Source organism: Ruegeria sp. C5, assembly GCF_056537605.1.
Map to the genome: position 1 here is coordinate 342,768 of NZ_JBQFRX010000002.1, position 115,343 is coordinate 458,110.

The window sequence follows — 115,343 nt, forward strand, 5'->3', positions numbered from 1 at the left end:
CTAAAGCAGGCGATGTCAGACATTGATCGGATTGCGGCCATTGCTGAGGCGAGTGTTGAGGATCTGACAGACAAATACGGCGCACAAGCGCAAGTCGTTAAGGAACTCTTTATCGAACTGGTGGCTGTCAATCAGCAGACTGCGCTCAACGCCACGCAAGCGGCCATCATTGCGGCCGGTGATGAGCTCGCAGCAATCGAGGATAAGCTGGAACGTTTCTCTGAAGCGCGCCGCAAATATCTGGAATTGAGCGATCGGCAAGCCGAAGGCTCTTTCTCGGTGCTGCCATCTGAAATTAAGGCCGCAGAGGATGCGGTGGCAGAAAGCTTGCAGGCTTTGCAAGATGAATTCGACCTGACCTCGGCGCAGGCTTATCGGCTTGTTGAGGCCATTGGCGATACGCGACTTGCCGAGACGCCCGAACAGGCTGCACAGGCTGCGCGTGATCTTGCGGCAGCGATTGCGTCAGCGGTGCAGGAAGGTGCGGATCTGGACCAGAAACTGGTCGACGTGGCGAGTTCGGCTGCAACCGCATACGCAGCGTTTGCCCAGACAATGACGACAGGCAATAGCGTCCTGCGCAATATGAACAGCGCACCGGGCTTGGAGCCTGATCAATTCGGCGGCCTAAGCTTGTTGCCGCCACCTGCGCGGACAGATAGTAGACCGCGCCGATCTCGCGGTCGATCCGGTGGAGCGCGCGCTACAGACGGGCTCAGGGAAGCTCAGGCACTCTTCCAGTCGACTAGGACTGAAGCAGAACGTTATGCCGAAGAAGTCGAGCGGATCAACGAACTGCATCGCAAGTTTCCGGACCTGATCACATCAGAGGTTCGCGACCGGGCGCTGGCGGCGCTTGAGGACAGTACGGGCCGTATGAAGGGGTTAACACAGTCGCTCGAAAGCAGCTTCGAGAATGCCTTCACCAGCTTTGTGACTAGCGCAGGGAGCGCCCAGGAGGCAGCGCAAGCGCTGTTGCAGGATCTGGCGGCTCTGTTGGCTCAGTCTGCATTTAAATCGCTGTTGGGCGGCTTGTCCGGTGGCGGTGGGTTCCTTGCGGGCCTGATCCCCGGCTTTGCCTCAGGTACGAACAACGCCCCTGGTGGGTTGGCGGTTGTAGGTGAAGAAGGACCGGAATTGGTCAATCTGCCGCGCGGGTCGCAGGTCTTCCCAACGGCTCAAACCAAAGACATCATGTCGAACATGCGAAACTCGACCTCAAAAAGCGTTGTTATAAACATGCCGACTTCGATCGACGCGCGTGGAGCGGTCGAGGGCACGGCAGAGACAATCAGACGTATGCTTGTTGAGCATGAGCCTCAGACCATCAGGAAATCTGTGGCGGCGGTCTCTCAGGCGCGTATGCGAGGATCGCCGGTTTGAGCGGGTAGGCGAGGTTGGATGGCCCCTGTGAAGTGTGGTTTATTCAACGGTAACTAACAATAAGGAGTGGTGGCCGATGATTGAGTGCGTCTTACTAGCTGGTGTGTTTTGGTTGAAGTCGATCGATCTACATGGAAGCGATGTTCTTGTTCGTGTTGATAAAATTGAGGCGATAAAAGGCGTCCCTGGAACAACTAGTATCTATTTGACCGATCAATATGCGCGGACAGTTTTGCTGATTGGAACTGATACTGTGATCGAGGCGATCAAAGACTGTGACGCAGAGGACCGCGAGGGAGCGGAAAACTAGACACTGCACCATACCTCAAGGCACCCCCAACCTATAGAACTGCCTGATCCCCACAGGACGCCTGCCACAGTGTGAACACCGCATACGGTTCAGTATGTCGTGGAACGTCGAATCCTGCCCTAGCTTTTCCAGCAGCTCACTCGGCCAGAAGTCCCGGCCACGGTGACACACCCTATCCTCACAGCACACATGCAGCCCGAACCCCTCGGGGATCTCAGCTATGGGTAGGGGTAGGATTCGGGACACAGCCTGATTAAAGCAGAACAACGCAAATGGATGAATGTGACTAGCTGTCCCCGGAATGCGCGGCAGACTTGGCAAGTTTGCAATCCCGAACAAAGGGACCGCGAGGGTCACTAACTGAACGCTAAATTCCCCAAATCCAATGAAACCAGTTTGGAGGAGGCGTTTGTGGTGGGGTGATGCCGCGACTAATGCTGATTGCTCCAACTAGGAAAAGCACGATTGAGCCCAACGAGAGTAGCGCGCCTATTGAGCCGCTAACTCGTTCCAATCGTCCGTAACTGTTCGCGTAGGCACTTGCTGCTGCATAAGCACATACCCAACTAACGCATCCAGCCGCGACCCCGATCGCCCAACATTGGAATGCAAACTTTAGGGATTTCAGTTCGACCAATTCAATTATTGAAGAAAGCTGAGTCAGCGTCGCTATCATTGCGCCTGAGTTGATAGCAATCACGGCGGTGATAGTTGCTTTCGCAAAAAGCCGGATACCGTCATTCGCGTTATTATAGTCCATGGGGCCTATTTCCTGAGCCTTACACCGGCACCACCGCCGTTTTCTGCAATGAATTCTACCCCGGCTGTTTCTAGGGCAGCACGAAGCGCTGACGCAGTTCTATCCGCTACGGTGTGATTGCCAAGCTCAAAACTTGCAATTGTTCTCTTAGAGACTTGGGAACGCTCCGATAATTCGTCTTGAGAAATCGAGATCAGCGCCCTTGCTGCTCTACACTGTGCCCCATTCATTTGTTTTCCCTTGCATCAAAAGTGCAACTACATTAAAAATGCAATTATGCACTAAAAGTGTATATCATCTTTGGAGGACATAGCAATGACCAATGAACGCGTTTGCGCGAACGATAGAGCTTTGGAAAAAAGGACGGTTGAAACGCCAACTGGCCCGCACTCATTCTACCCAGAGTCGGGCGCTGATTTCACAACTTCAGAAGGACGGATTGCTTGGTTCTGCGCAAAGTTCGAAGTGGACCCGCCAGAGATTACCTACGATGAGGATGAGCCTGATGAAATCCTGATCACAGATGAGCTAATGGAGTGGGTAAGAGTGACTGGTGCATCAATGGATTGGCTGTTCAGTGGCGCGGTTGGCCCCGCATTAACCGCGTATCGAAATCGCCACAAGCGGCCTGCCAAAGGCTCAATGCTAGATCTCGTTGGCATGTTGGACGAAACCGAGCAGGACATCCTCCTGACGGGGCTAAAGATGTCAAAGGAGTCCAATCTGGACCAAGACCAAATCATCAAACTGACATTCCAACAGATACGGGAGTATCGGAATAAAGCACACCGCAACTGAGAAAAATGTCTTGGCAGAGAATAGTCTGATAGAAGATTAGCGAACTTCAGTTTATGTATTCGGTTGACATCTTAGCTACCTCAGTGCAGTATGTGGTCAACCGAATACATGAGGCAACTATGAAACTGCATATCCAAGAATTCCAGACCGGGCAGGTTTGCGAGGCAACTGGCGTCACGCGCGCCGCTCTGAACAACTATATTCGGCGCAACCTTATCATTGGGCATAAGGAAACGCAGACCGATATAAAAGGCGGCGGTGGATCCGGTGCGGGAAACTACCGCCGCTATTCGTTTCACAACGTTATGGAAATCGCGATCGCCAGCGAGCTAATGAGCGCGGGCATGGCGGGTGACGCAAAAGCAGCCTTTTGGGCGGCAAAAGACTTTGCCCACGTCAGCGGAGGCGGAAAGACCTTCGGGCTTCCGGAACGCGAGCCAGGTTTTCCGTATCACTTCAACCATGGATACACGATTTTCGCGGTTTCAGGCGGCCGGACTTGTGAAGACATTTGGAAGCCAGGCGAAAACTACGACACCTATGGCAAGATCCGGCACCATCTCAAAGGCAAGAGTTTCATTGCAATCGATGCGACAGAGGTTTTTGACCAAGTTTGTGGTCGCCTTGGCATTCACCCTAACAAGGCAATGGACGCGGCCTATCCGCAGGAAGCCAGCTAACCCATGCCTGTCTCATCCGCAAACAAATTGGCCGTCAAAGAGCAGGAAGCCGCAAAGCTTCTATCTCTGACGGCTGATGAGTTTGCGAACTTGGTGGGGCAGGGGGCATTGCCACAGCCAGTGATGATCGGTGGCAGACATCCACGTTGGCGCGTCTCGGAGATCGACGCCGTATTGTCTGGTGAGAACGTTGGAGATGAGGACTTTGAAACATGAAACGCCCTGATCTTCCGTATCTGGAATTCAAAACTGTCAAAGGCCACAAGTACATCTATTTCCGCAAAGGCACGTTCCGTCGGCGGTTGCCGAGCGATCCAGACACCGAAGAATTCAGCCGAGAGTATTGGGCGACACGCAATGGCAAGCGCAACACGCCAGCCAAGACGACCTGGCACAAGCTGATCACTCACTACCTTGGAACGGCTGACTATAAGGCACTAGCAAAAGGCACGAGGGCGAACTATCGGCGGCACTGCGAAGCCATCCGCGAAAAGAACGGTGATAAGGACATGCGCCGCTTTCGCCGCAAGCACGCCATTGCTGCGAGAGACGCTCTACAGGACACATGGTCCAAGGCGAATGAGCGTGTCGCCGTTCTGTCGATCCTATGTAAGCTGGCAGTTGATCTGGAATGGATCGATCGCAATCCGGTTGTCGATATTCCAAAGCTCAAGGGCGGCGAATACGAAGCCTGGCCTGACAAGGTTTTAGATGCTTATGAGGCTTATTGCGCAGATCATAGGGCATTCATCGCACGCACGGCTTACGAGCTGGGCGTAGGGACAGGCCAGCGCATCGGAGACTGCGCCAAGATGCTCTGGGATGACTTCGACGGCGAGTTCATGCGGGTTGTCCAGGACAAGACCGGCGAGAAGATCTGGATCTACTGCCCGGAACGCTTGCAAGTGTACTTGTCGGCACTTCCACGCAGCGGAAAGCACATCCTCGCAAAGAACCTAACTCAGCCGATCGGAAAGCGTGGCGTCCAGAAAGCCATCGAAGAAGTGCGCAGAGGCATTGGTGTTATGCACGGAGAGAATCGCCTTGTTCCGCATGGCTGGCGCTACACGGCGGCACGATTACTGGCCGAAGCAGGCTGCACAGACGCCGAAATTCAAGCAGTTACAGGCCACAAGACGCTTGCAATGGTCCAAAAATACCGGGCTCAGGCGAGTCAGAAGGCGAATTCAAGGCGCGCGCAGCAAAGGAGGGATCGCTGAAACGAAACAGAAACAGAACGTGAAAGTGCGAAACTGAGTGCGAAACTCACCAAATCAATAGCAGAGGTTAGCAGAGCAAGATGCAAGAAATGTCAATGAAAACAAGTTGGTGCGGGTGGAGGGACTTGAACCCCCACGCCTTGCGGCGCCAGAACCTAAATCTGGTGCGTCTACCAATTTCGCCACACCCGCAACCCGATGCCGAAGCACCGCGACGACGCGCTGAATAGCAAAGCTTTTGAATGAGTGCGAGAGGTAAAATCAAGCGAGAGGGCAGTTTATTATCGTCTCGCTGGAAACAATCTTTTGCCCAAGTAAGTTTAACCAGAACTCGCATGTGCCAAATGTTAAAGAACGTGCCTTGGACAGTGAGAATGCAGTTTGGCCAGTCTTTCCAGCACGAACAGTGCTCAGGTGCTGGTTTTGGTCGTAATTTCACCTGTGTGAAGGCCCGTTTTCTGGTCCTTCTTTTTGTTTCCATTTAGCGAACATTTATCGCAATTTTTCTCTTTATCTTAAACTCGCATACGTTGAGTCGCTCAAAGACTTCTTTGTGTGGAGCACATTCCAAAAAGTGTAACTTGAGGTGAGTGGTTTCGTATCGAATTTCAATCAGAGGTTCCTTCGATCACAGAAATAGAAATTATTTCTATATATTTCAAAAAAGTAAGAAGCAGCATGTAAATCCTTGACGCCACGGAACCTCGGACTTTTTAACAAGCAATCAAAGCCATAAAAACTTGGGCAACTCGTCAACGTCGTGGTTTACACTCTCATAGGTTGAGGTTTTTCTATGAGACGCCATCATAATTGTGCCACATTTCAAACGCCAAAATATCCTATTCGCGTCAAAATAACACCGCGGTAATCGTAATTGATTGGGCGCAGGAGTTAATGAGTCTTTTTGCCTTCTGGCACCGTGCGAGTTTCTGCTCAACTCCAGAACAAGGGTCTCTGTCGTGACCAACCAGATCAAATCCGTTGCTTCCGAGCAAGACGCTGTCAGCCTTGCGCGTGAAAGCTTTATTGGCGAACTGAAAACCCTGAACCGTCAGCACCCTGGCACAGGATTCGGCGTCGCTCTTCGTACGCATTCGGGCAATCGCTACTTGCTGGCTAATGCCCGCATGCCGCTGCCTGCCAACAAAACAGATGATTTTCCGACCGGACGCCGTGTGGCTTGTTTGGAAAATGGTGAAGGCTTCAGTTCAATCGAAGTTCTGGCTGATTCTTTCGCATATGAATCGATTTCACCGCGAACCGAGGCCGCAATCCTCGGCAACGCGCTGGACCTGATCGCACGAATCGACACGCTTGCAAGCCTGCCTGACGGGGCAGGGGACCACATCGCTGCAACTGGTACCGGAGGCTGACCATGGCGCGTAACGACCACCTTCTGTCTGTCGGAAACGAGTCCCTGTCTGAGATGACAGAGGCAATGACTTCGTTGACGACACAGATCGACCAATTGACAGAGGTGGCGGATGCGCGGTCTTCCGCACGGCTGGCTGCGCTCAAGACCAAAATGGAGAATTTTACCGCCAGTGTCACGATGGTGGGGCAGGTGAAGGCCGGCAAATCCTCGATCGTGAACATATTGGCCGGGCGGCCAAATCTTTTGCCTTCGGATGTGAACCCGTGGACCTCGGTGGTTACAACGCTGAACATCAACACCCGCACAGAAGGCGACACCCGTTCCAAATTCACATTCTTCGAGCAGGAAGAATGGGATAATCTGATGGTTGGCGGCGGTCGTCTGGGCGAGTTGGCCAATCGAGCCGGTGCCGATGATGAGATGGACGATATTCGCCGTCAAATCGGCGAGATGAAGGCCAAATCAGAAGAGCGGCTTGGGAAGCACTTTGACCTGATTCTCGGTCAGAGCCACCAGTATGATTACTTCGATGATGAACTGATACAGCGATATGTCTGCCTCGGGGATGAGGATGACCCGGATATCGACCCCAAGACGGGTCGTTTCGCCGATGTGACTAAATCGGCCGAGCTGTTCATGGATATCCCGCAATATCCGATCTCGCTCAAGCTCTGCGATACCCCGGGTGTGAACGATACCTTTATGGTGCGCGAACAAATCACCCTACGCAGCCTGCGTGGATCAGAGGTGTGTGTTGTTGTTTTGGCTGCCAGCCAGGCGCTGACCACGATGGACATGGCGCTAATGCGGATCATCGCACAGTTCGAGAACCGCCAGATCATCCTGTTCGTGAACCGCATCGATGAATTGTCAGACCCGGTCAATCAAGTGCCTGAGATACGTGATCGTATTCAAGACACACTGAAACAGAACAACATAGACGCCAACACCAGCGTTGTTTTTGGCAGCGCTCTGTGGGCCGAGGCTGCGCTGACCGGAAACCCGGATATTCTAACTGAGGAATCGCGCGAGGCGTTGAACACCTTTTACCTGGCGGCTGGATTTGGCGATCAGGCTGCATCGCTGGATAAGATCTGGGCGCTATCAGGATTGCCTGATCTGCTGCTCGCCATGAATGAGCGTATCGCTGAGGGTGCAGGAACGCGTCTTTTGGATCGCGTTCGCCATCGGGCGCGCAACATCGCCAGCCAGATCCGGGCTACTGCAGTGGCCAAGACGCTGTCAAACTCCGACGGTATCGTTCGGGATCTGGACGGTGCGTCGCCCGAAGAAGCGATCGCAAAGGTTTCGGCTGAGTACGAAAAGAAAGCCTCGGAACTGACAACCAAGCTGCGCGACAAGGTATTAGAGCGACTTGCGTCTGCAGAAGCAAATTTTGTCAAACGTGCGACGGATTCTCTGATCTCACATCTGGAACAGAATGGTGAGCAGGGTACATGGCAATATGATCCGGCAGGTCTGCGCACCTTGCAGAAGGCGGCATATTTCAGCTTTGCCCGATCCATGCGTAAGGATGCCGGTGCTCTGTATTCGGCTGCTGCGGCGGACGTGGAGGCTCTGTATCAAAAGCTGCTGGGCAACCACTTGGGTGAATTCAACATTGAAGCTCCGATCGTGCCTCGTGTACCCCCGCCATTAGGGATTGGCCGCACAATCGCACTGGACCTGCAGAGCACATGGTGGCGACGTTGGTGGCAACGCCGCAAAGGGTTCGAAGCCTATGCCGCAGATTATACGCGACTGATCGCGTCCGAGGCGAACTCGATCACCAAAGACATCGAGGAAAACCAGATCGCCGCCGTCTTAGAGAACGTGCGGGCCACGTTGACCGACTTTATTGCCGAACAGAAGGACACGCTGCTCAGCATCTCGCAATCGCCTGAAAGGGCTGCGGCCCAGATGGCCGAGCAGAAGCCGCAGAAATCACGTGACGATATTCTGGGCGATATCCTGAAAGACCTTAGTAACGAAGCAGCATAAGAAGAGTTATGGTAAAAGAATCACAAACCCGCTTCGTCTCTCCCAAGGCTTGGAACCGCATCGAGCAGTGGTCCCGCCGCAAACCTGTGTTTGCGCTCATGGGGGAATTCAGTGCAGGCAAATCGACGTTGATGAATTTCCTGCTGCGCAAACAGGCACTGCCGACGCAGGTCACAGCGACGCAACTGCCGCCGATCTGGTTCAGCTGGGGCAATCGACCCGCCTATATCAAACGCCATGATGGTAGAACGCAGAATATTGAATTGGATCAGCTTGAACAGGTTGGTGTCAACGACGCCCAATTCATTCGCATCTTCCTTGAAGCCGACATTCTCGAGGCGGTCGACCTGATCGACACACCCGGCATTTCGGACCCGAAGATTTCGACGGATGTCTGGCAACGCGCAGTTGGCCAGGCCAATGGTGTGTTGTGGTGCACGCACTCGACCCAAGCTTGGCGCGAGACTGAACGTGCCACTTGGGTTTCGCTGCCAGAACGTCTGCAGCACAAGTCGCTGTTGTTGGTGACACGCGCAGATGCCTTGAATCAGAAAGACCGTCAAAAGGTCTTACGCCGTGTAAATCGGGAAGCGGGTCATTTGTTCAATCGCACGATCCTGTTCTCGGCCCGTGATGCCATCATGGCCCGTGACAAAACCGGCGACGCCGAGCTGTGGTCACGCAGCGGCGGCGGCAAGATGGTCGACAGTTTCCTTGAGATCACTGAGCAGATCATGGACAGCCGTGCGGATATGCTGTCGCGCTATCAAATTGACAAATCCCTGTCAGACGCACCCAAAGTTCAGCCATCGCGGCCCGAGAAAACCTCTGGCGATGCGCCGCTGAAACTTGTCACGCCGATGGAGGATGACACTGCCGATAGTGATGTGGTTACAAGTTTCCCGGTACGCCCTGCCCGCGTGGAACGCCGCACCGAGGAGTCCGGACAGGCGCGGATTGATGCAGAAGAAGCCGAGCGGATGCGCGCGGAAATGGCTACCGAAGCGGAGCCTGCTGATGAAGACTTACGTGCCTTGTTCTCTGACAAGACGGAAGATCCGCTGGATCTGAACCTCTTGGCAAACCCCATCACCGACGTGGATGAGTTTGATTTCATGGATGACGATGATGAGGAAGAGCAGGAAGATGCCGAACTGATCGTCTTGGGTGAAGAAGAGGACGAAGCGGAAGCAGTCGAAGCTGCGGACACCGAACAAGAGCCGTCGGAAGACGCCGAAGAATCATCAGATATCGAAGTATCGGTTTCGTCGATTACGGCCCTGTTGGCGGAACAGTCGGAAAACTCGGCAGACGAATATGAACCGGAGCCCGAATCGAATGCGTTGGCTCCAAACCGCGTCGTATCAATGGTGGGTGAAGCTGCTGCCGAAGAGATTGAAGATGCAGCCGATGACAAGGCAGATGATTTGGGCGATCGCCTCATAGAAACGCCACTCAGTGCTGCAGCAATGTGGGGTGAAATCGTGGCGCGTGAGAACCTGCCTGACGATGCAAATGGCCTGAAAAGCGCCTTTGCAGCATTCTTGTCCGAGTTTGACCAGATTGCGTTGGAACATGACGCTAAGCGGAATCAAGACATACCGGGCGCCGTTTCTGAGGCTCGCAAAAACGGCGGAGCGGAGTGGCATGCGATTTAGATTAAACCCGAAGGTGGGCATCTGAATGTCGATTGAATCTGCTCTGGCTTCGGCCATCGAAACCATACCCGACTGCATCGCAGCCGGGTATGTCGACATGGAGACCGGCATGTTATTGGGCGTCGACGCGTCGGACCAAGACAGCGCTGATGCGCTCGAAAATCTCGCACTTGCAGTAGCTAATCTGTTTCAGGGACGCGGTATGAAGGGATTCGAAGAGCTTCTGCGTGCGGCAAAAATCGACGATACTGAACACCCCGGATTTGGGGAAATCGCGGTGTTCTCAAACGACCGGCTGCACATCTTTCTCAGGACAACAGAATATCCTGATCACGTGGTATGCTATATCTGCCGCGACAGCGCGAATGTCGGGCTGGCGCTTACGAAATCACATCTCAGCCTCGGGCCGGTGGCGGCCGCGGTGTAGACGGGACCAGAGGGGGTCACGCATGATGGATAGTGAAATACTGGATATGCTCGAAGGGATCGGGCGGACTTCGGTCGCGCGCTTATCGCCAGCAATCTACCTATCGGGTAGCAGCGCACTGTTACGCCGGAATGAGGTGCTGGGGGCCATCCGGGGCACGATCTTGCCTCGGCGTTTGGAATTTACGGCGGCTGACGGGGCAACTTTGGCTATCGAAGTCAACAGCTCTCGGGTCACCGACGTATTCCGCTGTGCTTCGGGTCCTGTCCCGGATTTTGAAACCGAAGCACGCGAAAAACTGATCGAACGACTGGCGCAAGTGGTGTCGGAAATTGCAACGGCACCCGGCCCGCTTGAGTTGGTTTCTCTGCGGCCGGATACGGCGCTTGAGGCTGATGACGTAGGGGTTACCTTTTCGGAGGTCGAAGCGGCCTGCACGCGGATTGAACTAATCGAAGAGCCGCGCATGGCCATCGTTTCCGACCAAACCTTAGAACCAGAAGCCCAGCCAGAAACTGCGTCACAAGGCGCCACCAGTATTGCCGGAAAATTCTTTGAGGGCGCGGATCGGTTCGCATTAGGTCGAATACTGATTGGGTCGACTGAAGACGAGATGCAATTTGACGGGTTGTGTGCGCAGGGCCAAGACGCACATCCGGACACGGATATATTGGCCCGATTCACCCGGGATCTGGCGGGATGGCAGGCCGATGGTTCCGATGCTTTAACTGATCCACAGCTGATCGTCATTCGCCCGACAGGTGGACAAGGCGCGGGTCTCGCCATCTTGTGCGACGGTCAGGAAACCGCCGCCGCCGTTCATGACGCCCGCAAGCTGGGCGCTGTCATCAACCTATGGAAAACATTGAATAGCGCCGTTGAATAACCGCGTTCCTGCCAAATAGTGTCCACTTTGCAAAGTTAAACAAAATACGAGTTACCAGGGTAAATCTTATGAGTGAGTTAAACCGCCGCGAGCTTATTCGCATCGCAGAAGACATGAACGGGACGAGCAATGACGAAACGCGTCACTTCATCTCGCGCATCGTTGACGACTTGTCGAACCTCAAGCCTTCGATAGCATTCGTAGGTCAAATCAAGGCCGGAAAATCGCGCTTGATCAACGGTTTCACCGGGCATGCAGAATATCTACCCTCGGACGTGAACCCATGGACGACAGTGATCACCGACATGCATTTCGGTCATCCGTCCGGTCGGACGTCGGGCGCCGAGTTTCATTTCTTCGACAATCGCCAATGGCAGGCCCTGATCGCCGAAGGTGAAGAGTTGCGCAACATGTTCCCTGATGAAGAGGACAGCTACAAGCGCGAGATGATCGAAGAGCAGGTCGAGGCAATGAAAACCCGCGCCAAGCTACGCTTGGGCGAAAGCTATAAGCACCTGCTTGGCGAGCATCACGATCTGGATGAACTGACCTCGGATGACCTGGCGCGCTATGTCTGTGCCGGGGATGACCCGACAGATGAAGACCAGTATGACCCCGGTTCAGATCGGGGCCTTTACAGCGACATCACCCGTAAGGCCGAGGTCTATTTTGACATTGGCCATTTTCCGTATCCGGTGACAGTCACAGACACACCCGGTGTCAATGACCCGCTGCTGATCCGTGAAGAGATTTCGCGCCAGTATCTCAAGGAATCCGACTTTTTCGTCGTCGTGCTGTCTGCGCATCAGGCGTTGTCGCGGGCTGATCTGAAGCTATTCCGCCTGATGCAAGCGCTAGAGCTTGGTCAGATCGTGGTCTTCATCAACCGCGTGGACGAGTTGGGCGGTGGCGCCGAAGATGCCGGCAAGGTGCGCACTGACGTATTGGACGGGCTCGAACAGGCGCTTGGCAACTCGGAGATTGACGTTCTGATGGGCAGCGCCCAATGGGCCCATTATGCGCTGACCGGGGATGAAACCGGAATCGACCATGATCAAATATTGGCGTGGCTGAGGACGCATCCCGAACAGATGAAGCAATATCTTGACGGCGTCGAAGAGATCAAACAAGGTCCCGGCCCCATCAGCCGCGAAGGTGTATTGCGATTTGCCGCGATGATCGCGTCGGGCTTGCCCGATCTGCGCCGTCATGTGACCAAAGCCCTGACCGAAGGACCGCGCCAAGAACAGCTTAATATTGCGTGGCAGCACCTCAACAGTTTTGCCCAAGGTGAGCTTGAGCGCAGCACTGCGCGGCTTCGTGCGATTGAAGAAAAGGATGGTCCCGACACAGCGGATGTCGAAGAAAACAACAAAACGCTTTCTGAGTTGCGCGCGCTAGTTGAAGATAAATCCAAGGCCATCACCAATGATATGGACGATGTATTGGCCAATTTGCGGGGCGTTATGGATGACACCGTCGCCGAGGCTGTCTCGATCGTTGTGCGCGGCCCTGATGGGCAATCGCCTTTGCTGGCCAAAGACGGAGATACCGAGCTGAACTTTACGCCTCTGCGTGAGCGGATGCGCGAGCTTGTCCAGGGCGCGACCCAGGTGGTGCGGCAGCGTATGCTTAGTGAGCTTTACGCAATCGATATGCAGACCAATGCTGCTTTGCGCGCCCTGCCCGGATGGCAGGAGCCCGTGGACAATCGCATGAATACCAGCGCGGTGCGTTGGTTCCGTCCGAATACAAGCGCGCTGACGCGTGGCATTACGGTTGAGTTGCGTGTGACATGGCTGTCGCGACTGATATCGCGTCGCAGTGTGTTGAACCGCGCCGAACGGATGATCGTTCAAGAGTTTGAGATGATCGGAGACGATCTTGTAGATACCGCCAGAAGCGACCTGATCGAACGGATGAAAACCGTTCTTGACCATTATATGGCGCTGCTGGCCGGGCATCTGGAACATCGCGCAGGCCCCGATGGGTCGAACGCGCGCGCCGAAGCGCAACGTGCGGTTGACCAAGCGCGGCGCATCAGCGATGAACTAGGGGCGGTGCACGGAACTGCACCCGTGGACACTCGACAGGCAGAGGCCGCAGAATGATTGAATTCCCCGGAACCGAAAAGGAAGTGCGCCAGCTAGAGCGTTTCCTGACCGCCACCGAAAATGCGCACTCATCGGCAGAGCTGGATGATATGCGCGCCCGCGCGCTGGCCCATGCCGAGCGGCTTTCGAACGCGGTTTCCATTGGTTTTGCCGGGGAGTTTGGAGCCGGAAAGTCCAGCCTTGCCAACATGCTGGCGGGGGCAGACATTCTGCCCACCGGGCCGCAGCATCTGAAATTGCCCCTGGTGATCGTGGCCTATGCTGATACGCCTGAGACAACCGTTGGTTGGTGGGACAAGGAACCCAAAGTCTATTCGGGTATAGCGCTGGAAAAGGCAGCGGCGGACGAACCCGATTTCATCTCGGTCGGGTTGAACACCCCTGCCCTGCAGGAGATTTCGCTGTTTGATCTGCCCGGTGCCGGTGCACTGGATGATACCTACAAACAGACTCTAAATTTGCTCGACTATGTGGATTGTGCGATCTGGTGCACCAATGGCACCAACGCCTGGCGTGAAACCGAACGCCATTTGTGGTCGCAGGTCCCTCAAAAGCTGCGCGATAACAGCTTGTTGGCTGTAACACATGCCGATTTGCCTCCGGTGCGGGATGCTCTGGATCGGGTAGTCGCACGCCTGAACAAGGAGAAGGGCGATTTGTTTCGCGCGGTTGTGACCATCGGCACCCCGGTAGCGGTACGGGCCATGGAACAAGAGCCTGAACCCGACTTTGCTTTGTGGGAAACCTGTGGCGGGCAGAACTTGGCAGAACAGGTTTTGCACATAGCCTCTGATCACCGTCGACATGATCTTGAGGCCGCCCAAAAAGATCTGGCTGAAGATTTTATGCCTTATCTGGAGAACCTTACTGGTGCGGCTTCGACAGATGGCGCTGAGGCCGACGGCAATACTGTGCAGGCAAGCCTAGAGGCCGCCCTGCCCCCCCTGGACAATCCAATCCTTGAAGACTGGCTTGCGGCCATCGCCAGCATTTACAACGATCTGCGCGAAAGCTCAGATATTGAACCGGCGGCCTTCCTGCGAAGCTGTCAGGAAATCGTCGAGGATTTTGCCGAAAGGTTAGAATCTGGTACCGAAATCGATCCCAAAGCAGACTGGATTCCGGCCGAGTTTGAAAAGGCCACTGACCTGTTGCTGTTGCTGCAGTTTGAAACCGGGGACGCACCGCTGAAGGATGCAATAAGCATTCTCGCACAACTCAGCGACAATCTGGCTTGGGCAGGCAGCTCTGTTGCGTCGGCGCCCCCAAAAACCGGCACATAAGTTTTTCCCGCTTGAATTGAGCCGCATCGCAGCGATTCGAAGCGTTCGGAATCAGCGCGATATTGTTTCGAATTCGTGGACCAAGCGTCTATTTCGGCGGTATAGAATCCATTTCTTCCATCAGGCAAACACAGCATATTGTGGTATGAGGGTCTGGACTCACTATATAGGCGATTTCGATTTTTGTGATCCATAGTGAAGCCATCAGGCGGCCCCAATAAAGTCAAATTTGAAACGTCTAACCGTCTTAAGTGTCCTGCGGTTGTGTTTGGTTGTGAGTTCGCGGGCTGAAGCCCTGGTTATCTATGCCGCAATAAACGAGTAGAATGGGCGGGAAGAAATGAGCCACAACCAGGCGGTCGGCGCAACGCACGACGAACCTCAGATCGAAGGATTGCAGCCAGGCGCAAAGCTGCTGCGCGGACAGTATGAAATTCTCCGGTTCCTAAGCAACGGCGGGTTTGGGATCACCTATCTCGCGCGCGATAGTCTGGATCGCGATGTGGTCATCAAAGAATGCTATCCGGGGGCGCTCTGCCAGCGGAATGGTGATCTGGTCGAACCTGCCAACCCCGACCACAAAGAAGACCTGCGCGCCATTATCGACCTGTTCATTCAGGAAGCACGCAACCATGCGCGGCTGGTTCATCCCAACATCGTCGACGTGCATCAGGTGTTTGAGGACAACGACACCGCTTATATCGCGATGGACCTGATCCGCGGATGCGATCTTCTGGATTATGTCGAAAAACCCGAAAACAAGAGCGGACCGGACTTTATCGTTCAGGTCACCGAAAAAATGCTGTCTGCGGTGTCGTTCATTCACCAAAGTGGCATGCTACATCGCGATATTTCACCCGACAATATCCTGATCGATGAGAATGGCGAACCCATCCTGATCGACTTTGGCGCAGCACGCGAGCAGGCGGCACACAAGTCAGCGGCGCTATTGACGCTGCGCGTGATTAAGGACGGGTATTCGCCACACGAATTTTATGTGCGTGGCGCGGATCAGGGCCCCAGCAGTGACCTCTATGTACTGGCTGCAACGCTGTATCATGCGATCAGCGGCGAGCGACCGATTGATGGCCAGACACGTTTGAATGCGTTCAACAACGGCCAAGACGATCCTTATGAACCGCTGACAGGGCGATTCAAAGGGTATCCAGACGGGTTCCTTGAGGCGATCGACAAAGCAATGGAAGTGCACGCCACTGACCGTGTGCAAACCGCATTGGACTGGCTGCGTATGTTCCGTGGTCCCGGTGTGATGTTCGACAGTTTCGCGTATCGCCCGGTTTCGGTCATTGTTGGCATGGATCGCAAAGACGAAGAAGCCGAAAAAGAACGGATCAAAGCCGAAAGCGAGAATGCGGAGGCCGTCGTGACCGCGCTGCTGGCCGGGAACTCTGATCTGGCCCTCGGGAACGAGGAAAAAACGGAAGACACTCTTGCTAAATTTGCACCTCAGGACGAGGCCGTTGCTGCAGTCGACACCGTTGTAAAAAGCGGCTCGGGCGGCAGTGGCAAGATGATCGCGGGTATCGCGATTGTATTGGCGGCTCTGGCCGGAGGTGGATACTTCGTAATGACGGGCGATCAGCAATCGCCCGAGGCAACTCCGGTGACTGCAGAGGTTCCGACTACTCCGGTGCCCGCAGAAGCAGCTCCGGAACCCGTCGAGCAGACCGCCGAAGCCACAACAGAGCCGCAACAGGCCGAAGTCGCTTTGGCATCAGAACCAGAAGCGGCGCAGGAACAACCTGTCGAGCAGGCTAATGAGGTGCCGGAAGCCGCCATTGTGTCAGAGCAGCAACCCGAAGAAATCGCTTTGGTGGAACCTGAAGAAGTGGAACCTGAAGTGACGGAACCTACGGTTGAAGACATCACACCCATCGCACCTGCGACGCCGGTAAATCTAGCCGAAAACCAGGTCGCATTTGGGCACTGGGATATTGAGATTCCATTCACGATGTCCAAGCGTCGCAGCTCGACCGGGAGTGTCATTGCCATCAATGGATTGAACGCCGGTCAAGATAGGTCGGTGATCGGGGATTGGGTCGAACGGGGCGCTACGATTTTTACTCTGAATGGTGAACCTATTCGTCCGGACACAACGCTTGCATCGTATGTTCTAGATAGTTTCTCGGTCGACCCAGACGGGTATATCCGTGTAGCAGCGCGCTATCGCAGTCTGGGCGAAACGCGCGCGCAGAATGGATTGCTGGCCCTGCCCGCCTTCCGCAGTTTTGGCCTTCTGAACGGTTATTCGTTTGATGTGGCTCATGCGGGCGAGGCAGGTTGGCAAACCGTCGTCGCATCTGTTCCGGAAGAAGTTGCTGGCAGTTTGCAGCGGGGGGATGTGCTGCTGCGCGAAACACAGACTGGAGTCTCGATCAATGAGCCCGAGAGTCTGGACGGCATCCTTGCTCAACTTGTTTCCGACAACCAACCCGAGGCGCGCCTAAGCATTCTGCGCAACGGAGCTGAAAGTACTGCGGTCATGCAACTAACGCAGGAGTGATCGCCCAGTTGATGTGACTATCGCCAGGTCAGTGTGCTGGGGGTGCCGCCCATCGCGTCACCCCGTCGGGGACCAACCCGTCGCGACGTAAATGTTTCTCTGTTTCCTCTTCATCAGTGCCCTGCGCCTACGGCGAAGCGGTTTGTAGCAGTCCCGCGGGTAAAACCCCGCATCAGAAATCAAAGAAGGTGACGACACCATGTTCAAATACAAAAGCCCTCTGAGCCGGCTTCTAGAAGGTGCCGGAAAACCGAAAGAAGAAGATGCGGTGGAAACCGAAACCGTTGCGGAAGCGGTCGAAACAGAAAGCGCTGCTCCGATTGCGGATTTCAACGCCCTGCGCGCGGCCCTTGCGGGTGGAAACGTTAGCTCGGACAGCTACGAGGAAGCAGACGAACTGATCCCCGAAGAACCGATGCCCGAGTTTTCGGAAGACCAGATCGAAGATCAGGCGACCGAAGAAGAAGTGGCCGAGATTCAAGAGGTCGAAGAAGATGAACAGATTGTCACGCTTCATCTGACTGCGGAAGACGAGGTTCAGGACGATGAACCCGAAGTCACCGTAGAAGAACCAGAGGCCATCGAACCTGAAGTCGTATCTGAAGTTGCGGGCGAGGTGGAAATCGTCGGAGAACCCGCACCGGAACCGGAGCCTGTTGATGTAACCCCGGAACCCGCCATGGTCGCACCTGCACCTGCACCGGCTGAAGATCGGCGTTCTCGTGTGAAGACGACGTTTTTGGGTTTCGAGCGTGCAGACACGCATGTTCAGGAGCTGATGGAAACAGCTGAGCCCGTTGAAAAGACAGAAGCGGCCGAACAGACATTCCCGGTTGGCTGGCTGGTCGTGACCGCCGGACCGGGTCGGGGTGCCGCGATTACCTTGACCGAGGGATTGATGCAGATCGGTCGGAATGACGATCAGGCTATTCAGCTGGATTTCGGCGACACCGGGATCTCTCGCAGCAATCACGCCGTCATCGCATATGACCCAGAGGACCGGAAATGCTATCTGGGCCATGGCGGCAAGGCCAACTTGGTGCGCCTGAATGGCAAGCCTGTGCTCAGCACCATAGCCTTGTCCAGCGGCGATCTGATCCGGATCAGCGAAACCTCGATCCGCTTCACCGCTTTCTGTGATGACGGCTTTGACTGGCGGGATGCCGATTAATGCTGGCGACCCCTGCATATGATATTGCCCTGATCCTGGACCAGGGTCAGCGCGACTCGCAGGAAGACGCGATTGCTGCGCGGGTCTCTGACGCGGCAGACGCGGGTTATGTTGTGATTGCCGACGGTATGGGTGGTCATGAAGCGGGTGAAGTCGCTTCGCAGTTGGTCATTTCAGCCTGGCGCGATGCGATGGATGCCCAGTTGGATGGGCCCGACCTTGCTGAGAGCGCACTGCTCGACGCTCTGCCGTTGGCCGCAATGCAGGCCAACGCCGCTATGGCGAGCCATAGTGAGGAAAACGAGGTCAATCTGGGCTCCACCCTTCTGGGCATGTTGATGCTGGATCAACGCGTATTCTGGATCTCGATCGGTGACAGTCCACTTTACCTGTTCCGCGATGATGCCCTGTCACAGGTCAACGAAGATCACTCGATGGCCCCGGTGATCGACGAACAGCTCGCACAAGGATTACTGAGCGCGGAAGAGGCGCAGGGCCATCCGGATCGTAACCAACTGACTTCGGTGATCATGGGGGCTGCGATTCCAGAAGTGGATTGTCCGGAACAACCATTGGCGCTGATTGCGGCAGATGTACTGATCCTTGGCAGTGATGGCCTGCAATATCTCGGCAATTCCGAGATCGAAACGCTGGTGCGCACGCATATTCATTCCCCGGCTCGCGATATTGCTGATGCGCTGCTTCAAGCACTGCATGCAAAGGCAGACCCGGATCAGGACAACATTTCAATCGCCGTGGTCAAACCGGCACAGACTTAGACAGGCAGTGAAACAGGACAAAATGCGAAACCATCTTATCATATCCACCCTCGCTCTTGCTGCTGCAACAGGTGCAGCATCGGCGCAAGAGGCGTGTTCGACTTATGAAATCCAGCCCGGTGATAGCTTGCGGGAACTGGCAATTGCCGTCTACGCGACGGAAGATTACCGGATCATCTATGATGCGAACCGGGATACGATCGGGTCGAACCCCAATATCATTCGCGTCGGTGATGTCCTGACTTTCCCTTGTCTTGAAGATATCGGGCGCGCGGCGCAACTGCCGCATACCGAAGCTGGCCGCATGGCTGCCGAAATGGCCTCGGAACTGGTCAAAGCTGCCGAGGAACGGGCTGAAAAAGCCATTGCCGAGGCCGAAGCCCGTGTGGCCGCTGCAGAGGCCGAAGCTAAAAAGACCAGCGAAGAAGCCGTAATCGCGGCCAAGGCTGCGGCCAAGAAAGAGATCGAAGCAGCCCGTGCGGAAGGTGCCGCATTGATCCGCAACGCGGATGGTGGCGAAAGCCCTGAAATTCGTGACCGTCAGATTTTGTTGATCACGGGTGGTAACTACGCCCCGTTTACGGATGAAGCGCTGCCAAATCGTGGGCTTTATACCAACCTGGTTGAAACCGCGATGCTGAGGGCCGCGCCCGAGCAGTCCTACAAGATTCAGTTCGTTAATGACTGGTCGTCGCATCTGGACCTATTGATGCCGACTCTCGCCTTTGACGCCACATTCCCTTGGTCGCGGCCGAACTGTGAACAAGCCGCTACGTTGTCGGAAAATGATCGTTCACGGTGCGAAACCTATAATTTCTCAAACCCATTCTACGAGGTCGTTGATACGTTCTTCGCAAAAAGCGGTTCGGGTTACGAAGAGACTCTGACTTATGCAGATTTCGCGGGCACAACGATTTGTAGGCCGGAAGGTTGGTCATTGTCGCATATGGATGCAGTTGGTCTTTACGAGCCTGCAATCACTTTGATGCGCCCCGTTTCACCCGATGATTGTTTTCGCGCAGTTATGGATGGCACAGCCGATATCGTCGCGATCGAAGCGCATCTGGCGGTCGAAGCAATCGGGCGTCTGGGCTACGAACATCAGATCATCGAAAACCCCAACCTAGCGGCAATCAAGTCGCTTAACGTCATGACCCACAAAGATAATCCGGATGGGGAAGCGATCCTTGAGACGCTCAACCAGGGTCTGGCGATCATGCAGCAATCAGGCGAGTGGCGCGACATCGTATCTACCGCACTGCGCTATCAAATGGAAAATGGCTAAGGCCTTGATTGGCCCAACGAAACAAAGTCTGGAGGAAGTGGACATGTTTAACAAGAAATTGAAGAAAGCAGTACTGTCGGCATCAGCCTTCACCGCCCTGAGCGCAGGTGCAGCCGCCGCTCAAGAGGCCTGCTCCAACTATACGGTTCAGGATGGTGACACATTGGCGACCATCGCCATTGCCGCCTACGGCACCTCAAACTATCAGCCGATCTTTAACGCTAACCGCAATGCAATCACCAATCCCGGTTCGCTAACCCCCGGTCTGGTACTGGCGCTGCCCTGTGAGGATGGCAGCCTGCCCAACGGTCAGAGCGCGCAAGAACTGATCGCGGCAGAAGAACAACGTGCTGCAAGCGTCAAGCGCTCGAATGTCTACGCGCCTCCGATCAAGATGGTCGCTGGCAACGGTTGGGAACCGTTCACTACTGAAGATCTGAGCGGCGGTGGCATCATGACCCGTCTGGCGACGACAAGCCTTCAGCGTGCTGGTAACAGCCGCGATTTCTCGGTCAGCTTTGTAGATGACTGGAGTTCGCATCTGGACACACTGTTGCCACTGGGTGCGTTTGATATTTCGATCGCGTGGACTGTACCGGATTGTACCAACCGCTCCTATGAGTGGTCTGCAGAGACCGAAGCCCGGTGTACCCAATTTGTCGCTTCGGTTCCGGTATATGACATTGTCGGTGGATTCTTCACTTTGCCTGAAAGCGAATACGCAAAGGCGACAGATTTCTCCGACCTTGAGGGCTCGACCGTTTGCCGCATGGCAGGCTGGAGCATGGTGGTGCTTGAAGAACAAGGGCTCAACCGCGAGAACACAACTGTGGTCCAACCCAATTCGGCCCGCGAATGTCTCGATGCCGTATTGACCGGTACGGCAGATGTGGCTGCATTCGAAGTCGATCTGTTTGCCTCGACAATGAAAGACATGGGTTTGACCTCGGCGGATATTGTTGAGAACCCGTATGTCTCGACACTGTCTTCGATGAGCTTCCTTGCACACCGCACCAATCCATTCGCGCGCGAGTACATCGCGATGATGAACAAGGGTTTGATCGAGATGCGCGAATCCGGCGAATGGTACGCGATTATTTCCGACACGCTGCGCGAACAAAATGAAAAGCTGAACGCAGCATCAAACTAATCCCTCGGTCGTTATGACCTTTCTTAGGGGCCGGTCTTCGGACTGGCCCTTTTTTTGTCGGTGGGTCAGAATCTTCAATGATAACGGCAAAGCCAACTGACTAGGCCTCAGACGTGGCGCAGTCAGCATTTGGTCTTATTTGCACATACATAATGATTATTTTTATCCTTAATCGCTCATAAAAGGCGGCCGTCTACGGGAATCCCCGAATATTCAGCGTGAACGATAAGCGTAGGATGAACTCAACTGCACCGGTGAGGCGTAAGCCCCGCCACTCACTCAGAAAGAGGCTGGCTATGGGGGCTGGCCTTTTTCTTTTTCAGGGCATGAAAAAACCGGCCCTCTTCGGACCGGTTTCTTTTTAGGCGTTTATGCAACCCTTGGCTTATCCGATGATCGCATTCAGGGTCGCACTTGGACGCATCACCGCAGCCGCTTTGGCCGGATCAGTGTGGTAGTATCCACCCAGATCGGCGGGTGCGCCCTGCGCTGCCGCCAACTCGGACAAAATCTGTTCTTCTTTGTCCGCCAACTCTTTCGCGAGCGGTGCAAACTCGGCGGCAAGCCCAGCATCATCGGATTGCCCCGCCAAAGCTTCGGCCCAGTAACGAGCGAACCAGTAGTGGCTATCGCGGTTATCCGGCTGGCCGACTTTGCGGCTGGGTGACTTGTTGTTATCCAAAATTCCCTGCGTGGCAGCCTCGGCAGCGGCGCCCAGGACGCCCGCTTTGGCGTTGCCCTTGCTGTCAGCGAGGAAGTTCAGGGATTCTCCGAGCGCACAGAATTCACCCATGGAGTCCCAGCGCAAGTGGTTTTCTTCAACCAGTTGCTGAACATGTTTCGGCGCCGAACCGCCTGCACCGGTTTCGAACAGACCGCCGCCATTCATCAGTTTAACGATTGATAGCATCTTGGCCGACGTCCCCAGTTCGAGGATCGGGAACAAGTCGGTCAGATAATCCCGCAATACGTTACCGGTGATGGCGATGCTGTCCTTGCCCGCCGTGATAGTTTCCAGCGACTGGCGGGTTGCTTCACGCGGGGCCATAGTCAAGAACTTGTCGGCCACGCCTGCAGCTTCAAGCGCTGGTTTGACATACTTGATCAGCTCGGCGTCATGTGCGCGGTTGGCATCCAGCCAAAAGATCGCCTCGGACCCGGTCAGGCGCTGACGGTCCATCGCCAGCTGGATCCAGTTCTCGATCGGGGCCTTCTTGACGGTGCAGGCGCGCCAGATGTCGCCCTTTTCGACGTCATGGGAATGCAGCGTTTCGCCATTGGCCAGAACGATACGGATTGTACCATCTGCGGGCGCTTCAAACGTCGTCGGGTGCGAGCCGTACTCCTCGGCCTTCTGCGCCATCAATCCAACGTTGGCGACGGCTCCTGCGGTGGCTGGGTTCAGTGCACCATTGGCTTTGAAGAAGTTGATGGCCTCATCATACACCGGTGCATAGCAACGGTCAGGGATCACACAGTTAGTATCGCCCTTGGCGCCGGTTTCGTCCCAACCCTTGCCGCCAGCACGGATCACTGCGGGCATCGAGGCGTCGATGATAACATCAGACGGGACATGCAGGTTGGTGATGCCACGGTCCGAGTCCACCATATACATCGACGGACGATCCCCTTCGATCGCATTGATTGCGGCGACGATGTCTGCGTTGCCCTGAACCCGCTCAAGCAGGTCCCCCAGACCCGAGTTCGGGTTTACACCCAGTGCGTCCAGCTCTGCACCGAATTTTTCGAACACGGGGGCAAGCCAGGCCTTGACTGCATAGCCGAAGATAATCGGGTCACTGACCTTCATCATCGTCGCCTTCAAGTGCAACGAGAACATGGTGCCGTCTTTCTTGGTGTCCTCAATGGCTTCGGTCAGGAACGACGACAGCGCCTTGACCGACATGAATGTTGCGTCGGCCACAGTTCCTTCGGCCAGTGGCCAAGCGTCTTTCAGAACCGTAACGCTGCCATCTTTGCCCGCAAACTCAATTTTGGCATCGCCGGCTTGCGCCGCAGTGATCGTTGCCGATTTCTCATTGGCGTAAAAATCATTGCCCGGCATCGAAGACACTTTGGTCTTGCTGTCCGCGCTCCACTCTCCCATCGAATGAGGGTTCTTCTGGGCATAGTTCTTCACAGCGCGCGCTGCGCGGCGATCGCTGTTGCCTTCGCGCAGGACCGGGTTCACGGCCGAACCCTTGATGGCGTCATAACGCGCACGGATCGCCTTTTCGTCGTCCGTCGAAGGCTCTTCGGGGTAGTTCGGAATGTCATAACCCTGTGATTGCAGCTCTTCGATGGCTGCCACCAGCTGGGGCACCGACGCCGAGATGTTGGGCAGTTTAATGACATTTGCGTCCGGTGTTTTCACCAGTTCACCTAACGCGGCCAGATCATCCGTAATACGCTGTTCGTCTGTCAGATTCTCGGGGAAGGTCGCGATAATGCGCCCGGCCAGCGAAATGTCTTTGGTTCCGACGCTGACACCGGCTGCTGACGCAAACTTGCGGATAATGGGCAGGAACGAGGCGCTCGCCAGCTCAGGCGCTTCGTCTACAATGGTATACAATACGTCGAAGTTCGATTTTTCTGCCATATTCCCTTACCTTTTTTAAGCCTTTCAGGGGCGTGCGATCCAAGAGCATGTGCCGCCGTGACATAGGCACCAATCCCAAAGGGGACATGACGGCCCCACGGGTGACTCTGATTTGACAGGGCCTCCCTTAAATGAGGATTGGCTTGGGATCAATCGTATTGAGCGGCGCAAATTGACACGGGTCGAATTAGTTTGGGCTATTGAGTGATATCACACACCCGGAAACACCAACTCAAATCGCGCACCGGTCTTGGAAGGCACCAGCAAAATCCGCCCGCCATGTGCCCCCAACAGGTTTGTAACGATGGTCAGGCCCATCCCGGTCCCTCCCTGCTCGCGCGCGGTTGTAAAGAATGGGTTGAAGATGCGGTCCCGATTACCGTCGGATATGCCTGAACCATCGTCTTGGACAACCAATCGACCGAGTTCTGCGTGCAGGACCACCTGCCTTGCCCCGTGACGGCGTGCATTGTCCAGAAGATGTTGCAGGGCAATTTTCAGGCCAGAGGCTGCAAGGTTCAATGCCTGATCGCCGCCTTCTATGCTGATGTCCAATTCGGGAAACGAAGCGCGTAACTGATCGGCAAGATCGTTCAGGCTTGCCTCCCCATGATGTTCCGGCACTCGTGCCTGTGCAACCGTGTTAAGAGCGCTGAGCTGCGTTTGCATCTGATCGCTTGCGCCCAATATCTGTTGCAGCAATGCGTGATCCTGGTCCGAGAGCGTTTCGGCCTCGGCCAACAACTCTCCTGCCGCACGGATCGCGGTGACAGGGGTTTTCAACTCATGCGTGACATGATCTGCAAAGACGCGGATCGAAGCTTCGCGCCGTTGCAGTGTATCCGCCATGCTCAGAACCGAACCGGCGAGGCGCGACAGTTCTTGTGTGCCGTAGTGATCGGGCGGCTCGGCGCGTTGCCCTTGTTCAATGGCCCCTGTATAGGTCGCCAGCGACGTTATGGGGCGGAGCAGAAGCCGAACCATAAGGTATCCGACCACTCCGGTCGCACATCCGATCACGATCGCCAGCAAGCCCGCAGCGTTTCGAAACCCGATCTCAGGTCCAAGATACCGCAGCGCGATCAGACCCAGCAGAGACAGGGCGAGCGTACCCGCGAGACCTCCGCCAAGAACAAAACCCAGCGAAGGGCGCCATTTGCGTCTCAGCCCGGCCATGCACCCATCCGCAATCCGATCCCATGCACGGTTTCGATGGCACCGGCCCAGCCCTGATCCCCCAACTTGCGTCGTAAGTTCCGCAAATGACTATCCAGTGTCCTATCCGAGACCGGACTGCCTGCGCCATAAATCGCATCAACCAATTGTGGTCGCGAGACGATGGCGGCGGGCGTTTGCATCAGGCGACGCAAAATCGACAGCTCGGTTGCGGTTAAGGCAAGCGCATTGCCGTCGACCCGAACCAAATGCGCCGACACATCCATTTCAACCGGGCCATGCCGCAGGAGAAGCTCTGCAGCACCCGGTTTGCTGCGTTTCAGGATGGCTTTGATCCGTGCAACCAACTCACGGGGGCTGAAAGGTTTGGTAACGTAGTCATCCGCTCCCAACTCGAGGCCCAAAATGCGATCAATCTCGTCATCACGCGCGGTCAGGAACAAGATTGGTACGTCCGAGCGTGCCCGCAAGCGGCGACAAACCTCAAGCCCATCGATCTCAGGCAGGCCGACATCCAGCACGACAAGATCAGGCGCTTCCCGCATCGCGTGGGTTAGCGCCATTTGGCCATCGCGGGCGGTAACCGTCTGGTAGCCCGCGCGCTCAAGCGTGATCGAGACCAGCTCTCGCAGGCGTGGATCATCATCCACGACGAGGATTTTCATCTACCTTCTCCGGCATGGGTTCGACGGCCAGATTACGGATCACCCGATCTGCGCGAAAGCCCCAATTCCTCCAATTGTCGACTATCGGAGGGGTTGCGCAAGCGCGTACCCGTTTGTCATTCAGCAACTCTGCCGCCGCCATCTCATTGAGCTGACATGCGTAGTAGGCATCAAACCGTATCGGATTTTCCAGATTCCAACGGGCGACTAAGGCTGAAAAATTCACGAAGCAGCATGCATAGAGCACGCCAATCCCCAGGATCGCAGATCGCAGCAATAACCAGCGGTTCGATTTACCCTGCAAAATTTGCCAACCGGTCAGACACAAACCCACAGCAACCAGCGCCATCCATATTGCCGCATGAACACGCAAATAGGTCAGCCCGTAGAAATCAACGTAAAGCGACAGGCGCATCAGCGATGAGATCACCAGCAGTACATTCTGCGCCAGCCACAGCATCATCCATCTTGTCAGCCCCTGCCGCTCGTTCAGATAGGGTCGCGCGGCCAAGGCAAATGCGCCCGCCAGCAAAGCTGTGACCAAGAGTGGGTATGCCCCGCGATGAGCATATTCAGCATAGGTCATCCCCTCGGGCAACTTGGCATTGCCCCAGAGAAAGACCATGTCCATCCCAGTTTGCACCGCCAGCAGCAAGTTGAACACCACTAGCGCATTGGCAACGGATTGGGCATTCAGGCCAAAGGCAGGCAATGGGCGCTTGCGTCCGGGGCCAAATCGGGGGGCAAGCAAGTCAGGCTGTAAGGTGACCGCAAGAAAGGGCCAGATCGTGATTGCCGCCCCGATCCAGAATAGCAGTCGGTCGAACCGCAGATCAAATCGCCAAATCCGATCGATCCAATCAGACAAGACCGGATTGGCCGCAACCATCAGCGAAGCAAAGATCAGTGCGCCTCCGATCGGGAAACTCCAGTTGCGCAGTGTACGAAGGGCAACCCCGTCAACGCGGGAAACCGAATGACCTTTCTGAACCGCCACTATCCCGTGTCTGAGCGCCAATATTGGAAACAGAGACAGAAACCGGCGAACCGAAGCGACCTCATGATTGCCCAGCACGGCCCAACACAGCGCAATGGTCGATCCACCCAGCAAGAAAGCTACGGACAGGGCTTGAACATATTCCACCACCGGAAGAATGCTAAGCAGCAAAAGAAGGGCTGGCCCGACAAGTCCACCACGGCGGCGCAGTAAGGCAAACACGACAGCGGAAAACGCCAACATAAAGAGCGCGATTGAAAGGCCAGGAGAATGGTCGAAAAACAGAAAATCGGCGAGCGCAACCAGAAACACCAAACCCAAGAAAGCATGGCGATTGCCGGGTTCCGCTAAGCCATCGGCTCGGTTTGTGCCTCGATCAGGGGTGTCCAGCCACCAACTATCTTGTAAAACTGATGCCGGTACGCCGCGCACGATGAACTGTCCCATTTAACTGCTCCTTGTTTGTGTTGGTTCTGTCTGGCCTAGGCAGGTGCAGATCACCGCGTAAGGGTCGTGCATTTTTTGTGCAGAGGTGCTTTTAGCGGTGCAGCCTCTTCCCCTTGCGCGTGCCGGTGGCTAAGACGATCTTCCAACCGCAAGTCAGGAGGCCCCTTTGGACCGTATCACCCGCACCATCGCCACCGAGATTAACGCCCGCGCGGAACAGGTTGGGGCCGCGGTCAGGTTGTTGGATGAAGGTGCGACCGTGCCCTTTGTCGCCCGTTATCGGAAGGAAGTGACCGGCGGGCTGGATGATACCCAATTGCGCACCCTTTCCGACCGACTGAATTATCTGCGTGAGCTTGAGGCCCGGCGCGAGGCGATTCTGTCCTCGATCAAGGATCAGGGGAAACTGACGGACGATCTGGTGAAATCGATCGCCCAAGCCGAAACCAAGGCGCAGTTGGAAGACATTTATCTGCCGTACAAGCCCAAACGCCGGACCAAGGCGATGATTGCCCGCGAGAATGGTCTGGAGCCGCTGGCCGATGCGATTCTGTCGGACCGGTTGGCCGAACCAGAAGGGCTGGCTGAGGGATATCTGATTGAGGCTGTCCCCACGACCAAAGACGCGCTGAATGGTGCACGGGACATCATCACAGAGCGGCTTACCGAAAACGCTGCTTTGTTGGGAGAGCTACGTAACTTCATGCAGCGTGAGGCGTTGCTGAGCGCGAATGTTGTCGAGGGCAAAGAACAAGCAGGGGCCAAGTTCAGCGATTACTTTGATCATTTCGAGCTTTGGTCGAAAACCCCATCGCATCGAGCGCTGGCAATGCTGCGCGCCTCAAAGGAAGGGATCGTAACGCTCGACATTGCTCCCGAACCCGAAGCGGGCGCCGCGCGGGCCGAGGCCATGGTTGCGGCTCATCTTAACACGCGGGGCGATGCGCCGGGTGACAAATGGCTGCGCAAGGTTGCGGGCTGGACATGGCGGGTCAAGCTGTCGCTGTCGATGATGGTCGAACTGATGGCCGACCTGCGCAGCCGCGCACAAGACGAGGCAATTCAAGTGTTTTCGCGCAACCTAAAGGATCTGCTATTCGCTGCTCCGGCGGGGGCACGTCCGACTCTTGGGTTGGATCCCGGCATTCGCACCGGGGTCAAAGCCGCCGTGGTGGATGCAACCGGTAAGGTGGTTGCAACGGATACGCTATATCCGTTTCAGCCCAAGAATGATCTGCGTGGTGCACAAGCGGCAATCCTGAACCTTATCGCTACACATAAAATCGAGCTTATTGCCATCGGCAACGGCACAGCCAGCCGCGAGACTGAGCGTTTGGTGGCCGATACGCTGTCGCTTCTGCCCAAGACCGTCAAAGCACCGACCAAGGTCGTCGTTTCCGAGGCTGGAGCCTCGGTCTACTCGGCATCCGAGCTTGCCGCGCGCGAATTTCCCGACCTCGACGTCTCGCTACGTGGAGCGGTCTCGATTGCCCGCCGGCTACAAGATCCCTTGGCTGAACTGGTCAAGATCGAACCCAAAAGCATCGGCGTCGGTCAGTATCAGCACGATGTGGATCAGCACCGCTTGTCACAGTCACTGGAGTCGGTGATCGAAGATGTAGTGAACGCTGTGGGCGTGGATCTGAATACAGCTTCAGCCCCCTTGCTTTCGCACGTCTCGGGTCTGGGACCGGGATTGGCTGAGGCGATTGTCACGCACCGAGATATTCATGGTGCCTTTGCGTCTCGCAAGGATTTGCTGAAGGTGGCCCGTCTTGGTCCACGCGCCTTCGAGCAGTGTGCAGGTTTCCTGCGAATTCGCGACGGTTCAGAGCCTCTGGACGCCTCCTCGGTTCACCCCGAGGCTTACGATGTCGCCCGTAGGGTCGTGGCAGCATGTGGGCGCGACATTCGCCAAATCATGGGGCATGAAGGCGCGCTGAAAGACCTGCGCGCCGAGCAGTTTGTGAGTGACACCTTCGGCTTGCCTACGGTTCGCGACATTTTCACCGAATTGGAGAAGCCCGGCCGAGACCCGCGACCCAGTTTCAAAACGGCGTCGTTTACGGACGGGGTTGAGGAAATCACGGACCTGAAGCCCGGCATGGTGCTGGAGGGTACCGTCACCAATGTCGCCGCCTTCGGCGCGTTTGTCGACATTGGCGTGCATCAGGACGGGTTGGTTCATGTCAGCCAACTGGCCGATCGGTTCGTGAAGGACCCGCATGAGGTGGTCAAAACCGGGCAAGTTGTCAAAGTGACGGTGGTCGAAGTCGACGTTCCACGTAAGCGCATTGGGCTGTCCATGCGCAAGGACGGTGGTGCTTCGGCAAGCGAGGGCAATGCACTTCGTGGCAAGGGCAAACCGGCACGAACACCCAAGCCAGGGGAACAGCGGCGCAGCCATGGGGGTCAGAGCACCCAGAACGGGGCATTTGGTGACGCTCTCAGAGACGCCTTCAATAAACGTTAGGCAGCAACCCTGTCATAGGGCTAAATACGAGGCGTGTTTCTGCATGACCTACATTCACCTAAGCCCCGGCAGACAGAAAGAAAAGCAGGGCGCTAACATTCGGGTGTTGCAACTCGGACCATGATCTGGATGATGCTGGCCCATGATGGCCGAAAAATTCGGCCAACCGTATGAAAATGCGGCCACAACAAAAAATGGGGAGACGACTTATGTCATTCAAAACTCTGATGCTTGCCGCCAGTGCAACGGCGATGATCGCGGCGGGCGCTTCGGCGGAGACGCTGCGATGGGCCCGTGCAGGTGACGCGCTTACGCTGGACCCGCATGCGCAAAACGAAGGCCCGACCTCGGCCATGGCGCACCAGATCATGGAAACGCTGGTGATGCGTGATCACTCAGGTGCACTGGTTCCATCTCTGGCGACCGAATGGGCACCATCGGAAGAAAATCCGAATGTCTGGGTGTTCAAACTGCGCGAGGGCGTTACCTTCCACGACGGTGCCGAGTTCGACAGCGAGGATGTCGTGTTTTCGCTGAACCGCGCGATGACGCCGGATTCGGATTACAAGGAACTGTTGGCCTCTGTGAAAGAGGTGCGTGCGCCCGACAAGTTCACGATCGAGATCGAAACTGACGGCCCGAACCCGATCATGCCCAACAACCTGACCAACATGTTCATGATGGACAAAGGTTGGGCCGAGGCAAACAACGCCGTCAAGGTTCAGGACTATGAGGGCGGCGAAGACACGTTTGCGGCCAAGAACGCCAATGGCACAGGTCCCTACAAGCTGGTCAGCCGCGAGCCCGACGTGAAAACCGTCCTGGCCGCCTATGACGGCTATTGGGGCAAGGATGAGTTCCCGCTGCAGGTAACCGAGATCATCTATACCCCGATCCAGAACGCCGCGACCCGTGTTGCCGCGCTGCTTTCGGGTGAGGTTGATTTCATTCAGGACGTGCCCGTACAGGACCTCGAGCGCGTAGCCGGAACCGATGGTCTGGACGTACGCACCGCGCCGCAGAACCGGGTAATTTTCTTTGGCATGAACATGGGCGATGCTGATCTGACCTCGGACAATGTGGATGGTAAGAACCCGCTGGCTGATGTCCGCGTTCGACAGGCGATGTCAAAAGCGATCAATCGTGATGCGATCAAACAGGTCGTGATGCGTGGTCAGTCTGCTCCTGCTGGCATGATCTCACCTCCGTTTGTGAATGGTTGGGATGCAGATATGGATGCGTCCTCGTCAACCGATATCGAAGGGGCCAAGGCGTTGATGGCCGAAGCAGGCTATCCTGATGGATTCTCGCTGACCCTGAACTGCCCGAATGACCGCTACATCAATGATGAGGCGATCTGTCAGGCAGCGGTTGGAATGCTGGCCCAGATCGGCGTCACAGTTAACCTGGACGCCAAACCGAAAGCCCAGCACTTCCCGTTGATCAACAACCTAGAAACAGATTTCTACATGCTGGGCTGGGGTGTTCCGACTTATGACTCGGAGTACATCTTCAACTTCCTCGTCCATTCGAAGGGCGAAAAGTACGGCTCGTGGAATGGCACACGCTATTCCAACCCGGATCTGGATGCCAAAATCGTGGCCCTTGCCTCTGAAACTGATCTGCCCGCACGTGATCAGCAGATCGGTGATATCTGGCAGGTTGTTCAGGACGAACAGCTTTATATCCCGATCCACCATCAGGTGCTGAACTGGGGCATGAAATCGGGCGTGGGCACCATCGTCGAGCCGGAAGATTCACCGAAGATCAAGTACTTTGAGATGAACTAAACTATCCTTTGTGATGGTATGCAGGGCGCGGAAACGCGCCCTGTTCTTGTTTGCGCCGTCGGTAACGGACATGTGATCTCGGCGCAGGAACGGCTTTACGTGGCAGCGAAAAAGCTGGATTGTTTCAGCGCTAACAGGGAGATTTCGCCATGATCCTCAGAAACAGTGCAATCGGCCTGACCATGTTGCTTGCAAGCGCCGCACAGGCGGCCGAATTTAAGTGGGCCTCGACCACCGATCCGCAGACGATGGACCCTCACGCGGTCAACTCGGCCCCAGTTCTCGGGTTCCTGAACAACGTCTACGAAGGGCTGGTCCGCCGCGGAAAGGATATGAGCGTTGAGCCCGCGTTGGCTGTCAGTTGGGAGCCGATCGGCGACGGCGAAGGATGGCGGTTCAATCTGCGTCAGGGCGTGACCTTTCACGACGGAAGCAGCTTTGACGCGCAAGATGTGCTGTTCAGCTACCAACGCGCCTCGGGTGAGGCGGCGGACACGCGCAGTTGGTTCGCTCCTGTCAGTGACGTCATTGTAGTTGATGACTACACCGTTGATATCATGACCACAGCACCTAACCCGCTGTTTCCGTCATCGATTGCCAACTGGATGATCATGGATCAAGACTGGACTGAGGCCAACGACGCCGTGGTCCCCGACAAAGAAACCGGAAACTACGCCACCATCAACGCCAACGGCACCGGCGCGTTCAAGGTGACCGAGCGCGAGCCGGGTCTTAAGACCGTGTTGGAACCTTATGAAGGCTGGTGGGGGGATGTTGAACACAACATCACCCGTGCAGAATTTAATCCGATCCAAAATCCTGCCACGGCCGTAGCGGCGCTTCTATCGGGCGATGTGGACATGATCAACCCGGTCCCCATTCAGGACGTCGCACGGCTGCAGCAGAACGCAGAAGTCGATGTCATCCAGGGCATTGAAGCGCGTGTGATCATGCTGGGCTTCGACCACGAGGCTGACACGCTGAAATACACAGACGATGCGGGCAAACCCAACCCGTTCCGTGACGCGCGCGTGCGGCAGGCAGTTGCGCAAGCGGTGAATGTCGACGCCATTCTGGCCACGATCATGCGCGGAAATGCCGAGCCCGCATCGCAGCTCGTCAGCCCAGCCATGAGCGGGTTCTCCGAAGCCAACGCCGGACGCCCCGCGTTTGATGTGGAATCGGCAAAGGCGCTGCTGGCCGAGGCCGGATATGCAGATGGTTTCTCATTTGGCCTGAAATGCCCCAATGACCGCTACCTTAATGACGAGGCCGTCTGTCAGGCCGTCGTTGGTATGCTGGCTCAGATCGGGATCACCGCCGAGCTGGACGCGATGCCAGTGCGGAACTATTGGCCGGAACTGCGCGAAGATAATTACGACATGTACCTGCTGGGCTGGAGCCCCGGTACGTTCGACGCCGAGCATCCGGTCCGGTTCCTTGTCGCAACCCCGAACGAAGAGAAAAAGCTGGGTAGCTGGAACTTCGGCGGCTTCTCGAATGCACGTGTCGATGAGCTGTTGCCGATGATCCAGTCAGAACTGGATGAGGCCAAGCGTCAGGCGATGCTGGACGAGGTTACTCAAATCTATCAGGACGAACACGTTTATGTGCCGATGTATGTCCAGCCGCTGGTTTGGGGCACGCGCAGCAATGTAGAGGTCACGCAGCGTCCGGACAACTTCTTCCTGCTGCGTTGGGTGAATGTGAATTGATCGGCGGCAACGTCGCGTTGAGTTGACAGCACTCTCTTGACCATCTGGTCAAGGTCGGCCTAGAGAGACCGATCTACGAGGGAAACATATGTTCGCATATATCGTCAGACGGATGTTCCAGTCCGTCATAGTGCTGTTGGTCGTGGGGTTGGTCGCCTTTTCGATGTTCCGATTTGTTGGCGACCCGATCGACAACATGCTGGGTCAAGAGCGCACGCAGGCCGACATTGACCGCCTACGGACCGAGCTTGGGTTGGACCAACCTTTTGTGGTGCAATACGCCAAGTTCCTGCAAGGCGCCGTTCAGGGCAATTTCGGTGTGTCTTATCGCCAGGGGCGACCGGTCTCGACCATCCTGGTGGAACGCGCTCCGGCGACGTTGGAATTGGCCTTTGTGTCCGGCTTTCTTGCGATCACGATGGGCATTGCCCTCGGTGTCTTTACTGCAATCCGACGACAAGGGATCGCTGCCAATGTGATCATGACCGTTTCCTTGATCGGGGTTTCGCTGCCGACGTTCCTCATAGGTATCCTGCTGATCTATGTTTTCTCGGTTGAACTTGACCTACTGCCCAGTTTCGGGAGGGGCGAGACCGTTATGATTGGCAGTTGGTCCACCGGGTTTCTGACGACCTCGGGGCTCAAGGCGTTGATATTGCCTGCAATCACGCTGGGCCTCTATCAAATGACGCTGATCATGCGGCTTGTCCGGTCCGAGATGCTGGAGGTTCTGCGCGCTGACTATGTCCGCTTTGCCCGCGCCCGAGGGCTGTCGGACCGGGTGATCAATTTCCGCCACGCGCTGAAGAACACTCTTGTGCCGGTGATCACCATCACGGGCCTTCAGCTGGGGTCGATCATCGCTTTTGCCATCATCACCGAAACGGTGTTCCAATGGCCGGGCGTCGGCTTGCTGTTCATCAACGCGATCCAGTTCGTGGATATCCCCGTTATGGCTGCCTATCTGATGCTGATCTCAGTGATGTTCGTGACAATCAACCTGATTGTCGACCTTCTGTACTATGCCATTGACCCGCGCCTGCGTGTCGACGCGAGGGCCACATGACCGAAACGATGGAAACCCCGAAAGTCGCGCCTAAATCGCGTATGGCTAAATTCTGGGACAGCGATTTCGCCTGGTCTTTCCGGCACTCTCCGGTAGCCATGATCGCATCTTTGGTCGTGGTCATTCTGGTGCTGGCGGCGATCTTTGCCCCGCTGATCGCGCCATATAACCCGTTCGATCCAGCAACACTGAACCTGATGAACGGGTTCACACCGCCAGGTACGCCCAATGCGTTCACGCAAGAGACCTTTTTACTAGGCACGGATGACCAAGGGCGCGATGTGTTCTCGACCATCCTCTACGGGTTGCGCATTTCATTGTTCGTAGGTGCCTCTGCTGTGCTTCTTGCCTTGATCATCGGCGTGATCCTCGGTCTGATCGCTGCGTATTTCGGAGGTTGGATCGAGACGCTGATCATGCGTATCGCAGACGTGCAACTGACGTTCCCGGCCATTCTGGTCGCAATGCTGATCTTTGGGATTGCCAAAGGAATCACTCCGCCGGAATACCGCGATGAGATGGCAATCTATGTTCTGATCATCGCGATTGCGTTGTCGGACTGGGTGCAGTTCGCACGCGTCGTCCGTGGTGCTGCTCTGGTCGAGAAAAACAAAGAATATGTACAAGCCGCGCGCCTGATCGGGCGTGGATCGTTCCCGATCATGTTCCGTCACATCCTACCCAATGTCCTTAGCCCGGTTCTGGTCATCGCCACCATCTCGCTGGCGCTGGCGATCATTGCTGAGGCCACATTGAGTTTTCTGGGTGTGGGCGCCCCTCCGACCCAGCCGTCGCTGGGAACACTAATCCGGATCGGGCAAGGTTTCCTGTTCTCGGGCGAATGGTGGATTTTATTCTTCCCGGCCTGCACGCTTCTGGCCCTTGCCCTGTCGGTCAACCTGTTGGGCGACTGGTTGCGCGACGCGCTGAACCCAAAACTGCGGTGATTTCATGAGCCTTCTGACCATCCAAGACCTCACCGTCGAATTCCCGACCCGCCGCCAGCTATTTACCGCAGTGGACCACGCCAGCCTTTCTGTAGAACCCGGCGAAATCCACGGGCTTGTGGGCGAATCCGGGGCAGGTAAATCTACCATCGGCGCTGCCGTGATGGGCCTTCTGGAACGCCCAGGTCGCATTGCCAGCGGTCAGATTAAGCTGGGCGGCGATAAGATCAGCGGCATCGATGCCGATGCGATGCGCGGGCTGCGCGGCAAGAAGATCTCGATGATCTTTCAAGACCCGCTTACGTCGCTGAACCCGCTATTTACAGTGCGCGAGCAACTGGTCGAGACGATCCAGACCCATCTGGGTGGATCCGAGGCCGAGGCAAGCAAGCGCGCCCGTGATTTGATCGACCGCGTTGGCATCCCAGACCCGGATACTCGGCTGGATCAGTACCCGCACCAGTTCTCGGGCGGCATGCGGCAACGCGTGGTGATTGCTCTGGCACTTTGCACCGAACCGGATGTGATCATCGCCGATGAACCCACGACGGCTTTGGATGTTTCGGTTCAGGCCCAGATTCTGGACCTGATCAAGGAACTGGCACAAGAGCGTCAGGTGGGTGTCATCCTGATCACCCATGATATGGGCGTGATCGCCGATACAACTGACCGCGTGACCGTGATGTATGCGGGCAAGGTGGTTGAAAGCGGCACCACGGCACAGGTGATGGGCCAGCCGCAACACGAATACACCAAGTCCCTGATCGCCGCCGTACCACGCCCGACGCTGAAACTGCATCGCTTCCCTCAGATCAGCTATGGCGGGCGTGAAACGCGTTTCGCGATCGAGGATATGGCGCGCCACTGGCCCAAGGTGAATAACGACGCCAGCAAACCGATCTTTGAAATCCGCGGCCTGACCAAGAAATTCCTGCAAAAGCGTGGATTACTGCCTTGGGATCGTACCTACTTCACCGCTGTCGACAACGTCAGCTTTGACATTCGCGCGGGCGAAGTCTTTGGGGTTGTCGGTGAGTCCGGATCGGGCAAGTCCACCGTCGCGCGTATGATCGCAGGGCTTTATCCCGTGGACGGTGGCACCATCACCTTTGACGGGCAACTGGTTAGCGATCTAAGCAATCGTGCGGTGCAAGACGAATACCGCAAGAACATCCAAATGATCTTTCAGGACCCCTACTCGTCTCTCAATCCGCGTATGCGGGTGGATGAAATAGTGGCGGAGCCGATCCGCCATCACCGCCTGATGGAAGGTGCCGACGTCAAGCGCCGCGTGGACGAATTGCTGGATCAAGTGGGGTTGGGGTCAGAGGCCGGGCTGAAATATCCACATGAGTTCTCGGGCGGTCAGCGCCAGCGTATTTCGATTGCCCGCGCATTGGCGACACAACCCCGGTTCCTGATCTGCGATGAGCCCACAAGCGCGCTCGACGTTTCGATCCAGGCGCAGATTTTGAACATTCTTAAAGACCTGCAAGAGCATCTGGGCCTGACCATGCTGTTCATCAGCCACGACCTGCCAGTGGTGCGCCAGATGTGTGACCGAGTTGCGGTCATGAAACAGGGACAAATCGTCGAGGTTCAGGACACCAGCGATCTGTTTGCCCGTCCGAAAACCGAATACGCGCAAGAACTGTTGCGGTTGATGCCGAAACTCAATGACCTGTCGACTGACGGGCTTGGGGTCGAAGCAGAATAGGGCTGCGACACCCGTCGCAGGCGCTCCGTGACTAGAGGCCTTGTTCGAATGCCCGGAACTCGGCAGCGATAGCCGCAGCTGCTATCGCCAGCAGACGCTCGCCATCCTGAGGATTGGCCAAAGCTGAATGCGATCCAACGCGGCCATCCGGGAAGTCCGCGCGATGCTCGTCAGGTGGACCATGGCGATCCCCTGCGTGATCCCGGATGTATTCGGCGCTGAGTTTCTGGGGCGGCTCAGCGGCCCGATTGGCAGGCAATGGTCCAAGCAAAGACTGGGTTATGGCAACCTCCGAGGGGGTGGCGTGCATCCCTTCCCAATCTCCATAGAGCTGCTGTCGCAGAACATTCACTGCGTTCGGCTCCCACCAGCTACGGATCAGCAATTGACCACCGGCAATTTCGCTTTCGATCTGCCGAAGAGGCGCCAGATTGGCCCCGTGCCCATTCACTATGAACACTCCAACGAAACCTTGCTCCAAGAGCCCCCGGATCACCTCATCTGCGATGGTGCGAAAGGTTTCGGCTGAAATAGACACCGTTCCGGGAAATCCCGCGTTGAAAGGCGCTGGCGTGTAGGCCAGCGCCGGAGCGACGATACCCTCGCATTGCCTGGCGGCAGCGAGTGCGACAGCCTCGGCGCAAATCGTGTCGGTGCCAATGCGACCCATCGGGCCGTGCTGCTCGGTCGATCCAACCGGCAGCAACACGGCCGCACCGGCATTGATACGAGTGTCAACCTCGTACCATGTCATGTGCTCAAGTTTCATGACTTTGAAAACTCTCGCAGGCGCTCCAGTTACTAGGGCCTCTGATCAGAGGCCCCAGCGCTCCCGGTTTTCGTCAAAGAAGCCTTGGGCTTTTTTCACTTCAATCCAGTTGTTCACATAGTTGATCCAGACCTGATCACTTTGCGGCAACAGCATCGCGATGGGAGAAGGAGAACGTGGACCGGCATTCTTGACGCGGACGACCGGGAACTTTGCTTCAAGGGTCGATCCCTCGATATTCGAGGTTATGAACACATCTGCACGACCGGCCAGGACCTCCTGAAAACCACGTGCAGGAGCTTCGACCACTTTGATATCCGCATCGGGGAACCATTCGCGCACGCGCTTTTCAAAGGTGGTGCCCAGGGTAGTAGCAACCTTCACGTCCGGCTTGTTGATCGAGTCGTAGCCATCAAATTTGTCGGCCTTTTCCTTGGTTGTGTAGGGAAACAACTCAACCGCGATGTAACTGTCGGAAAACCCTGCAACTTTCATGCGCGGAGGTGAGATAGAAGCCGAACCGGTGATGTGGTACTTCCCCGCTACCACACCATTGACCAATGTTTTCCAGTCGGTGGGCACATATTCGACCTCAACACCCAGATCAGCGGCCAGCGCGTTCATGATGTCGATATCATAGCCTTTATAGCTGTTAGTCGCCGGGTCGCGCAGTGACATCGGATTCCAGTCACCGGTTGTCCCCACTTTCAGCACGCCGTCATCCAAAATTTCATTCAGAGCCGACTGTGCTTGCGCAGCGCCGCTGATCACAAGACCGAGCGCAGCCGCAGCCGCGACTTTAACAAAACGTTTCATGTGGTTCTCCCGTTGGTGGCGTTAGTCTTTTATCACGACATTGCTTCTTGATTTAAGCGTAAAGAAAAAGATAACCTCAAGCAACTAATTAACTCATAGTAATCACAAGTGGGCCAGCAGATGCCAAACGCAGCGATCGAGCTTGTCGACGTAGACAAGTGGTTTGGCACATTTCACGTGCTCAAGAACATCAACCTGACAGTCAACAGTGGTGAAAAGGTTGTGATCTGCGGCCCATCCGGATCGGGTAAATCAACGGTCGTAAGATGCATCAATCAGCTTGAGAAACATCAAAAGGGCACCATCCGCATCGATGGGGTCGAACTGAACGATGATGCCAAATCTGCAGCCACCATCCGGTCAGAAGTTGGCATGGTGTTCCAGCAATTCAATCTGTTCCCGCATCTAACAGTGCTGGAAAACCTGACCCTTGGCCCCATCAAGGCCCGCGGGTTGAGCCGAAAAGAAGCCGAAGACAAAGCGCGCCACTACCTTGAGCGTGTTCATATACCCGATCAGGCCGACAAGCGCCCGATACAGCTTTCGGGTGGACAGCAGCAGCGAGTGGCAATTGCCCGTTCGCTTTGCATGGAGCCCAGGGTCCTTTTGTTCGACGAACCCACCTCGGCGCTCGACCCTGAGATGATCTCCGAGGTGCTCGACGTGATGGTCGAACTTGCCGAGGAAGGCATGACCATGGTTGTGGTGACCCATGAGATGGGATTTGCCCGAAAAGTGGCCGACAACATGGTGTTCATGGATGCAGGCGAGATTGTCGAACAAGGTAAGCCCGAGCATTTCTTCACCAATCCAAAGTCTGAGCGGTGTCAGAAATTCCTGAGCCAAATTCTGCAGCATTGAGTTGGGTCCGATGAAAAAAACACTTCTCTTCCTTCCCCTTTTCATGCTGATCACGGGCTGTTCGTCCTCACAGACCTGGGGTTGGTACGTCATTGACCCAACCACGGCTTCAGGCTGGACCAATGTAAAATTCCTGATTTCGGGCATGGGTGCGACCATTCAGATTTCGCTGATTGCGGCGATCTTATCGATTGTCATCGGGCTGCTGGTTGCCCTGCCCGGTTTATCGGAAAAGCGCGGCTGGCGGCTGGTAAACCGGGTATATGTCGAGTTCGTTCGCTCGATCCCTCTGTTGCCTATGCTGTTTTGGGTGTTCTACGGGTTGCCGATTGTCTTTCAGTCGATGGGTATGAACATCCCAATCGATCCCTTCTGGGGCGCAATTATCACCCTTGCGATATCGGACAGCGCCTTTACCGCCGAGATCTACCGTGCCGGTATACAATCTATCGCAAAAGGGCAAAGCGAGGCGGCGCAAACGATTGGCCTGAACTATTTTCAGACCATGCGCTATGTGATCCTGCCGCAAGCGATCCGGCGCATTCTGCCGCCGCTGGCCAACCAATTTATCTACATTGTGAAGATGAGCGCTTTCGCCAGCGTCATCGGCATGCAAGAACTGACACGCCGTGCGAATGAGCTGGTAGTGACGGAATACCGCCCGCTTGAGATCTATACCTTGTTGATCTTCGAGTATCTGGTGCTGGTACTGATCATCAGCGCCGGTGTGCGTTGGCTCGAGCGCCGGATGGGTGCAGATGAGCGCGGATAAGGAGCAGAGAAATGGACTGGAAAGACTTCATGGCCGAGACCGAGGCCAATATTGGTGCATTCTCGAAAGAAGTGCCCGAAACCGTCCGTGGTTTTGGCATCATGGGTAAGGCCGCCAAAACAGATGGTGCGCTGAGTGAAAAGACAAAGGAATTCATGGCGTTGGGGATTGCCATCGCGACGCGCTGCGACAGCTGCATCGGCTTCCATATCCGCTCATTGGTGCGGCTGGGTGCTACCCGCGAAGAGCTGTGCGAAGCGCTGGCTATGGCCACCTATATGGGCGGCGGCCCGTCTTACGCCTACAGCGCCAAGGCGTTGAAGGCGTTTGATGTGTTTTCAGAGTAATAGACCGGTACGCGGTCCGATTTCATTGGATGGTTCTTGCCATGGCAGTCACCGAAATCCGTAATGAAGGGATGCGAATTGGTGGCAAGATCATCATTACCGCTGAGACCATCCCGGTTCACTACCCCTATACCAATGAGGTCGTGGGCCATGTGCCCGCAGGGCAGGCTGAACACGCGCGCCGCGCCCTCGAAATTGCGGCCCACTACAAGCCCGAACTGACCCGCTATGAACGCAGCCAAATCCTGCAACGGGCTGGAGAGCTGATTGGTGAACGTCGCGATTACCTCACCAAATGGCTGGTGCTTGAGCTTGGCATCTGCCATCAACACGCGATCTACGAGACCAAGCGCGCGCAGGATGTCTTTCAATTTGCAGCGGCCGAGGCACTGAAGGATGATGGCGAAATCTTTGCGTGCGATCTGACCCAAAACGGTAAAGCCCGCAAGATTTTCACGATGCGCGAGCCTGTGACCGCAATCAGCGCGATCACTCCATTCAACCATCCACTCAACATGGTCAGCCACAAGGTTGCTCCGTCGATCGCCACCAATAACTGCATGGTCTGCAAACCGACCGAGTTGACGCCTCTGACCTGCCTGACGCTGGCCGATATCCTTTATGAGGCAGGCCTGCCGCCTGAGATGTTTCAGGTGGTCACTGGCTGGCCACAGGACATTGGGAATGAGATGATCGCCAATGAAAACATCGACATGATAACCTTCACCGGTAGTGTTCGCGTGGGCAAGATGATCGCAGAGAAGGCGGTTTACAAACGTCAGGCGCTGGAGTTGGGAGGTAATGATCCACTGATTGTTCTGAATGACCTCAACGATGCCGATCTAAACAGGGCAGCAACGATCGCCGTAGCCGGGGCCACCGGCAATTCGGGACAACGCTGCACTGCGATCAAGCGAATACTGGTGCAAGAGAGTGTCGCGGACACCTTTGTGCCTTTGGTGCTGGAGAAGGCCAAAAAGATCAGATTCGGAGATCCGCAGGATCCTGAGACCGAGCTGGGTTGTGTGATCCACGAGGATGCGGCCAAGCTTTTCGAAGATCGTGTTCACTTGGCCCAGAAAGAGGGAGCAGAAGTCCTTTACCACCCCGGACGTCAGGGCGCGCTGCTGCCGCCGATCGTGGTCGACGACGTTCCCCACGACTCTGCGTTAGTGATGGAGGAAACTTTCGGCCCCATTATTCCCATCATTCGCGTGCCCGACGACGATGACGAGGTCATGCGCATCTCGAACTCTACTGTGTACGGCCTGTCGTCGGGGGTATGTACCAATGACCTGAACCGCGCAATTGCCTATATCAATGGGCTGAGCGTGGGCACCTGCAATATCTGGGAACAACCCGGATACCGTATCGAAATGTCCCCCTTTGGCGGCATCAAGGATTCGGGCAATGGTGTCAAAGAAGGGGTCATCGAGGCCATGAGGTTCTTTACGAATGTCAAAACCTACTCGCTTCCTTGGCCCGGTTGAAGACTTGTTGAAGATTGCAATGCACACCACGAGAGATTCATGCTCACTCAGCCATGAAATGACCGCTTGAGCCCTTCGGCTCTTGGCGTCATATGTGCCTTCGAACGCACGCGCGATGCCCCGAAACAAGGAAATACCTCATGCAAAAGGTTCTGATCACAGGTACTGCCGGATTTATCGGGTTCCATCTTGCCAAACTTTTGCTTGAGAACGGTTGCCGGGTTCATGGCTTTGACGGGATGACTGATTATTACGATGTCCGCCTCAAACAGAGTCGACATGCGCTGTTGCAGGAGAACCCAAATTTTTCGTGCGATGAAGGGATGCTGGAAGATACCGCCAAGTTCGACCAGATCGCTGATGCTTTTGAACCGGACGTGATCATCCACCTCGCGGCGCAAGCTGGCGTCCGATATAGCCTGGAAAACCCGCGCGCCTATGTCGAAAGCAATGTTGTCGGGACGTTCAACGTGATGGAAGCTGCGCGGCGGCACAAAGTGCGGCATCTGCTGATGGCTTCGACTTCGTCGATCTACGGGGCAAATCCTGACATGCCCTTCGACGAGTGCGAAAAAGCAGATCATCAACTCACTATGTACGCAGCCACCAAAAAGGCAAATGAAGCGATGGGGCATTCCTATGCCCATCTTTGGGATATTCCGACGACAATGTTCCGCTTCTTCACAGTCTACGGTCCTTGGGGGCGCCCGGACCTTGCGTTCTTCAAATTCACGGACGCTATCCTCAACGACCGCCCGATAGACATCTACAACCACGGCGACATGTATCGTGATTTCACCTATGTGGATGACCTGGTGCGCGCAATCTCTCTGCTGATCGACGTTGTGCCTGTTCGCCCCAAAGCCCCCGAAGACATCGCCGAAGGTGACAGCCTGAGCCCGGTCGCTCCCTATCGCATAGTGAACATTGGAAATTCAGACAAAGTGCGTTTGTTGGATTTCATCGACGCCATCGAAGAAAGCCTCGGCAAACCCGCGATCCGAAACTATATGGAGATGCAGTTGGGCGATGTGCCTGCAACTTGGGCCAATGCCGCACTGCTGCACCGCCTGACCGGTTATCGCCCAAAAACCGAAATCAGGGACGGCATACAGGCCTTCGTGGACTGGTATCGCGCATATTACGGTAAATAGAACCTGCGAACCTGCCTAAACCTGAATTCGCCGGCCCCAGCACCGATTAAACCGTCAGCGCGTTCAGATCGCTTTTTTCAGTGCCTCGATTATCTGCTCTTGCGAATTCTCCTGCAGATACGGGTGCATCGGCAGGCTAATCACTGTTGCGGCGGCCTGATCGCCAACAGGCAAGTCGGCATTTGGGTCAGAAACAGCTGGTTGCTTGTTCAACGGCAGTGGATAATGCACGGCGGTCGGAACCCCGGCGTCTTTGAGCTTAGCTTGCACATCCTCACGATTGTCCACGCGTATCGTGTACTGCGCCCAGGCGCTGGTCGCGCCCTCCATCAGCGTCGGAGCGGCGATATTGGTTTCCTTCAGTAGCACTTTGTAACGGTCCGCGACGGAGTCTCGCAGGACAAGTTCATCCTCGAAAATATCCAGCTTGCACAGCAGGATCGCAGCCTGCAATGTGTCCAGACGGCTGTTAACGCCAACCCTGATATGGTGATAACGCCGGTCCTGCCCGTGCCGGGCTATCTGGCGAAGAATGATGCTCAGATCATCGTCCGAGGTGAAGATAGCACCACCATCGCCGTAGCAGCCAAGGGGTTTCGATGGGAAAAAGCTGGTGCAGGAAATCGTTGATAGGTTTCCTGACCGTTTGCCACGCAACGATCCGCCAAAGCTCTGAGCAGCATCCTCGATGACAGGTAAGCCGTTTGCCACAGCTACCTCGTTAATTCGTTCGAAATCAGCAGGTTGGCCATACAGCGACACCGGTATAATTGCCTTTGTCCGGGGTGTGATCGCAGCGTCAAGCTTGTTGGGATCAAGGTTATAACTAGTCTGGTCAATATCGACATAAACCGGCTTTGCGCCCAGCAATCTGACGGCTTCAGCCGTGGCGATATATGAAAATCCGGGCGTGATGACCTCATCCCCCGGCCCGACCTCAAACGCCATCAAGGCAATTTGCAATGCATCCGTTCCATTGGCGCAGGTGATGCAATGTTTAGCTCCCGTGAAGGCAGTCAGCCGTGCCTCTAGTTCAGCCACTTCTGGGCCAAGAATGTACTTTCCATGCGCCAACACATTGGCAATGCCAGCATCAAGCTGATCCTTGATACGTTTCTGTTGTTCCGCCAGGTCAATAAATTGCATCGCTAAAACGCCCTATTGGTTCTTGAGGAATTTCTGCAAGCTGTACCTCTGCAGTTTCCCATACATAATCCGGCACCGCTCGACCATGTCTATTCGTCGGCAAAGACTTAATACACCGGGTCTGTTTGGCACGGATTACCGCAGTACTAATAACTGGGCGGACCGTTTCCCTGTATTGCCCAGTGCCAAAAACGTCATGGGTGGTGGGACAACATGCAGACGATCCGTTTGATCAGAGTACCGTGCTGCTCATCAGCTTCGGATGCTGCTCACCTTTGCTTGCTTCGATCGAGGCGTTGCGGATATGGCTGACCATCGCAATTGCAGGCCGGTTTTCATTCAATCCAAACCCGTTCCCGTTCAGAATCTCTTCGTAGCTTCGCGTGTGCAAGTCGGCAAATCCGCCCGAGAATTCGATCTCTTCCCCATCAATAGTGATGGAGCGATAGGTTCTGGCTCCGGTTTCTCGCGCCTCTGCCGGAACGTCATTTACGTCCAGCGACAAGAACCAACGGCACCGGGCGTGTTCAAACTCAAGATAGCCCGCTGCCTTGGTCGGGGCATTGAGATGCACATGGTTCGCCTGAAGATCTCCGAAGAGGAAGTGCAGCATGTCAAAGAAATGCACGCCGATGTTGGTGGCAATACCGCCAGATTTGCGGACATCCCCTTTCCAGCTCTCCAGATACCAACGTCCACGGGACGTGATGTAAGTCAGATCGACCTCGTACTTGGTATCCTTGGGGCTGTTTCGAATCTTGTCCCTAAGAGCAATGATCGAGGGATGTACGCGCAACTGCAGGATCGTGTTTACGGTCTGTCCAGTCGCTTGCTCAATCGCTTCCAGGCCATCAATATCCTCTGGGTTCAACACCAGCGGCTTCTCACAGATCGCATCGGCGCCAGAACGCAATGCAAACCGCATGTGGCTGTCATGGAGGTAATTCGGCGAGCAGATCGAGACATAATCAATTTTGCCCGCTTCGCTGCGACGTAACATGTCAACATAGCGATCAAAACGCTCAAACTCTGTGAAAAAATGTGCATCGGGGAAGTGGCTATCGATAATTCCAACGGAGTCGCTTGTGTCCAGAGCAGCCAACAACGTGTTTCCGGTATCCGTTATCGCCTTCATGTGGCGCGGCGCGATGTATCCTGCGGTTCCTATTAATGCAAAGTTGCTCATTCGGTGCGTCCCAAGTGCTCAAATTGTGCTACAGCGCTTCCAAGAAATTCTTTGGGAAGTCAATAGTGGAAGGCATTTCAAGCATCACCAATCAAGCTGGAAACCCCGATCAACCTCTGTTAGAGCGGTTCGGAATTGTCAGAGCTAGATTGATCTTCGACCGATGTCAGACACCCGCCCCAAATCTCAAAAAACCGTATTCTGTCTTACCTACCACGAGATAACGGCGGATGCGCGCGTTCTTAAAGAAGCGCGCGCACTTCATGCAGCGGGCCATAACGTACATATCTTCTGCGACTGGCCAGGGGGCTTGCCGCAAGAAGACAGCATCGATGGCATTCGGATCACTCGATTCAACTGGCAGTCTTGTGACAACATCACTGAAAAATTGCTTAAACGTTTCTCGTTTATGGAGCGCACGTCCGCTCAAGTCGAGCAACGTGTCGTACCGTATGTCGAATCCGCTATTCAGCTGAATTCTTTGAAAACCTGGTTGAAGACTTTCCTCACGGACGAAGACGTCCAAAAGCTTGACCCGATGTACTATAAAAACTTCGGCGGTGATGAAAGGCGGGCTAGAAAACTCGTACACAAGCGACTGCTTTGGAAAACACGGCTTGGACTTGGATTCGGAAAAGGCCCGAAAAACCTCAAGTCATTTATGTTGATGGCCCGAAAAGTCAGAGAAAATTTCTTTAAACTCTATCAGTTGGAATCATTGATTTACGCAGAAAACCTTTGCCACCTTAAATTTGATGAGGTCCCTGATGTCATCCACGCTCATGATATTTATTGTCTCCCTGCAGGCGTCGTAATTGCCAAGCAGTTCAACGCAAAACTTGTTTATGACGCCCATGAGTATGAGCCCGCGCGCGCTACAAAGAATCCGTCGAATGGATCGAACTTTGCAGAAAACCTAGAAGACGATTGCCTCCCCTTCGTCGATTATATGATCACCGTATCTTCGTCCATCGCAGATTTGTATGCCAAACGCTTCAAAGATAGTCCGACACTTATCCTCAATGCTCCAGAGATAGATGTCGACTACATGGATAGTCGTAAAGAAAAGGCGTTGGATCAGCTTTCTATCCGTGCTCAGGCAAACGTTGCTGACGGGGCGCCCTTGATTATTTTTACTGGTGGCATTCAAATGTCACATCGTGGGTTAGATAAAGTTCTTGAGGCTTTGGTTCATCTTCCCGAAGTCAAGTTAGCTTCGATGGGCCCACGGCACCTCCGAAACGACAAGTGGTTCATGAGTGTCGCTCATGACCTAGGTGTGGATGATCGCGTTACCTTGCTTCCACCTGTGGCAGCTCCAGATGTACCAGTCGCAATTAGTACAGCAGACCTCGCTATATGCCCGTTTCAGAACGTATCGCTCAATCACCGCTACGCAATGCCTAACAAGCTTTTTGAAGCCGCATTTGCTGGCGTACCAATATGTGTTTCAGATCTTCCAGAGATGCGTCGGTTTGCGGAGTCTCTCGGTTTCGGACGAGCAATGGACGAAACAGATCCTCAGAGCATTGCTGAAGCTATTCGGGATGTCTTGGACCATCCCGAACGCTTTACGTTAAGCGTCGACAACAGAAGGAAGCTTTGGGAGACCTACAGCTGGCCTGCGCAAGCCAAGAAGTTGGCGGCGCTCTATGAAGGTATTTAAACTCGCGCGGCAAGTATCTGTGCGATTTGTTGCGAAGCGGTTCCATCACCATAGATTTCTATCTGATTTCCGCTAGTCCCTATCGCACTTAGGATACCATCCTCGATATCCCCTTCTATGGGCGAAACGATACGATTCCAGCCGCTTTCAACAAGCTCAACCCATTCTGTTTCCGTTCTAAGAGTTACGCAAGGGACGCCGTAGAAATACGCTTCTTTCTGCACTCCGCCAGAGTCCGTAGCAACCAGCACCGCATTGCTTTCTAGAGCGACCATATCCAAGTAACCGACTGGGTCTATCGTTTGGACATGTTCGAATTTACGACCGATTCCTTTTATCCTCGCGGCAGTACGTGGATGCAATGGCAAGACAACCGGATGTTGTTTTGCAACCGCCTCCAGACCATCAACAATGTTTGTTAACGTTTCTGGCGAATCCGTATTTTCAGCTCTATGGATCGTCGCAAGTATGAATCCGTTTGCGTCTAACCCAATGTCAGCCAAAATTGTTGATTTCTGCTTGGCCTTTTCACCGAAGTGTAGTGCTGCGTCGAACATCACGTCACCGACTTCAAAAATTTTGCTCTCCGAAATGCTTTCTCTTCGCAGATTTTCCACAGCGTCGCTGGAAGTCGTGAACAGAAGGTCGGAAACGTGATCCGTTAGAACTCGGTTCGTTTCTTCGGGCATCTTTCGATTAAATGAGCGCAGCCCGGCCTCTACGTGCGCCACCGGGATATGAAGTTTTGAGGCGACCAATGCACCAGCCAATGTTGAATTCGTATCTCCAAAAACAAGGAGCGCATCTGGTTCATGTTCTTGAATGACGGGTTCAAGTTTCTGCATCATCAGTCCTGTCATGGCACCATGACTGCCTGAGTTCACCGATAGGTTGATGTCGGGTTTTGCAATTTCTAGTTCGTCGAAAAAAATCTTAGACATCGAATCGTCATAGTGCTGTCCTGTGTGAATCAGCACCTCTGTTACTCCCGGCATGGAACGAAGTGCTCTGCTCACCGGAGCCAATTTAATAAACTGAGGGCGCGCGCCAACTACAACTGCGATTTTCACGGTAGCTCCAAATAAATAATTGCCTAAAACCGCGCTAACACACGGCCAGTATAAATTCCACGTGATATCTCGTGACTGATTTACTGACGCGGGTTCAGATTAACTTAACAGTAGGGTCAACCTTCATAACCAACAGATGACGGCCGCCACGAGAGCAATGGTAAAGGGACAGACCTCTGGACAGCACTTGAAGCGCGTCGCCAAGCGCCTGCAGCCCTTTAGCCCGCCGAACACGATCTCGATGCGGTTTCACCGCTCGTATCTGCGTTTTGGCATATTTGACTGGGGTCTTGCGTTGCTTTCGACCCGAAATGCAGGCACGTGCCCCCTCGTCTCACAACGCTTCTCGGGTCCAGTCAGCATCGTAGCCGCGATCCCCGAACTGCCATTCGAATTAGGAAAGCTGCCAAGCAGCGAGTGTGCACCAACGTCGTCGCTGAATTGTCCGGCGGTGACAAGCAGATTGACCGGTAGCCACTAGCTATCGCAGATCGCACGCAGCTTGGTGTTCATACCGCCCTTGGTTTGACCAATCAGACGACCACATCCCATTTTGGCAGCCATACTCGTCGCGGTATGGTGCAATTTCGGATGGATTGCACGATCATAACAGTCTTTTGCTTGCAGTGTTCGGCAGCGAGCCCAGCCATCATCCGCGCGAAGATGCCTTTCTCGTTCCTAAGTTTCCATCGGCTACAGAGCGTCGAAAGGACCGCTCATATCAAAGCTCAGCTATCCGAGCTGCTAAATATACAGTGCTAACAAAATCGATGCATCGTGACACTAGAATTGATACGCGTGAGGCGATCCTGCTGTCAGCTATATAAACCTGATACTACCACTAACAGCCCTTTTGGCCATGCGACGACGAATCCCGTTTCCACGCATAGAGTACTTGTTTCTGGTACTCTGTGTCGGTGTAGCGCTTCCATATGCCATATTCTTCACTCGGGCCCGATTTCGGATCCAATTTTATTGGCTGATACATGCGTCAAATGCGACGTTTCTCGCGACACCGCGGGAGCTTAGCTTAGACGCACAAATGATACTTAGACAGCTTTGAGGAGTTATCTTGCTAGTATTTTATTATTGCCTAAGATACTTGTTAAATTAGTACACCTGAGCCTACGCGCTTGTAACTTTGCCAGCTAGAAGAAGCTACCGGATGCTTTGCAATAAACCGGTGCCAGAAGAAGCAACCCGAGTGGCACCTACGCATTGTAGCGTCAAATTGGCCAGAGATTAGCAATGCATCTAAATCACCCCCACCTCATTATCGCAAATAGCTGCACGGGCTTGAATCAAATATATTTTGCCGATTTCAAGGAGTTGATTTCAAACGTGAAACCTCATGCTGTCTGGAGCAAGACTGTATTATGTTAAACCGGCAAACCACATCTCCAGACACCTTGGTGGTTGATCTCGACGGCACCCTGCTCAGATCAGATATGCTGCACGAAAGTTTCTGGGCAGCTTTCTCGTCAAACTGGCGCACACCGTTTCGCGCAATAAAGGCGTTGGGCGCGGGCAGATCAGCTCTAAAACGCGAACTGGCCGCGCACGCAGATATCGACTCGTCAACCCTCCCCTATGATTTGAAGGTCATTGAATATATCGAGAGTTGGCGTAGAGCGGGAGGGCGAACCGCCCTGGTTACTGCTAGCGATCAAAAAATTGCCGATTGCATCGCGAAGTATCTTAATATCTTCGACGAAGTACATGGCTCAAATGGAAAGCAGAACCTCAAAGGGGCTAACAAGGCCACTTTCTTGGAGGAGCATTTCGGTTCGGGGCGTTATGCCTATATGGGTGATGCGACAGCGGATTTGCCCATCTGGGAACATTCCAGCCAAGCAGTTACGGTGAATGTCTCACCGTCTCTGCGCAAAGTCGTCGACTCGATTGATACGCGTGTTGAACACCTCCAAACTAGTCAAACTAGCTTTAGCTCTTACCTACGGGCGATCCGGCCACATCAATGGCTGAAGAATATTCTCGTTTTCTTACCAGCCTTTGCGGCACATGATTTTTCGGCTTCTGCGATATTACATAGCCTCGGGGCTTTCGTTGCGTTTTCACTAATCGCATCAAGCGTGTATGTGACGAACGACCTTCTGGATCTACGCGCAGATCGAGCCCATCCGCGTAAACGAGAAAGACCGTTTGCATCAGGTGCGTTACCCATTTCGCATGGCGCGCTGATGCTCGTGGTGCTTATGGGGGCGGGAACGGGAATAGCCACGCTCCTGGGTTGGCCCTTTGTATTTGTTATGGCAGTGTACTTCATCATTACAACGGCATATTCGCTATCGCTGAAGCGCCGTATGATCATCGATATTTGTACGCTGGCCGCCCTGTATACGATGAGGATCACCGCAGGGGCTGTGGCCACAGGCATTCCGCTATCGGTATGGCTCCTAGTATTTTCTTCATTCTTCTTTTTTTCATTGGCTGCCGTCAAGCGGCAGGCCGAACTAATCGACAATGCAGCACGTGGCAAGTTGAAGGCTGAAGGCAGGGGGTACCAGGTCGAAGATTTGCCTGTAGTCTCAATGATGTCAGTTGCCTCCGGCTACGTTTCGATATTGGTGATGGCGCTCTATATCAATTCTCCTTCCGTGATGGTTCTCTACTCCGAACCCCTAGTTTTGGGAGCGATTTGCGGCATCTTGTTTTATTGGATATCACGGATAGCGATGCTAACGCATCGAGGACAAATGCACGATGATCCAGTTGTGTTTGCAGCACGTGACCGCACAAGCCAGATTTGCGTTATCCTGATGGTTAGCTTTGTTATCGGAGGTGCAGTATTGTGAGTGTGGAGGTCCTAGTATTTCGGTATACGGTCTTCGCAGTCTTGGCGACCATAGCCAATTTGGGGATGCAACGCTTGGTACTGTCGATCAATTCGTCAACCTGGGGATTTGCATCTGCTGTCTTTTGCGGCACGCTTGTGGGGCTTCTAATTAAGTACTTCCTAGACAAGCGCTGGATCTTCGCCGATACATCACGCAGCATCCGCGCACACAGTCGGAAATTTACTCTCTATACCACCATGGGAATTGTCACGACATTGATTTTCTGGGCAACAGAAACCACGTTCTGGGTGATCTGGAAATCCAACTTGATGAGAGAAATCGGAGCGATCATCGGCCTGACAATTGGTTATGTGGTTAAATACCATTTAGATCGCCGATTTGTCTTCACAGACTCGCAGAGAGCGAAACCAGCATGACGCTTGAAGGATGGGGCAGATTTCCCGTCTATCAGGGCACTTCCGAGGCTCCGCGGAACGAGGCGGCATTGTCTGCATTGGTATCTGAGCATGCCGTCATTGCCCGTGGAAATGGCCGTGCCTATGGGGACAGCGCCATAGGATCGAATAAGACCGTTTCGATGCGTCATTTCAATCGGATGCTCTCATTTGATGCGTCGGCTGGCATTCTAGTCGCCGAGGCGGGTGTATTGCTGGCTGATGTGATATCAACATTCCTCCCACGAGGTTGGTTTCCTTCTGTGACACCGGGGACGAAATTTGTCACGCTCGGAGGCATGATCGCTGCAGACGTGCATGGAAAGAACCACCACAAAGAGGGCAGTATTGGCGCTTTTGTGGACTGGCTTGATGTCGTCACACCAGCAGGTAGGATAGAGCGCTGTTCGCCGCAGGAAAATGCAGATTTGTTCAACTGGACCACCGGTGGAATGGGGCTTACGGGTATCATCTTGCGCGCAGCTCTTCGTCTACGCCCAGTCGAAAGCGCCTGGATACGTCAAACCTTGCGACCGTTGCCAAATCTAGATGCAGCGCTTGAGGCATTTGAAGCAACTCAGGACGCAACTTATTCGGTAGCGTGGATCGACTGCCTAAGCCGGGATGACAAACTCGGTCGTTCTCTTTTGATGCTGGGGGAGCACGCCACGCGCGCCGATTTATCAGGGGACAAGTTGAGGTATCCTTTCGAAACTCCAACGAAAAGGAAATTGTCTATTCCGTTCGACTTTCCGCAAGGACTGTTAAACAGACTGTCTGTGCGAGGGTTCAATGGGCTCTATTATTGGAATGGCTCTCGCGAAAGCGGCGAAACACTGGTGGATTGGGACAGTTATTTCTACCCACTCGATGCTATCCTCGGCTGGAACAAGATCTATGGGCGCAAAGGACTAATGCAATTTCAATGTGCGCTACCTCTGGAGCACTCCAAACGCGGCCTAACTGCGCTACTTCAAGCCACATCCGCCGCCGGGGCCGGCTCTTTCTTGGCGGTGCTAAAGCGGTTCGGCCAGCAAGACAGCGCATTTTCTTTCCCAATGCTAGGCTACACATTGGCTCTCGATTTCCCGGTAAACCAGCGAACGCTTTCGCTGATGTTGCGGCTCGACCAAATCACGATGGACCATGGCGGCCGGTTCTATCTGGCTAAAGACAGCCGAATGCCCGCCGATACTTTGCACCGTTCTGATCCACGCGCCGCTGCTTTCGCCGCCCACCGCGATGAAGCCGGGCTAAGCAGCAGTTTTCGTTCAAAACAATCAGAAAGGCTCAAACTATGAGCAAAGGTGCAGTGCTGATCTTGGGGGCACGATCCGACATTGGTCTTGCGATAGCCCACGAATTCGCAAAAAGCGGTCATCCAATACAGCTCGCACTGCGAGATCCCGCACAATTTGAAGCGGCACAGAAGGATTTGCTTTTGCGTTATAATGTACAGGTCACTCTTCACGCCTTTGACGCTCTTGCATTAGAAACTCACGCAAGTTTTGTCGACGATCTACCCGAGCTCCCCCAGATCGCCGTTTGTGCGGTTGGACTAATGGGTGACCAAGTAGAGAATGAACAAGATGTGGATGCTGCAGTGACAGTCATGCGATCCAACTATGAAGGGCCCGCCAGCATTCTGGCTGTCTTGGCAAATCGCTTCGATCAACGCGGTTCGGGCAAAATCGTTGGTATCAGCTCTGTTGCAGGTTTGCGCGGGCGTGCCACCAACTATGTCTACGGCTCGGCCAAAGCCGGATTCACGGCCTTCCTTTCCGGTCTGCGTAACCGCATGGCTCGTCGGAATATCCATGTTCTTACGGTTCTGCCAGGCTTTGTGGCCACGCGAATGACAGAGGGCATGGACCTGCCTGCACGTCTTACTGCGGCGCCAGAAGAAGTAGCAGAAGCCATTTCTCGCGCACTGATCAAAGGACGCAATGTGATTTATGTTCGTTCGATTTGGAGGCTGATCATGATGATCATCACCCTTATTCCGGAAACAATCTTCAAAAAAATGAAAATCTGAAGAGTAAATATGCAAAAAAAATGTTGAGATCCCTCAATCTATCGCGCAGCTCCATTTTATCCGAAAAAGGTATTTTGCATATTTTTACATCGCAAGAAAACTCTAAGGCAAAATTCAATATCAGGCGACTGCGCGAGTTTCGACGGAACATTTCTGAAAGACTGTGGATGGGAAATCTACTCGTTTAGTACTTCTGCTAATGCCTAGGCTCAGGACCCATTGATTTCCGCCTTGCTGCCTGATTCACTGTTCACAAAACGAATGGTGAATAGGTCTGATCTCTTCTGGTTGAACGACGCGCGGATGGCACGTCTCGAGCCCTATCTCCCAAAGCTCCATGGCAAACCCTGCGTTGATGATTAGCGCGTCCTAACTGGAATTATTTTCATCAACCGCAATGAGTTACGCTGGCGGTGCGCGCCTTCGGAATACGGCCACACAAGACCCTGTACAACCGTTGGTAACGGTGGAGCGGTAAGGGTATCTTTTCACAGATGATGGACGATTTGGCCGCTGAGCGCGGCGAGGAGAAGATTGTTATGATCGACGCGACCTACTTGAAACCCACCGAACGGCGTACAGTTTGGGCGTCAAAAAGGGGGTGTGGTGATCTGATCGATCGCACGAAGCGCGGCTTGAATACTAAGCTGCACGCCATCTGCGACAGCCAGATGCGTCCGCTAAACCTCTCTGTTGCTGCCGGTCAAGTCAGCGACCATGATGGTGCGCGGGCTTTGCTGAGCAGCCTGCCAGATGTCGACTACCGCTCGGGGGCCGAGGTTGTGACGCTGATTGGTTTCGAGAAGCGTTGAAAGACAAAGGGATACGGGCCTGTACCCCCGGTTGAAACCAGTGAATAACTGCGGACAATTACGACATGCGAAGATAATAGCGGCGCACCCGGATCGAGATCATGTTCGGCAGGCTCAAGAATTGGAGGCATGTCGCAACCCGATACGATCGCTGCCCCAAAGTCTTCCTATCGGCAATCGCGCTCGCCGCAACCGTCATCTATTGGCTATGAGTACTGAGCCCAACTGCCGTTCATTTCCCAATAGGCGTATCAAACGCTTCTGTGCCTAGCGAGATTACAATCGCCAAATCTGTTTGCGACCCAAATACCCATTGCCTTTTTCAACAAAGCAACTAGTAGAGACGCGACTTCGTATTTGGGGCCCCTCTGACTATCCTGCGCAGACTTAGATAAAGAGCGATTTTATCATGACACAGACATCACTAAACAACCTGCTACAAAAGCTTACTGCGAAGCAGGCTGTGATCGGGATTGTTGGACTGGGATATGTCGGACAACCCCTGGCCCTCAGATATACCGAAATTGGATACCGGGTGATTGGCTTCGACCTGGATACCACAAAGGTGCAGAATTTAAACTCCGGTCACAGCTCAATTGAGCATATCGACGATGACCGCATTGCAGAGGCGCGAAAAAGTGGATTCGAGGCCACTACAGATTTCTCGCGCATCGCTGAGGCGGATGGCATTATGTTGTGTGTACCAACTCCACTCAACAAATATCGCGAGCCAGATTTGAGCTTTGTCACCGATACGTGTGACCAAATATCAGATCATTTGCGTCCGGGTCAGGTTATTGCGCTGGAAAGCACGACTTATCCAGGCACAACCAAAGAAGAAGTTTTGCCTCGGCTTGAGAAAAATGGACTTGAGGTTGGTGAGGATCTTTTTGCTGTCTACTCACCCGAACGCGAAGACCCCGCCAACCCGGATTTTACGACCAATACAATACCAAAAGTGGTCGGCGGACATACAGCGGCATGCCTGAAGGCGGGTATCGCGCTTTATGAGCTCGCGATTGATAAGCTCGTACCGGTAAGCTCGACCGAGACTGCCGAGATGACAAAGCTTCTGGAAAATATCCACCGGGCGGTAAACATTGGCCTCGTGAACGAGATGAAAATCGTTGCTGACCGCATGGGGATCGATATTTTTGAGGTTATCGACGCGGCCGCGACCAAACCCTTCGGGTTTACGCCTTACTATCCGGGTCCGGGACTTGGAGGGCACTGCATCCCTATCGATCCATTTTACCTGACCTGGAAAGCACGTGAATACGGCATCAATACACGCTTCATCGAATTGGCCGGTGAAGTGAACACGGCGATGCCGGAATATGTGTTTGGCAAACTCGCCAATGCGCTGAATGATCGCAGCAAAGCGATTCGTGGCAGTAAAATCATGGTTTTGGGCATCGCGTACAAAAAAAATGTCGACGACATGCGAGAGAGCCCTTCTGTCACCTTGATGGAGCTGATCCGAGACAATGGAGGAGACCTCAGCTACTCGGACCCCCATGTGCCCGAATTTCCCACGATGCGGGAACACTTCTTTGAATTGTCATCTGAAACCCTTACCCCTGAGGTTCTGTCGGAGCAGGATGCAGTTATTCTGGCGACCAATCACGATGCCTTTGATTATGAGTTGATCAAAAATCACGCGAAGCTCCTCATCGACACCCGCGGTAAATACCGTACCTCTGAGCAAAATATTGTTCGTGCTTAAATGAAACTGCGACCGGCTTTGCCGAGCAGGGCCGGAACACCTGGCGGATGGTACTTAGGAACGGCTGTCGCTCGTATGACCGCTTACGCGGGACCAAAACTCTGAATGGTTTGACGGTGTCCTAAGCGCTGGATGAATGCGCTGAGAATTGGACCCGCAAGGCAAAAATGTCGGCACTTTCCTGCCATTCCAATCAATTCATCGGTACGAACACCGCCTAAACAATTGGCGGCGCATGAAACGCGCGTTGTTCCTGTGCAGGTACGCAGATATAGTTGCGGCAATTGTCAGGCCGCCTTCGGGTACAGGAAGATTGGCTGTTGACGAGTTCCAAGTGTGAGCAATCAAGGGCCAAAACGCGTGAGCTTGAAAAACCGCAACACCCCGCCTCAGCGTCATGAGCTGCGAAAGGTGCGCAACCAAGGGAACAGTTTCCTGGCGCTTGCCTTCATTTTCAGCGTTTTTGTCAATCTGCTTATGCTGACCGGACCGCTGTTCATGCTGCAAGTGTATGATCGGGTCCTTGGGTCGCGCTCGGTCGAGACTTTATCAGCGCTTTTTTTGCTTGTCGCGCTGCTTTATGCGCTGATGGCGATGTTGGACTATGCGCGCGGCCGAATCGTGGCTCGGTTCGGAGCGCGATTTCAATCAGCACTCGATGAACGCGTGTTTGAAGGGACCATGCGACGCGCATTGTTCCCACAGGTTCGATCAGCACCTGCGACTGCATTGCGAGATCTGGAATCGATCCGCGCGTTATGCGCCTCGCCCGTTTTGTTGGCGGTTATGGACATCCCTTGGACGCCGATTTTTGTGGCCGCAATCTTCCTGTTCCATCCGTTGCTTGGCTGGTTGGCCGTCGCAGGTGGAACGCTTCTGATTGTTATCGCGCTGCTGAACCAAGCGTTGACCCATCGCAAAGTGTCAGATGCTCAAATCGCCTCTGCCAAAGCAAATTCTTTCTCTGAACACGCCAGACAAGCTGCCGAGGTCGTCAGATCTCAGGGCATGCAGGAAGATGTCTCAAAACGCTGGTTGAACCAGCGCACCGAAGCGCTGTCTCAATCCATATCTGCAAGCGACTGGACCGGCAGTTTTACCTCGCTGACGAAGTCTCTGCGACTGTTTCTGCAATCCGCTATGCTGGCGCTCGGCGCGTTGCTGGTTTTGCGCAACGAGATGACGCCCGGTGCTATGATCGCGGGTACGATCCTTCTGGGTCGCGCCTTGGCTCCGGTCGAAATGGCGGTGGGTCAATGGTCGATGATCGAACGCGCGCGCACGGCATGGATTAACCTGAACTCATTTCTTGATTCAACGCCTCCTGAATCGTCTCGTACCAAACTGCCCGATCCCAAGGCGCATCTTGTCGCAAAAGGACTGACGGTGATCCCTCCGGGCGCGAAGATCCCGACAGTGCGGAATGCATCTCTTGAGTTGCGCCCTGGCACGGCCCTGGGTGTGATCGGGAAAAGCGGGTCAGGCAAAACAACGCTTGCCAAAGCGTTGTTGGGCCTTTGGCCACCGGCCGCTGGGGAAATTCGTTTGGCCGGTGCTACACTCGATCAGTACGAACCCGACGATCTGGGGCGGCATATTGGATATCTACCGCAGCAAGTGACGCTGTTCAACGGAACGGTTGCTGAAAACATCGCCCGGATGTCACAAACCCCTGATCCCGAAGCGGTTGTTGCAGCGGCGAAAACAGCCAATGCGCATGAGCTGATTCTGGGGCTTGAGAAAGGATACGATACCTTCCTTGAGGGCAATGACAGCCAGCTTTCCGGTGGGCAGAAACAGCGGATTGCATTGGCGCGCGCTCTCTATGGTAATCCGGTATTGTTGATTCTGGATGAGCCAAACTCGGCCCTGGATGCAGACGGAACCCTCGCCCTGAACAACGCGGTCCGCGAGCTCAAGAGCGCGGGCAAATCCACGATTATCATGACGCACCGGCCTCAGGCGATCTCGGAATGCGACGATCTTGTCGTTGTCGAGAAAGGCCAGATCGTCAAATCCGGTGGGCGCGATGAAGTTTTGAACACGATGGTCCAAAACGCCAACGTTATCAAAAGGCACCTGAACAAGGTGGGTGAATAATGGCAGACAAGAGTTCACGTCCCGTTTGGAGTATTAAAGCGCCCGCTTTTGTCGGCCTTTTGGCTCTGGCAGTTTTGATCCTGGGACTGGGATTATGGAGCGTCCGCACTGAGCTGGCCGGTGCTATTATCTCGCAAGGTGTGATCGAAGTTCAGAGCAATCGTCAGGTCATCGAACACCCCGATGGTGGCGTTGTAGGCGAGATATTCGTACGTGACGGTGACGCAGTGGCGCGTGGGGACATGATGCTGCGGCTTGACGACACGTTTTTGGCCTCGGAGCAAACGATCGTGGAATCTCAGCTATTTGAGTTACTTGCCCGAAAGACCCGGCTAGAGGCTGAACGGGATGGTGCGAACGCAGATACGTTAAAGCAAAATCTGCAAGAGCTCAAAGCCCGCGAATCGATCGACGACGATCTGTTGGAAGGCCAACAACGTCTGTTCAACGCCAGGTTGGAAACGCTGACCCAGCAGATCGACCAGCTTGGGAAACAGAAGATACAGATCCAGAACGAGATTGAGGGGACGCAGGCGCAATTGGCGTCACTGAATACTCAGGTCGAATTGATCAGAACGGAGCTCGAAGATCAGCAAGGTTTGCTTGATCGCGGCCTGACACAGGCCAGCCGCGTTTCTGCATTGCAGCGGGAAGAGGCAAATCTAACAGGGCAAATCGGCAGCCTCGAATCCACAGTTGCGCGACTGACAGGCCAGATCGCCACGACCGAAATTCAAATTGTTGAATTGCAGGCCACGCGGCGCGAAGAAGCCATCACCGAGCTTCGGGATGTGCAGTCTCGCGTTGTAGAACTGGCGGAACGTCGTCTTTCCCTTTCCGAGCGTTTGTCGCGTCTAGACATCCGTGCACCCGTCGCTGGCACAGTTTACGACAGTCAGGTTTTTGCCATCCAGTCTGTGATCCAGCCGGGTGAGCCGATGATGTATGTAGTGCCGCAGGATACGCCCTTGTTGGTCGCAGCACGGGTGGATGCGTTGCATGTGGATCAGTTACATCGCGGACAGGAAGTCGCCTTGCGCTTTCCCGCATTCAATCAACGCGACACGCCTGAGCTGAATGGCCGTGTGATCAATGTCTCAGCAGATTCATTCACAGATGAGACGAGCGGCTTTACCTTCTACCGTGCTGAAGTTGTGCCTGACGAAGGACAACTGGACCGTTTGAATGGCCAGGAACTGTTGCCGGGTATGCCTGTCGAAGCCATGATCAAAACTGATGAACGCACTCCGCTTTCTTACCTGGTCAAACCATTGGCAGATTACTTCTACCGCGCGTTTCGAGAATAGCACCGATCACGCAATCGCATTCAAACTGCCTCGATATTGCCAAGCAGTATTGAGGTCATGTCGACCGACAGATCACTATCAACAATTGTGACCTCTGCTCCGGTTTCGTAGATGACGTTGCTGCGTGAAATTCCGGATAGATCCGCATTTGCATCCAGAAAAACCCACTCAGCGTTGTGCGCAGAAGGCTGGCCGACCGCAACCTGAAGAATTGCCAGTGCATCCAACGCGTTTACCGATCCGTCCCGGGTGATATCGGCCGCAATGTAATTTTCGGCCGTTGCCGGACCCCATGTCGGATCAAGTCCAACCGACATGCGCAAAACCTGCAATGCATCCAGCGCTGTTATCTCGCTGCTTGCCATTGAATACGATTTGATGATGTCCAATTGGCCGGAAAACGCGCCGTCTGGTAGATCCAGATCAAATTCACCTTGTGCATTTGCCTGCGCAACAACTGCAGACCCTCCGTCTGGGGTGAACCGGATTTCAGCATTTCCCAACGCTGCGTTTGGAGTCGTCGAATTCAGCGTGAACCCACCAGCTACCCCGTCTGATGAGTTGTTATCCGGCCCGCTACCCAGATTGACAGGAATATGATCGGGACCACCAAACCCTGCGCCGAATACCTGCTCATTTGTCAGGGACGTGCCATTAGCTGAAACAAGTTCTATCGTTTCGTCGCGATAAGCGATTTGGGCGCCTCGAGCGGTGGAAGTGAAATCCAACTGCGCTGGGGTGCGCAGAAAAGGATAATCAGTCAGATCCAAACGGTCGGTGCCGGCCTGAAAGTCCGTGATCACAGTCGGGCCACTTGTTTGACGGATCACAAAGATGTCCGCGCCAGCACCACCCGTCATGGTCGTGGAACTGGTGCCCGTAATCAGCATATCGTCCCCTGCTCCGCCGTCCAGAATAGTGTCCAGTACACCGCCTTTTAGCATGTCGTCCTGCGCGGTTCCGGTTACTGTTCCGAACCCTTCGGCAACAATTCCAAGGTCGGCAATCGATACGCTCAGCTGAGTGAGCCCTGCATCCTGTTGAGATGATACAAATATCTGCAGCTCATCCCCCATATGCGCAACGCTGATCGTTTGGACATTTTGCAATCCACTGTCCAGGGTATCAGCAAAACTATCCATATGGATGAGCTGCCCGTCCGGCGTCATTGTAAACAGCGTGATCCCATCATCCCCGCCCCCAGCCACCACGAAAACCCGACCATTAACTTCAAGAATTGAAAGATCCTGTACGGCCCCAAACCGGGTATGCAGGGTATCCAGAATATGATCCGTCGGCTTTAACTGCCCGCTGGCGTCCAATTCCATAACGCTTAGCGAATTGCTCTGCGATCCGGCCACAACAATCCATGACTTTCCATAGGCTTGAATTGTCTCAACCGCCGTAGGAGAACTGATGCCCAGCGTTTGGATATCGTCATTACCGGCAACCTCAGAGAGCACGCCACTGCCTTGATCGATCGAATATGACGAGATTGTTCCACTGGTTGCATCTGCGCCGACAATGAAATGATTCGACCCCGATTGCAGGGTCTGAAGCGTACTGGCAGACGCGTTAATGCTATGCGCCGGGCTCAGCGATCCATCACCATTGATACTATAGGTGCCGATCTGGCCTGTGTCCTCATGCGCAAGCGCAAGCAAGTCGCCAGCCCCAATCGTCACCTGAACCGCTGCAGCGATATCTCCGCCGCCCGTCAAGGCATCGGTTTCTTGCAAGGCACCGATAGTGCCATCCGTGTTTAGTTCATAACCCACAAGTCCTGTGGCGGTATCGACATCGAGGACCAGTTGATTATTGCCCGCCAGATGAATCGGGGTTCCGCTGCGCCCGACCTGATGGGCAATCGAGGCATCGAAATATTGTTGGTCCTGTTCTTGTGGGCCAGCCCCCTCCACAAGGTGCCAAGACACGAGCCCTCCCCCGGGTCCGCTCGTGCTGTAAAGATACGTTTCCCCGTTAAACGTTTTTAAAGCCGTATCGCCGATACCTGAATCGAGCGCTGCGGTCCCCGTTGCCACCACTCTTTCGAACTGAAGCATCATCGCCCGTTACCCCCTGCCACCCCTGGCAACACATACAGGATGAAACGATGTTCGGTTCTGAACCAGAACAGAAATGTGGTGAAAACAAGGACTTCAGTTCCAGATTAACTCAAATTTTTCGCAGCGGTCGAATGGCTCAGAAGATCAAACCACAGACCAGATCGGCCGAAAACAGCATATCACGCAACGACCAGCGTCCATCTAATGAGAGGGCAAAATGACCAAAGATACCGTTTCGACCAATAAATCGACCACGGACGCCGGGCCCGATGCGCAACGTACGCGCCATATCCGCAAATGGTTCGACAAAAAACTTCAGCGATGGGTAGGACGCGGGGTTGCTGGCGGCCTTGGCTCGACACTATTAGCATTACCAGCTCTTGCGCAGGCCACCGATGAACAGCTTGCGTCTCATCAGTTTGCTGAGTCAATTCCGGGCGTTCGGGTGGCAAAGCTGCTTTCGAATGGCGACGTGCAGCTGAAACTGACAGATGGGCGGACGATTGTTGTCTCTGCCGAGAACGTACAGATTCTGGAAAACGGCACCATAATGGTTGCAGATGAAGTCGTCGGCGAAATTGCACAATTAGGTCTAGCCGCAGAGGCCGCAGGTGCGACCGCAGCGACCGCAGGTGGCGTAAGCGGTGCCGGGCTGGCCTTGGGCGGGCTGGGAATAGCCGGTGCTGCAGCTGCCGGTGGCGGAGGCGGCGGCGGTGGAGACAGCGACGATGAAACTGATGCCGAACCCACCGTTACCCCCTCACCTCCTCGACCGCCCAGCCTGAACCTGGCTGAGCTGCAATCAAACGTATTGAGCAATCTCAGCAGCCAAACAACAGCGCCGGATGGAACAACGACTGTCGAAGTTACCATCGGATCGGTGACAAAATCAGTCACTCCTGCAGGCGACGGAAGCTGGAGCGTTTCACTGACGCAGGCCGAGGCAGCGGCCCTGCCTCAGGGGATCTCGGATGTTTCCGTGCGCCATCTGGATGGTAGCGGGATGGAGCTATCGGCTGAAACCGCAAGGTTCGACGTTGATACCATTCCGCCGGTCCTGACCATCGATACATTCTCGGCGGGTGCGGTAATGAATGCTGCAGAACAAGGTACAAATCTCGAAATCTCTGGCACAACGGATGCCGAGAATGGGCAGACCGTAATGGTAGCGATTGGTGGGCAATCCTATAGTGGCACCGTTTCGGGCGGCGGCTGGAGCGTTTCGGTGCCCGCTTCAGATCTTACCACGCTGCCAGACGGGTCAAGCGTCACGGTGACGGCTGATGTATCGGATCGCGCTGGGAACCCAGCAGCTCAGGCCAATGGAAGTTTTGACACTGATCTGACCGCGCCTGATCTGACACTAAACCCAGTGGGTGGCGGTTCAATAGATCTGGCCGATGTCGTTGGGGATCTTGTCTTGTCGGGCACGACCACAGCTGAAAACGGCCAGGTGGTCAATGTATCTTTCGACGGTCAGGATTACACGGGTTCTGTATCGGGCGGCAGTTGGTCAGTGACGATCCCGAATGCCGATTTGTCTGGTTTGGCAACCGGTGTGCCCGCATCCGTTTCAGTTGCCGTCAGCGACACAGCAGGCAATTCGGCAACACCGATATCGGTATCCGTTCCGGTCGATCTCACGGGCCCATCAATTGCAATCACTCCCTTGTCGGTCGGGGCTATCCTGAATGCGGTCGAAACCGGATCTGACCTGGTCGTAAGCGGGACAACAGGGAACGTAACCGACGGGCAGCAGGTAACAGTAACCCTTGATGGGCAGACTTATACCGACTCGGTCTCGGGCGGCAGTTGGAGTGTGACAATCCCCAGCGCCGATCTCATAGCGCTTGCCGATGGTGGAGACTTCAATATCACGGGCGACGTGACGGACGCCGACGGCCTTGTCGCCCCGCAAGTCAGCGTCAACTTATCCAAAGATGTCACCGCCCCAACTCTGAGTATCGACAGTTTTTCGGGCGGAGCGGTTTTGAATGCTGCGGAACGTGGTACGGACTTGACCATTACGGGCACTACATCCGCCGAAGATGGTCAGACAATCACCGTAAATCTGAACGGCCAATCCTACACTGGACAGGCCTCAACCGGGGGGTGGTCGGTGAGTGTCCCCTCGGCGGATTTGGCGGCGCTACCCGATGGAGCTACGATCAGCGTGATAGCGGATGTATCGGATGCCGCCGGCAATCCGGCGATACAGGCGACCAACAGCTTCGACACGGACTTCTCCGCCCCGTCGCTCGCCATATCATCACTGTCAGATGGAGCAGTAGTCAACCTGACCGAACAAGCAACGGATCTGGTGGTCTCGGGAACTTCTGATGCGGCCAATGGTACGCAAGTTTCGGTACAGATCATCCAATCCGGAGGTGCGGTTCTGACCGGCGGAACCGCCACTGTAAATGGTGGCATCTGGACATTCACAGCGGCTGCTGCCGATTTGAGCAGCCTGCAGGACGGGCAAACGTATGACGTGAACGCCTCAATCACGGATGCGGCTGGCAACACGAATGCTGCGACGACCAGTTTCAGCACCGACCTCAGCGCACCAACAATTGCATTGAACCCGCTTTCGGTTGGATCGGTTCTGGATATCGTTGAACAGGTAACAGACCTCAATGTGTCGGGGACAACAAATGCCGAGGACGGGCAGATTGTAACGATTAGCCTTAATAGTCAGACCTACAGTGCGGTGGTTTCTGGTGGCTTGTGGAGCACAAGCATTCCTTCGGCGGATTTGGCCAGTTTGGCCGATGGAGGCAATTTTGCGGTCACGGCATCGGTTCAAGACGCCGCAGGAAACCCGGCAACCGATGCGACAACCATGTTGGCCACGGATTTCAAACCTATCCTCTACATCAATGATGTGGGTGCCAATAGTGCCGTGTCGCTGATCGATGCACAAAACACTGGAATGACCGTATCAGGCAGTTCCGCAGGCCTGTCTGCCGGACAAGCGGTCGATGTCACGCTTAACTCGGTCTCGCTTGGTTCGGCCACAGTTGCAGCCGATGGGAGCTGGACCCTGTCCGCGCCTGCTGCAAGCTTTGCCTCGATTGAAGCGGGAGACGCCCTCGATTTCGCGGCACAGGCGACAGTCGCAGGCGGCCCCGATCCTGATCCGGTGTCCGAACAGGCAATTGCTCATGTTCCGGCGGCCTACACCATCGTTGAAGCCGGTCGCAGCGGAACGACAGTGACGTTCGAGGTCTACGCAGATTCCGATCGCGATATCTCAAGCGGTCTGGCCTTTACCGCCGAGCTGGGGTTCGATCCTACGGCGGCGACCTACGATAGCGGCTCCGAGACAGAAAACCCTGACTTCAATCTCTTTCTGGCTAACCCGAATGGAGGTTCCGCAATCAGTTTCGCGGGCGCGGCCACGAGCTATGGGGATTTATCGCAGCCTGTGGTGACATTTACTATGACAGTTCAGGACGCGAACCAACCCATCGTCTTGACGTTGACCACTCCAGACGGAGGGCCATCACAGCTCCATCTCGGCACCAGTGGGAATGATACCATTACGGGCTCGGATGTTGATGATGTCATCCGCGGCAACCAGGGCGACGACACCATAGATGTGTCCGGGGCGGGTCGAGACGTCATCGTTTTCGAAGCTGACCCATCTTTAAATGGCATTGATACGATCAATGGGTTCACACTGGGCCCAGCAGCCAGCGTTTCTGACGCCTTGATGTTCCAGGGGTTGAATACCACATCGCTTCGCGGCGACGGGACCGGTGTGGAGACCTTGGTGGCCGGCGGCACAATTGGTGCCAACACCGGGTTCGTCGGGCTGGAGACCACGCTTTCGGACCTTGATCTGGATACAATCACTAGCGCAGCTGAAAACCTGAATGGTGCTCAATCAGGTGATGAGATGTATCTGCTGGCAACGGACGGCACTGACAGCATTCTGGTGAAGGTTGACTACTCTGGCCCAGATTCGGCGTCGGTCGAAGCGCTTGCACAGTTCGATGGCCTTTCCGATCTGAGCAGTTTGTCCGACGACAACATCCTGATCACTGACCCAACTGGCGCTTCAGCCTAAACGGCGCTCGTAGCTTGGGGCGATGCACAAATGTAGCCTCGCCTCTTCAAAACAAGAGGATCACATGGCAGAGAACGGCCTTTTCCCAGTTAGCCTTGTACGGCACAGGAATCGATTCTGGCGCCGGTTCACATCATACCAATTTGTTGCAGAGATGGACGCCTGTCCCATCGTCATCTCAGAAGTTCCGCAAATTGCCACATCTTTTCCGATTGTGTTCCTGTCAAACCAAACAGGTTTTTCTCCCGTCGCACTATTCTCAGTCATCCCGGAAATGGCACCGCCCTTCGTCGACCAAAACGGTCGCTGGCTTGCGCCTTATGTGCCCTCAGCGTTGCGTTGCTTTCCATTCCAGGCAGAAGCTATGAAAAAGGGCGACTCTCGGTCACGTCTGTTTGTCGACGAGGATTCAGGGTTGGTTACACATGACCCTAAAGACCAACCATTTTTTACAGTGGACGGACTTTTGACGCAGGATCTCTGCCGTGTGCGCCGCTTTCTGCAAAATCGCCTGGCCTCGGCAAACAAAACGGACCAAGTCTGCTCTTTGATCGCTGAAATGGGTCTGCTTGTACCACTGGGCGAACAGAATGGCATCACTTTGACCGAGGGTTACTGGGGCGTTGATCCAATTCTGCTGGAACAATTGCCCGAGTCTAATAAATTGGCCCTACTTTCTAGCGACGCGCTACAGTTGATTCACGCTCATCAAGTATCCCTGTCGCATTGCGTGTGGCTGTCCAGTGCGCAGAGCCAATCAGGCACGACGAGTTCAGAACAAAACGACACCTTTGGCGGATTCATGACTGCACTTGCTGAAGAGGTTCGGCACGGACAATGCAAGGAGGGCGCGATCCATGCAATGGGTTAAGTTCGGGCTTGGAATCCTTGGCATAACAGCGGGGTTACTGTCAGTTTCAGCCTGCACCTCAACGCCCAACTTAGCCGATGTCGAGACATCTTTAACGCGAGGAACGACCGGAGCAAGCGCAACAGCACGATCAAAACAGCTTTCAAAGAACGCTTTTGACCAACAAGTGCGACAGGCTGTTCAGAGCAGTTCGATTGTGGCACGAAGTGGGTCCAAAACAAGGACAATCCAAGCTTACCAGAATGCCGCTGGCGGTGCATTCTTGGCTCAGGCCTTATTGGGGTTGATAGCGCGGCCCGTTCAGACGAACTCCAATAGTAGTGAAGCGCCCCCTTACTGGCGGGTATCGGAAGGTCATGAACCTAGAATGGATGTATTGACTGCGAGATCCCGAGTGTCGGGTACGAAACGCAACGACATGCAGCTACAGGAACGGCTGATTCTGGCAGAACAGAACTTCGCTTTGGCCAATTACACCTCATCGATCCGAACCGAGACCATTCTGGGTTTTCCGGGGTTCACGATGGACACGCTGGATAAGTCGCTATGAATGTTGATCTTGCAACTCTGACCGAATTGGAAGCTTGCTTGTTGAATGTCGCGGCGACACTTGAGCGGCCATTGACAGTTGCAGCACTGAACGCCTGCCAATCTGGCGATACAGGTGAGTTGACCGTGCGCGATGCGATGCACGCGGCACAACGAGCAGGCCTGCAGGTCGGGTTTGGTGCGCGAAAGCTGTCGGCATTTGATGCATCGCTGGCACCTGCGATCTTGTTGTTGGAAGGCGATCGCGCCGTTGTGTACCACGGGCGCACGCGCAATGGCGATCTATTGCTTTACGACCCCGCTTTGGATGACGGTATCGGAGAGGTTCCCGAAAGCGGCGTGGGCGAAGTCTACACGGGCTATGCATTGTTGTTTCGACCCTTGCACCGCGACGAAGTTAACACAGATCAAGCGGATCAGCGGGGTCATTGGTTCTGGTCGGCACTTTCCGCAAACCGCTGGTCTTACGTTCAGGTGGCGCTGGCTGCGGCAATGGCAAACGTTCTGGGGCTTACGACCTCAGTCTTTATCATGATCGTCTACGACCGGGTTTTGCCCAACGAGGCGACCGAGTCGCTGATAGCTTTGACGCTTGGCGTGGGGTTGGCGCTTCTTTTTGACTTCGCGCTGAAGCTACTTCGCGCGGGGTTCATAGATCGCGCCGGCCAGAATGCTGACATGTCCATGGGACGGCGAGTATTTGACCAGGTGCTGAATATTCGCATGTCGTCTCGAACGGGCTCAACGGGTGCAATGGCCAGTACAATCCGCGAATTCGAAACTTTGCGTGAATTCTTCACTTCTGCCACACTCGTCGCTGTCGTAGACTTGCCATTCATCGCGGTATTCATATTCGCGATCTATATGGTGGGCGGCCCGCTGGCGCTTGTTCCGGCACTCGCTGTACCAGTCGTTCTTCTCAGCGGACTGGCTGTTCAACCGATCCTGTCGCGTCTTGCTGAACAAAGTTTTGCAGACGGACAATCCAAGCAATCTGTTCTGGTTGAGGCTGTATCAGGCTTGGAAACCATCAAGACAACCGCCGCCAGTCGGCAGATGCGAATGCGGTGGGAAGGTGCAATTGCACGCCAGTCAAACTACGGATCACGCAGCAGGGCCGTTACTCAATTTGCCCTGAACCTAACTGGATTTACTCAGCAGGCCGCGCAAGTTCTTATCGTCTTTTATGGTGTATTTCTGATCACGGATGGCCAGACGAGCATGGGGGCACTTGTTGCGTCGGTGATGCTGACCGGCCGTGCCCTAGCACCGCTGGGACAATTGGCGCAAACCCTGACACGTGTCAATCAGGCACGCAGTGCCTACCGCAATCTGGACACGTTAATGCAGGCGAGCAATGAGCGGCCTGAAGGCAAATCTTGGATCAGCAGATCCGAGTTTTCCGGGCGGATAACGTTTAACAATGTTCATTTCGCATATCCTGATCAAACGGAAGATGCGATGAAAGGTGTCTCATTTACAATCGAACCCGGTGAAAAAGTCGCTGTCCTGGGCCAGATCGGGTCGGGCAAGAGTACGATTGCGCGACTTTTGTTGGGCCTCTACCAACCGCGTGTGGGCTCGGTGATGTTGGACGGGCTGGACATTCGCCAGATTGATCCCGGCGACTTGCGGCGAAACATTGGTTCAGTCTTGCAAGACATCTGGCTGTTTTCCGGCACCATCCGGGAAAACATTGCCAGCGGGTCGGTGCGCCCGCGTGATCATGAACTGATCCGTGCAGGGCGCATTGCAGGTGTCGAAGATTTTATCGCGCGGCACCCACGGGGTTATGATCAGCCTGTAGCCGAACGAGGAGAAGGATTGTCAGGTGGTCAAAGGCAGGCGATTGCATTGGCCCGGGCGCTTATCGGGCATCCTCCTGTTCTGCTGCTGGATGAGCCTACGAGCGCGATGGACGTCAAATCCGAATCCGAAATTATACGCCGCCTTAAAAAGACCACGCCAGATACCACGATGATCATCGTGACGCACCGAACCAGCCTGCTGGAACTGGTTGATCGGGTCATAGTGATTGAGGATGGCAAAATTGCGATGGACGGACCCAAAAACATACTGACGCAGACAGTTCGCAAACACGGGAGGCATCTGAATGTCGCGGCATCCTGATCTGGAAAGCCTCGCCCGTGAAATGCGTGGAGGGTCACCGCTGCGGGGATCATTGCTGCTGCTCCTGATACTCAGTTGTTTGATAAGCGCCGTCGCCTGGGCTCATTTAACTGAACTCGACGATGTCGTGAGGGCAGATGGGCGTATCGTGCCATCCGGCGATATTCAGGTGATCGAAGCGACCGAACCCGGAGTTTTGCGGTCCGTTCACGTGCGCGAGGGTCTGGTGGTTGAGGCTGGTACATTGCTGATGGAGCTGAATACTACTCAGATCGAACGAGAGTTGAGCCAAGAGCAACAGCGTGCCTTTGGTTTGATGGCCCGCGCACAACGACTACGTGCCGAAATCGATGGGGCTGAGCTTGAGTTTGACGACGATCTTCTGACTGGCGCGCCAGATGTCGTGCGGTCGGAGACTGCGCTGTACCACGGTCGGCAAGCAGAACTTGAAGCTGAGATTGCAATTCTCTCTCGACAGCGCGAACAGCGGCAACGCGAGTACGAAGAGGGATTGGTTGACCAGGTCACGTCAACCGAGACCCTGAATGTGTTGGCCGATGAGCGCGCTATGATGGTGCCATTGGTCGAACAGAAGATGGAACCGGCAACAACCCTTTTGGCCCTGCGCCGTAGCGAGGCGGAATGGAAAGGCCGCAAGGTCAGAGCAGAGGCGATTATCAACCGGTTGAAGGCCGGGCTGGATGAAGTGGATGACAAGGTCCGCGCGACGCGCAGTCGGTTTCGTAGTGCCGCACTAACTGATCTGGCTTTGGTTTCGGCAGAGCTTGCCGCCTTGCAACCTGCCCTACCCTCTTTGCGTGACCGTGCGTCTCGCGCGCTGATCCGAGCCCCCGTACGGGGTGTCGTAAACCGGATTCACCGGACGACGATCGGCGGGATGGCCCAAAGCGGTGAGGAACTGATTGAGATTGTTCCGTTGGACGACAGATTGTTGGTGGAAGCCTATGTCCGGCCCAAGGACATCGCCTTCCTGCACCCAGAGCAAAAGGTCAAAATCAAGATCACGGCCTACGATTTTTCGCGGTACGGCAGTCTGGATGGCGTGATCGTTCGCATCGGTGCCGACACCATCACTCGCTCGGAACGAAGTGAGGAAGAGGTTTTCGTCGTCGAAATTCAGACTTCAGACACGATGTTGGATGCGGGTGGTACAGCGGTTGAAATCATCCCAGGAATGATCGCTCAGGTCGATATTCTGTCGGGGCGAAAGTCAGTTCTGGATTATCTGATCCAACCTGCTCTGAAGATAAAAGACGAGGCGCTGCGCGATTGAAGAGAACGACAGATGGGCAGCAGATAGCAAAGCGCCAGCCGATAGACATCTTAGGCGTCGGGGGGACCGACGACTAAGACCAGGTCACGTCACCAAGAAAGATATATCCCGCACCATATATCGTTTTAATAAGGCGCGGGTTTTTGGGATCTTCGCCCAGCTTCGTTCGCAAGCGGGAAATCCGAACATCCATAGCGCGGTCAAAGCTGTCACCTGCCCCGCCACCCAACATGTCCTGCATGCGCGCGCGACTGATCAGGCGTTTGGGACTTTCAAGAAACAATCGCAGAACCTCACCTTCGGCATGACTGAAAGGTGTCTCGACGCCATCGGCATTGATCAAGACATATCGATCAAACTGTGCGGTCCAACCATTGAATTCGGCTATGTCTGAATTCGGCGTTGCTGGTCCAGTAGAGCGTAGCCGAGCGCGGACCCGAGCAATTACTTCGGCTGGATCAAATGGTTTGGTGATGTAATCATCTGCGCCAAGCTCCAATCCCGTTACCCGGTCCTGCACCTGAGCGCGGCCTGATATGATGATGACGGCAGCACCTTGCTCAAGCGCAAGTTTGTGCACAAGTGCAAGTCCATCAGTATCCGGCAATGATAAATCCACCAAACACAGATCTGGAGTGACCCTTTTCAGCGAAGCTTCAAATTCACGGGCACGTGAAAAGCTTTGAGTTTGAAACCCGGCATCTTCCAGCGCTTCCGTTAGGATACGGCGGATTTCAGGTTCGTCATCGAGAATGGTCACCAAAGGTTGTGTCATTCAGGCGGCCTCGGTTCGGATCAACGCCGACAATTGCGACGATGTGAATGGTTTGCTTAGGACAGGTGCACGGGTCAATGCCTTATGATGTAGCGGGTCATTTAGCGGCAGCGACGTCATCAGTATACAGGGCAACGCACCATTCAGGCGGTCGACAATGTCGATCCCAGTGCCTTCGCCCTCCAGCTTAATATCTGATAGAACCAGCGCGATATCACCGATTTCCGACGTCAAGGTCAAAGCTTCATCGACCGAGCTTGCCTCGATCACCGAACACCCCAAATCGACCAGCATATCCCGGAACTGACTGCGCAGGTCATCGCTGTCTTCAACCAACAATACGAGACCCGCTTGCGCGGACGGGGCAGGACGGTAGGGCAAACGTATCACGACCGAAGCACCAGAAGGCGTGTTGCGCAAATTAAGGTCACCGCCCGCCAGCTTTACCGTGTCGTAGACCATTGGAAGTCCCAACCCCGAGCCATCGCTGCCTTTGGTGGAAAAGAATGGGTTTAACGCCTTCTTTAATGCTTCCCCGGTAAACCCCGGGCCAGTGTCCGACACCGTGATCTCAACCCATATTGTCCCGATTGCATGCGCAGTGATCGTGATCTGGCCCGATGTGCCGCAAGCATCCCGCGCATTCAGAACCAGGTTCAGCAGTGCATCCTGAACCATGCCGGGATCTAGCATCAGCGCCTTGTCGGGTAGAGTATTGACCACCGACAACCCCATGCCCCGCGGCAAGGACGGGGTGGCAAGGATTCGCAAATCCTCAAGTAAACCGCGCATATCCGTCGCCTGAGGTTGAGGCGTGCGATTGCCGGTCATGTCTGCGATGCGATTCAGCAATTGCCCCCCGCGTCGGGCAGTTTGTTGCGTAGCCGTGACTAGCTGATCGGCTTCCTCGGGCAGATTCATCCTCTCTAATCGCGCCTGCATGCCCAGAATGATGGTCAGCAAATTAGAAAAGTCATGGGCAAGCCCGCTTGTCATCTGCGCCGCCATGGCTCTGCGCCGCGTTTGCTGAAGGGCGACACGGGCTTGAGTTTCTTCGGTGATATCCACCGACATGACATAAACACCACCCGCTTTATCCGGGGTGAATGATACCCGAATGCGGCGTGAATCCTGATCTTCGGTAAACTCGAAAACCGAAGGTTGGCCTCCATAGGCCTGTTCCAGATGTGGCTTTACCCGGTCATAGGCAGATGACCCCAAAGCCTTTGAAATATGAAGGCCCAGAATGTCAGACGGACGGCCGGGCATGACCGAACTGAGGCGGCGGTTTGAGTAATCGTATCGTCCATCGGCATCCAGATGCGCGATATGAGCCGGCATCATCTCGGTCGTCATCCGCGTGCGGGCCTCGATCTCGGTCAGTTGACGCTTGGCTTCTTCCAGCGCGGTGATGGTTGCGGCCAGTTTGCGGTTGGTTGCAGAAAGCTCTTCGGCATGGCTCAGAAGTTGGTCAGACAGTTCTTCTGAACGGGCACGCAGCAAATCTTCTACCCGCTTCGTGCGAGTTATGTCGGTATAGACGGCCACCCAACCCCCATTGGGCAAAGGTGCACCTTCAACCGAGATCACCTGACCATTGGGCCGTGTGCGCTCCATATAATGCGGCTCGAACGCGAGGGCCTGTGAAACGCGTAGCTCGACCATCTCGTCAACATCGCCGACCGAACCGTATTCCCCGCGGCTAGCGAGAAAATAAATTGTGTCGCGAAACAGAGCCCCCGGCTCGACAAGTTCGTTTGGCAGGTCGAACATTTCCTGAAACCGCAGGTTGCTGACAACGAGACGCAATTGGCTGTCATAAATTGACAGCGCCTGACCGATCAGGTTCAGGCCAGCCGTGGTCATCGCCTTGATGCGCTGTTCGGAAATGTCCAAATTCATCCTCCCCTGCGCCCATGGGTATCACCAGATCAGGCGCAGGTGTAGGGAGATTTACCTATCCGTGCAGCGGCAAATTGTTCGCGGCACGGTAGGCTTGAACATAGCCGCGTGCCACTGATCGAACGGCTGTTCCGATCTGCGAATACGCCTCGTCCGGCAGGTTCGCAAAGGACACGCGAGCCGACCAGCCCGGAGCATCAAATCCGCTGCCGTTCAGTAGAACGATCCCATAGTCTTCGGCCAATTTGAACGCAATATCCAATGGGTGAACATTCTGCTTGATCCACGCCACGACATCTTCACCGACATATTTTCGCAACCAGTATTCGAAATCGATGATGCCGTAATAGGCGTCGTATTGCTCACCTGCCTGCACCTCGACGCCCATCGCTTCGGTCAGCAGTTTGAAACGGCGATGAACCAGCTCCATGCAAGCGGTCTGATAGATTTTCTTGCTGTCGACCAATTCACTGAGTGAAAAGAGCGTCATCATCACCTGCTGCGGCAGCGACAGGCCTGCCGTGTGGTTCAGGGCCACATCGCGGCTATCGGCCACAAGCCGGTCGATAAAGCGAATGTCACGCGGTGTCAGGCTGAGCGTGCCGTAGCGCTTGTCCAGGGACTGTTTGATCTCATCCGGATGATCCGCCAGCTTGAGATCGAAGATGTTATCTTGCGCCACGGCAATCACGCCGAGACGCCAGCCGGTGCAGCCAAAATACTTCGAGTAGGAATACACACCGATTGTGTTGCGCGGCAGATGGCCCATGACCGAGGTAAAATCGTGCACAAAGGTGCCGTAGACATCATCCGTTAGCACGATCAGATCAGGCCGGTGATTTTCAACCAGATCCGCTAGTTTGCGAAGTGACGCGGTACTGAGCGCGACCGAAGACGGATTGCCGGGATTGACTAGGAAGAACGCCTTTACCTTGGGATCTTTCAACTTTTCCACTGCTTGGTCGGTCAGTTGAAAACCATCCTCTTCATCGGTTTCCACATGCACGGATTCAAGGCTGTAATCCTCCAACTCAGGCATTTCCAAGTAAGGCGTGAAGATCGGAGTGCACAGAGCTATCGTGTCACCCGGGTTCAGCAATCGGTTGGCTTTGAGCGTCTTGAAGATGTAGCACATCGCCGCCGTGCCGCCTTCGACTGCGAACAGATCGAACTGAGCGTCAGGCCGGTGGCCTCGACACATGGACCACATCAGGTATTCATGGGCAATGGTGGCATTGTGTTTCAGGATGCGGTCAGGCACTGGATAGTTATCACCGATGATCGAATCCGTCAGTTCATGCACAAACTCGTCCGCATCGAAATCAAATGCGGATATGGCATGCGCCACGAGCTCAAGCAGCGTATCGACGCCCGGCGTTTTGGAATTATCAGACGCCCAGCTTTGCAGCCGTCCATGGCAACCTTTTTGCGCCGGCATTCCGCCTAAACCAGCGGGGTGATCCATCACACGTTTGGATTCAGTTATGGCAAATTGACCAAGGGCAAAGAACGCCTCACGCGGACGGGTGGCAACCCAGTTAGGATTGCCGCGCCCCGCGTTCAGGAAAGCACTATTGGCCTTACGCGCCTCGGCCGAGGCCAGTTTGATCAGCTCATCCTTGATCTGAAACGGGCTGAGTGCTTCGTAATCGTGCAGCGTTACTCTATCCATAACGTGAACCTCTCCAAATCAGCTTAGGATCAAAACAACGACCATCCCAAAGATGGTCAATAATGTATTTCCAATCGCATACGGCATTCCGTAGCCAAGCGCCGGGATGCGACTTTGCGCGGCTTCCTGGATCATTCCCAACGCCGCTGTCGTGGTGCGCGCACCTGCGCAGGCACCAAACAGAATGGCCGGGTGGAATTTGAACACGTAATGCCCGACGTAAACTGCAAAGATCATTGGTAGCGAAGTCGCGACGATTCCCCATAGCAGCAGCGCAATACCGGCCTGTTGCAGTCCCGCGACAAATCCCGGCCCTGCGGTGATCCCGATTACCGCGATAAAGACGTTCAGGCCCAGCGTGTTCATCAACCACAGTGCCGGACCCGGGATGCGCCCAAAGGTCGGGTGCACCGTACGCAGCCAACCCAGCACCAGCCCAGCCAGCAGCGCGCCTCCGGTGGTGGAAAGGCTGATCGGGAAACCACCCATCATGACTGACAGTGTTCCAATGATGCCACCGATGAAAATCCCCCAGCCTACAAAGGCCAGATCTGTGGTGTCTACCGGGCGGTCGGCATAGCCAATCTGGGCAACTGCGGCCTCGACATGACGCTTGCTGCCCTGAATTGTGACGATGTCACCACGATGCACGACTGTCCCGGGTAGCAGCGGCAAATCCTGCATGTTTCGCATCAGTTTCGAGACATAAATGCCCCGCGCGATCGACAGTTTGCTTAGCTCTTCAAGCGTCTTGTTATGAACCTCTTTGCTGGTGATCAGCACATCCAGTTTTTCCGACGGTATGCTCAGCAGATCAGGCGCGTCAGCTTCTGTAAGATTGGTCTCAAGCAAACCCACCAGATCAGCGCGGCGGCCTGAGAACATCACAACATCTCCGGCCTGCAATACGGTGTTATCATCTACCTCTATGATCTTCCCGTCACGTCTCAGGCGTTCGGCATAGATGCGGATACCCGGCATCAGATCTTTGACCGGTTGCCCCAGCAGATCGCTACCTTCTGGGATCTCAAAGGCCCGCGCCTCGATCGCGCGATATGCCGAGACGATGCCATCACCGGTTTCGACCGACGTCGTGCCTCCCAGCTTAGCCTCATATTCCTTGCAGGCCGCGACCAGATCGACGCCAATCAGGCGCGGGCCGATCTTGGCCAGAATGATCGCCGACCCGATTGTGCCGTAAATATAGGTCACCGCATAGGCAATCGGAATCTGGTTCGCATAGGTTTTGGCCTGTTCCGCCGACAGGCCCAGCTGGCCGATTTGGTCGGTGGCAACACCGATCGCCGCTGAAATCGTCTGTGATCCGGCATAAAGCCCCGCGGCATAGCCAAGTTCCAGACCCGCGACCTTGGCTGCGATGATCGGGATTACAAGGCAAAGTGCGAGCACGCTGAGCGCAAAGAACACCTCGCGCGCGCCGTCTGCTTTCAGGCCGCGGATGAACTGAGGTCCGACACCGTAGCCCACAGCAAAGATGAACAAGATGAAGAAAGTCGATTTGACCGCCGAGTCGATTTCAATCTGGGCCTGTCCGATCACCACCGCCGCCAACAACGTTGCCGTGACCGTGCCCAGACTGAACCCCATCAGTTTCCAGGGACCAACGAGAAAGCCGATACCGATGGACAGGAACACCGCCAATTCAGGGTAGTTTTGAAGAATATGCACCAGCCAATCGACCATCAATCACCTCTCAATCCGCGCCTGACAGGCATTTGAGGCAAAAGCCGGAGACAAGGTGAAGAAGCGCCCAATTGGCCCACTTGCTGCCCGACCAAGCCGCCTGTTCGAATACACAACCGCAACAGGAAAACTTCGGCCTCACGATACCTTACAAAGGACATTTGTCTATAATTATCTGAATATTAATCGTTCTGCTTGTCCGCCCTCATTCAGAACACCCCGACTGAGCCTGCCCCACAATGCAAACACGCGAAACGCATGGCTCACTCGCTCTGCTTGCTCCAGAACCGGAACCATGGGCTTCACTGTCGCTCTACCGCAATGCGCGGGCGCAAAATCCTGAGGGGTTCGAACAAATCCATTGCAGCGACCCGGTGTTTGCCATCACATACCGCTATGACACGGCCGACGATTATTTCCGAGACCAGCGCAACCGGCGTTTGTATCCGCCTTGCCGGAGATCTGCGCACTCAATCGTTGGATCGTGTCGAAGCGGGTTTTGCTGCCCAAAAGCCCAACGGCCAAGATGTCATTGTGGACATGTCGCAAGTTGAATCACTGGATACCGGAGGGGCCTGGCTAGTCGCCAATTTGGTGCAGCGGATGGGAAGCGAAGGCGCTCAGGTCCAGCTCGAAGGGTTGGCCCCTGCGCATTCGTCATTGATCGAAACAGTATCGCACAACATACCCGAGGTTACAGGAGAAGAACTGCCGCCGCATGGCTTTGTGAATTGGGTTGCCCGGATTGGGCAAAAAACTTTTGGCGCCTGGCAGGACACATTATCAATCATCGGCTTTCTTGGCCTTACTCTGCATCGATTGGTCCGGACTCTGATCATGCCATGGCGACTGCGTCGTGCTGCGTTGGTGTCACAGATGGAGCAAGTCGGCTTCAAGGCGCTGCCGATTGTGTCCTTGATGGGTTTCCTGATCGGCGTCGTTCTGGCCTTTCAGGGCGCGACGCAGTTGAAACAGTTCGGGGCTGAGATCTTTGTTGTCGAATTGATCTCCATCTCGATCCTGCGTGAGCTTGGTATCCTGCTGACAGCGATCATCGTCGCTGGTCGCTCCGGTTCGGCTTTTACGGCTTCGATTGGCTCGATGAAGGTGCAGGAAGAGATTGATGCGATGCGCACCCTGGGGTTGGATCCGATTGAAGTTCTGGTCATTCCCCGTGTTCTGGCGCTGTTGATCATGTTGCCCATTCTTGGCTTTGTTGCTGATATGGCTGGCCTGATCGGCGGAGCGTTGATGAGTTGGATTGACCTCGGTGTCAGCCCCGGCATGTTCCTGACCCGGTTGAAGGAAAATACCGGCGTCGCACAGCTTGCCGTCGGGATGATCAAGGCACCGTTCTTTGCACTGGTGATCGGTGTCATTGCCTGCTGGCAGGCTATGCAGGTCAAAGGTTCATCCGAAAGCGTTGGTCAGCGGACGACAGCCTCGGTCGTGCAATCGATCTTTATGGTCATCGCCATCGACGCCCTGTTTTCGATCTTCTTCTCAGAGTTGGGGATCTGACATGGATGGAGCCGCGCTTCAGGACAAGCCCCAATCCGACGCGAAACGCGAGGCCGTTATTCGTGTGCGCAATTTAACCAACCAGTTCGGCGAGCAAGTGGTCCACGACAACCTCAACCTCGATGTCTGGCGCGGTGAAGTGCTGGGTGTTGTCGGTGGATCGGGCACTGGGAAGTCCGTGCTTTTGCGTACGATCGTCGGGCTGAACAAGCCCAAGTCGGGAAGTATTGAGGTTCTTGGCGTCGATGTTCTTAATGGCCCCGAAGAAGAACGTCAGCGGATCGAAAGAAGCTGGGGCGTGGCATTTCAGGACGGTGCGCTGTTTTCCTCACTGACTGTATTGCAGAACGTGATGGCGCCTCTGCGCGAGCACACGGGTATCAGTGAGAAATTGATGGCCGCACTAGGTGGGCTGAAGATCAGTCTCGTTGGCTTGCCTCAACTAAGTTGCAGCAAGTTCCCCTCGGAACTGTCCGGTGGAATGCGCAAACGCGCTGCGTTGGCCCGCGCCCTGTCGCTGGACCCGGAAATCGTTTTTCTGGACGAACCAACTGCCGGGTTGGACCCGATCGGGGCCGCCGCATATGATGACCTGATCGGGGAACTTCAGCACACGTTGGGGCTGACCGTGTTCATGGTAACGCATGATCTGGACAGCCTTTATGCCATATGTGATCGCGTCGCGGTACTTGCGGAAAAACGCGTGCTGGTTGAAGGTCCGATAGAAGAGATGACCAAGGTCGACCATCCTTGGGTTCAGGAATATTTCACAGGCCCCCGCGCCCGTGCGGCACAACAGAAGGGGCAGGACAGGTAGAGGCGATGGAGACCCGAGCGAATTACATCCTGATCGGTGCGTTCACCCTGGCGGGCATCCTTGGTGCCTTCGGGTTCTTTCTGTGGCTCGCCAAATTCGAAGTGACTCGGCAATACGCCTATTATGATGTGTTGTTCGACAATGTCTCGGGCCTGTCGGCTGCAGGTGGCGTAAATTACAACGGCTTGCCCGTGGGTCAGGTGGTTTCCCTGGACTTGGACAAAGATGACCCGTCAAAGGTGCGAGTGCGGCTTGAGGTTGATGCCGACATCCCTGTTACCAAAGAAACCATCGCACAGTTGCAATCTCTGGGTGTGACAGGGGTTGCTTATGTTGAGCTTTCCGGCGGGTCCCCAACCGCAGAAAGGCTGGCCCAGAACAGTGTCATCCCAAGCAAGCGCAGTTCGATTCAATCCTTGCTTGAGGGTGCGCCAGAGGTTCTGGAAAAGGCGGTCACCCTGTTGGAGAACCTCAATTCGGTTGTTGATGACAAAAACCGAAAGGCGGTGTCGGATATCCTGAACAATCTGGCAGAAGCGTCGGGCAAGCTGGATAAAACTCTGACGGATTTCCAGTCGCTCTCGTCCGATTTGGGCGGTGCGGCCAAAGACGTTGGAGAATTTACCAAGAGACTGGATACGTTGGCGAACACGGCCGAGACGACGTTGAGCACAGGAACGGACACGCTGAAGAGCATCAAAGAGACCTCAGAATCCGCCAAAACAACGCTAGAGACTGCAAATAACGCCATTGCCAGTGCTGAAAGCGTGATTCAGGAAGATATCCGGCCCTTTATCGAACGCGGGTCAATCCTGGCCGAAAGGCTGACTCGGCTGTCAGATGAAGGCAGCGTTACGCTTGAGGTAATCAGCGAGACTGTTCTGAATGCAAACACCACCCTTGAATCGGTTACATCGACTATGGATTCAGCCAAAGGGGCGCTCGATTCAGCAGAGAGGGCGTTTGACTCGGCAAACCGCGTGATGGACGAGGATATTTCACCTGTCGCTGAAGATGTGAGTAAGGCGGCTAATCAGGTTGCGGAAACCGTCTCGAATATCACCGAAAAGATTGACAAGATTTCCGACGATGTTCTCAGCGCCTCCCAATCGGCGTCGGATCTGCTGGGAACCATCGACGGGATCGTTCAGGACAACCGCCGTCAGGTTTCGGACTTCTTGCGCGTTGGGTTGCCTCAGTTCATCCGGTTCATCGAGGAATCACAACGTCTGGTCATCAGTCTGGATAGATTGGTCGACAAGGTCGAACGCGACCCGGCCCGCTTTTTGTTAGGCACCCAAGCATCGGAGTTTCGTCAATGATACGGCCCTTAATATTGACTCTGGTTTTGGCCGCATTAACAGGCTGCACGGGCTTGGGCACGCTGCGGCAGGCTTCTAAGCCCAATGATTTGTATTTGCTGACACCCAAAAGCACGTTCTCGTCATCGCTGCCGCGTATCCAAAAACAGATCGTTGTCGAAGAGCCCACAGCGACGGCGGCCGTGAACACCGATCAGATCGCCGTGCAGCCCACCTTGCTTCAGGTTCAGTATCTGCCGCGGGCTCGATGGGTGGATCGCGCGCCGTTAATTGTGCAGGCGCTGATGGTCGAAAGCTATGAAAATTCCGGCAAGGTCGCGGCCGTAGGACGTTCGACCGTAGGCCTGAGAGCGGACTATGTGATCGCGCCTGATCTGCGCGAATTTCAGGGCATCGTCATCAGCGAAACCGAAGACACGAAGACGGTCCGCGTAGAAGTGCGCATCAATATCAAGATTATCGATGAGTACGAGGACAAGATCATCGCTTCAAGCTCATTCCAGGAAGCAGTGCTGGCGACCAGCGATAAAACACCCGAACTGGTTGAGGCCTTTGATATCGCCTTGGGCAAGACAATGCGGGATGCCGTGGAATGGAGTATCCGCAAAATCCATACGCATACGCTCAATAACCCGCGATCAAGACCTAGCTAGTGGTCGCTAGAACTGGCTCGCTGAGGCGACTTGCCAGTCAGCGGCGAACTCTTCGGGGATGGTCTTGCCCAACAGAGAGCCGTCATCCAGAAAGCTATATAGCTCGGCATAAGACCGCTCTCGTTCATCCGCATTTCGGCGCCGGATGTCAGCAGGGCGCAGGTCGGAAACTTTTGCTTTGCCCATAGCCCCTAATATCTCGCGGAAACTTTCAAGCGTCGCGTCATGAAACCGATGCACGCGCTGTCGTTTCTGTGGCACATTCACCGCCCGCCCACGGATCGGATCTTGCGTTGCCACCCCCGATGGGCACCTGTTGGTGTTGCAATGCAGCGCCTGAATGCACCCCACCGCAAACATCATCGCCCGCGCCGCATTACACATATCCGCACCCAAAGCGAATTTCTCGACCATATCGAACCCAGTGGCCACTTTGCCCGAACAGATCACCCGCACCTTGTCGCGGACCCCGATACCGCGCAGACAGTTGTTTACAAATATCAGTGCCTCGTTAAGCGGCATCCCCAATCGGTTGGTGAACTCGACCGGGGCAGCGCCAGTGCCCCCTTCCGCGCCGTCCACCGTGATGAAGTCAGGCAGAATCTCAGTTTCCAACATCGCTTTGCAAATCGCCATAAACTCGGATCGACGACCGATGCACAGTTTGAAGCCCACGGGCTTGCCACCTGACATCTCTCGCAGATGCTGAACGAAATGCATCAATCCAGTCGGTCCATCAAAGGCCGAATGAATAGGTGGGGAAATCACATCCTGATGTACTGGAACCCCACGAATCTCGGCGATTTCTTCATCCACCTTTGCTGCCGGTAGGACCCCGCCATGAGACGGCTTCGCCCCTTGCGATAGTTTGATCTCGATCGCCTTGACGACATCTTTCTTGGCCTTTTCGGCAAACAGGTCCTTATCGAACCCACCTTCAGGCGTGCGGCATCCAAAATATCCTGTTCCGATTTGCCAGATGATGTCTCCACCTTCTGCCAGATGGTGGGGGGACAGTCCGCCTTCGCCCGTGTTATGCGCAAAACCCCCATCTTTTGCACCGCCATTCAAAGCACGGATTGCGTTGGCGCTGAGTGCACCGAAACTCATTGCTGATACGTTCAGACGCGACGCATTGTAGGGTTTGTCGCACTGAGGGCCGCCCAGTATCACCCGTTCTTCGCTCTCTTCAACGTGCCTGGGGGATAGCGAGTGATCAGCGCGGTGATAACCTACCGTCATGATATCGTACTGAGTGCCAAACGCCTGAGTATCCACCTGCCCCTTGGCGCGGGAATAGACCAGACTGCGGATAATCCGATTATAGGGCCGCCCGCTCTCATTGGTTTCAACGAAATACTGCCGGATTTCAGGGCTGACAAACTCCAACATATATCGGAAGTGACCCAGTACCGGGTAGTTGTTCAGCACATTATGCTTGGTTGTCAGCATATCGTAGAGACCGACAACCGCATAGGGGATCAGTATGATCAGCAACCAGTGGGCGGGTGGCCAGAAAAAACCCCAAAGCAAAGTCAAAGGCAAGCAGACATAGCTGAGGAAATAGTAGAGCCTGCGAACAATCATTTTCTATCTCCCTGAGTAGCGCTGTGACAGCGTGACCTTGAATGGGCATTGGGTCCATGACCCTGCTCTTCATCCAGAACGTGGAACAAATTGACCTGTTTGCGCAAGCCCTTGCCAATCAAACAAAGATAACGGTTGGGTTAGCGAGGCCGGTTGAACCAAGCAAAAGCAGTCTGTATGCAAAATGAAACGCTGGTCAGAGCAGGATCAACCGCAGTGTCGAAAACAGCGCCTGCATTCGGGCATCGCGCCCTGATGTATACAGCCGTCTTTGTGGGGGGTGCTGCAGGGTCGTTGCTGCGCGAGCTATTTTCGCTGGAGATCCCCGGCGCTCCGTTCCTGACCGCGACTTTCGGCATCAATGTTGCGGCCTGTTTCGTTCTAGGTTGGCTCTATGCCATTCGAAATCGTGTCCACGCCCACGTCCTGCATCTAGGGGCCGTCGGATTTTGCGGTGGGCTATCGACGTTTTCCTCATTCGTCGCCGAGCTGGAAAGACTGGCAGAAACCGGGAATTGGTTTGTGATTATCGCCGTAAGCGCGGAGATCGCATTTGGTCTTACGGCGGCGGTTCTTGGGGAAGCGCTGGGTCGGCGGCATCATTCCCGGGAAACATCGGAATGACGACCTTGTATCTGCATGCCATGTTCGCATTGGGCGGAGGATTGGGGGCTGTACTGCGGCATTGGCTGGCGCTTCGGGTGACGCATGATCTGCCGTACTCGACCCTGATCGTGAATGTTCTGGGCAGCCTTCTGCTGGGTCTATGGATTGGTTATCTGGGTGGCTCTGCGGAAATGGGCGAAGAGGAAAAACGCCTTGTATTCGGGTTTTGCGGCGGCTTCACCACATTCTCAAGCTTCGCCTATCAATCGCTGCAATTGCACCGTGAACGGACGATCGTATTTGCCGCCGGTAACATCGTTCTCAGCCTCGTCTTGTGCTGGTTCGCGCTATGGCTGGGCCTTGTTCTGACGCGCTAGTGAACGGGTGCTGCAGCCCTTTGGTCGGGCCTGGGCGCGCGGCAGAAGAACAACAGTGGGATCGTGGCCAACGCCAGCAGTCCAAGATTGTTGAATACTGTAAGGTACGAGATCATCTCGGCCTGCCGAGCAATCTCTTGTCCCAAAATGGCGGCGCCCCGGGCGCTATCGGGTGTCAGCCCCAGCGGCGCAAGATAAGCCTGTGCAGCAGGATTGTAGGGTGTCACATTCTGGCTGAGCACTGCCGTATTGGTTTGCAGGCCTCGCACGACCCAAGTCCCCACCAATGAAATACCTACCGAAGAGCCAAGCTGCCTGGTGACGTTGAATAGGCCCGATGCCTCATCCTGCCTTGATTTACTGATGCTCTCGAATGCCAGAATAGACATCGGCACAAACACCAGCCCCATCCCCAGACCACTGACAAAGCCCGGCCAAGCCAGTTGCCAGAAACCGGCGTCGAGGTTGAGCGTGCCCAACATGAAATTCCCCACTGCTGTCAACAGCATCCCCAACCCGGCTAAAACTCGTGGATCAAACCGGGTGACCAGTACGGCCCCGGTCAGCACCATCGATGCACCTGCTGCGATCCCGCGCGGTATGAACAAATGACCGGATTCGATCACGGGGTAATCGAGCAGGCTTTGCACAAAGGTTGGCAGTATGGCGATCCCGCCAAACAATGAGATCGCGAACCCCGCTATCACCAGGTTGCACAGGGCAAAGTTGCGATCCGCAAAAAGGCGCAAATCAACGACAGAATGCCGGGATGTCAGAGAATGGACGATGAACCCCAGCGCCCCAAGAACCGAAGCGATCAGCGCCAGCTGTATCATCCTCGATGACAGCCAGTCCTTGGTCTCACCTTGGTCAAGAATGAATTGAAGGCATCCGATGCCAAGTGCCAGCAGCGCCAGACCTTTCCAGTCGATGCGCACCTCTTCGGTTTTGTCGTCCGGCAACTCGCCCGCCAAAAGCAGCAGGGCCATGGCAGCGACCGGAAGGTTGACGAAAAACACCATTCGCCACGAAAAATACTCTGTCAGGACTGCGCCTACAGTTGGGCCCAACACTGGTGCGACCACCACGCCCAAGCCAAAGACCGCCATGGCCTGCCCCCGTTTTTCGCGCGGAAAGGCATCAAACAGGATGGACTGCGACAACGGGATCAGGAACGCGCCGAACATCCCCTGCGCCAGGCGGAACGCGACGATAGTCTGAAGACTCCATGACAGGCCGCACATGACAGACATTGTGGCAAAACCCGTGACCGCAGTCAGGATCAGCCTGCGCCGCCCGACCCGACGCGCGACAAACCCAGTCAGCGGCATGACCACAACGGCTGAGACGATATAGCTGGTTAAGATCCATGTCGCCTGATCGGTTGTGGCCCCAAAAGCCGCCTGAATATGCGGCAACGCAACATTGACGATGGTACTGTCCAGAACTTCGAGAATTGCACTGAGCACGACGGCCACGACAATCACGCGATTGATATGGCCGGCATCAATCATTGGCTGGTTCCGGTTGTATCCACCGTAACTTTGCTGCTGCCTCCTACACGTAGCGGAGCATCAGTTGGATCAAGCTCAATCCGCACCGGGAAACGTCGAGTGACCTTGACCCAGTTGCCGCTGGAGTTTTCGGACGGCAACAACGAAAACGTATCGCCCGAGCCTCGACCGATCGACGCAACCTTGCCGGTCAGGGTCGTGTCTGGAAGCATATCCACCTGCACTGTGACCGGTTGACCGGGTCGGATGCGTGGCAGTGATGTTTCCTTGAAATTTGCATCGACCCACCAGTCAGACGACTCGACAATGGAAAATTGCGGCGCATTGGCCGAGACAGACGACCCTGGCCGCAGCGTCAGATTTGCGATCCAGCCATCGGCCGCGGCATAGACCTTGGTCCAGACAAGATCGGCCTGCGCGATTTCCAACGCAGCCTGCGAGGACAACACATTGTCCTGCCGGGCCGCGAGGCCACTTTGCAACGCAGAAAGCTCGGACCGGCTGGTGGTCAACCGGGCCGAAGCCTGTGCGAATTCGGATGTAGTTTGGTCCAGCGAGGCCTGCGCGAGGTCCCCGTCCGAAAACAAAGCTCGGGCGCGTTCAAGATTGCTCTGCGCGGTTTCGTAGAACGAGTTGGCGCTTTCGACAGCGGCCTGTGCAGCGGTGATCTGGTTCGAGAAGGAGTCAGCCTGCTGAATGGCACTGTCCAGATTAGCTTTGGCCTGATCGACCGAGGCTTGGAACTGTGTCGGATCAATCGAGAACAGCAAATCGCCTGCATTGACCGGCTGGTTTTCGACCACCGCAACGTCTGAAACCTGCCCGGTCACCTGTGCGGCCACATAGATGATATTCGCGCCGATATAGGCGTCTTTTGTTGACGGATACCGCTCTTCATGCCGCCAGAAAAGGAACAATCCAACAGCAATCGTGACCAGGATCCCTGCGGCGGCAATTGCCTTGAATGACTTCATAAGCAGCTTCCTTTTTGGTGCCTAAGCGAGCGACCTCACATCACCTGCATATGCATGCGCATGGCCAGATTGCCCAGAATCCAAACTGTCCCGCCGATGATAATCAGCAGAACAAGTGTCGAAAACAGAACCAGGTCCAGATCCTCTCGGCTGCTGCGGCGGCGGTCGATGTGTAGAAAATAGATCAGTTGAACAACCAGTTGTGCCAACCCCAGAAGGCCTATGGTCATATAGACGCCTGGTGTTTCAATACCGAAATGATAGGCGATCACAAATACCACCAGCGTGAGCAGCAGTGACCCACCATAGCCAATCACGTAACGCCGCCGTTCGCGGTGATGCATCTCGGATCGTTTATCCATAGGCCAGCCCTCCGAAATACACGATGGTTATTATGCCGATCCAGATAAGATCGAGGAAATGCCAGAATAGCGCCAACCGCACCATACGCGACATCAGCAGATCGGTCAGCCCGAACATACGCAGCTGAATACCCAGCACGATTAGCCACAGACACCCGGCTGCAACATGCAAGCCGTGGAGCGGTACGAGACCATAGAAGGCCGACAAAAACCCGCTACGCTGTGGGATACCGCCTTGGGCTGCCATGTTCATGAAATCACGGATTTCCAAAACCAGAAAACTGAGCCCCAGCAACAGAGTCACTCCGAACCACAGCACGATCCGTGCCCGAGGCAGGTTGTATTTCAGCGCCAACATCGCCAGCCCGACGGTCAAACTGCTGGTCAGCAGAATGAGAGTCTGGGCAAAGATGCTTTTAAGGTCGAACAGCTCATGCGGGCCTGGACCGCCGGCCTGCGCGTCTATCATGGTGATATAGATCGCGAACATCAGGCCGAAATAGACCAGATCGCTCATCAGGAAGACCCAGAAGCCGAAAGTGACGACCTCGGTCGCCTTGTGGGCGCTGGCGTGGTCCTCGCCGAGGTTTATCCCCGGATAGCTGTGCTTGGGTGCGCGCCTCATGTCACGGCCTCCATATCCGGGCGGGCGAGGCCGCGATTTTCCGGTGTACTTTCATGATCGCGATCCACAGCGGCGGTGCTGTGGACCAGCGCCAACCACGCCTCGTGTTCTTTGCGGACCTCTTCGGCGGGGATGATGACCTCGGTGCTGGTGTCGAAACTCCAGATGATAATGGCGAGGATCATCGCGATGGTCATCAGTGCTGCCAGCCACCAGATCCACCAGACCAGAGAGAACATCCAGATGCCACTGAGCACGCAGAGGATAAACCCGATGCCGGTGTTGCGCGGCATCTCGATATCTTCGTAGGCCGCGGGTGCAGGATAGGCTTGTCCGCGCTCCTTAGCTGCAGCAAAGTCATCGCGGTCACTAACCTGCGGAATAATAGCGAAGTTGTAGGGCGGCGGCGGAGACGGGATCGACCATTCCAGCGTGCGCCCGTCCCAAGGATCACCGACCGGTGCGCGGGTCTGTTCTCGGTCGCGTATACTGACCCACAATTGGACCAGGATCGAAAGCAACCCGCAAGTAATCACCAGCGATCCTATGGCGGCGGTGATCATGTAGGGGTGAAAGCTGGGATCCTCCCAACTGAACGACCGGCGGGGCATGCCCATCAGACCAACGAAGTAGAGCGGCATGAAGGTCAGCAGAAACCCAACCGTCCAGCAGAAAACCGAAACGCGGCCCCAGAACTCGTTTAGACGGAACCCAAAGGCCTTGGGAAACCAGTAGTTATAGCCGGCTAGCAACCCGAACAGCACACCGGGTAGCAACGCGTTGTGGAAATGCGCAACCAGAAACAGCGTATTATGGACCTGATAGTCGACGGTTGGATTGGCAAGAACCACTCCGCTGAGGCCGCCGATGACGAACAACATCAAGAACGCAAGGCCATAAAGCATCGGGACCGAGAATCGAATGCGCCCACGGTACAGAGTCGCCATCCAGTCATAGACCTTAACCCCGGTCGGAATGGCGATCAGCATCGTGGCAATCCCGAACACCGCGTTGATCAGAGCGCTTTGCCCCATGGTGAAGAAATGATGCAACCAAACCGTGAAGGACATGACCGCAATCGACATTGTTGCGATGACCAGTGAGTTGTAACCATAGAGACGCTTGGCCGAAAAGGTGGCAAAGACCTCAGAATAGATTCCATATGCAGGCAGGACCAACAGGTAGACCTCGGGGTGGCCAAACAGCCAGAACAGGTTGGCATAGTTCATCATGTTGCCGCCAAGGTCATTGGTGAAGAAGTGAAAATCCAGATAGCGATCCGCGGCCAGCAGCAGCGCGGCAACGCCTAGGGGCGGCATAGCAAAGATGATCAGGATCGAGCTGCAAATGATCGTCCAGCAATACATGGGCAACCGCATGAACTTCATCCCCGGCGCACGCAGCTTGTAGATCGTGACGGCAAAGTTGATGCCAGTCAGTGTTGTGCCCACGCCCGAGACCACGATGGCCCAGATCCAGTAATCCGGCCCAACGCCGGGATTGAACGCGGCCCCGGTATAGGGCGGATAGGCGGTCCAACCACCTGTTGAGAATTCGCCCACCACCAGCGAGACCATCAGCATCAGCCCGGCCGAGACGGTCAGACCAAGCCCGATCTGGTTCATCACCGGAAAGGCCACGTCGCGCGCGCCTATCATGAGCGGAATTATGTAATTAGCGACGCCAAAGACAAAAGGTACCGCGACGAAGAACACCATTATGGTGCCATGAGTGCTAAACAGTTCCGCGAAATGCTCGGGTTCCAGGAATCCGTCCCCCGGTCCCGCCGCCTGTTGGGCCCGCATCACCACGCCTTCCAAGACGCCCCGCGCCAGCATGACGATGGCGAAGACAATGTACATGATGCCGATCTTCTTGTGATCAGCGCTGGTCAGCCAATCGCGCCAGAGCGGACCCCACAACCGGAACCACGTCAGGATGCCAATCACTACCACTACGCCCACGATCACAATAGCAGCAGCAGCGTTTGCAATGATCTCATTTGCGCCAGGGTTCTGGATCAGTCCAGCGATGGGAAAGGCATCCCAGCTCAGGCGACCGAAGAAACCGGTCTCGGCATTTGTCATTGGCTTGCCTCCTGCCCGTATTCAGCCGTTCCGGGTTGCTGATCCAACTGCAGAGGCTCGCCGCTGTGATAACGACGCAGGATCGAATGGAATAGGTCGCCCTCTTCCAGCGTGAAATAAAGCGCATTCAGCGGCATGAGTTCGGTGCCCAATGCCGCCTGCACCTCATCCCGATCCGTACGCATCGCCAACGTCCGATAAGTGCTTTCGGTCAACGGTATGCCATGCACTTTTACGCTGGCGACCCATGCCTGAAAATCCTCGGGCTGCATGGCTTGCGCCAGGAATTTCTGCTTTGTGAATCCTCGGCCATTATACTGTGTGTTCTCGCCTTGCATCGTTTCAGGCGAGTCTGCCACCAGGTGTAGCCGAGTCGTCATCCCCGGCATGGCATAGATTTGCCCCGCCAGCGCCGGGATCATGAACGACTGCATCACCGTGTCTGTGGTCAGCGTCATCGCAACTTGCTGTTTGATCGGTATGCCCAGTTCTCCCACCGTTGCGATGCCATGATCTGGATAGATGAACAGCCATTTCCAATCGAGGCCAACCACCTGCACATTTAGGGCAGGCTCTTCTCCAAAAGGGGCCGAATAAGGGTCAAGACGATGTGTCGCTTTCCAGAGATAGAAAGACAGGATCATCACGATCACGACCGGGACGCCCCACATCACAAATTCAAGCTTCGCCGAAAAATCCCAATGCGGCGTGTATGCAGCATTTCCACCCTTACGTCGGCGATAACGCAGGGCAATCAGCGGCACCAGAGCCAGAACCGGTATCACAGCGATCAGGATAAGAGCCGTCGCGCGCAAAAGGTGTGTCTTTTGCACCGCTGCAATCGGGCCTTGGGGGTCCATGAAGCTATCACTCGCCCCGGCAGACTCAGCCGTCAACAACAGAGCAACAAAGATCACCAAGGCTGGCACAGCGACTGAATGTATCCGAGACAAGGTCACACCTGATGATCCTCTTGCGGCGGGGTTTCCCGGCAACTATCGGCAGAGTCACGGATTTTCTCAAGAACTTTTCCAAAATCACCCTGCGCCGCCGCTGTTGACATGAGGTCAAGCGCGCGCGAGACCAATCATATGCGTTTGGTTCTTGCTATAGTCTCCCTGGTTTGTCTTGCCGCCCCCTCGGTAGCGCAAGATCGCGCTGAGGTTGAACGTCAGTTCCAGAACTGGCTGCACCAAGCCATATGGCCTCGGGCAAAAGCCAAGGGCGTTTCGAAACGCACGTTCCAAAGTGCCTTTGACGGGGTAACGCTAAACTGGGACCTTCCTGACCTGGTTCCGCCGGGCAGCCCCAAAAAGACACCCAAGCAACAACGGCAGGCCGAGTTCGGCTCACCTGGTCGATATTTCAATGCCGGATCAGTCCAGGGTGCCACCTCCGTCGGTCGCAAGATGGCTAGGCGCCACGCGGACACGCTATCACGTGTCGAGAAAGAAACCGGCGTACCTGCCCGTATCATACTGGCCATCTGGGGCCGCGAAAGCGGATACGGACAAGTCCCGATCCGCCATAATGCGTTTCAGGTGCTGGGCACCAAAGGGTTCATGAGCACACGGGCAGAGTATTTCACGGCTGAACTGATTGCTGCGCTACAGATCGCTGAATCCGGTCACGGCCAAGGCCACGCACTGAAAAGCAGTTGGGCGGGTGCCTTGGGGCAGCCTCAGTTCATGCCCACAAATTTTCTGACTTACGCGCGCGATGGCGATGGGGATGGCCGAACTGATATCTGGGGCTCAGCCTCGGACACGATTGCATCGATCGGCGCGTATCTTGACGAGCACGGATGGGTGACAGGCCGCGACTGGGGGTTCGAAGTTATCCTACCCACGACCGTTTCTTGCGCGTTGGAGGGCCCTGATCAGGGGCGGTTGATCCGCGATTGGGTCGCCATGGGCGTAAATCGCGTTTCCGGCAAACCTTTTCCGGCACATGAACTTGATGCCGAGGGCTATCTTATGATGCCTGCCGGTCGTAGCGGTCCGGCCTTTATCGTAACGCCCAATTTCTATGTCCTCAAAGACTATAACACCAGCGACCTTTATGCGCTGTTTGTGGGACATGTCGGTGATCGCATCCAATACGGAGTTGGCGATTTTCGGGGTCGTTGGGGCGATGTCGGCAATCTCTATCGTTCAGATGTCGCCAGCATGCAGCAGGTGCTTGTTCAACAGGGTCATGACGTCGGTGGCGTCGATGGCCTGCCCGGATACAAAACCCGACGCTCGATCGGGCGCTGGCAAGAGGCTTCTGGAAGCACACCAACCTGCTTCCCCGATGCCTCATTGAAGGCCGTTCTGAAGCCGTAGCAGCGTACTGATTCGCCATTTACGAGCATCACTGCGAACACATTCACCCACGGTGATATGTTGAGCTTCACGAAAATGTCACTGCCACGAAGCGTTTCAAAATAAAATTTTAACACCTCCGCCGGCTGCGGTTCTAATCAGCCTTTGTGGTCTTCACCCACCGCAAAACCCTTTACCTTTGCTTCAAAACTGACAGGTTCATGGGCAGTGAAAGATAGCTTTCGCATTCGGATCTCCGACATTGCCTGATGCATGAATGCCGAAATTATCGATCTTGGCACGATCTAGATCAAGGTAAAGTCCAGACAATTGCCGGAGACAAAATGGCAGACAAGCGCCCACCGCGAATGCGGTTTGGACGTTCGAAACCATACAAAATGGGAGTAAACACATGAACAAAATAATCAGAACCTCTTTGGCAGGACTGTTGTCCTCGACCATCATTGCCGGTGCTGCAATTGCTGCCGGTACACATCCCGAAACCGGAGAAGCCCTGGCCGACGATCAGACCTTCACCTATCGGATTCTCGATGAACACAGCTCGGTCGACCCGCAAGTCGTAGAAGATGTGTCGGGTGCAGAAATTGTTCGCGATCTGTTTGAAGGCCTGATGAATCAGGATGAGGACGGTAACCTGGTTCCTGGTGTCGCCACCGAATTCTCGGTCAACGATACCAAGGACGTTTACACCTTTACCCTGCGCGATGAAGCGAAGTGGTCGAATGGTGATCCGGTGACCGCAGGTGACTTTGTGTATGCCTGGAAGCGCGCCGTCGATCCCGAACTGTCGTCGCCCTATGCGTGGTTCATGGAACTGATGTCGATCGAAAACGCTGCCGAGATCATCGCGGGCGAAAAACCGGTAGATGAGTTGGGTGTCAAAGCCATCGACGACAAAACGCTGGAAGTCCGCCTGAGCGCCCCCCTGCCCTATTTCCCGCAGATGACCACACATTCGACAACCTTCCCGGCACCGCAGAAAGTGATCGAAGAATTTGGTGACGCCTGGACCAAACCGGAAAACATCGTCTCGAACGGCGCTTATGTTCTGACCGAGCACCTGCCGCAGGAACGCTCGGTACGTGAACGCAACACCGCCTATTGGGACAACGATAACACCATCATCGACAAGGTCGTGGCGCTGGTCATCAATGATGAAAACGTCGCCCTGACCCGCTATTTGGCTGGCGAACTGGACCGCACCGAAATTCCAGCCGGCCAGTACCCACGACTGAAGGAAGAGCACCCTGTAGAAGCCATCAGCTTCCCACGCCTGTGCAACTATTATTACACCTTCAACCTATCTGATGGTGGCCCCGAGGCTTTCAAGGACCCGAACGTCCGCCAAGCCCTGTCACTGGCCGTTGATCGTGCGATTATCACCGAAAAAGTGATGGCAGGCGGTCAGCCCGAAGCCTACACTTTCGCCCCCGAAGCAACCGCAGGCTTCACCGTACCGGCCGTTGAAATGGCATCCATGTCCCAAGCCGAACGCGACGAGTTGGCGAAGGAGCTTCTAGCAGAAGCAGGTTATGGGCCTGACAACCCTCTGAGCTTCCAGATGGTTTATAACACCGCGGAAAACCACAAGAAGGTCGCCGTTGCGCTGAGCCAGATGTGGAAGCAGAAGCTTGGCGTGAACGCCGAACTGGCAAATATGGAGTGGAAAGTCTTCCTCGAGGAGCGCGGCAACCAAAACTTTGAGCTGGCACGTGGTGCTTGGTGCGGAGACTATAACGAAGCGTCGACCTTCCTGGACCTGCTGCAGTCGGACTCGGGCTATAATGACGGCAAATATGCCAACGCGCGCGTTGATGAGCTGCTGGCCGAGGCCAAAACCTCGGACGATCCGGCTCCGCTTTACACCGAAGTTGAACGCATCATCGCCCAAGAAACGCCTGTGATCCCGATCTATCACTACGCAGGCGTCTATATGATGGACAGCGATGTAGGCAACTGGCCGGTGAACAACGTCGAGCAGAACTGGTACTCGAAAAACCTCTACAAGCTCGCTGAATAATCGTCTTTGAACCACGCCCTGCCCCGGAGACATCCGGGGCAGGGCCAATAAACACGGGGGCATGAAATGCTTGCCTACAGTTTAAAGCGGCTGCTGGTCGCTATTCCGACGATCCTGTTACTGATCGTCGCCTGCTTTTTCCTCATGCACATCGCGCCTGGCGGGCCATTCACCTCGGAACGGCCATTGCCGCCGCAGGTTCTGGCCAATATCGAGGCGCGTTATGGATTGGACCAACCGCTGTGGAAACAGCTTTGGGACTATCTGTATAACATCGTGGTGCATTTCGATTTCGGACCGTCCTTCAAATTCAAGGATCGGGATGTGAACGACATCATCGCGCAGGGTTTCCCGATTTCGCTGACCTATGGTTCGTTGTCTTTCCTGGTGGCAACTTCCGTTGGCGTCGCGCTGGGAATTGCCGCTGCAATCAAACACAATAGCTGGATTGACTACTTTGCGGTGGGTCTGGGTATCGCCGCTCAGGCGCTTCCTAACTTCATCATGGGGCCGATCCTGATCCTGACCTTTACCCTGTGGCTGGGGTGGCTGCCGGGTGGCGGCTGGCATGGCGGTCAATGGCAGTATCTGGTGATGCCGGTGATTGCGTTGGCGACCTCCTACATGGGCTCAATCGCAAGGATTACGCGGTCATCGATGCTGGAGGTTCTGAACTCGAACTTCATTCGAACTGCACGGGCCAAGGGATTGCCGACAAGAACCGTGATCTGGCGCCATGCGCTTAAGCCGACATTGCTTCCCGTTGTCTCGTACCTCGGGCCGGTTTTTGTCTACGTTCTGACCGGTTCGGTTTTTGTCGACATCTATTTCTCAACCGGTGGTCTGGGGCAGGCCTATGTCGGCTCGGCTTTGTCTCGCGACTATGCTGTGCTGCTAGGGGTCACCATTCTTTACGGCGCGTTGACCGTGGTTGTGAACCTTCTGACCGACCTGGCTTATGCCTGGTTCGATCCAAAAATCCGATACTGAGGGGCAGGCAATGCTTGGAAAATCACAAAAAGCCGCCCATCTGGCCGAGGAAATCACTGATTACACGGTCATTCAGGGGCGCTCGCTTTGGCAGGACGCACGGATACGTTTTGTCCGCAACAAGGCCGCAATGGCCAGCGTTTTCATTCTGGGTCTGATCGTGTTGTTCACGATTGTTGGCCCTTACTTCGCAGTCTGGAACAATGAAGAGATCGACTGGAACGTCATGGGGGACGTGCGCGGCATGGGTATGCCGTCCATGGAAACCGGACACTTTTTCGGCGTCGATGATCTGGGGCGCGACCTATACAGCCGTGTCATTCAGGCCACCACCACATCGCTGCTGGTCGGTTTGATCGGGGCCGCGACCGCTCTGATCGTCGGCACCTGCTATGGCATCACCGCTGGATATATTGGCGGGCGCACCGACAGTGCCATGATGCGGTTCGTGGACATCCTGCTTGCAATTCCGGCAACACTGATCATCATTTTGCTGCTTGTCGTGGCGGGAAGATCCTTTTTCATGCTGTTCATCGCCTTGGGCGCTGTTGGTTGGCTGACGATGGCACGGATTGTTCGGGGGCAAACCCTGACCCTCAAGAACCGCGAGTTTATCGAAGCCGCGCGCGCCGCCGGTGTCAGTGAGTTCACCATCATGTACCGACACATTCTGCCCAACCTGTTGGGCGTTGTGATCGTGTACGCTTCGCTGCTGGTGCCCGAGATGATCCTGACGGAAAGTTTCATCTCGTTCCTGGGCCTCGGGATCTCAGAACCCTACACATCGTTAGGCCGCCTGATCGCTGAAGGGGCTGGCACCATGGCGTATGGTACGCTATGGCAGCTGATGTTCCCTCTTACTTTTTATGTCGCCATCATCATCACCATGTTCTTCATCGGTGACGGGCTACGCGACGCTTTGGACCCGAAGGATCGCTGATATGAGTCTGTTTTCCGTCAAGGACCTGAGCGTCCGATTTGATACGCCCGATGGCGTGGTTGAGGCTGTAAAAGGCATCAGTTTCGACATTGATCCCGGCGAATGTATGGGCATCGTCGGCGAAAGTGGCTCGGGCAAAAGCCAGACGTTCATGGCAGCGATGGGGCTATTGCCCACCGCTGGCCACGCGACCGGTTCCGCAATGCTGAATGGTCAGGAAATCCTGAATCTGCCCGTGAACAAAATCAACAAAATCCGAGGCTCTGACGTCGGCATGATCTTTCAGGATCCGCTGACCGCGCTGACCCCTCATCTGCGAGTTGGCCAGCAAATGCGCGAGGTGCTGCAAGTTCACGAGGGCTTGCAAGGCTCGGCTGCCCGCCAACGTTGCCTTGACTGGCTCAACCGCGTGCGCATTCCCGAAGCGGCACGACGTCTGGATCAGTATCCGCACGAGTTGTCTGGCGGCATGCGCCAGCGCGTGATGATTGCCATGTCGATGCTGTGTAATCCCAAACTGTTGATCGCGGATGAGCCGACTACTGCGTTGGATGTGACCGTTCAGGCCGACATTTTGGACCTGATGGTACGGTTGCAAAAGGATGAAGGTACGGCCATAGCTCTGATCACCCATGACATGGGTGTTGTCGCGCGCATGTGCGACAATATTCAAGTCATGCGTATGGGTGAGTTTGTGGAGGCCGGTGACACGCGCGAAGTCTTTCGTTCTCCTCAGCATGATTATACCCGCACGCTACTTGAGGCGATGCCGCGAATTGATGCGGGCGATGCTCCGAAAGCTCTTTCGCAGACGGAAGAACCGTTACTGAAAGTGGATGACGTCAAGGTGCATTTCCCGATCCATGTCTCGGGCGGCCTTTTTGGACATAAGGTGCCGCTGAAAGCCGTAGATGGCGTGAGTTTCGACATTCGAAAGGGCGAGACCCTGGGTGTTGTTGGAGAATCCGGCTGTGGCAAATCCACGCTGGCCCGGGCTGTGCTGCAATTGATCGAACCTAGCGCGGGTAATGTCAGCTGGCTGGGGCATCCGATCGTCGGGCTGAAACGGGCCGAGTTGAACAAGTACCGCAAGGACCTGCAGATCGTGTTTCAGGACCCGCTGGCGAGCCTTGATCCACGGATGACGATCTCGGCCTCGATCGCGGAACCGCTGAAAACCTATCGCCCGGATCTGACCGAGCGGGAACGCAAAGAGTTGGTCGCCGAGATGATGGAGCGTGTTGGCTTGAAGGCCAACATGATCAACCGATATCCGCACGAACTATCCGGGGGGCAAAACCAGCGTGTTGGAATCGCGCGTGCCATGATCAACAAACCAAAACTGATTATCTGTGACGAGGCAGTCTCTGCGCTGGATGTGTCCATTCAAGCCCAGATCGTAGGATTGTTGCGTGAACTGCAACAAGAGTTTGGCCTATCGATGATCTTCATCAGCCACGATTTGTCTGTGGTACGTGCGGTTTCGAACCGGATCATGGTTCTATATCTGGGCCGCATCGTTGAATTGGGCGATGGTGAAGTGATCTGCTCCGAACCGAAACATCCTTACACTCAGTCCCTGATCTCGGCGGTTCCGATCCCTGATCCGGATGTCGAGCGCAGCCGCCAAAGGCTTAAACTACCGGGAGAATTGCCTTCTCCCATGGATCCGAAAGCAGCTTTGCGCTTTTTGCCCAGCAGATTGTCTATGGGTGAGACCGACTATGTACCTCAACTCAGTGAGATTGCCCCGGATCACTTCGTCGCCGAACACGATCCGCTTGAGGCGATTATGGCCAATGCATAAGCTTACGCGCCCGATCCGATCTATCGGGCGCGTCTTAAACTTCATAGAACAAGTGATTAGTGGATTAGTTCCTTGATCCCGCATTCGGTCGTGTTTCGTTTTGACTCTGCCCTTAAGTTAATGGCAGATTCCAGCAAACCCGTACCAGACCAGCCGGGTGTGATTGATTGGTAGGATTTTAGATTATATGTGGGGGCTCCGGCATCACCGAGAGTCGTCGGCAATATATAGAATTAGTGAGGTAATATGGTACGCAAAGTCACCAAGGCGATATTTCCCGTAGCGGGAATGGGCACTCGGTTTCTTCCGGCGACAAAGTCGGTGCCAAAGGAAATCATGACATTGGTTGATCGTCCGCTGGTCCAATATGCCATCGACGAAGCGCGTGCGGCCGGGATCACTGAATTCATCTTCGTGACATCGCGCGGAAAATCAGCGCTTGAGGATTATTTCGATCACAATCTGGTGCTGGAACAAGACCTCAAATCCAAGGGCAAAGACGAACTGCTTGAAGTATTGAACGCAACCAATATGGAAAGCGGAGCGATTGCCTATATCCGTCAACACAAGGCTTTGGGATTGGGGCATGCGGTCTGGTGCGCCCGTCGACTGATCGGGGATGAACCCTTTGCCGTGATGCTGCCCGACGATGTGATTGCCGCCGACAAACCCTGCCTACAGCAGATGGTCGAAGCCTATGAGGAAACCGGCGGCAACATGGTCGCCGCGATGGAAGTTCCCAACGAAAAAACCAGCTCCTACGGTATTCTGGATACCGGCCAGATTGTTGGAACGGTTGTCCGTGCCAAAGGAATGGTGGAAAAACCGAGACCAGAGAACGCGCCATCCAATCTTGCGGTGATCGGTCGTTACATCTTGGGTCCTTCGGTTCTGTACAATCTGAACCAGAAAAAGAAGGGAAGTGGTGGCGAAATCCAACTGACCGACGCAATTGCTGAGGATATTGGCAATGGTGTCCCTGTCTTTGGCTACAAGTTTGACGGACAGCGGTTCGATTGTGGTTCAAAGGCTGGCTTTCTACAGGCAACGGTCTCGTTCGCGTTGGCCCGCGATGATCTGCGCGACGACTTAAACCTATATCTGCATGAAGTCGTGGCCTCTGAACGGGCCGCACAATAGGCCTAGCCGTGTCAGCCATTCTGGATTCAATTCAGTAATTTTAGCTTTATAGTTCAGAAGGGGCAGACATTATGAGCACAGTCTATCCTGTAATTCTATGTGGCGGGTCAGGTGCTCGGCTTTGGCCGTTGTCGCGTAAAAGCTACCCTAAACAATTTGTTCCGCTGATCGGTGAAGCCAGCCTGCTGCAGCAATGTGCCGAGCGGTTGAAAGGCCCGACCGATACGCCTTACGCCAAACCTCTGATCCTGACCAACGAGGCTTTCCGCTTTGTTGTCCCTGAACAGTTGATGGCCATAGGAATCGATCCGGGGCCGATCTTGATCGAACCCGAAGGACACAATACAGCACCTGCGGTGCTGGTCGCTGCCCTGCACCTTTCATCCATTGATCCCGACGGGATGATGCTGGTAGCCGCGTCGGATCACGTCATTCCAGACAGTGCGGCCTTTCACGAGGCCGTCACCGAAGGTGTCCGAACAATAGTCGAGCGTGGAGATCTGGTGACGTTTGGGATCACACCCGACCGACCCGAAACCGGGTATGGCTACCTTAAGCTCGCCCAAGCACCGGACTCGTCGGGCGCTTCTGTGCAACTTGACCGGTTCGTTGAAAAACCCGATCTTGAAAACGCCAGGGCAATGGTGGCTGAAGGGAGTTATCTTTGGAACTCGGGCATCTTTTTATTCGCGGTCAGAGATATCCTTGAGGCGTTCGACCAGCATGCACATGATCTAATTGCGCCCGTTCAGAAGGCGGTTGAGCATGCGCAGTGTGATCTGGGCTTCCTGCGGTTAGATCCCGAGGCCTGGGCGACGGTTCAAGACATCTCTATCGACTATGCGGTTATGGAGAAGGCCGACAATCTCAGCGTTGTCCCTTATGCCGCCGGGTGGTCAGACGTGGGCAGCTGGTCTGCCGTACAAGAGCTGAGCAACCCCGATCCAGACGGCGTTGCAACTGCCGGCGAAGTGACCGCCATAGATTGTCGCAACGTGCTTGTGCGTTCTGAATCGCCCGCGCTAGAAGTTGTTGCAATGGGGTTAGAGAACGTAATCACCGTGGCTATGCCTGACGCGGTTTTAGTCGCCAGCATGGACCGGACGCAAGACGTCAAGCAGGCCGTCGCAGCATTGAAGGCAAAAGGCGCCAAGCAGGCGGTAGCATTGCCCGTTGATCATCGCCCTTGGGGATGGTTCGAAAGCCTCGTCATTGGCGATCGGTTTCAGGTCAAACGCATTCACGTCCATCCCGGCGCTTCGCTGAGCTTGCAATCGCATCACCATCGGTCCGAGCATTGGATTGTCGTGGAAGGCACCGCCGAGGTGACTATTGACGACAAGGTACAGCTCGTGTCTGAGAATGAATCCGTCTATGTGCCGCTCGGGGCCGTGCACCGGATGGTAAACCCAGGCAAAGTGCCAATGGTTCTTATCGAGGTGCAGACCGGGACCTATTTGGGTGAAGATGACATTATTCGCTACGAAGATGTCTACGCTCGTGACTGAGATCTGATTTCAAGAACTGATCCAAGTTTGGGGCATCTGCAAGGCATATGTCTCCATATTTCTGAGACCAAATCTTAAAAATTCGAAACCTGGGCGTTCGGCTGGGTCAGGCGGGATTTACGCACATCACGGCAGTGTGGCGCGCAATCATCATCGGACCGACACCACAGGAGGATGCCCATGCCACAGAACTCTCCCCGTCTAAATCTGCCCTATCTGCAACCCGCGCAGGCCCAAAAACATGTGACCCATAACGAAGCGCTGCGTGCGCTAGATCTGGTGGTGCAGCTAAGCGTTGCGTCCGTTAACGCGACTATCCCACCAGCTGCTCCTGATCAGGGTGAAACCTATGCATTGGGCACGTCTCCGACCGCGGCATGGTCCGGACAGGATGGAAAACTGGCGGCTTGGTTGGACAACGGGTGGCATTTCTTGACGCCCGACATGGGCTGGCGGGCTTGGGATCAAAATGCAGGGCTGTTGAAAGTCTGGGACGGGTCGGCGTGGATCGACCCGCCGGTCAATACACAGAACCTTTCCGGGATCGGCATCGCAACCGGATCAGACAGCACAAACCGTCTGGCCGTACGTAGCCCTGCCACCTTGTTGACGCATGAGGGCGCTGGCCACCAACTCAAGATCAACAAGGCTGGTGCCGGTGATACTGCCTCGCTGCTGTTTCAATCGAACTGGACCGGCCATGCCGAAATGGGCCTATCCGGCGATACAAATTTTTCAATCAAGGTCTCGCAGGATGGCGGAAGCTGGGTCGATGCTTTGCGGTTTGACGCCACAACCGGAACAGCCAGCGGAGCGGCTGTGCAAAGCAGCGCCGATGACACCACCTCGGGTCGCCTGATGCGGGCAGATTACGGGTACGGACCGGGCAATGTGCTGGGCACCGTATCCGAAAGCAGCGGTGTACCCAGCGGAGCGGTGATCGAGAGGGGCAGCAAGGCAAATGGTGACTACACGCGCTTTGCTGACGGAACCCAGATTTGCACCGCCGTTCTAAGTGCGGTGGCCTGCACGACCGCAACTGGTAGTATGTTCGCCAGCGGTACCGCCAATTGGGATTTCCCTATTGCCTTTGCTGACAGCAGTTCTCCCGCTCTCAGCGGGAACGGCGGCGGTATTGGCCGATTTATGGGGTTTGACGCACCTTCAGAAACTCAAGCGACGTATCAGGTGATGGCTCCATCCTTGGACGCTACCAGTATAGCGCCAACAGTGATCGCAGTCGGACGTTGGTACTGAATAAAGACCGTTCGGGCCATCGCCCGGACGGTTATCGTTCTTGCAAATTGGTTTCTGACCGATCCAGACAACACGCAAAGATCTGTCTTATCCTGTACCCAAGATCGATACCAGGAACCCAGCTAACAACCCTATCATTTCACTCTTTGTGAAAGCGGCAGATCAAGGCCAGTTACAAGGCCGCCGTCCATACGCGATATCGACCCTGCCCGGTTACTTCGCGGATTAGCCCCCTATCGCTGAATTTGTCCAGATTTCGCTGTGCCGCTGCACGCGAGGCATGGGTCAGTTCTTCGGCCAGCGGGGCGGAAACCATCGGCCAAGCCGTCAACGCATCAATCAGCACGGGTGGGGTACGACCGCTTAGGTCCGAAATGGCGTCGCGGGCGCGCCCTTCCCAAGCGCTGATCCGGTCCAAATGCAGCAAAGCCGCAAGTGAGGCCTGGCCTGCCCCCTGAATCCAAGCCGAAAGTTTCTCGTCCAACGATCCTGCCCCCCGCAATGCACCTGGGCCCGACAGAGAAAGCGGCATGAACAATGCGCCACCTCGACCCATCGCGGAGGCATGACGGGCCGCGATGACAGCGGCCTCGGTATCTTGTCCAATGCCAGAAGACAACGCGCACCACGCGTGAAATCCGATGGCGGCCTGGGTAACCGGGTGCAAACCGGCGACATTTCGCATGGTTTCTGCCAGATCAATCACTGCTTCGGGTGTATCTTCGAAACCTTGGGCCTGACGGTCTAGAAAAGCGGTCAGCCCCGCATCCCAGCCGCCCTCTGATGGCGCAGCACCCGACGACAGCCGCCTCACTGCCCATCCCGCCCGATACAAAGCCTGCACATCATCACCGGTTGCTCCGATCCGCAAACCGGTCCAAAGCGCAAGGCGGTCGACGCTGATCCGATCGCCCGTCCACCAGCCCAGATCCGAGACCTCCATCAGGGCCAGACGGTGACCCCACCCCTTGGGACCCGCGCGCAAACGTTCATCCAGAGCTCCAAATGTCACGGCCAGATCGGCAAGTTCAGCTGATAACTCGGATTGGGCCGCACGCCAGTCCCTTGGGTCAAACAGCAAACGCTGGTCCGGTCTCGGTACAGAGGGTAGAAATTCTCCCGGGTCTTCCTCGCCGTCGGGCGGAAGGAACCACAAATCGTCGTCTTCCGGCGGATCGGCGTCATAGATGCTGCGCGGCCCTTCTTCCAAGGCCTCATCATCCGGGTCCGGTATCTGAGGGTTCGGCTTCATGTCGGGTATTCTTCGGGCATTTACCGCGGTTCACAAGTGGTTTTGCGGATTCTTGTCGCTCAGCCTGAGAACGCCTCGGTCAAAACACTTAGTTCTCCACTCAGGTCTGTTGGCGCATCTCCACCCAACAGCATATAGCCGTAGCCATCATTCGCCCATGTCGCTGTCGCAAGACCACTGAGCACCGCAAGGTTCACATCCTTGACCGGTGCTCCCGCGCCTTGCCGGATCACACAAAACGCCACCGGATTGCCCTGAGCGTCAGCAAAGACCACCTGCACCAAAGGTTTACCTTTGAACGACAGTACCTGAGCACGTTTCAGATCAAGGCCCGGCAGAGTTTCCAACACGTCCCGGTTCAGTGAACGACCCAACTGAGCCTCGGCCTGAACAAACTGCGCGTCCAGCGTTTGCTGAGAATTGTCCAGATCGGCAATCGTGTCCGGTGAATAAAGCGATTGATAGATCGCAGCCTGCTCCGCCCAGCCCAATGCCTGTGGTCGCGTGGCCCAGAATGTTGCAGACGCAGCAATAACAGCAACTGAGGCTGCGACCGCCAGCAAACGGAGCGGTCCGGCATTGGATTGTTGAGCGCTCGGAATGGGCAGATCGATCGAAGGCGCCTCAGTTGGAATGCCTTCAAAAGCCTGCTGCACAACCTGGGCAAATGGGTCGAGCGCCATGAGTCGGTGTTCGAGTGCAGAATCCTCGGCCACCGCGTCTTCGATGGCGCGGGCTTCGGCCTCATCGAGGCTGCCTTCCAGATAGGCCAGAAGTGTTTCGTCGGAAAACTTCATTTGCCACTCCGTTGCACGGTGTCAGCCGCATCGTGCTGCATAACGGTTTTCAGTTTCTGCCGGGCATTGGAAAGCCGGCTCATGATTGTGCCGATGGGTACGTCCAGCATATCCGCAGCTTCGCGGTAGCTGTAGCCTTCGACAAACACAAGCATCACCGTTTCACGTTGCGCCTCTGGCAGCTGCATCACTTGAGTAAACACCTGAGCGGCGAAAATATTCGTTTCTGAATCAGGCCCTGTCGCGACTAATTCCGCCTCGGGCGTGACTGAAAGCGCCTGTGCCTTTCTTACGGATCGCGCCCGTATCTCGTTCAGCCATATTGAACGGCAGATCGTCATCAGCCAACTGTCCAGCCGTTCATACGAGGTGACCTGGTGGTGCTTCTCCAACGCCCTCAACGCCGTCGCCTGCAACAGATCATCTGCAACATCCGACGCCCCCGACAAAGCCAGCCCAAACCGCCAGACCCGTTTCGAGTGGGTCTGGATAGCGCCGCGCACGGCTTGTTCGGTGCTTATCTCAACACTCATCGAATAAAACGCGACCTGTGTGTGTTTGCTTTGACATGGGACCGGGCCCGCTTGGTCAGAACTGTCATAGATCCTGGAGGAAAGAAATGAAACTTCTGTTCAAAACAATCACGATTGCGTCGGCTATTATTGCAGGCCCGGGTCTGGCCGCTGATTGGACACTAAACCCGGATGCGTCTCATCTGGCTTATGGAACGGTCAAGATCGATGATGTTGGAGAGGTCAATTCTTTCACCAACCTTTCGGGTCATGTCAGCGAAGATGGCAAGGTTAATATCGATATCGATCTGTCGTCGGTCGAAACGAATATCGAAATCCGTAACGAACGGATGATCGAGTATGTGTTTCGCAAGGCCGCGACCGCGACATTGAGCGCGAACATTGAAATGGACCAAGTGTCGAAACTGGATGTGGGGGCCAGTAACACGATTGAGGTGGATGCGAAGCTGGCTCTGGCGGGGACCGAGGTGGAATTCTACACCGATATGTTTGTCCTGCGTGTGGCCGAAGATACCGTCATGGTTTCATCCAACGACATGGTGTTCATCAGCACCGAGGATGCGGGCGTTTCGGCAGGCGTAGACAAGCTGATGGAGTTGGCGCAACTACCCAGCATCACCCGCACCGTACCGGTGACCGCACGATTGATGTTCAGTCTCGAAGGCTGAAACCTAAGAAAAGTACGGGGTCGAATTTGGCCCCGGCTTATGCCCCCCAAGTGTCGCTTAGGCGATAGCCGCCAGGCCATGGGTCATCGGGGTCGAGCATGTGCTGGTGCGTACCCGTAATCCAGCCTCGCCCTGAGATTTCCGGGGTGATCGCCACGCGGCCGTTCAGATCATGCCGCTCTACGATACCGCAGCGAAATTCACTGTTGATGACTGAACGCGCGTGGTAGCGATCGGTCATCGTCATTTCTCCCTTGGCCAGCAAAACCGCCATCCGGGCTGAAGCACCGGTGCCACAAGGTGAACGATCCAGCTTACCCGGTTTGATGGCGACAGTATTTCGTCCGATGAGAATATCGCCCTGACGATCGAGCGGGCCTGCAATCTGGCAAAACGAAATGTGACTCCAGTCTTTAGTGGGGTGATCGAAGCCTAGCTGCTCATTGGCGGCATCGGTGATACGCGCGCCAGTCCTTGCAAGATCAGCTCCTTCATCAGGGGTAAGCTCGAAACCCAAATCGGCGGCATCGACAATTGCAAAACTGTCGCCACCAAACGCGGTATCCACGCGCAACGTCCCGATGCCCTCAACCTCGATCCGAGCATCCAGCTTGTCGACGAAACTTGGCACATTATGCACAAAGATACGTTCAGCCTTGCCATTGCGGCATTCGGCGCGGACGCGGATCAACCCTCCTGGGGCTTCCAATGTCAGATGGGTTTCAGGCTCGTGCATCGGAAGAATGCCACTGTCCAACAGAACCGTTGAGACACAAATCGAGTTGGAGCCTGACATCGGTGGCGTGTCTTCCGGTTCCATTATGATGAACGCTGCATCGGCCTCGGGGTTTTTTGGTGGAACCAACAGATTCACATGGCGAAAGACACCGCCGCGAGGTTCATTCAGCATGAAATCCCGCAATGTCTGGTCTTCAGCGATAAAGGTCCTTTGGTCCCATACCGTCTCTCCCGGAGGCGGAGCGACGCCGCCGACGATAACGTCGCCCACTTCGCCTTCAGCATGGGCCGAGATTACATGGATGGTTTTGGAACTGCGCATTGAGCCTCCTGAAAGCCGATGGATAATGCGCAGTCATGCAAAACAGATCCGGTCTGGCAAGCCTTATCGCAGCCGCTGACCCGACTCTGGATCAAACAGCATCGCACGCTCAGGACGAACCGAAAGCCCGATGCGGTCACCGGTCGTACTGCGTTGGTCTTCCCGTTCTTCCACAATCAGCTTATCGCCATTTGGCGTCAGCAGATAAGAATATGAAACACCACCGAGCGCTTCGGTCAGATCAACTGTGCAGGTGTCACCGTTTCGATCCACCTGAATATGCTCGGGGCGAATACCCAATGTTACTTTCGTCGCTCCTTTGGGAACGCTCTCGGTGACCGGGACATCATCAGTAAGTGCAGGGTGCCGCACCATGCCGTCCACGATATCGCACTCAAGGAAGTTCATTGCAGGAGACCCGATGAAACCCGCCACGAACTTATTGTCGGGGTCGCGATACAGGTCCATAGGGGCTCCCACTTGCTCAATCCGACCGTCGCGCAATACCACAATCTTGTCGGCCATGGTCATCGCCTCGACCTGATCGTGCGTAACGTAGATCATCGTCGCGCCGATTTCCTGATGAAGCCGCGCAATTTCAACCCGCATTTCCACGCGAAGTTCTGCATCCAGATTCGAGAGCGGTTCGTCGAACAGGAACACCTCGGGGCCGCGCACAATGGCACGCCCGATCGCGACCCGCTGACGCTGACCGCCGGACAACGCTTTGGGTTTGCGTTTCAGATATTGGTCGAGCTTCAGAATATTTGACGCTTCCTGAACTTTCTGATCGATCTCGGCCTTGGCAACACCGTTCATCCGCAGACCAAATCCCATGTTCTCGGCCACGGTCATATGGGGATAGAGCGCATAGGTTTGAAAAACCATCGCCACTCCGCGTTTGGCCGGATCCACATGCGTGACTTCACGTGCGCCGATATGGATTTCCCCGTCCGAGGTTTCTTCCAAACCCGCGATCATCCTCAACAGCGTCGACTTACCGCAGCCCGAGGGGCCCACGAACACGCAAAACTCACCATCTTCAATCTGCAGATCAATCCCGTGAATGACCTGCGTCTGGCCATACCGTTTGATCGCGCCTTTCAGGGTTACACCTGTCATGTTGCTTGCATCCTATTCTGTTGGCCCTCGGGGAACCGCCACGCCTGTGCTTCTGTGCCGATCTGTTCAGCGACGCGCCGGACGCGCGGCACCCAAGATTGCAATTGCTCGAAATCCATTCGCCCAGTCGATCCTGTCACCGATAGGGCCCCCAACATGCGGCCCCCGTTAGTCAGAATCGGGCAGGCAATGCAGATGATGCCGGGCTCATGCTCTTCATCATCAACTGCGTAACCGCGGCTGCGGATCTTAACGAGATCAGCCCGCAATGCCTTTTCCGAGGCCAAGGTCTTGTCAGTGAACCGATGAAAGCTTTGTTGCGAGATCGTCTTTTCCAACTGTGCCTCGTCCAAATAGGCCATCATCGCTTTGCCAACGCCTGTGCAATAGGCCGGGCCGACCTTGCCGGCCTCGGAATACATCTCAATTGGTCGTTGCGCGTTGCGCTTATCCACATAAAGCACCTGCCCGGAATCAAGTTGCGCCAAGTGCACGGTCTCCCCTGTCTCGGCGCTGAGAGCGTCCAGGAAAGGCCGCGCTATTGGAGCTAATGAGCTATGCGTCCATGCCGAATGCGCCAATCGCACCAATCGCATACCTGGCGAATAGGTCTGCCGTTCCGGTTCGTAGTGCAGCATGCCCTGATTGGTTAGCGACTGCAGAAAACGGTATAGCGTCGCCTTGGGAAATTCACTGCATTCCAGCAATTCCCCGAACCGCACCGGGCGTTCGAAGGCCGCGACCTGTTCCAGCACGTCACATGCTTTTCCTATTGTTCCGTCACCTGCCACGGGTGCCTGTTCTCCTCCACTTTCCCTCGGCTTTGGGCACGAGGGTCTTGACAAGAGTAGCCGAGTCGATGTGTAGTTTTCAATATATAAAACAAGGTTTCAATATTTGAGACCAATATGGAAGCTTAAGGGAGGAAACTATGCATTCCATGTTCAAGCGCACAGCGGCTGCTTTGGCTGCCAGTGTGGCACTTGCTGCGCCCGTCGCAGCAGAGCTGACCGGCGAACTGCGAATCTTCCTCGATACGTCCAACCCGGCGCCGCGCGCGACGATGGAAGCGATGATCGAGCGATTCGCGGCCGAACATCCCGGTCTGGAAATCGAAACCACCGTGATCGACCGTGAGGCCTACAAGACCCAGATTCGCAACTTCCTGACGGCTGACACGCCAGACGTTGCCACCTGGTATGCAGCCAACCGGATGAAGCCTTATGTTGAAGCGGGTCTTTTCGAAGACGTCTCGGACCTGTGGGCTGAACCTGAAATCGCCGACAATCTGGCCTCGACCAAAGGTGCGATGACCATTGATGGCAAACAGTGGGGCGTTCCGTACACCTACTATCAATGGGGCGTTTATTACCGCAAAGACATCTTTGATGAGCTGGGTCTGACCGAGCCGACCACTTGGGAAGAAGAACTGGCCAACTGCCAGAAGATCGTCGATTCCGGCCGCGCCTGTTATACCATCGGCACCAAGTTCCTGTGGACAGCAGGTGGCTGGTTTGACTATCTGAACATGCGCACCAACGGGTTCGACTTTCACAATCAACTCGCAAATGGCGAGATCAGCTGGGAAGACGACCGGGTTAAGCAGACCTTCGCCAACTGGAAACAGCTGATCGACATGGGCGCATTCATTGACAACCACCAGACATATAGCTGGCAAGAAGCCCTGCCCTTTATGGTCAACGGTGAGGCCGCCGCCTATCTGATGGGTAACTTCGCTGTGGCTCCGCTGCGTGAAGCAGGCCTGACCGACGATCAGTTGGACTTCTATCAGTTTGTCGCCATCAACCCCGATGTTGAACTGGCCGAAGACGCGCCGACCGATACGTTCCATATCCCGGCCAATGCCTCGAACAAGGAAGCCGCGCGTGAGTTCCTGCGTTTCGCAGTCTCTGCGGACGAACAGACCGAAATCAACAACGGTGCAAACCTCGGCCAGTTGCCTGTGAACGCGCAATCTGCAGTGGACGACGACAAGTTCCTGCAGCAGGGCTTTGTCATGCTATCGTCTAACAGCCCCGGCGGTGTTGCACAGTTCTGGGACCGCGACGCACCAGCGGAAATGGCAAAAGTGTCGATGGAAGGCTTCCAGGAATTCATGGTCAAGCCGGACAACGCTGACAAGATTCTGGCCAAGCTGGAACGTGCGCGCGAGCGCATCTACGACAACTAAATCTTGTCCAGGGTCGGGCTGAAGCCCGGCCTACACCTTGCACAATAGTAGGGCGGGCTTCAGCCCGCCTTCACCCACCAGATCCGAGATGCCCATGACCGCTGCCGTTGACGCCCCCGAGCAAGAAAGCTGGTTCCACAGAAACCAACAGCGCATCGCGCCCTGGCTGTTTTTGGCTCCGGGTCTGTTGTTCTTCATGGTCTATGTGATCATCCCGGTCTTTCAGTCTTTCAATCTGTCTCTTTATGAATGGGACGGTTTAGGTGCAGCTGAATATGTCGGCTTTCGCAACTATGAAGATCTGTATTGGGAATGGGTGGACCGCGACGCTTTCTACATCTCGCTCAAGAACAACCTGATCTGGCTGATCCTGTATCTGGCCGCAATCCCTGCAGGCTTGTTTATCGCACTGTTCCTGAACCAGACGGTCTGGGGCATCCGCCTCTACAAGTCTTTGTTCTTCTTTCCCTTCGTCATCTCTCAGGTCGTCGTTGGGCTAGTATTCACATGGTTCTACGACCCAACCTTCGGCCTTCTAAATGAATTCCTAAGCCTCTTTGGCCTCGGTCCACTGAACGTGCTGGGGGATGAGCGCTTCGTAACCTACGGCATCATCTTCGCAGGTCTATGGCCACAAACGGCCTATTGCATGATCCTCTACCTCACCGGCCTGAACGCCGTCGACCCCGAACAGATCGAAGCCGGGCGTCTGGACGGCGCAAAAGGTGGGCGAATGCTGTGGCACATTATTCTGCCGCAGCTGCGCCCGGCAACCTTCATCGCATTCGTTGTGACAATCATCGGCGCGCTGCGCAGCTTTGACCTGATCTCGATCATGACACAGGGCGGTCCTTTTGGTTCGTCCCGCGTGCTGGCCTACTACATGTTCGAGGTCGCGCTGTCCGAATACGGCTTCCGCATGGGATATGGCGCAGCTATCGCTGTGATCTTGTTCCTGATTATGCTCTGCTTCATCGCCTACTTCCTGTGGTCGATGTACCGCGAAGAAAGGGGGCACTGAGATGTTTCCCAAACCGATCGAAAAACAACCCCGCGCAGCGCAGATCACCTATCAGGCGATGTTGCCTCTGGCACTGCTACTATGGCTGGGGCCCCTTTTGGCGGTCGCGCTTTTCTCGGTCAAACCTGCCGCAGACTTCACCAATGCGAATTACTGGGGGATGCCGTCAAGTTTTGAGGGCGCGTTCAACTATGGTCAGGTCTTTTTCAATTCGGATATGCCACGTTACTTGATGAACTCGTTCCTGATCACCGTACCAACGGTAATCGGGGCCGTTGCACTCAGTTGCATGACAGGCTTCGCGCTGGGGATCTACAAATTCAAATCGAACCTCTGGATCTTCTTCATGTTTGTGGCGGGCAATTTCGTACCCTTCCAGATCCTGATGGTCCCTGTGCGCGATCTCACGCTGGAGTTGGGCCTTTACAACACCAAAACAGGGCTTGTGCTATTCCACATCGCCTTCCAGACCGGGTTCTGCACGCTCTTCATGCGCAACTTCATCCGCGCCCTGCCATTCGAACTGATCGAGGCCGCACGGGTCGAGGGCATAAGCGAATGGCGAATCTTCTGGTACGTCGTTCTACCACTGATGAAACCGGCCATCGCCGCACTCAGTGTCCTGATTTTCACCTTCATCTGGAACGACTATTTCTGGGCTGTTGTCCTGACCCAAGGGGCCGAAAGCCAGCCCGTGACAGCCGGGATCACCAGCTTCAACGCGCAATTTCGCGCTGCTTATCAGTTGATGAGTGCCGGTTCTATAGTGGCAGCCCTGCCGCCGGTTGCCATGTTCTTCCTGATGCAGAAACACTTCATCGCGGGCCTGACCCTCGGTGCCGTAAAATAACGTCAAACCAGAGGTTTACCTCATGACCAAGATCACCTTTGTAGGTGCAGGTTCCACGATCTTCATGCAGAACATCGTGGGCGACGCACTGCTCACCCCTGCCCTTGCAGACAGCCACTTTGCGCTGATGGATATCGATCCGGTGCGCTTGGCCGAAAGCGAAGCTGTGGCCAAGGCCATGATCCGCTCAGTCGGCACGGGTGCAACCGTCTCAACCCACACGGATCGTCGCGCGGCGCTGGACGGCGCAGATTTCGTGATCACTGCCTTTCAGGTTGGCGGGTATGAGCCTTGCACGGTGACAGATTTTGAAATCCCAAAACAATATGGCCTGCGTCAGACTATCGCCGATACGCTGGGTGTTGGTGGCATTATGCGCGGCCTGCGCACTGTACCCGTTCTGTGGGGCGTCGCGCAGGACATGATGCAGTTGTGCCCCAATGCAACGCTGCTGCAATACGTGAATCCGATGGCCATCAACACCTGGTCTCTGGCTGAGCGCTTCCCTAATCTGAAACATGTCGGCCTGTGCCATTCTGTCCAGAACACGGTCGAAGAACTGGCGCATGATCTAGACCTGCCCAAGGCGGACTTTCGCTACAAAGTTGCCGGTATCAATCACGTCGCGTTCTTCCTCAAGCTCGAGCATCAAGGCCGCGATCTGTATCCGGCTTTGCGTCAGGGCTATCGCGCCGGGCATTTACCCAAGCCTCCGCTGCTAATGCCGCGCTGTCCAAACAAAGTCCGGTACGAAGTGATGGACCATCTTGGATACTTCTGCACCGAAAGTTCCGAGCATTTTGCAGAATACGTTCCTTGGTTCATCAAAGACGGTCGCAATGACCTGATCGAACAGTTCAGCATACCGCTGGACGAATACCCGACCCGCTGTGTCGAGCAGGTGGCCAATTGGAAGGAACAGGCCAAGACCCTGACAGATGGTCGGAACATCGAAGTAACCCGAAGCCATGAATTCGCCGCCGACCTTATGAACGCAATCGTGACAGACACGCCGTACACAGCTTACGGCAACCTGCCAAATACGGGTCAGATTCCGCAACTACCCCTAGGTGCAGCGGTTGAAACGCCGTGTCTGGTTGACTCGAATGGCGTCCAACCTTCCGTGGTCACGGATATCCCGCCACAACTGATCGCGTTGATGCGGACCCAGATCAACGTACAAGAGCTAACGGTTCGCGCGCTGACCGAAGAAAACCCCGAATACATCTATCACGCCGCAATGATGGATCCCCATACTGCGGCCGAGCTGGATCTGCGCCAAATTCGCAACCTCGTCACCGATCTGCTTTCTGCCCATGGCGATTGGCTGCCAGATTGGTGCCGTCCAGCCCGCGCAGCTTGATCTTCGTCTTCTAAAAAAGCTTTCAATTCCAACGCCAGACAGACAGAACCAATAATGACCAAGAAACGCCGTTCACAGCATTGGTACGGAAAACTCGATAAGGACGGGTTCATTCACCGGTCCTGGATGAAAAACCAGGGCTTTCCGGATCACGCTTTTGACGGGCGCCCCATCATCGGCATCTGCAACACATGGTCGGAACTGACACCCTGCAATTCGGGCCTTCGTGATCTGGCCGAAGTCGTGAAACGGGGCGTGTGGGAGGCCGGCGGCTTTCCAGTGGAATTCCCCGTTATGTCGCTGGGCGAGACCCAGATGAAACCCACCGCCATGCTGTTTCGCAACCTGCTGGCGATGGATGTGGAGGAATCGATCCGCGCCTATGGTATCGACGGCGTTGTCCTGCTGGGTGGATGCGACAAGACCACCCCGGGGCAGCTGATGGGTGCAGCCTCGGTCGATTTACCGTCCATCGTGGTTAGCTCTGGCCCGATGCTGAACGGCAAATACCGGGGTCAGGATATCGGCTCGGGCACAGATGTCTGGAAGTTTTCCGAGGCTGTTCGTGCCGGAGAAATGACACTTCAGGATTTCATGAACGCTGAATCAGGCATGTCGCGTAGCGCGGGTGTGTGCATGACTATGGGCACCGCTAGTACTATGGCCTCATTGGTTGAGGCGATGGGCATGTCGCTGCCCACCAACGCCGCCCTGCCCGCCGTTGATGCCCGCCGCATGGCGCTGGCGCATCTGACCGGCAAGCGCATTGTCGAGATGGTGGACGAGGACCTCAAGCCATCAGATATCCTGACCAGGGAGGCGTTTGAGAATGCCATCCTCGCCAATGCGGCCGTCGGAGGATCGACAAACGCAGTGGTCCACCTGTTGGCACTTGCAGGTCGCGTGGGTGTCGACTTGACGTTGAAAGACTTTGAAATCGGATCAGAAATCCCCCTGCTGGTCAATTGCATGCCTTCCGGCAAATACCTGATGGAAGACTTCTGTTATGCAGGCGGCGTGCCAGTGGTTCTGAGCGAACTCAAACCTTTCCTGCGCCCGGCAAGAACAGTTCTGAACAAGGACATCTCGGCCCACTATGAAGGGGCTGAGTGTTTCAACACAGACGTCATCCGCCCATTTGACGATCCGGTAAAACCCGCCGCAGGCCTGCGGGTTCTGCGCGGCAATCTTGCGCCCAACGGGGCAATCGTGAAGCCTTCGGCGGCCACAGATGCACTGCTGGAAACCGAGGCCGAAGCATACGTTTTTGAAAGCATCGAAGATCTGAAAGCCAATATCGACCGCGACGACCTACCAGTTACACCTGAGACCATTCTGGTCCTCAAAGGTTGTGGGCCCAAGGGCTATCCAGGGATGCCCGGGGTTGGGAACATGCCGATCCCGGCCAAGCTGGTCAAAGACGGCGTACGCGACATGATCCGGATCTCGGACGCGCGTATGTCTGGTACTGCATTCGGGACAGTTATCCTGCATGTCAGCCCTGAGGCTCAGGCCGGTGGTACGTTGGCGTTGGTCAAAACCGGTGACCGTATTCGCGTGTCCGCGAGCAAGGGCGAGCTGCAGCTGCTGGTCGACGAAAAGGAACTGGACGCCCGCCGCGCCCTGTGGCAACCGGACGATCCGCATTACTCGCGCGGGTATGCGAAGCTTTATATCGACCACGTGTTGCAGGCTGATCGCGGCGCGGACCTTGATTTCCTTGTGGGCAAAGACACGCGCTTAGTGACGAGAGAGAGCCACTGATGGATCAACCTGCTACATTTCAAGACCTCAACGGAGCCTCTGTTTATATCACCGGCGGCGGTTCGGGCGTTGGTGCAGCGTTGACTGACGGGTTCATGGCCCAAGGGGCTAAAGTTGCCTTTATCGGTCGGTCAGATGCCGGTGAATTTGTCGAACAGATGCGTGAAAAGCACGGCCGCGCCCCCTTGTTCCTGCGGGGTGACATGACTGATACCGAGCTGTTGCACGCCACCATGGCCAAAGCAGCTGAAGCCCATGGCCCGATCAAAGTGCTGGTCAACAACGCCGCGAATGACAAGCGGCACTCACTTGAAGAAACTACAACCGAGTTCTGGGACTGGATGATCGAAGTCAACCTAAAGGCCTACTATTTTGCCTGTCAGGAAGCCGCGCGACAGATGAAGGACAAAGGCGGTTCGATCATCAATTTCAGTTCGATCAGTTACCTGATGGGGAACGCAGGTTATCCAATCTATACCAGTTCAAATGCGGCAATCACCGGCATGACACGCTCGTTGGCGCGTGAACTTGGGCCACATAAAATTCGCGTCAACGCGCTGGCACCGGGATGGGTTCTGACACAGAAACAGCTGGACATGTGGGCCACACCCGAAGATCTGGCTGCGCATATGGATCGCCAGAGCCTGAAAGAGCATCTGACGCCCGAAGACATGATCGCACCAACCCTGTTTCTGGCTTCAAGCGCAAGCCGTGCAATGACCGGGCAGTGCATGGTGGTTGACGGCGGCGTGGTAGGAACGGGGTGATGCTATGAATGTCGAGTGGATCGCTGTTGACTGGGGAACATCTCATCTGCGGGCATGGGCCATGCAAGGTGATAGCGTTTTGGCACAGGCCGCGTCGTCAGATGGTATGTCCCGCACAGCCGGCGGAGGATTTCAGGCAGCCCTGCTGGCTTTGATCGAAGATTGGCTGCCCGGGCTACCGGTAGATGTGATCGCCTGCGGAATGGTTGGGGCACGACAGGGTTGGGTCGAGGCCCCGTATTCTGCGGTTCCATCCGAGCCTATTCCGGTCGTACCCTTCCGCGTTCCAAACACCGATCCGCGTATTCGGGCCTTCGTTGTTCCTGGGCTGAGACAGAACAGCCCCCCCGATGTGATGCGCGGGGAAGAGACGCAGATCGCGGGGTTCCTCAGCACGCATCAGAATTGGGACGGTGTGATTTGCCTACCCGGCACGCATACAAAATGGGCCCAGATCAGTGCCGGAGAGGTGGTCAGTTTCCGAACCTTCATGACCGGCGAGTTGTTTAATCTGCTGCGCGGGCAATCCGTTCTGCAGCATTCAATTGACGAGGGCTGGGACGACGCGAGTTTTACCGAA

At 55.2% G+C, this 115,343-nt stretch carries 93 protein-coding genes, 1 tRNA gene and 2 pseudogenes (2 of these 96 cut by a window edge); 65 read left to right on the forward strand and 31 right to left on the reverse strand.

Annotated elements, in window-relative coordinates:
* A protein-coding gene (locus tag ACR0AW_RS09545) for a hypothetical protein (protein ID WP_480438967.1) crosses the window boundary here: on the forward strand, positions 1-1,383 show its 3' portion. Its footprint begins 459 nt before the window's first position; 1,383 of the gene's 1,842 nt are visible here — the last part of the coding sequence; the start codon falls outside the window, past its left edge; the stop codon is at positions 1,381-1,383.
* A 677-nt stretch (positions 1,384-2,060) separates the two neighbouring features.
* On the opposite strand, the gene ACR0AW_RS09550 is transcribed toward ACR0AW_RS09545, so the two are convergent.
* Both ACR0AW_RS09550 and ACR0AW_RS09555 read right to left on the reverse strand, forming a co-directional pair.
* On the reverse strand, positions 2,061-2,453 hold the full coding sequence (locus tag ACR0AW_RS09550; protein WP_480438969.1) for a hypothetical protein: 393 nt from the start codon (positions 2,451-2,453) through the stop codon (positions 2,061-2,063).
* Positions 2,454-2,458: 5 nt separating this feature from the next.
* Positions 2,459-2,683, reverse strand: a complete 225-nt coding sequence (locus ACR0AW_RS09555) for a helix-turn-helix domain-containing protein (protein ID WP_480438971.1) — start codon at positions 2,681-2,683, stop codon at positions 2,459-2,461.
* Positions 2,684-2,768: 85 nt separating this feature from the next.
* Here ACR0AW_RS09555 and ACR0AW_RS09560 point away from each other — a divergent pair, with 85 nt between their 5' ends.
* From ACR0AW_RS09560 to ACR0AW_RS09575, 4 genes are read left to right on the forward strand one after another with little or no spacing between them, the layout of a single operon-like run.
* A complete protein-coding gene (locus ACR0AW_RS09560; RefSeq protein WP_480438973.1) occupies positions 2,769-3,251 on the forward strand; it encodes a hypothetical protein in 483 nt (160 codons plus the stop codon).
* A 53-nt stretch (positions 3,252-3,304) separates the two neighbouring features.
* Positions 3,305-3,931 carry a MerR family transcriptional regulator gene (locus tag ACR0AW_RS09565; RefSeq protein WP_480438974.1) on the forward strand — a complete coding sequence of 209 codons (627 nt, stop codon included), beginning with the start codon at positions 3,305-3,307 and terminating at the stop codon, positions 3,929-3,931.
* Between the two features lie 3 nt (positions 3,932-3,934).
* A complete protein-coding gene (locus ACR0AW_RS09570; protein ID WP_480438976.1) occupies positions 3,935-4,147 on the forward strand; it encodes a helix-turn-helix transcriptional regulator in 213 nt (70 codons plus the stop codon).
* Positions 4,144-5,151, forward strand: a complete 1,008-nt coding sequence (locus tag ACR0AW_RS09575; protein ID WP_480438978.1) for a site-specific integrase — start codon at positions 4,144-4,146, stop codon at positions 5,149-5,151. Before ACR0AW_RS09570 ends, ACR0AW_RS09575 begins: the two co-directional genes overlap by 4 nt.
* Positions 5,152-5,258: 107 nt before the next feature.
* On the opposite strand, the gene ACR0AW_RS09580 is transcribed toward ACR0AW_RS09575, so the two are convergent.
* Positions 5,259-5,343: transfer RNA gene (locus ACR0AW_RS09580), tRNA-Leu, on the reverse strand.
* A gap of 767 nt (positions 5,344-6,110) precedes the next feature.
* On the opposite strand from ACR0AW_RS09580, the gene ACR0AW_RS09585 reads away from it, so the two are divergent.
* The 12 genes from ACR0AW_RS09585 to ACR0AW_RS09640 all read left to right on the forward strand — a co-directional run bounded on the left by ACR0AW_RS09585 (position 6,111) and on the right by ACR0AW_RS09640 (position 21,804).
* On the forward strand, positions 6,111-6,524 hold the full coding sequence (locus tag ACR0AW_RS09585; RefSeq protein WP_170732694.1) for a hypothetical protein: 414 nt from the start codon (positions 6,111-6,113) through the stop codon (positions 6,522-6,524).
* 2 nt (positions 6,525-6,526) lie between these two features.
* Positions 6,527-8,527, forward strand: a complete 2,001-nt coding sequence (locus ACR0AW_RS09590) for a dynamin family protein (RefSeq protein WP_170393929.1) — start codon at positions 6,527-6,529, stop codon at positions 8,525-8,527.
* 8 nt (positions 8,528-8,535) lie between these two features.
* Positions 8,536-10,185, forward strand: a complete 1,650-nt coding sequence (locus ACR0AW_RS09595; protein ID WP_170732695.1) for a dynamin family protein — start codon at positions 8,536-8,538, stop codon at positions 10,183-10,185.
* Positions 10,186-10,210: 25 nt separating this feature from the next.
* Positions 10,211-10,612, forward strand: a complete 402-nt coding sequence (locus ACR0AW_RS09600) for a hypothetical protein (RefSeq protein ID WP_170393925.1) — start codon at positions 10,211-10,213, stop codon at positions 10,610-10,612.
* 22 nt (positions 10,613-10,634) lie between these two features.
* Positions 10,635-11,498 carry a hypothetical protein gene (locus tag ACR0AW_RS09605; RefSeq protein WP_170732696.1) on the forward strand — a complete coding sequence of 288 codons (864 nt, stop codon included), beginning with the start codon at positions 10,635-10,637 and terminating at the stop codon, positions 11,496-11,498.
* A gap of 68 nt (positions 11,499-11,566) precedes the next feature.
* The gene (locus ACR0AW_RS09610) at positions 11,567-13,609 is read left to right on the forward strand and encodes a dynamin family protein (RefSeq protein ID WP_170732697.1); all 2,043 of its coding nucleotides are present in this window, start codon (positions 11,567-11,569) and stop codon (positions 13,607-13,609) included.
* The gene (locus ACR0AW_RS09615) at positions 13,606-14,895 is read left to right on the forward strand and encodes a dynamin family protein (protein WP_170732698.1); all 1,290 of its coding nucleotides are present in this window, start codon (positions 13,606-13,608) and stop codon (positions 14,893-14,895) included. The genes ACR0AW_RS09610 and ACR0AW_RS09615 overlap by 4 nt, the downstream gene beginning before the upstream one ends.
* Before the next feature lie 340 nt (positions 14,896-15,235).
* On the forward strand, positions 15,236-17,419 hold the full coding sequence (locus tag ACR0AW_RS09620; RefSeq protein ID WP_170732699.1) for a serine/threonine protein kinase: 2,184 nt from the start codon (positions 15,236-15,238) through the stop codon (positions 17,417-17,419).
* 199 nt (positions 17,420-17,618) lie between these two features.
* On the forward strand, positions 17,619-18,590 hold the full coding sequence (locus tag ACR0AW_RS09625; RefSeq protein ID WP_170732700.1) for an FHA domain-containing protein: 972 nt from the start codon (positions 17,619-17,621) through the stop codon (positions 18,588-18,590).
* On the forward strand, positions 18,590-19,369 hold the full coding sequence (locus ACR0AW_RS09630) for a protein phosphatase 2C domain-containing protein (RefSeq protein WP_170732701.1): 780 nt from the start codon (positions 18,590-18,592) through the stop codon (positions 19,367-19,369). The genes ACR0AW_RS09625 and ACR0AW_RS09630 overlap by 1 nt, the downstream gene beginning before the upstream one ends.
* A gap of 22 nt (positions 19,370-19,391) precedes the next feature.
* Entirely contained in the window at positions 19,392-20,654 is a 1,263-nt protein-coding gene (locus tag ACR0AW_RS09635; RefSeq protein WP_170732702.1) for a transporter substrate-binding domain-containing protein, read from the forward strand.
* Positions 20,655-20,697: 43 nt separating this feature from the next.
* Positions 20,698-21,804, forward strand: coding sequence for a transporter substrate-binding domain-containing protein (locus tag ACR0AW_RS09640; RefSeq protein WP_170393909.1), 1,107 nt, complete (start codon positions 20,698-20,700; stop codon positions 21,802-21,804).
* Positions 21,805-22,189: 385 nt separating this feature from the next.
* Here the strand turns inward: ACR0AW_RS09640 and ACR0AW_RS09645 are convergent, their stop codons facing one another.
* The 4 genes from ACR0AW_RS09645 to ACR0AW_RS09660 all read right to left on the reverse strand — a co-directional run bounded on the left by ACR0AW_RS09645 (position 22,190) and on the right by ACR0AW_RS09660 (position 27,688).
* A complete protein-coding gene (locus tag ACR0AW_RS09645) occupies positions 22,190-24,403 on the reverse strand; it encodes an NADP-dependent isocitrate dehydrogenase (protein WP_170732703.1) in 2,214 nt (737 codons plus the stop codon).
* A 210-nt stretch (positions 24,404-24,613) separates the two neighbouring features.
* Complete coding sequence (locus tag ACR0AW_RS09650) at positions 24,614-25,579, reverse strand: sensor histidine kinase (protein WP_170732704.1); 966 nt, start codon at positions 25,577-25,579, stop codon at positions 24,614-24,616.
* Positions 25,567-26,244 (reverse strand): response regulator transcription factor, encoded by a 678-nt coding sequence (locus tag ACR0AW_RS09655; protein ID WP_170393903.1) that lies wholly within the window; start codon positions 26,242-26,244, stop codon positions 25,567-25,569. Before ACR0AW_RS09655 ends, ACR0AW_RS09650 begins: the two co-directional genes overlap by 13 nt.
* Positions 26,222-27,688 (reverse strand): DUF4153 domain-containing protein, encoded by a 1,467-nt coding sequence (locus ACR0AW_RS09660; RefSeq protein ID WP_170732705.1) that lies wholly within the window; start codon positions 27,686-27,688, stop codon positions 26,222-26,224. The genes ACR0AW_RS09655 and ACR0AW_RS09660 overlap by 23 nt, the downstream gene beginning before the upstream one ends.
* Before the next feature lie 166 nt (positions 27,689-27,854).
* Between ACR0AW_RS09660 and ACR0AW_RS09665 the strand changes: the two genes are divergently transcribed.
* The 6 genes from ACR0AW_RS09665 (at position 27,855) to ACR0AW_RS09690 (ending at position 37,396) form a co-directional block, all read left to right on the forward strand.
* Positions 27,855-30,161, forward strand: coding sequence for a Tex family protein (locus tag ACR0AW_RS09665; RefSeq protein ID WP_170732706.1), 2,307 nt, complete (start codon positions 27,855-27,857; stop codon positions 30,159-30,161).
* A 209-nt stretch (positions 30,162-30,370) separates the two neighbouring features.
* Positions 30,371-31,951 (forward strand): ABC transporter substrate-binding protein, encoded by a 1,581-nt coding sequence (locus tag ACR0AW_RS09670; RefSeq protein WP_170393897.1) that lies wholly within the window; start codon positions 30,371-30,373, stop codon positions 31,949-31,951.
* A 149-nt stretch (positions 31,952-32,100) separates the two neighbouring features.
* Positions 32,101-33,666, forward strand: coding sequence for an ABC transporter substrate-binding protein (locus ACR0AW_RS09675; RefSeq protein ID WP_170393895.1), 1,566 nt, complete (start codon positions 32,101-32,103; stop codon positions 33,664-33,666).
* 88 nt (positions 33,667-33,754) lie between these two features.
* A complete protein-coding gene (locus ACR0AW_RS09680) occupies positions 33,755-34,732 on the forward strand; it encodes an ABC transporter permease (RefSeq protein ID WP_170393893.1) in 978 nt (325 codons plus the stop codon).
* Positions 34,729-35,679, forward strand: a complete 951-nt coding sequence (locus ACR0AW_RS09685; RefSeq protein ID WP_170407343.1) for an ABC transporter permease — start codon at positions 34,729-34,731, stop codon at positions 35,677-35,679. The genes ACR0AW_RS09680 and ACR0AW_RS09685 overlap by 4 nt, the downstream gene beginning before the upstream one ends.
* Positions 35,680-35,683: 4 nt before the next feature.
* Positions 35,684-37,396 carry an ABC transporter ATP-binding protein gene (locus ACR0AW_RS09690; RefSeq protein ID WP_170732707.1) on the forward strand — a complete coding sequence of 571 codons (1,713 nt, stop codon included), beginning with the start codon at positions 35,684-35,686 and terminating at the stop codon, positions 37,394-37,396.
* 31 nt (positions 37,397-37,427) lie between these two features.
* On the opposite strand, the gene ACR0AW_RS09695 is transcribed toward ACR0AW_RS09690, so the two are convergent.
* Positions 37,428-38,165, reverse strand: a complete 738-nt coding sequence (locus ACR0AW_RS09695) for a creatininase family protein (RefSeq protein WP_170732708.1) — start codon at positions 38,163-38,165, stop codon at positions 37,428-37,430.
* Positions 38,166-38,210: 45 nt separating this feature from the next.
* On the reverse strand, positions 38,211-38,981 hold the full coding sequence (locus ACR0AW_RS09700; protein WP_170393886.1) for a transporter substrate-binding domain-containing protein: 771 nt from the start codon (positions 38,979-38,981) through the stop codon (positions 38,211-38,213).
* 120 nt (positions 38,982-39,101) lie between these two features.
* Here ACR0AW_RS09700 and ACR0AW_RS09705 point away from each other — a divergent pair, with 120 nt between their 5' ends.
* The 5 genes from ACR0AW_RS09705 (at position 39,102) to ACR0AW_RS09725 (ending at position 43,605) form a co-directional block, all read left to right on the forward strand.
* Positions 39,102-39,842 carry an amino acid ABC transporter ATP-binding protein gene (locus ACR0AW_RS09705; RefSeq protein WP_170407352.1) on the forward strand — a complete coding sequence of 247 codons (741 nt, stop codon included), beginning with the start codon at positions 39,102-39,104 and terminating at the stop codon, positions 39,840-39,842.
* Positions 39,843-39,852: 10 nt separating this feature from the next.
* Positions 39,853-40,614, forward strand: a complete 762-nt coding sequence (locus tag ACR0AW_RS09710; RefSeq protein WP_170422752.1) for an amino acid ABC transporter permease — start codon at positions 39,853-39,855, stop codon at positions 40,612-40,614.
* An 11-nt stretch (positions 40,615-40,625) separates the two neighbouring features.
* Positions 40,626-40,961 (forward strand): carboxymuconolactone decarboxylase family protein, encoded by a 336-nt coding sequence (locus tag ACR0AW_RS09715; protein ID WP_170732709.1) that lies wholly within the window; start codon positions 40,626-40,628, stop codon positions 40,959-40,961.
* 41 nt (positions 40,962-41,002) lie between these two features.
* The gene (gene phnY, locus ACR0AW_RS09720; RefSeq protein WP_170732710.1) at positions 41,003-42,451 is read left to right on the forward strand and encodes a phosphonoacetaldehyde dehydrogenase; all 1,449 of its coding nucleotides are present in this window, start codon (positions 41,003-41,005) and stop codon (positions 42,449-42,451) included.
* A 140-nt stretch (positions 42,452-42,591) separates the two neighbouring features.
* Entirely contained in the window at positions 42,592-43,605 is a 1,014-nt protein-coding gene (locus tag ACR0AW_RS09725; RefSeq protein WP_170732711.1) for an NAD-dependent epimerase/dehydratase family protein, read from the forward strand.
* Between the two features lie 63 nt (positions 43,606-43,668).
* Here ACR0AW_RS09725 and ACR0AW_RS09730 read toward each other — a convergent pair whose 3' ends face one another.
* Positions 43,669-44,751 carry a DegT/DnrJ/EryC1/StrS aminotransferase family protein gene (locus ACR0AW_RS09730; RefSeq protein ID WP_170732712.1) on the reverse strand — a complete coding sequence of 361 codons (1,083 nt, stop codon included), beginning with the start codon at positions 44,749-44,751 and terminating at the stop codon, positions 43,669-43,671.
* A 232-nt stretch (positions 44,752-44,983) separates the two neighbouring features.
* Entirely contained in the window at positions 44,984-45,937 is a 954-nt protein-coding gene (locus ACR0AW_RS09735; protein ID WP_170422763.1) for a Gfo/Idh/MocA family protein, read from the reverse strand.
* Between the two features lie 163 nt (positions 45,938-46,100).
* On the opposite strand from ACR0AW_RS09735, the gene ACR0AW_RS09740 reads away from it, so the two are divergent.
* Entirely contained in the window at positions 46,101-47,603 is a 1,503-nt protein-coding gene (locus ACR0AW_RS09740; protein WP_170732713.1) for a glycosyltransferase, read from the forward strand.
* On the opposite strand, the gene wecB is transcribed toward ACR0AW_RS09740, so the two are convergent.
* Positions 47,600-48,673 carry a non-hydrolyzing UDP-N-acetylglucosamine 2-epimerase gene (gene wecB, locus ACR0AW_RS09745; protein ID WP_170732714.1) on the reverse strand — a complete coding sequence of 358 codons (1,074 nt, stop codon included), beginning with the start codon at positions 48,671-48,673 and terminating at the stop codon, positions 47,600-47,602. The genes ACR0AW_RS09740 and wecB overlap by 4 nt on opposite strands.
* 123 nt (positions 48,674-48,796) lie before the next feature.
* Positions 48,797-49,377: pseudogene (locus tag ACR0AW_RS09750) on the reverse strand (IS5 family transposase); the annotation flags it as partial.
* Between the two features lie 672 nt (positions 49,378-50,049).
* Here ACR0AW_RS09750 and ACR0AW_RS09755 point away from each other — a divergent pair.
* From ACR0AW_RS09755 to ACR0AW_RS09790, 8 genes and pseudogenes are all read left to right on the forward strand, one after another.
* Positions 50,050-51,489, forward strand: coding sequence for a UbiA family prenyltransferase (locus ACR0AW_RS09755; protein WP_170732715.1), 1,440 nt, complete (start codon positions 50,050-50,052; stop codon positions 51,487-51,489).
* Between the two features lie 2 nt (positions 51,490-51,491).
* The gene (locus tag ACR0AW_RS09760; protein ID WP_480439083.1) at positions 51,492-51,908 is read left to right on the forward strand and encodes a GtrA family protein; all 417 of its coding nucleotides are present in this window, start codon (positions 51,492-51,494) and stop codon (positions 51,906-51,908) included.
* Positions 51,905-53,227, forward strand: coding sequence for an FAD-binding oxidoreductase (locus ACR0AW_RS09765; protein WP_170732716.1), 1,323 nt, complete (start codon positions 51,905-51,907; stop codon positions 53,225-53,227). The genes ACR0AW_RS09760 and ACR0AW_RS09765 overlap by 4 nt, the downstream gene beginning before the upstream one ends.
* Positions 53,224-53,961 (forward strand): SDR family oxidoreductase, encoded by a 738-nt coding sequence (locus ACR0AW_RS09770; protein ID WP_170511918.1) that lies wholly within the window; start codon positions 53,224-53,226, stop codon positions 53,959-53,961. Before ACR0AW_RS09765 ends, ACR0AW_RS09770 begins: the two co-directional genes overlap by 4 nt.
* A 261-nt stretch (positions 53,962-54,222) precedes the next feature.
* Positions 54,223-54,985: pseudogene (locus tag ACR0AW_RS09775) on the forward strand (IS5 family transposase).
* A 197-nt stretch (positions 54,986-55,182) separates the two neighbouring features.
* Complete coding sequence (locus tag ACR0AW_RS09780) at positions 55,183-56,499, forward strand: nucleotide sugar dehydrogenase (RefSeq protein WP_170732717.1); 1,317 nt, start codon at positions 55,183-55,185, stop codon at positions 56,497-56,499.
* A gap of 360 nt (positions 56,500-56,859) precedes the next feature.
* On the forward strand, positions 56,860-58,599 hold the full coding sequence (locus tag ACR0AW_RS09785; protein ID WP_170732718.1) for a type I secretion system permease/ATPase: 1,740 nt from the start codon (positions 56,860-56,862) through the stop codon (positions 58,597-58,599).
* Positions 58,599-59,906, forward strand: a complete 1,308-nt coding sequence (locus ACR0AW_RS09790; RefSeq protein WP_170394559.1) for an HlyD family type I secretion periplasmic adaptor subunit — start codon at positions 58,599-58,601, stop codon at positions 59,904-59,906. Before ACR0AW_RS09785 ends, ACR0AW_RS09790 begins: the two co-directional genes overlap by 1 nt.
* Before the next feature lie 20 nt (positions 59,907-59,926).
* Here the strand turns inward: ACR0AW_RS09790 and ACR0AW_RS09795 are convergent, their stop codons facing one another.
* A complete protein-coding gene (locus ACR0AW_RS09795; RefSeq protein ID WP_480438985.1) occupies positions 59,927-61,840 on the reverse strand; it encodes a M10 family metallopeptidase C-terminal domain-containing protein in 1,914 nt (637 codons plus the stop codon).
* A 349-nt stretch (positions 61,841-62,189) separates the two neighbouring features.
* Between ACR0AW_RS09795 and ACR0AW_RS09800 the strand changes: the two genes are divergently transcribed.
* The 5 genes from ACR0AW_RS09800 to ACR0AW_RS09820 all read left to right on the forward strand — a co-directional run bounded on the left by ACR0AW_RS09800 (position 62,190) and on the right by ACR0AW_RS09820 (position 70,888).
* Complete coding sequence (locus ACR0AW_RS09800) at positions 62,190-66,044, forward strand: Ig-like domain-containing protein (protein ID WP_170732720.1); 3,855 nt, start codon at positions 62,190-62,192, stop codon at positions 66,042-66,044.
* A gap of 64 nt (positions 66,045-66,108) precedes the next feature.
* Entirely contained in the window at positions 66,109-66,915 is an 807-nt protein-coding gene (locus ACR0AW_RS09805; protein ID WP_170732721.1) for a SapC family protein, read from the forward strand.
* Between the two features lie 394 nt (positions 66,916-67,309).
* Positions 67,310-67,465 (forward strand): hypothetical protein, encoded by a 156-nt coding sequence (locus tag ACR0AW_RS09810; RefSeq protein WP_170561501.1) that lies wholly within the window; start codon positions 67,310-67,312, stop codon positions 67,463-67,465.
* Complete coding sequence (locus tag ACR0AW_RS09815) at positions 67,462-69,594, forward strand: type I secretion system permease/ATPase (RefSeq protein ID WP_170732722.1); 2,133 nt, start codon at positions 67,462-67,464, stop codon at positions 69,592-69,594. Before ACR0AW_RS09810 ends, ACR0AW_RS09815 begins: the two co-directional genes overlap by 4 nt.
* Positions 69,578-70,888 carry an HlyD family type I secretion periplasmic adaptor subunit gene (locus ACR0AW_RS09820; RefSeq protein WP_170732723.1) on the forward strand — a complete coding sequence of 437 codons (1,311 nt, stop codon included), beginning with the start codon at positions 69,578-69,580 and terminating at the stop codon, positions 70,886-70,888. Before ACR0AW_RS09815 ends, ACR0AW_RS09820 begins: the two co-directional genes overlap by 17 nt.
* 73 nt (positions 70,889-70,961) lie before the next feature.
* Here ACR0AW_RS09820 and ACR0AW_RS09825 read toward each other — a convergent pair whose 3' ends face one another.
* From ACR0AW_RS09825 to aspT, 4 genes are read right to left on the reverse strand one after another with little or no spacing between them, the layout of a single operon-like run.
* A complete protein-coding gene (locus ACR0AW_RS09825; RefSeq protein WP_170394537.1) occupies positions 70,962-71,663 on the reverse strand; it encodes a response regulator transcription factor in 702 nt (233 codons plus the stop codon).
* Positions 71,664-73,565 carry a PAS-domain containing protein gene (locus ACR0AW_RS09830; protein ID WP_480438988.1) on the reverse strand — a complete coding sequence of 634 codons (1,902 nt, stop codon included), beginning with the start codon at positions 73,563-73,565 and terminating at the stop codon, positions 71,664-71,666.
* Between the two features lie 55 nt (positions 73,566-73,620).
* The gene (locus tag ACR0AW_RS09835; protein WP_170732725.1) at positions 73,621-75,237 is read right to left on the reverse strand and encodes a bifunctional aspartate transaminase/aspartate 4-decarboxylase; all 1,617 of its coding nucleotides are present in this window, start codon (positions 75,235-75,237) and stop codon (positions 73,621-73,623) included.
* A gap of 18 nt (positions 75,238-75,255) precedes the next feature.
* Positions 75,256-76,941 (reverse strand): aspartate-alanine antiporter, encoded by a 1,686-nt coding sequence (gene aspT / locus ACR0AW_RS09840; protein WP_170394528.1) that lies wholly within the window; start codon positions 76,939-76,941, stop codon positions 75,256-75,258.
* Positions 76,942-77,337: 396 nt separating this feature from the next.
* On the opposite strand from aspT, the gene ACR0AW_RS09845 reads away from it, so the two are divergent.
* Genes ACR0AW_RS09845 through ACR0AW_RS09860 form a run of 4 tightly spaced genes read left to right on the forward strand, consistent with a single transcriptional unit; the run spans position 77,338 to position 81,254 of the window.
* On the forward strand, positions 77,338-78,462 hold the full coding sequence (locus ACR0AW_RS09845; RefSeq protein WP_170394524.1) for an ABC transporter permease: 1,125 nt from the start codon (positions 77,338-77,340) through the stop codon (positions 78,460-78,462).
* Between the two features lies 1 nt (position 78,463).
* Entirely contained in the window at positions 78,464-79,279 is an 816-nt protein-coding gene (locus ACR0AW_RS09850) for an ABC transporter ATP-binding protein (protein WP_170422811.1), read from the forward strand.
* A gap of 5 nt (positions 79,280-79,284) precedes the next feature.
* On the forward strand, positions 79,285-80,601 hold the full coding sequence (locus ACR0AW_RS09855) for an MlaD family protein (protein ID WP_170394518.1): 1,317 nt from the start codon (positions 79,285-79,287) through the stop codon (positions 80,599-80,601).
* A complete protein-coding gene (locus ACR0AW_RS09860) occupies positions 80,598-81,254 on the forward strand; it encodes an ABC-type transport auxiliary lipoprotein family protein (RefSeq protein WP_170407827.1) in 657 nt (218 codons plus the stop codon). Before ACR0AW_RS09855 ends, ACR0AW_RS09860 begins: the two co-directional genes overlap by 4 nt.
* Positions 81,255-81,260: 6 nt before the next feature.
* Here the strand turns inward: ACR0AW_RS09860 and ACR0AW_RS09865 are convergent, their stop codons facing one another.
* Positions 81,261-82,841 carry an FMN-binding glutamate synthase family protein gene (locus tag ACR0AW_RS09865; protein WP_170646932.1) on the reverse strand — a complete coding sequence of 527 codons (1,581 nt, stop codon included), beginning with the start codon at positions 82,839-82,841 and terminating at the stop codon, positions 81,261-81,263.
* Positions 82,842-82,897: 56 nt separating this feature from the next.
* Here ACR0AW_RS09865 and ACR0AW_RS09870 point away from each other — a divergent pair, with 56 nt between their 5' ends.
* From ACR0AW_RS09870 to crcB, 3 genes are read left to right on the forward strand one after another with little or no spacing between them, the layout of a single operon-like run.
* Positions 82,898-83,029: a hypothetical protein gene (locus ACR0AW_RS09870; RefSeq protein ID WP_480459527.1), complete on the forward strand. Its 132-nt coding sequence runs from the start codon at positions 82,898-82,900 to the stop codon at positions 83,027-83,029.
* Between the two features lie 28 nt (positions 83,030-83,057).
* Entirely contained in the window at positions 83,058-83,465 is a 408-nt protein-coding gene (locus tag ACR0AW_RS09875; RefSeq protein WP_480444196.1) for a fluoride efflux transporter FluC, read from the forward strand.
* Complete coding sequence (crcB, locus tag ACR0AW_RS09880; protein WP_170394509.1) at positions 83,462-83,824, forward strand: fluoride efflux transporter CrcB; 363 nt, start codon at positions 83,462-83,464, stop codon at positions 83,822-83,824. Before ACR0AW_RS09875 ends, crcB begins: the two co-directional genes overlap by 4 nt.
* Here the strand turns inward: crcB and ACR0AW_RS09885 are convergent.
* From ACR0AW_RS09885 to ACR0AW_RS09910, 6 genes are read right to left on the reverse strand one after another with little or no spacing between them, the layout of a single operon-like run.
* Positions 83,821-85,338: a DHA2 family efflux MFS transporter permease subunit gene (locus tag ACR0AW_RS09885; protein WP_170732726.1), complete on the reverse strand. Its 1,518-nt coding sequence runs from the start codon at positions 85,336-85,338 to the stop codon at positions 83,821-83,823. The genes crcB and ACR0AW_RS09885 overlap by 4 nt on opposite strands.
* Positions 85,335-86,312, reverse strand: a complete 978-nt coding sequence (locus ACR0AW_RS09890; protein ID WP_170407817.1) for an HlyD family secretion protein — start codon at positions 86,310-86,312, stop codon at positions 85,335-85,337. The genes ACR0AW_RS09885 and ACR0AW_RS09890 overlap by 4 nt, the downstream gene beginning before the upstream one ends.
* 35 nt (positions 86,313-86,347) lie before the next feature.
* Positions 86,348-86,674, reverse strand: coding sequence for a cytochrome o ubiquinol oxidase subunit IV (locus ACR0AW_RS09895; protein ID WP_255612219.1), 327 nt, complete (start codon positions 86,672-86,674; stop codon positions 86,348-86,350).
* The gene (locus tag ACR0AW_RS09900; protein ID WP_170394501.1) at positions 86,667-87,299 is read right to left on the reverse strand and encodes a cytochrome c oxidase subunit 3; all 633 of its coding nucleotides are present in this window, start codon (positions 87,297-87,299) and stop codon (positions 86,667-86,669) included. The genes ACR0AW_RS09895 and ACR0AW_RS09900 overlap by 8 nt, the downstream gene beginning before the upstream one ends.
* The gene (locus tag ACR0AW_RS09905) at positions 87,296-89,386 is read right to left on the reverse strand and encodes a cbb3-type cytochrome c oxidase subunit I (protein WP_170732727.1); all 2,091 of its coding nucleotides are present in this window, start codon (positions 89,384-89,386) and stop codon (positions 87,296-87,298) included. The genes ACR0AW_RS09900 and ACR0AW_RS09905 overlap by 4 nt, the downstream gene beginning before the upstream one ends.
* Positions 89,383-90,345 (reverse strand): cytochrome ubiquinol oxidase subunit II family protein, encoded by a 963-nt coding sequence (locus ACR0AW_RS09910; RefSeq protein WP_170732728.1) that lies wholly within the window; start codon positions 90,343-90,345, stop codon positions 89,383-89,385. Before ACR0AW_RS09910 ends, ACR0AW_RS09905 begins: the two co-directional genes overlap by 4 nt.
* A gap of 132 nt (positions 90,346-90,477) precedes the next feature.
* Here ACR0AW_RS09910 and ACR0AW_RS09915 point away from each other — a divergent pair, with 132 nt between their 5' ends.
* The 8 genes from ACR0AW_RS09915 to ACR0AW_RS09950 all read left to right on the forward strand — a co-directional run bounded on the left by ACR0AW_RS09915 (position 90,478) and on the right by ACR0AW_RS09950 (position 101,375).
* The gene (locus ACR0AW_RS09915) at positions 90,478-91,713 is read left to right on the forward strand and encodes a lytic murein transglycosylase (RefSeq protein ID WP_170732729.1); all 1,236 of its coding nucleotides are present in this window, start codon (positions 90,478-90,480) and stop codon (positions 91,711-91,713) included.
* Positions 91,714-92,104: 391 nt separating this feature from the next.
* Positions 92,105-93,733: a peptide ABC transporter substrate-binding protein gene (locus ACR0AW_RS09920; protein WP_170596173.1), complete on the forward strand. Its 1,629-nt coding sequence runs from the start codon at positions 92,105-92,107 to the stop codon at positions 93,731-93,733.
* Positions 93,734-93,799: 66 nt separating this feature from the next.
* Positions 93,800-94,723: an oligopeptide ABC transporter permease OppB gene (oppB, locus tag ACR0AW_RS09925; RefSeq protein ID WP_170422826.1), complete on the forward strand. Its 924-nt coding sequence runs from the start codon at positions 93,800-93,802 to the stop codon at positions 94,721-94,723.
* 10 nt (positions 94,724-94,733) lie between these two features.
* A complete protein-coding gene (locus tag ACR0AW_RS09930) occupies positions 94,734-95,663 on the forward strand; it encodes an ABC transporter permease subunit (protein ID WP_170732730.1) in 930 nt (309 codons plus the stop codon).
* A gap of 1 nt (position 95,664) precedes the next feature.
* Positions 95,665-97,470 (forward strand): ABC transporter ATP-binding protein, encoded by a 1,806-nt coding sequence (locus tag ACR0AW_RS09935; protein ID WP_170732731.1) that lies wholly within the window; start codon positions 95,665-95,667, stop codon positions 97,468-97,470.
* 246 nt (positions 97,471-97,716) lie between these two features.
* Entirely contained in the window at positions 97,717-98,610 is an 894-nt protein-coding gene (gene galU / locus ACR0AW_RS09940; protein WP_170732732.1) for a UTP--glucose-1-phosphate uridylyltransferase GalU, read from the forward strand.
* Positions 98,611-98,681: 71 nt separating this feature from the next.
* The gene (locus ACR0AW_RS09945) at positions 98,682-100,118 is read left to right on the forward strand and encodes a mannose-1-phosphate guanylyltransferase/mannose-6-phosphate isomerase (RefSeq protein WP_170732733.1); all 1,437 of its coding nucleotides are present in this window, start codon (positions 98,682-98,684) and stop codon (positions 100,116-100,118) included.
* 180 nt (positions 100,119-100,298) lie between these two features.
* Complete coding sequence (locus ACR0AW_RS09950) at positions 100,299-101,375, forward strand: DUF2793 domain-containing protein (RefSeq protein ID WP_170732734.1); 1,077 nt, start codon at positions 100,299-100,301, stop codon at positions 101,373-101,375.
* Positions 101,376-101,547: 172 nt separating this feature from the next.
* On the opposite strand, the gene ACR0AW_RS09955 is transcribed toward ACR0AW_RS09950, so the two are convergent.
* From ACR0AW_RS09955 to ACR0AW_RS09965, 3 genes are read right to left on the reverse strand one after another with little or no spacing between them, the layout of a single operon-like run.
* Positions 101,548-102,627: a helix-turn-helix domain-containing protein gene (locus ACR0AW_RS09955; protein WP_170732735.1), complete on the reverse strand. Its 1,080-nt coding sequence runs from the start codon at positions 102,625-102,627 to the stop codon at positions 101,548-101,550.
* 59 nt (positions 102,628-102,686) lie between these two features.
* Positions 102,687-103,424, reverse strand: coding sequence for a hypothetical protein (locus ACR0AW_RS09960; protein ID WP_170732736.1), 738 nt, complete (start codon positions 103,422-103,424; stop codon positions 102,687-102,689).
* On the reverse strand, positions 103,421-103,957 hold the full coding sequence (locus ACR0AW_RS09965) for a sigma-70 family RNA polymerase sigma factor (RefSeq protein WP_170422839.1): 537 nt from the start codon (positions 103,955-103,957) through the stop codon (positions 103,421-103,423). The genes ACR0AW_RS09960 and ACR0AW_RS09965 overlap by 4 nt, the downstream gene beginning before the upstream one ends.
* Before the next feature lie 86 nt (positions 103,958-104,043).
* On the opposite strand from ACR0AW_RS09965, the gene ACR0AW_RS09970 reads away from it, so the two are divergent.
* Positions 104,044-104,625: a YceI family protein gene (locus ACR0AW_RS09970; protein WP_170732737.1), complete on the forward strand. Its 582-nt coding sequence runs from the start codon at positions 104,044-104,046 to the stop codon at positions 104,623-104,625.
* Positions 104,626-104,662: 37 nt separating this feature from the next.
* Here ACR0AW_RS09970 and ACR0AW_RS09975 read toward each other — a convergent pair whose 3' ends face one another.
* The 3 genes from ACR0AW_RS09975 to ACR0AW_RS09985 form a co-directional block, all read right to left on the reverse strand.
* Complete coding sequence (locus ACR0AW_RS09975; protein ID WP_170732738.1) at positions 104,663-105,685, reverse strand: trans-3-hydroxy-L-proline dehydratase; 1,023 nt, start codon at positions 105,683-105,685, stop codon at positions 104,663-104,665.
* A gap of 63 nt (positions 105,686-105,748) precedes the next feature.
* On the reverse strand, positions 105,749-106,807 hold the full coding sequence (locus ACR0AW_RS09980) for a sn-glycerol-3-phosphate ABC transporter ATP-binding protein UgpC (protein WP_170732739.1): 1,059 nt from the start codon (positions 106,805-106,807) through the stop codon (positions 105,749-105,751).
* Positions 106,804-107,598: an IclR family transcriptional regulator gene (locus tag ACR0AW_RS09985; RefSeq protein ID WP_170611666.1), complete on the reverse strand. Its 795-nt coding sequence runs from the start codon at positions 107,596-107,598 to the stop codon at positions 106,804-106,806. The genes ACR0AW_RS09980 and ACR0AW_RS09985 overlap by 4 nt, the downstream gene beginning before the upstream one ends.
* A gap of 140 nt (positions 107,599-107,738) precedes the next feature.
* On the opposite strand from ACR0AW_RS09985, the gene ACR0AW_RS09990 reads away from it, so the two are divergent.
* From ACR0AW_RS09990 to ACR0AW_RS10020, 7 genes are all read left to right on the forward strand, one after another.
* Positions 107,739-108,998 carry an ABC transporter substrate-binding protein gene (locus ACR0AW_RS09990; protein ID WP_170394448.1) on the forward strand — a complete coding sequence of 420 codons (1,260 nt, stop codon included), beginning with the start codon at positions 107,739-107,741 and terminating at the stop codon, positions 108,996-108,998.
* A 94-nt stretch (positions 108,999-109,092) separates the two neighbouring features.
* Positions 109,093-110,019, forward strand: coding sequence for a carbohydrate ABC transporter permease (locus ACR0AW_RS09995; RefSeq protein ID WP_170394445.1), 927 nt, complete (start codon positions 109,093-109,095; stop codon positions 110,017-110,019).
* A 1-nt stretch (position 110,020) separates the two neighbouring features.
* Positions 110,021-110,869 (forward strand): carbohydrate ABC transporter permease, encoded by an 849-nt coding sequence (locus ACR0AW_RS10000; protein WP_170394442.1) that lies wholly within the window; start codon positions 110,021-110,023, stop codon positions 110,867-110,869.
* 22 nt (positions 110,870-110,891) lie between these two features.
* Complete coding sequence (gene melA, locus ACR0AW_RS10005; RefSeq protein WP_170732740.1) at positions 110,892-112,232, forward strand: alpha-glucosidase/alpha-galactosidase; 1,341 nt, start codon at positions 110,892-110,894, stop codon at positions 112,230-112,232.
* Positions 112,233-112,286: 54 nt separating this feature from the next.
* Positions 112,287-113,996, forward strand: a complete 1,710-nt coding sequence (locus ACR0AW_RS10010) for an IlvD/Edd family dehydratase (protein ID WP_480776499.1) — start codon at positions 112,287-112,289, stop codon at positions 113,994-113,996.
* Complete coding sequence (locus tag ACR0AW_RS10015; protein ID WP_480438996.1) at positions 113,996-114,763, forward strand: SDR family NAD(P)-dependent oxidoreductase; 768 nt, start codon at positions 113,996-113,998, stop codon at positions 114,761-114,763. The genes ACR0AW_RS10010 and ACR0AW_RS10015 overlap by 1 nt, the downstream gene beginning before the upstream one ends.
* Positions 114,764-114,767: 4 nt before the next feature.
* Positions 114,768-115,343: the 5' portion of a 2-dehydro-3-deoxygalactonokinase gene (locus tag ACR0AW_RS10020; RefSeq protein ID WP_170732743.1), read on the forward strand. The gene runs 318 nt beyond the window's last position; the window shows 576 of its 894 coding nt (coding positions 1-576); its start codon is at positions 114,768-114,770; its stop codon lies beyond the right edge, outside the window.

Bases quoted from the DNA above. Each gene is read 5' to 3' on its own strand.
- ACR0AW_RS09550 (WP_480438969.1), bottom strand. From the start codon at position 2,453: ATGGACTATAATAACGCGAATGACGGTATCCGGCTTTTTGCGAAAGCA.
- ACR0AW_RS09555 (WP_480438971.1), bottom strand. From the start codon at position 2,683: ATGAATGGGGCACAGTGTAGAGCAGCAAGGGCGCTGATCTCGATTTCT.
- ACR0AW_RS09560 (WP_480438973.1), top strand. From the start codon at position 2,769: ATGACCAATGAACGCGTTTGCGCGAACGATAGAGCTTTGGAAAAAAGG.
- ACR0AW_RS09565 (WP_480438974.1), top strand. From the start codon at position 3,305: ATGTATTCGGTTGACATCTTAGCTACCTCAGTGCAGTATGTGGTCAAC.
- ACR0AW_RS09570 (WP_480438976.1), top strand. From the start codon at position 3,935: ATGCCTGTCTCATCCGCAAACAAATTGGCCGTCAAAGAGCAGGAAGCC.
- ACR0AW_RS09575 (WP_480438978.1), top strand. From the start codon at position 4,144: ATGAAACGCCCTGATCTTCCGTATCTGGAATTCAAAACTGTCAAAGGC.
- ACR0AW_RS09590 (WP_170393929.1), top strand. From the start codon at position 6,527: ATGGCGCGTAACGACCACCTTCTGTCTGTCGGAAACGAGTCCCTGTCT.
- ACR0AW_RS09595 (WP_170732695.1), top strand. From the start codon at position 8,536: ATGGTAAAAGAATCACAAACCCGCTTCGTCTCTCCCAAGGCTTGGAAC.
- ACR0AW_RS09600 (WP_170393925.1), top strand. From the start codon at position 10,211: ATGTCGATTGAATCTGCTCTGGCTTCGGCCATCGAAACCATACCCGAC.
- ACR0AW_RS09605 (WP_170732696.1), top strand. From the start codon at position 10,635: ATGATGGATAGTGAAATACTGGATATGCTCGAAGGGATCGGGCGGACT.
- ACR0AW_RS09610 (WP_170732697.1), top strand. From the start codon at position 11,567: ATGAGTGAGTTAAACCGCCGCGAGCTTATTCGCATCGCAGAAGACATG.
- ACR0AW_RS09615 (WP_170732698.1), top strand. From the start codon at position 13,606: ATGATTGAATTCCCCGGAACCGAAAAGGAAGTGCGCCAGCTAGAGCGT.
- ACR0AW_RS09620 (WP_170732699.1), top strand. From the start codon at position 15,236: ATGAGCCACAACCAGGCGGTCGGCGCAACGCACGACGAACCTCAGATC.
- ACR0AW_RS09625 (WP_170732700.1), top strand. From the start codon at position 17,619: ATGTTCAAATACAAAAGCCCTCTGAGCCGGCTTCTAGAAGGTGCCGGA.
- ACR0AW_RS09630 (WP_170732701.1), top strand. From the start codon at position 18,590: ATGCTGGCGACCCCTGCATATGATATTGCCCTGATCCTGGACCAGGGT.
- ACR0AW_RS09635 (WP_170732702.1), top strand. From the start codon at position 19,392: ATGCGAAACCATCTTATCATATCCACCCTCGCTCTTGCTGCTGCAACA.
- ACR0AW_RS09640 (WP_170393909.1), top strand. From the start codon at position 20,698: ATGTTTAACAAGAAATTGAAGAAAGCAGTACTGTCGGCATCAGCCTTC.
- ACR0AW_RS09645 (WP_170732703.1), bottom strand. From the start codon at position 24,403: ATGGCAGAAAAATCGAACTTCGACGTATTGTATACCATTGTAGACGAA.
- ACR0AW_RS09650 (WP_170732704.1), bottom strand. From the start codon at position 25,579: ATGGCCGGGCTGAGACGCAAATGGCGCCCTTCGCTGGGTTTTGTTCTT.
- ACR0AW_RS09655 (WP_170393903.1), bottom strand. From the start codon at position 26,244: ATGAAAATCCTCGTCGTGGATGATGATCCACGCCTGCGAGAGCTGGTC.
- ACR0AW_RS09660 (WP_170732705.1), bottom strand. From the start codon at position 27,688: ATGGGACAGTTCATCGTGCGCGGCGTACCGGCATCAGTTTTACAAGAT.
- ACR0AW_RS09670 (WP_170393897.1), top strand. From the start codon at position 30,371: ATGTCATTCAAAACTCTGATGCTTGCCGCCAGTGCAACGGCGATGATC.
- ACR0AW_RS09675 (WP_170393895.1), top strand. From the start codon at position 32,101: ATGATCCTCAGAAACAGTGCAATCGGCCTGACCATGTTGCTTGCAAGC.
- ACR0AW_RS09680 (WP_170393893.1), top strand. From the start codon at position 33,755: ATGTTCGCATATATCGTCAGACGGATGTTCCAGTCCGTCATAGTGCTG.
- ACR0AW_RS09685 (WP_170407343.1), top strand. From the start codon at position 34,729: ATGACCGAAACGATGGAAACCCCGAAAGTCGCGCCTAAATCGCGTATG.
- ACR0AW_RS09690 (WP_170732707.1), top strand. From the start codon at position 35,684: ATGAGCCTTCTGACCATCCAAGACCTCACCGTCGAATTCCCGACCCGC.
- ACR0AW_RS09695 (WP_170732708.1), bottom strand. From the start codon at position 38,165: ATGAAACTTGAGCACATGACATGGTACGAGGTTGACACTCGTATCAAT.
- ACR0AW_RS09700 (WP_170393886.1), bottom strand. From the start codon at position 38,981: ATGAAACGTTTTGTTAAAGTCGCGGCTGCGGCTGCGCTCGGTCTTGTG.
- ACR0AW_RS09705 (WP_170407352.1), top strand. From the start codon at position 39,102: ATGCCAAACGCAGCGATCGAGCTTGTCGACGTAGACAAGTGGTTTGGC.
- ACR0AW_RS09710 (WP_170422752.1), top strand. From the start codon at position 39,853: ATGAAAAAAACACTTCTCTTCCTTCCCCTTTTCATGCTGATCACGGGC.
- ACR0AW_RS09715 (WP_170732709.1), top strand. From the start codon at position 40,626: ATGGACTGGAAAGACTTCATGGCCGAGACCGAGGCCAATATTGGTGCA.
- phnY (WP_170732710.1), top strand. From the start codon at position 41,003: ATGGCAGTCACCGAAATCCGTAATGAAGGGATGCGAATTGGTGGCAAG.
- ACR0AW_RS09725 (WP_170732711.1), top strand. From the start codon at position 42,592: ATGCAAAAGGTTCTGATCACAGGTACTGCCGGATTTATCGGGTTCCAT.
- ACR0AW_RS09730 (WP_170732712.1), bottom strand. From the start codon at position 44,751: ATGCAATTTATTGACCTGGCGGAACAACAGAAACGTATCAAGGATCAG.
- ACR0AW_RS09735 (WP_170422763.1), bottom strand. From the start codon at position 45,937: ATGAGCAACTTTGCATTAATAGGAACCGCAGGATACATCGCGCCGCGC.
- ACR0AW_RS09740 (WP_170732713.1), top strand. From the start codon at position 46,101: ATGTCAGACACCCGCCCCAAATCTCAAAAAACCGTATTCTGTCTTACC.
- ACR0AW_RS09755 (WP_170732715.1), top strand. From the start codon at position 50,050: ATGTTAAACCGGCAAACCACATCTCCAGACACCTTGGTGGTTGATCTC.
- ACR0AW_RS09765 (WP_170732716.1), top strand. From the start codon at position 51,905: ATGACGCTTGAAGGATGGGGCAGATTTCCCGTCTATCAGGGCACTTCC.
- ACR0AW_RS09770 (WP_170511918.1), top strand. From the start codon at position 53,224: ATGAGCAAAGGTGCAGTGCTGATCTTGGGGGCACGATCCGACATTGGT.
- ACR0AW_RS09780 (WP_170732717.1), top strand. From the start codon at position 55,183: ATGACACAGACATCACTAAACAACCTGCTACAAAAGCTTACTGCGAAG.
- ACR0AW_RS09790 (WP_170394559.1), top strand. From the start codon at position 58,599: ATGGCAGACAAGAGTTCACGTCCCGTTTGGAGTATTAAAGCGCCCGCT.
- ACR0AW_RS09800 (WP_170732720.1), top strand. From the start codon at position 62,190: ATGACCAAAGATACCGTTTCGACCAATAAATCGACCACGGACGCCGGG.
- ACR0AW_RS09805 (WP_170732721.1), top strand. From the start codon at position 66,109: ATGGCAGAGAACGGCCTTTTCCCAGTTAGCCTTGTACGGCACAGGAAT.
- ACR0AW_RS09815 (WP_170732722.1), top strand. From the start codon at position 67,462: ATGAATGTTGATCTTGCAACTCTGACCGAATTGGAAGCTTGCTTGTTG.
- ACR0AW_RS09820 (WP_170732723.1), top strand. From the start codon at position 69,578: ATGTCGCGGCATCCTGATCTGGAAAGCCTCGCCCGTGAAATGCGTGGA.
- ACR0AW_RS09825 (WP_170394537.1), bottom strand. From the start codon at position 71,663: ATGACACAACCTTTGGTGACCATTCTCGATGACGAACCTGAAATCCGC.
- ACR0AW_RS09830 (WP_480438988.1), bottom strand. From the start codon at position 73,565: ATGAATTTGGACATTTCCGAACAGCGCATCAAGGCGATGACCACGGCT.
- ACR0AW_RS09835 (WP_170732725.1), bottom strand. From the start codon at position 75,237: ATGGATAGAGTAACGCTGCACGATTACGAAGCACTCAGCCCGTTTCAG.
- aspT (WP_170394528.1), bottom strand. From the start codon at position 76,941: ATGGTCGATTGGCTGGTGCATATTCTTCAAAACTACCCTGAATTGGCG.
- ACR0AW_RS09845 (WP_170394524.1), top strand. From the start codon at position 77,338: ATGACACGGCCGACGATTATTTCCGAGACCAGCGCAACCGGCGTTTGT.
- ACR0AW_RS09850 (WP_170422811.1), top strand. From the start codon at position 78,464: ATGGATGGAGCCGCGCTTCAGGACAAGCCCCAATCCGACGCGAAACGC.
- ACR0AW_RS09855 (WP_170394518.1), top strand. From the start codon at position 79,285: ATGGAGACCCGAGCGAATTACATCCTGATCGGTGCGTTCACCCTGGCG.
- ACR0AW_RS09860 (WP_170407827.1), top strand. From the start codon at position 80,598: ATGATACGGCCCTTAATATTGACTCTGGTTTTGGCCGCATTAACAGGC.
- ACR0AW_RS09865 (WP_170646932.1), bottom strand. From the start codon at position 82,841: ATGATTGTTCGCAGGCTCTACTATTTCCTCAGCTATGTCTGCTTGCCT.
- ACR0AW_RS09870 (WP_480459527.1), top strand. From the start codon at position 82,898: ATGACCCTGCTCTTCATCCAGAACGTGGAACAAATTGACCTGTTTGCG.
- crcB (WP_170394509.1), top strand. From the start codon at position 83,462: ATGACGACCTTGTATCTGCATGCCATGTTCGCATTGGGCGGAGGATTG.
- ACR0AW_RS09885 (WP_170732726.1), bottom strand. From the start codon at position 85,338: ATGATTGATGCCGGCCATATCAATCGCGTGATTGTCGTGGCCGTCGTG.
- ACR0AW_RS09890 (WP_170407817.1), bottom strand. From the start codon at position 86,312: ATGAAGTCATTCAAGGCAATTGCCGCCGCAGGGATCCTGGTCACGATT.
- ACR0AW_RS09895 (WP_255612219.1), bottom strand. From the start codon at position 86,674: ATGGATAAACGATCCGAGATGCATCACCGCGAACGGCGGCGTTACGTG.
- ACR0AW_RS09900 (WP_170394501.1), bottom strand. From the start codon at position 87,299: ATGAGGCGCGCACCCAAGCACAGCTATCCGGGGATAAACCTCGGCGAG.
- ACR0AW_RS09905 (WP_170732727.1), bottom strand. From the start codon at position 89,386: ATGACAAATGCCGAGACCGGTTTCTTCGGTCGCCTGAGCTGGGATGCC.
- ACR0AW_RS09915 (WP_170732729.1), top strand. From the start codon at position 90,478: ATGCGTTTGGTTCTTGCTATAGTCTCCCTGGTTTGTCTTGCCGCCCCC.
- ACR0AW_RS09920 (WP_170596173.1), top strand. From the start codon at position 92,105: ATGAACAAAATAATCAGAACCTCTTTGGCAGGACTGTTGTCCTCGACC.
- oppB (WP_170422826.1), top strand. From the start codon at position 93,800: ATGCTTGCCTACAGTTTAAAGCGGCTGCTGGTCGCTATTCCGACGATC.
- ACR0AW_RS09930 (WP_170732730.1), top strand. From the start codon at position 94,734: ATGCTTGGAAAATCACAAAAAGCCGCCCATCTGGCCGAGGAAATCACT.
- ACR0AW_RS09935 (WP_170732731.1), top strand. From the start codon at position 95,665: ATGAGTCTGTTTTCCGTCAAGGACCTGAGCGTCCGATTTGATACGCCC.
- galU (WP_170732732.1), top strand. From the start codon at position 97,717: ATGGTACGCAAAGTCACCAAGGCGATATTTCCCGTAGCGGGAATGGGC.
- ACR0AW_RS09945 (WP_170732733.1), top strand. From the start codon at position 98,682: ATGAGCACAGTCTATCCTGTAATTCTATGTGGCGGGTCAGGTGCTCGG.
- ACR0AW_RS09950 (WP_170732734.1), top strand. From the start codon at position 100,299: ATGCCACAGAACTCTCCCCGTCTAAATCTGCCCTATCTGCAACCCGCG.
- ACR0AW_RS09955 (WP_170732735.1), bottom strand. From the start codon at position 102,627: ATGAAGCCGAACCCTCAGATACCGGACCCGGATGATGAGGCCTTGGAA.
- ACR0AW_RS09960 (WP_170732736.1), bottom strand. From the start codon at position 103,424: ATGAAGTTTTCCGACGAAACACTTCTGGCCTATCTGGAAGGCAGCCTC.
- ACR0AW_RS09965 (WP_170422839.1), bottom strand. From the start codon at position 103,957: ATGAGTGTTGAGATAAGCACCGAACAAGCCGTGCGCGGCGCTATCCAG.
- ACR0AW_RS09970 (WP_170732737.1), top strand. From the start codon at position 104,044: ATGAAACTTCTGTTCAAAACAATCACGATTGCGTCGGCTATTATTGCA.
- ACR0AW_RS09975 (WP_170732738.1), bottom strand. From the start codon at position 105,685: ATGCGCAGTTCCAAAACCATCCATGTAATCTCGGCCCATGCTGAAGGC.
- ACR0AW_RS09980 (WP_170732739.1), bottom strand. From the start codon at position 106,807: ATGACAGGTGTAACCCTGAAAGGCGCGATCAAACGGTATGGCCAGACG.
- ACR0AW_RS09990 (WP_170394448.1), top strand. From the start codon at position 107,739: ATGCATTCCATGTTCAAGCGCACAGCGGCTGCTTTGGCTGCCAGTGTG.
- ACR0AW_RS09995 (WP_170394445.1), top strand. From the start codon at position 109,093: ATGACCGCTGCCGTTGACGCCCCCGAGCAAGAAAGCTGGTTCCACAGA.
- ACR0AW_RS10000 (WP_170394442.1), top strand. From the start codon at position 110,021: ATGTTTCCCAAACCGATCGAAAAACAACCCCGCGCAGCGCAGATCACC.
- melA (WP_170732740.1), top strand. From the start codon at position 110,892: ATGACCAAGATCACCTTTGTAGGTGCAGGTTCCACGATCTTCATGCAG.
- ACR0AW_RS10010 (WP_480776499.1), top strand. From the start codon at position 112,287: ATGACCAAGAAACGCCGTTCACAGCATTGGTACGGAAAACTCGATAAG.
- ACR0AW_RS10015 (WP_480438996.1), top strand. From the start codon at position 113,996: ATGGATCAACCTGCTACATTTCAAGACCTCAACGGAGCCTCTGTTTAT.